General features: G+C 71.9%; 77 protein-coding genes and 1 pseudogene (1 of these 78 running past the window's edge). 40 read left to right on the top strand and 38 right to left on the bottom strand.

What is annotated here, in order from left to right; genetic code table 11:
* Positions 1-824: 824 nt before the first annotated feature.
* Positions 825-1817: an alpha/beta fold hydrolase gene (locus ACFYS8_RS06285; protein WP_387636467.1), complete on the bottom strand. Its 993-nt coding sequence runs from the start codon at positions 1815-1817 to the stop codon at positions 825-827.
* 822 nt (positions 1818-2639) lie between these two features.
* On the opposite strand from ACFYS8_RS06285, the gene ACFYS8_RS06280 reads away from it, so the two are divergent.
* The 3 genes from ACFYS8_RS06280 to ACFYS8_RS06270 all read left to right on the top strand — a co-directional run bounded on the left by ACFYS8_RS06280 (position 2640) and on the right by ACFYS8_RS06270 (position 6833).
* A complete protein-coding gene (locus tag ACFYS8_RS06280; protein WP_387636464.1) occupies positions 2640-3173 on the top strand; it encodes a PH domain-containing protein in 534 nt (177 codons plus the stop codon).
* A gap of 350 nt (positions 3174-3523) precedes the next feature.
* Positions 3524-3946, top strand: coding sequence for a hypothetical protein (locus ACFYS8_RS06275; RefSeq protein ID WP_387636461.1), 423 nt, complete (start codon positions 3524-3526; stop codon positions 3944-3946).
* Between the two features lie 121 nt (positions 3947-4067).
* Positions 4068-6833 carry a tetratricopeptide repeat protein gene (locus ACFYS8_RS06270; protein ID WP_387636458.1) on the top strand — a complete coding sequence of 922 codons (2766 nt, stop codon included), beginning with the start codon at positions 4068-4070 and terminating at the stop codon, positions 6831-6833.
* Positions 6834-6840: 7 nt separating this feature from the next.
* On the opposite strand, the gene ACFYS8_RS06265 is transcribed toward ACFYS8_RS06270, so the two are convergent.
* The 4 genes from ACFYS8_RS06265 to ACFYS8_RS06250 form a co-directional block, all read right to left on the bottom strand.
* A complete protein-coding gene (locus ACFYS8_RS06265; protein WP_387636455.1) occupies positions 6841-8805 on the bottom strand; it encodes a hypothetical protein in 1965 nt (654 codons plus the stop codon).
* Positions 8802-9665: a protein phosphatase 2C domain-containing protein gene (locus tag ACFYS8_RS06260; protein WP_387636452.1), complete on the bottom strand. Its 864-nt coding sequence runs from the start codon at positions 9663-9665 to the stop codon at positions 8802-8804. The genes ACFYS8_RS06265 and ACFYS8_RS06260 overlap by 4 nt, the downstream gene beginning before the upstream one ends.
* Before the next feature lie 164 nt (positions 9666-9829).
* On the bottom strand, positions 9830-10513 hold the full coding sequence (locus tag ACFYS8_RS06255; RefSeq protein ID WP_387636449.1) for a VWA domain-containing protein: 684 nt from the start codon (positions 10511-10513) through the stop codon (positions 9830-9832).
* Between the two features lie 187 nt (positions 10514-10700).
* Positions 10701-11171: a hypothetical protein gene (locus ACFYS8_RS06250; protein WP_387636447.1), complete on the bottom strand. Its 471-nt coding sequence runs from the start codon at positions 11169-11171 to the stop codon at positions 10701-10703.
* 244 nt (positions 11172-11415) lie between these two features.
* Between ACFYS8_RS06250 and ACFYS8_RS06245 the strand changes: the two genes are divergently transcribed.
* On the top strand, positions 11416-12183 hold the full coding sequence (locus ACFYS8_RS06245) for an SDR family NAD(P)-dependent oxidoreductase (RefSeq protein ID WP_387636444.1): 768 nt from the start codon (positions 11416-11418) through the stop codon (positions 12181-12183).
* A gap of 12 nt (positions 12184-12195) precedes the next feature.
* Here the strand turns inward: ACFYS8_RS06245 and ACFYS8_RS06240 are convergent, their stop codons facing one another.
* The gene (locus ACFYS8_RS06240; RefSeq protein ID WP_387636442.1) at positions 12196-12642 is read right to left on the bottom strand and encodes a MarR family winged helix-turn-helix transcriptional regulator; all 447 of its coding nucleotides are present in this window, start codon (positions 12640-12642) and stop codon (positions 12196-12198) included.
* Positions 12643-12861: 219 nt separating this feature from the next.
* Entirely contained in the window at positions 12862-14211 is a 1350-nt protein-coding gene (locus ACFYS8_RS06235; RefSeq protein ID WP_387636439.1) for a YhgE/Pip domain-containing protein, read from the bottom strand.
* A 267-nt stretch (positions 14212-14478) separates the two neighbouring features.
* On the opposite strand from ACFYS8_RS06235, the gene ACFYS8_RS06230 reads away from it, so the two are divergent.
* The 10 genes from ACFYS8_RS06230 (at position 14479) to ACFYS8_RS06185 (ending at position 28688) form a co-directional block, all read left to right on the top strand.
* Positions 14479-15150, top strand: a complete 672-nt coding sequence (locus ACFYS8_RS06230) for a MerR family transcriptional regulator (RefSeq protein ID WP_387636436.1) — start codon at positions 14479-14481, stop codon at positions 15148-15150.
* A 620-nt stretch (positions 15151-15770) separates the two neighbouring features.
* A complete protein-coding gene (locus tag ACFYS8_RS06225; protein WP_387636433.1) occupies positions 15771-17750 on the top strand; it encodes a TOMM precursor leader peptide-binding protein in 1980 nt (659 codons plus the stop codon).
* 105 nt (positions 17751-17855) lie between these two features.
* Positions 17856-18029: a hypothetical protein gene (locus tag ACFYS8_RS06220; RefSeq protein WP_387636431.1), complete on the top strand. Its 174-nt coding sequence runs from the start codon at positions 17856-17858 to the stop codon at positions 18027-18029.
* Between the two features lie 180 nt (positions 18030-18209).
* Complete coding sequence (locus tag ACFYS8_RS06215) at positions 18210-20138, top strand: TOMM precursor leader peptide-binding protein (RefSeq protein WP_387636428.1); 1929 nt, start codon at positions 18210-18212, stop codon at positions 20136-20138.
* A gap of 170 nt (positions 20139-20308) precedes the next feature.
* On the top strand, positions 20309-21856 hold the full coding sequence (locus ACFYS8_RS06210; protein ID WP_387636425.1) for a SagB family peptide dehydrogenase: 1548 nt from the start codon (positions 20309-20311) through the stop codon (positions 21854-21856).
* A 93-nt stretch (positions 21857-21949) separates the two neighbouring features.
* The gene (locus ACFYS8_RS06205) at positions 21950-24601 is read left to right on the top strand and encodes a lantibiotic dehydratase (RefSeq protein ID WP_387636423.1); all 2652 of its coding nucleotides are present in this window, start codon (positions 21950-21952) and stop codon (positions 24599-24601) included.
* Positions 24601-25665: a thiopeptide-type bacteriocin biosynthesis protein gene (locus ACFYS8_RS06200; protein ID WP_387636421.1), complete on the top strand. Its 1065-nt coding sequence runs from the start codon at positions 24601-24603 to the stop codon at positions 25663-25665. Before ACFYS8_RS06205 ends, ACFYS8_RS06200 begins: the two co-directional genes overlap by 1 nt.
* Positions 25662-26903, top strand: a complete 1242-nt coding sequence (locus tag ACFYS8_RS06195) for a hypothetical protein (RefSeq protein WP_387636419.1) — start codon at positions 25662-25664, stop codon at positions 26901-26903. The genes ACFYS8_RS06200 and ACFYS8_RS06195 overlap by 4 nt, the downstream gene beginning before the upstream one ends.
* Positions 26896-27846, top strand: coding sequence for an ATP-binding cassette domain-containing protein (locus ACFYS8_RS06190; RefSeq protein ID WP_387636416.1), 951 nt, complete (start codon positions 26896-26898; stop codon positions 27844-27846). The genes ACFYS8_RS06195 and ACFYS8_RS06190 overlap by 8 nt, the downstream gene beginning before the upstream one ends.
* Complete coding sequence (locus ACFYS8_RS06185) at positions 27843-28688, top strand: ABC transporter permease (RefSeq protein WP_387636413.1); 846 nt, start codon at positions 27843-27845, stop codon at positions 28686-28688. Before ACFYS8_RS06190 ends, ACFYS8_RS06185 begins: the two co-directional genes overlap by 4 nt.
* Before the next feature lie 101 nt (positions 28689-28789).
* Here the strand turns inward: ACFYS8_RS06185 and ACFYS8_RS06180 are convergent, their stop codons facing one another.
* Entirely contained in the window at positions 28790-30307 is a 1518-nt protein-coding gene (locus ACFYS8_RS06180) for an alpha/beta hydrolase (protein WP_387636410.1), read from the bottom strand.
* A 37-nt stretch (positions 30308-30344) separates the two neighbouring features.
* Here ACFYS8_RS06180 and ACFYS8_RS06175 point away from each other — a divergent pair, with 37 nt between their 5' ends.
* A complete protein-coding gene (locus tag ACFYS8_RS06175) occupies positions 30345-31277 on the top strand; it encodes a MerR family transcriptional regulator (RefSeq protein ID WP_387636408.1) in 933 nt (310 codons plus the stop codon).
* Between the two features lie 105 nt (positions 31278-31382).
* On the opposite strand, the gene ACFYS8_RS06170 is transcribed toward ACFYS8_RS06175, so the two are convergent.
* The 6 genes from ACFYS8_RS06170 to ACFYS8_RS06145 form a co-directional block, all read right to left on the bottom strand.
* The gene (locus ACFYS8_RS06170) at positions 31383-32453 is read right to left on the bottom strand and encodes an SDR family oxidoreductase (RefSeq protein ID WP_387636405.1); all 1071 of its coding nucleotides are present in this window, start codon (positions 32451-32453) and stop codon (positions 31383-31385) included.
* A 51-nt stretch (positions 32454-32504) separates the two neighbouring features.
* Complete coding sequence (locus tag ACFYS8_RS06165; RefSeq protein WP_387636403.1) at positions 32505-33788, bottom strand: wax ester/triacylglycerol synthase domain-containing protein; 1284 nt, start codon at positions 33786-33788, stop codon at positions 32505-32507.
* A gap of 207 nt (positions 33789-33995) precedes the next feature.
* A complete protein-coding gene (locus ACFYS8_RS06160; protein ID WP_387636401.1) occupies positions 33996-34766 on the bottom strand; it encodes a class I SAM-dependent methyltransferase in 771 nt (256 codons plus the stop codon).
* A 38-nt stretch (positions 34767-34804) separates the two neighbouring features.
* Positions 34805-35953, bottom strand: coding sequence for an N-methyl-L-tryptophan oxidase (gene solA, locus ACFYS8_RS06155; protein WP_387636399.1), 1149 nt, complete (start codon positions 35951-35953; stop codon positions 34805-34807).
* A gap of 120 nt (positions 35954-36073) precedes the next feature.
* A complete protein-coding gene (locus ACFYS8_RS06150; RefSeq protein WP_387636396.1) occupies positions 36074-36664 on the bottom strand; it encodes a hypothetical protein in 591 nt (196 codons plus the stop codon).
* A 222-nt stretch (positions 36665-36886) separates the two neighbouring features.
* Positions 36887-37885 (bottom strand): zinc metalloprotease, encoded by a 999-nt coding sequence (locus ACFYS8_RS06145; protein ID WP_387636394.1) that lies wholly within the window; start codon positions 37883-37885, stop codon positions 36887-36889.
* Positions 37886-38241: 356 nt separating this feature from the next.
* Here ACFYS8_RS06145 and cynR point away from each other — a divergent pair, with 356 nt between their 5' ends.
* The 3 genes from cynR to ACFYS8_RS06130 all read left to right on the top strand — a co-directional run bounded on the left by cynR (position 38242) and on the right by ACFYS8_RS06130 (position 41753).
* The gene (gene cynR, locus ACFYS8_RS06140; protein ID WP_387636391.1) at positions 38242-39150 is read left to right on the top strand and encodes a transcriptional regulator CynR; all 909 of its coding nucleotides are present in this window, start codon (positions 38242-38244) and stop codon (positions 39148-39150) included.
* A 191-nt stretch (positions 39151-39341) separates the two neighbouring features.
* Positions 39342-40640, top strand: a complete 1299-nt coding sequence (locus ACFYS8_RS06135; protein ID WP_387636388.1) for a cation:proton antiporter — start codon at positions 39342-39344, stop codon at positions 40638-40640.
* Between the two features lie 132 nt (positions 40641-40772).
* A complete protein-coding gene (locus ACFYS8_RS06130) occupies positions 40773-41753 on the top strand; it encodes an alpha/beta fold hydrolase (protein ID WP_387636386.1) in 981 nt (326 codons plus the stop codon).
* Between the two features lie 31 nt (positions 41754-41784).
* On the opposite strand, the gene ACFYS8_RS06125 is transcribed toward ACFYS8_RS06130, so the two are convergent.
* The 7 genes from ACFYS8_RS06125 to ACFYS8_RS06095 all read right to left on the bottom strand — a co-directional run bounded on the left by ACFYS8_RS06125 (position 41785) and on the right by ACFYS8_RS06095 (position 56200).
* Positions 41785-42423, bottom strand: coding sequence for a class I SAM-dependent methyltransferase (locus ACFYS8_RS06125; RefSeq protein ID WP_387636383.1), 639 nt, complete (start codon positions 42421-42423; stop codon positions 41785-41787).
* A gap of 318 nt (positions 42424-42741) precedes the next feature.
* Complete coding sequence (locus ACFYS8_RS06120) at positions 42742-43260, bottom strand: isochorismatase family cysteine hydrolase (RefSeq protein WP_387636380.1); 519 nt, start codon at positions 43258-43260, stop codon at positions 42742-42744.
* 92 nt (positions 43261-43352) lie between these two features.
* A complete protein-coding gene (locus ACFYS8_RS06115; protein WP_387636378.1) occupies positions 43353-44543 on the bottom strand; it encodes an ATP-grasp domain-containing protein in 1191 nt (396 codons plus the stop codon).
* 13 nt (positions 44544-44556) lie between these two features.
* A complete protein-coding gene (locus ACFYS8_RS06110) occupies positions 44557-45852 on the bottom strand; it encodes an MFS transporter (protein WP_387636375.1) in 1296 nt (431 codons plus the stop codon).
* 79 nt (positions 45853-45931) lie between these two features.
* Positions 45932-50941 carry an amino acid adenylation domain-containing protein gene (locus tag ACFYS8_RS06105; RefSeq protein WP_387636373.1) on the bottom strand — a complete coding sequence of 1670 codons (5010 nt, stop codon included), beginning with the start codon at positions 50939-50941 and terminating at the stop codon, positions 45932-45934.
* Between the two features lie 44 nt (positions 50942-50985).
* Positions 50986-54702, bottom strand: coding sequence for an amino acid adenylation domain-containing protein (locus ACFYS8_RS06100; RefSeq protein ID WP_387636371.1), 3717 nt, complete (start codon positions 54700-54702; stop codon positions 50986-50988).
* A 220-nt stretch (positions 54703-54922) separates the two neighbouring features.
* Entirely contained in the window at positions 54923-56200 is a 1278-nt protein-coding gene (locus tag ACFYS8_RS06095; protein ID WP_387636369.1) for an acetyl-CoA carboxylase biotin carboxylase subunit family protein, read from the bottom strand.
* Between the two features lie 261 nt (positions 56201-56461).
* On the opposite strand from ACFYS8_RS06095, the gene ACFYS8_RS06090 reads away from it, so the two are divergent.
* Positions 56462-57607 (top strand): LuxR C-terminal-related transcriptional regulator, encoded by a 1146-nt coding sequence (locus ACFYS8_RS06090; RefSeq protein ID WP_387636366.1) that lies wholly within the window; start codon positions 56462-56464, stop codon positions 57605-57607.
* Between the two features lie 31 nt (positions 57608-57638).
* Here the strand turns inward: ACFYS8_RS06090 and ACFYS8_RS06085 are convergent, their stop codons facing one another.
* On the bottom strand, positions 57639-58676 hold the full coding sequence (locus ACFYS8_RS06085) for an aldo/keto reductase (protein WP_387636364.1): 1038 nt from the start codon (positions 58674-58676) through the stop codon (positions 57639-57641).
* Positions 58677-58769: 93 nt separating this feature from the next.
* Between ACFYS8_RS06085 and ACFYS8_RS06080 the strand changes: the two genes are divergently transcribed.
* A complete protein-coding gene (locus ACFYS8_RS06080) occupies positions 58770-59375 on the top strand; it encodes a TetR/AcrR family transcriptional regulator (RefSeq protein WP_387636361.1) in 606 nt (201 codons plus the stop codon).
* 75 nt (positions 59376-59450) lie between these two features.
* Here ACFYS8_RS06080 and ACFYS8_RS06075 read toward each other — a convergent pair whose 3' ends face one another.
* Positions 59451-60335: a LysR family transcriptional regulator gene (locus ACFYS8_RS06075; protein WP_387636359.1), complete on the bottom strand. Its 885-nt coding sequence runs from the start codon at positions 60333-60335 to the stop codon at positions 59451-59453.
* Positions 60336-60438: 103 nt separating this feature from the next.
* On the opposite strand from ACFYS8_RS06075, the gene ACFYS8_RS06070 reads away from it, so the two are divergent.
* On the top strand, positions 60439-60900 hold the full coding sequence (locus tag ACFYS8_RS06070; protein WP_387636356.1) for a PACE efflux transporter: 462 nt from the start codon (positions 60439-60441) through the stop codon (positions 60898-60900).
* Between the two features lie 143 nt (positions 60901-61043).
* Positions 61044-62555, top strand: a complete 1512-nt coding sequence (locus ACFYS8_RS06065; RefSeq protein WP_387636354.1) for a M1 family metallopeptidase — start codon at positions 61044-61046, stop codon at positions 62553-62555.
* A gap of 66 nt (positions 62556-62621) precedes the next feature.
* Here the strand turns inward: ACFYS8_RS06065 and ACFYS8_RS06060 are convergent, their stop codons facing one another.
* Complete coding sequence (locus ACFYS8_RS06060; protein WP_387636351.1) at positions 62622-62864, bottom strand: hypothetical protein; 243 nt, start codon at positions 62862-62864, stop codon at positions 62622-62624.
* Between ACFYS8_RS06060 and ACFYS8_RS06055 the strand changes: the two genes are divergently transcribed.
* Positions 62863-64041 carry an aminotransferase class I/II-fold pyridoxal phosphate-dependent enzyme gene (locus ACFYS8_RS06055; protein ID WP_387636348.1) on the top strand — a complete coding sequence of 393 codons (1179 nt, stop codon included), beginning with the start codon at positions 62863-62865 and terminating at the stop codon, positions 64039-64041. The two genes, ACFYS8_RS06060 and ACFYS8_RS06055, sit on opposite strands and share 2 nt — an antisense overlap.
* On the opposite strand, the gene ACFYS8_RS06050 is transcribed toward ACFYS8_RS06055, so the two are convergent.
* Positions 63985-64743 (bottom strand): serine hydrolase, encoded by a 759-nt coding sequence (locus tag ACFYS8_RS06050; RefSeq protein WP_387636346.1) that lies wholly within the window; start codon positions 64741-64743, stop codon positions 63985-63987. The genes ACFYS8_RS06055 and ACFYS8_RS06050 overlap by 57 nt on opposite strands.
* An 81-nt stretch (positions 64744-64824) precedes the next feature.
* Between ACFYS8_RS06050 and ACFYS8_RS06045 the strand changes: the two genes are divergently transcribed.
* The 8 genes from ACFYS8_RS06045 to ACFYS8_RS06010 all read left to right on the top strand — a co-directional run bounded on the left by ACFYS8_RS06045 (position 64825) and on the right by ACFYS8_RS06010 (position 73840).
* Entirely contained in the window at positions 64825-65313 is a 489-nt protein-coding gene (locus ACFYS8_RS06045; RefSeq protein WP_387636344.1) for a hypothetical protein, read from the top strand.
* Positions 65310-67715, top strand: a complete 2406-nt coding sequence (locus ACFYS8_RS06040; protein ID WP_387636342.1) for a tetratricopeptide repeat protein — start codon at positions 65310-65312, stop codon at positions 67713-67715. The genes ACFYS8_RS06045 and ACFYS8_RS06040 overlap by 4 nt, the downstream gene beginning before the upstream one ends.
* 213 nt (positions 67716-67928) lie before the next feature.
* Positions 67929-69128 carry an FAD-dependent oxidoreductase gene (locus ACFYS8_RS06035; RefSeq protein WP_387636339.1) on the top strand — a complete coding sequence of 400 codons (1200 nt, stop codon included), beginning with the start codon at positions 67929-67931 and terminating at the stop codon, positions 69126-69128.
* Positions 69129-69206: 78 nt separating this feature from the next.
* Positions 69207-70622, top strand: coding sequence for a rhodanese-like domain-containing protein (locus ACFYS8_RS06030; RefSeq protein WP_387636337.1), 1416 nt, complete (start codon positions 69207-69209; stop codon positions 70620-70622).
* Complete coding sequence (locus ACFYS8_RS06025) at positions 70619-71404, top strand: sulfite exporter TauE/SafE family protein (RefSeq protein WP_387636335.1); 786 nt, start codon at positions 70619-70621, stop codon at positions 71402-71404. Before ACFYS8_RS06030 ends, ACFYS8_RS06025 begins: the two co-directional genes overlap by 4 nt.
* A gap of 178 nt (positions 71405-71582) precedes the next feature.
* Positions 71583-72362 carry a GntR family transcriptional regulator gene (locus ACFYS8_RS06020; protein WP_387636332.1) on the top strand — a complete coding sequence of 260 codons (780 nt, stop codon included), beginning with the start codon at positions 71583-71585 and terminating at the stop codon, positions 72360-72362.
* Positions 72363-72501: 139 nt separating this feature from the next.
* Positions 72502-72873 carry a hypothetical protein gene (locus ACFYS8_RS06015; RefSeq protein ID WP_387636329.1) on the top strand — a complete coding sequence of 124 codons (372 nt, stop codon included), beginning with the start codon at positions 72502-72504 and terminating at the stop codon, positions 72871-72873.
* Positions 72874-72934: 61 nt separating this feature from the next.
* Positions 72935-73840 (top strand): 2-hydroxyacid dehydrogenase, encoded by a 906-nt coding sequence (locus ACFYS8_RS06010; RefSeq protein WP_387636327.1) that lies wholly within the window; start codon positions 72935-72937, stop codon positions 73838-73840.
* Positions 73841-74289: 449 nt separating this feature from the next.
* Here ACFYS8_RS06010 and ACFYS8_RS06005 read toward each other — a convergent pair whose 3' ends face one another.
* A complete protein-coding gene (locus tag ACFYS8_RS06005) occupies positions 74290-74412 on the bottom strand; it encodes a hypothetical protein (protein WP_387636904.1) in 123 nt (40 codons plus the stop codon).
* Between ACFYS8_RS06005 and ACFYS8_RS06000 the strand changes: the two are divergent.
* Positions 74363-74779: pseudogene (locus tag ACFYS8_RS06000) on the top strand (lytic transglycosylase domain-containing protein); the annotation flags it as partial. The gene ACFYS8_RS06005 and the pseudogene ACFYS8_RS06000 overlap by 50 nt on opposite strands.
* A 95-nt stretch (positions 74780-74874) precedes the next feature.
* Positions 74875-75390 (top strand): hypothetical protein, encoded by a 516-nt coding sequence (locus ACFYS8_RS05995; protein WP_387636901.1) that lies wholly within the window; start codon positions 74875-74877, stop codon positions 75388-75390.
* An 11-nt stretch (positions 75391-75401) separates the two neighbouring features.
* On the opposite strand, the gene ACFYS8_RS05990 is transcribed toward ACFYS8_RS05995, so the two are convergent.
* Positions 75402-76979 (bottom strand): multicopper oxidase family protein, encoded by a 1578-nt coding sequence (locus tag ACFYS8_RS05990; protein ID WP_387636325.1) that lies wholly within the window; start codon positions 76977-76979, stop codon positions 75402-75404.
* A gap of 684 nt (positions 76980-77663) precedes the next feature.
* On the opposite strand from ACFYS8_RS05990, the gene ACFYS8_RS05985 reads away from it, so the two are divergent.
* The 4 genes from ACFYS8_RS05985 (at position 77664) to ACFYS8_RS05970 (ending at position 84829) form a co-directional block, all read left to right on the top strand.
* A complete protein-coding gene (locus ACFYS8_RS05985) occupies positions 77664-78533 on the top strand; it encodes a universal stress protein (RefSeq protein WP_387636323.1) in 870 nt (289 codons plus the stop codon).
* A gap of 1342 nt (positions 78534-79875) precedes the next feature.
* Complete coding sequence (locus ACFYS8_RS05980) at positions 79876-80640, top strand: hypothetical protein (protein WP_387636321.1); 765 nt, start codon at positions 79876-79878, stop codon at positions 80638-80640.
* A 93-nt stretch (positions 80641-80733) separates the two neighbouring features.
* Positions 80734-81906, top strand: a complete 1173-nt coding sequence (locus ACFYS8_RS05975) for a radical SAM protein (RefSeq protein WP_387636318.1) — start codon at positions 80734-80736, stop codon at positions 81904-81906.
* A gap of 52 nt (positions 81907-81958) precedes the next feature.
* The gene (locus tag ACFYS8_RS05970) at positions 81959-84829 is read left to right on the top strand and encodes a S8 family serine peptidase (RefSeq protein WP_387636869.1); all 2871 of its coding nucleotides are present in this window, start codon (positions 81959-81961) and stop codon (positions 84827-84829) included.
* A gap of 6 nt (positions 84830-84835) precedes the next feature.
* Here the strand turns inward: ACFYS8_RS05970 and ACFYS8_RS05965 are convergent, their stop codons facing one another.
* The 5 genes from ACFYS8_RS05965 to ACFYS8_RS05945 form a co-directional block, all read right to left on the bottom strand.
* Positions 84836-86107: an MFS transporter gene (locus tag ACFYS8_RS05965; RefSeq protein WP_387636315.1), complete on the bottom strand. Its 1272-nt coding sequence runs from the start codon at positions 86105-86107 to the stop codon at positions 84836-84838.
* Positions 86108-86122: 15 nt separating this feature from the next.
* Entirely contained in the window at positions 86123-86926 is an 804-nt protein-coding gene (locus tag ACFYS8_RS05960; RefSeq protein ID WP_387636313.1) for a class I SAM-dependent DNA methyltransferase, read from the bottom strand.
* A 50-nt stretch (positions 86927-86976) separates the two neighbouring features.
* On the bottom strand, positions 86977-88140 hold the full coding sequence (locus tag ACFYS8_RS05955; RefSeq protein ID WP_387636311.1) for a radical SAM protein: 1164 nt from the start codon (positions 88138-88140) through the stop codon (positions 86977-86979).
* Positions 88141-88259: 119 nt separating this feature from the next.
* Positions 88260-88598 carry a hypothetical protein gene (locus ACFYS8_RS05950; RefSeq protein ID WP_387636309.1) on the bottom strand — a complete coding sequence of 113 codons (339 nt, stop codon included), beginning with the start codon at positions 88596-88598 and terminating at the stop codon, positions 88260-88262.
* Positions 88599-88683: 85 nt separating this feature from the next.
* Positions 88684-88839: a hypothetical protein gene (locus tag ACFYS8_RS05945; RefSeq protein ID WP_387636306.1), complete on the bottom strand. Its 156-nt coding sequence runs from the start codon at positions 88837-88839 to the stop codon at positions 88684-88686.
* A 238-nt stretch (positions 88840-89077) separates the two neighbouring features.
* Between ACFYS8_RS05945 and ACFYS8_RS05940 the strand changes: the two genes are divergently transcribed.
* Entirely contained in the window at positions 89078-90142 is a 1065-nt protein-coding gene (locus tag ACFYS8_RS05940) for an NAD(+)/NADH kinase (protein ID WP_387636303.1), read from the top strand.
* Between the two features lie 14 nt (positions 90143-90156).
* On the opposite strand, the gene ACFYS8_RS05935 is transcribed toward ACFYS8_RS05940, so the two are convergent.
* The 5 genes from ACFYS8_RS05935 to ACFYS8_RS05915 form a co-directional block, all read right to left on the bottom strand.
* Positions 90157-90981, bottom strand: coding sequence for a carbohydrate ABC transporter permease (locus tag ACFYS8_RS05935; RefSeq protein ID WP_387636300.1), 825 nt, complete (start codon positions 90979-90981; stop codon positions 90157-90159).
* Positions 90978-91904: a carbohydrate ABC transporter permease gene (locus ACFYS8_RS05930; protein ID WP_387636297.1), complete on the bottom strand. Its 927-nt coding sequence runs from the start codon at positions 91902-91904 to the stop codon at positions 90978-90980. The genes ACFYS8_RS05935 and ACFYS8_RS05930 overlap by 4 nt, the downstream gene beginning before the upstream one ends.
* Positions 91894-93192 (bottom strand): extracellular solute-binding protein, encoded by a 1299-nt coding sequence (locus ACFYS8_RS05925; protein ID WP_387636294.1) that lies wholly within the window; start codon positions 93190-93192, stop codon positions 91894-91896. The genes ACFYS8_RS05930 and ACFYS8_RS05925 overlap by 11 nt, the downstream gene beginning before the upstream one ends.
* Before the next feature lie 136 nt (positions 93193-93328).
* On the bottom strand, positions 93329-94012 hold the full coding sequence (locus ACFYS8_RS05920) for a pyridoxamine 5'-phosphate oxidase family protein (RefSeq protein WP_387636291.1): 684 nt from the start codon (positions 94010-94012) through the stop codon (positions 93329-93331).
* Positions 94013-94032: 20 nt separating this feature from the next.
* Positions 94033-95076 (bottom strand): zinc-dependent alcohol dehydrogenase family protein, encoded by a 1044-nt coding sequence (locus ACFYS8_RS05915; RefSeq protein ID WP_387636289.1) that lies wholly within the window; start codon positions 95074-95076, stop codon positions 94033-94035.
* A gap of 141 nt (positions 95077-95217) precedes the next feature.
* Between ACFYS8_RS05915 and ACFYS8_RS05910 the strand changes: the two genes are divergently transcribed.
* Together ACFYS8_RS05910 and ACFYS8_RS05905 are read left to right on the top strand one after the other, a co-directional pair.
* Entirely contained in the window at positions 95218-97701 is a 2484-nt protein-coding gene (locus ACFYS8_RS05910) for a glycoside hydrolase family 65 protein (RefSeq protein WP_387636286.1), read from the top strand.
* A gap of 121 nt (positions 97702-97822) precedes the next feature.
* Entirely contained in the window at positions 97823-98314 is a 492-nt protein-coding gene (locus ACFYS8_RS05905) for a flavodoxin family protein (RefSeq protein ID WP_387636284.1), read from the top strand.
* Positions 98315-98326: 12 nt separating this feature from the next.
* Here the strand turns inward: ACFYS8_RS05905 and ACFYS8_RS05900 are convergent, their stop codons facing one another.
* Positions 98327-98930, bottom strand: partial view of a ribonuclease H gene (locus ACFYS8_RS05900; protein WP_387636282.1) — the 3' portion only. 83 nt of this gene lie beyond the right edge of the window; 604 of the gene's 687 nt are visible here — the last part of the coding sequence; the start codon falls outside the window, past its right edge — the gene reads right to left on this strand; its stop codon occupies positions 98327-98329.

Raw genomic sequence — 98930 nt, 5'->3', positions numbered from 1 at the left:
CCGCCGCCCCCCCCCCCGCCCGGGGGCCGTGGGGGGGGGGGGGGGGGGGGGCCCCGCGCCCGCGCCCCCCCCCCCCGCCGCGCCCGCGGGGGGGGCCCCGCCCACGGCGGGGACGTATTCGTGGGCGAGGTCGTCGAGGCGGACGGTGTGCGAGACGGGGGACGAGGTCGCCGCGAACGTAGTCGCGGTGGCGGACCCAGGTGGAGTGCGGCCCCGGCGTGTGGGGAGTGCGCGGGGTGGGATCGGCGTCGGTCGAGGTTCGGACGGTGCCGGACGGCCGTCCTTGTCACCGGTGTCGGCGGGCGCGTCGGGGAAGTCGGACGAGCAGTCCTCGACCGGTTGCGCGCCGGGGGCGTGCCGGTCCGGGCGCTCGGGCACCACGACGACGAGCGGGCCTCGGTGCTGCGGGCCGTGGACGGCGTCGAGGTCGGCTGAGCCCGGGCGTGAGCGGAGACCTGCGGTACGACCATCGTCAGGCCGCTCCTCGCATGCGTCGACGGCTCCGGCAGGGTCGCCGGGAGGCGTTCGGTGGAGGCGAGGGCGGCGGGGCCGGTGCCGATCGTCCTGTCCGGTGGTGGAGTCGGTGACCAGGCCCAGCGCGGCCTCGCGGTTCTCCAGGCCTCAGCAGCGGTAGGCACGGGCGAAGTGGGCGGAGACCAGGCGCAGGTACGAGGCGCCGCTGGGTGCGCCCATGGCGAGCAGGGTGGGCGGTTCGGCCAGATGCCCGTGAGGAAGTGCTCGCCGCCGACTCCGCAGGCCGGCAGGCGGACATCGCCGACGTGTGGCGGACGGTTCGTCGGCGCTTGGGCGCCTCGGTGAGATGGTCAGGGGCGTCCGAGGAAGTCGAGCAGCAGAGCGGTCAGTTCCTCGGGGTGTTCCTCGTAGATCCAGTGGCCGGAGTCTGCGATGGTCACGCCGGTGACGTCGGAGGCGTACGCCTTGGCCTGCTCGCCGACGGCTGGGCCGAGGCTGCCCGACGCGCCGATGGCGAGCACCGGCATCGGCAGGGGGGTCTGCCGGAACCGTGCGTTGTCCTGGATGTCCTGCGGGAACACGCGGAACCACGCCAGGCTCGCCCTCAGGTGGGCGGGGTCGCGCAGGTAGTGGGCGCACACCCGGATGTCCTCCGGGGTGACGGCGCCCTTGACGCCCTCCAGGCCGTCGATGAAGCCGGCGATCCAGGTGGTCTCCCGGCCCCGGATCATGTCCTCCGGCAGGCCGTTGGTCACGTTGAAGAACCCGAAGTTCCACACCCCGGGGCCGTTCTTCGTCAGCGCGGGGAACTGGTAGATGCCGTCGTCCGGGATCGGCGCCTCGCTGAGCACCAACTTTCTTACCGTGGAAGGGTATTGCGCGGCGTACGAGTAGGCGACCATGGTGCCGATGTCGTGGCCGACGACCCGCACGTCCTGGTCCTTGCCGAGTGATGCCAGCAGCGCGTGGATCTCGGCGGCCATCGTCTTCTTGTCGTAGCCCGAGGGCGGGGCGTCGCTCTGGCCGGCGCCTGGCAGATCGGGGGCGACGACCGTGTAGTGCTCGGCGAGGGCGGGCATGATGCGGTGCCACTCGTACCAGGTCTGCGGGTAGCCGTGCAGCAGTACCAGGGTCGGGCCGTGGCCGCCGATGACGTAGTGCAGACCGATACCGGCCGCGACGGTGCGGTGCTCGCTGAACCCCGAGGGGAGTCGCTCGCCGGCGGAGGTGGGTTCGGGGGTCGCGGCGGCGCTGGTCGCCGTCGCGCTCGGTGCGACGGCTGCCGTTGGAGCCGCGCCGAACAGTCGGCGGTGGTTGCGGGTTCCGGGCCGGGAGAGTTCCACGCGGTGCTCCAAGGACGCTGATGGACGACGGCTGACGGTGGATCGGTGGCCCCCTGGCGGGGCGGCGCGGACCGGTCTTCGGGGGAGGGTGCTGAACGGGCCGAGGAGCCCGGCGTCGATCCGGAGCGACTTCGACCATGGCGGCGGCGTTCTTGAGCGTGAACTCGTCGACTGCGGCGAGGGCGCCGGTGTATTCGGCGACCACCGGTGCGGCGGCCTGCGCCGCCATCGCGTCGAGGTAGGTCTCGAAGATAGCCCAGGCGTTGCTTGCGGGTCGTGGTTCGCGAAGCGCGGAGCGGGTTCCAGGTTCACCACGTCCTCGCCCGGGAGCGGCGAGGCACCCCGCTCCGCCGGCGGGGGAGTGCGAGTGGACGAGGCGCGTGACCTGTGCCGATCGTTCGCCCGCCGGGTCCGGACGCAGTGGCGGGGCGTCGTACGGACCGCGTGGGTGGTGTCGAAGGCTTCGAGCCGGTAGCGGGCGCACTCGATCGCCGACAGTGGAGAGCGCCCGGTCCGCGCGCGCCGGCGTACGCGCGGGCAGGCCAGGGCCCTGATGGCTCGTTCGTCCGGGCCGGTTGGCGTGCGGGCAGTGGCCGGTGGGGCAGTGGGTGCTGGTGCGCCGTGCGGCGTCCGGCAGGAGGCCGGGCGTGGGGCCAGGCTCGGGAGGGCGGGGGTCTTGGCCTCGGGCGGGGAGGTTGCCTTCGCCCGTTCCCCGGGTGGCGAGGGGTTCGTGTCGGTGGAGGCCGTGACGGCGAGGTGCTGGAGCGGTGGTGATTGGTAAGCCCGTGGGCGGACGGGAGGTGGTGTGCCAGGATGCACATCATGCTTACTGTGGACCGCCACCTCGCCGAGGACGAAGACCTCGTTTACGTCACCCGGCAGCATTGGACGCAGCTCGTCGGCGAGTTCGTCGTGCTGTGCCTCACCTGGGTCGTGGCGGGCGGGATCCTGTGGCTGCTGCCCAGCGGCGAAGGCTGGGGCAGGGTGGGAAGCTACGTGGTGCTCGCCGCGGCGCTGTTCGTCTCCCTGCGGTACTGGCTGATCCCGCTGATGAAGTGGCGTGGCACGGTCTACATCCTCACCACCAAGCGGCTCCACCTGCGCAGCGGCTTCCTGACCAAGACCGGTCACAGCGTTCCGCTCCTCCGGGTGAACGACATCTCGTTCGAGGCTTCGCTGTGGGAGCGGATCATCCGTTGCGGGACGCTCAACGTCGAGTCGGCCTCCGAGCAGGGGATGTTGACGCTGAGGCATGTTCCGGACCCCGAGGGGCTCAAGAACAAGATCTACGAGGCCATGGACGAGGCGCAGGAGTACCAGCACGGGTCCGACGGGATGACCTCCAAGAACCGATGACCGGGGCGGCTCCAGCGGCCCCGCCTCCGCCGCGCCCGGGTGAATCGAGGCGTCGGTGCTTTGGCTGACGGTGTAGGCGCAGCCGGCGATGGTGAAGGACCGGGTCTCCGGCCGGCTGCGGGCGCCGCCGGGATTGTCGGCAGGTGGCAGGGCATCGTGGGGGCAGGCACCGCGGGCCGAAGGTGCACCTGCGTGGTGGCCTCGATGTCGGACGGTGACGGGGCGCGAGCCGGTGCAGCAGATCTCCTGGACGACCTGGTCCGGCACCCCTGCCGGTTTGGAGTAACAGGCCCGGTGGCACGCGTAGTTGGCTAGCCTGGTGGGTGACCGGACGGCTGGGAGGAGACGTCGTGCCCGATGTGGATGTGATCGTCGGTCAGGTCGTGCCGGCGATCGGCGCAGCAGTCGGTGCCTACGGGGTGGAGGTGCTGCGGCGGACGCAGGATGCCGCAGCCGGGGCCACGGTCGGGCTGGGGCAGCGGTTGCTGGCCAGACTGCTGCACCGCGCCCCCGTGCCGGCGCCGTTGGAGGCGGCGGTGGAGGACCTCGCCGAGGACCGGCTGAACCCGGACGCGCTGGCCGCGCTGCGGCTGCAGGTCCGCAGGCTCCTGCTGGCGGACCCGGAGCTGGCCGCGCAGGTGGCCGCCATGCTTCCGCCGGTGCCGGCCGCTTCGCCGGTCCAGGCCGACGGGGAGCGGTCGGTGGCCGTCGGGACCAACCACGGCGGAAGGATCACCACGGGCGACAACTCGCCGATCTCGGGGCCGGAGTGACATCCGCCGGGCCCTGGCCCGGCACGCCCGTCGGGGCCACCGGCCAACGAGCGGTCCTGATCGCCGGGTCGAACTACGGTCAGATCACCACCGGCGACCACTCCCCGATCTCGGGGCCGGAGTGACATCCGCCGGGCCCTGGCCCGGCACACCCGTCGGGGTCACCGGCCAACGAGCGGTCCTGATCGCCGGGTCGAACTACGGTCAGATCACCACCGGCGACCACTCCCCGATCACCGTCACGCGGCTCCCGCCGCTGCGGGCGATCGACGAACTTCCGCCGACCGCGGGGCCGGTGGGGATCCCCGGCCGGGTGCAGTCGTTCGTCGGACGGCTCGACGCGCTGTCCCGAATAGCGCGGGCCCTGGCGCCGGGGCCCGGCGTGGTGGTGCACGCCGTGCACGGTCTCGGTGGCGTCGGCAAGAGCGCACTGGCCGCGCAGTACGTGTGCACCCACGGCCATCGCTACTCACAGGTCGTGTGGCTCGCGGCCGACGACACCCCCGCGATCGCGGCAGGTCTGCGCAGGTTCGCCCTCGCCCTGGAACCCGCCGCGAGCCTGCTGGCCTCCGAGGCGCTGGTCGAACGGGCGCTGGCCTGGCTGTCCGCGCACGATGGGTGGCTGGTGGTGCTCGACAATGCGACGGCGGCCGACAGCCTCGCTCCGCTGCTCGCCGGGATCTCCGGCTCCGGCCGGTTCCTGATCACCAGTCGCAGTTCGGTCGGATGGCAGCGGATCGGGGCCGACACGCAGGTGCTGGAATCGTTGGGCGCGGAGGAGTCGCTCCGCCTGCTGGCCGCGAGTACGGGCCGCGGACCCGCCCCGCCGCCCGGAGGCCGGGAGGTGTGCGAGGCGCTCGGCCACCTGCCACTGGCCGTCGTCCAGGCGGGCGCGTACCTGGCGCAGACCGCCACCGGGGCGCACGCCTACCTCCGGCTGCTCGCCGAGCAGCCCGTCGTGGCCTACAACAGGGGCGACGAGCACACCGACCCGGACCGGACCATCGCCCGGATCTGGCGCATCACACTGGACCGTGTCGCCGACACCCCGTTGGTCGGGGAGGTCCTGCGGGTGCTGGCCTGGCTCGCGCCGACCGGCATTCCCCGCCGACTGCTCGACGGCCTGGCCGCCGAACCGGAACTCGCCCACGCGCTCGGGCGCCTGACGGCATACAGCATGATCGCCCGCCGGTCGGAGGGGCCCGACGGGGGCGGCTTCCTGACGGTGCACCGGCTGGTCCAGGCGGTGGCCCGGACGCCGGATCCGGCGGATCCGCACCGGTCACCGGAGGCGATCGCCAGGGCCCGCACGCGGGCCACCGGTCTACTGGTCGGGGCGATGCCCGAAACCACGAAGGACGTGCGTCACTGGCCCGTCTGGCGATGGCTGACGGAACAGATCGCGGCCCTGGCCGAACATGCGGACCCGGCCACCGACGACCTGAAGACCGCGGCCGCCCTGAACCAGGCCGGGATCTTCCTGGGCTCGCAGGGAGACCTGGCGACCGGAATCGCTTTCGTGAACCGGGCCCGGGACGGATTCCGGAGACTGACCGACCGCGCCGACCCGGACACTCTGGTCTGCACCAACAACCTCGCCGACCTACTGCGCGAGGCCGGTGACGCCAGGCGGGCGATCCGGTTGTTCGAGGACATCCTGGACGATGTGCGCCGGGTCTTCGGCGAGGAGGACCCCAGGACGCTGGGGGTGTGGACCAACCTCGCCGGCGCCCAACTGGCCGCCGGAGAAGCCCACCGGGCGATCGCCGTGCTGAAGCTGACCTTGGACGGCTACCGCCGGGTGAAGGGTGACGGGCACCCCGACACCGTCACCTGTCGTGAAAGCCTGGCTGTCGCGTACAGCGCCGCCGGAGACCTCGCCCGGGCGCTGCCCCTGCTCGACCGCAACCTCGCCGACTACGAGAGGATCCTCGGCCCCGACCACCCGAACACGCTGCACTCCCGCAGCAACGTGGCCACCGCGCAGCTCGCCCTCGGCGACAGCCGGCGGGCGGTTCCCCAGCTGAAGCAAGCCCTTGCCGACAGTCTCCGGGTCCTGGGCCCCGACCACCCGGACACACTGACGATCCGCAACAACCTCGCGGGCGCTTTCGCCGAGGGCGGGGACTTCGCACAGGCCCTCCCCCTGCTCGAACAGAACCTCCACGACCGCCGGCGGATCCACGCCGAAGACCACCCGTCGACCCTGCTGGCCCGTCACAACCTGGCCCACGCCCGACTCGACGCGGGCGATCCGGAAGGGGCGCTGGCGATGCTTGCCCCGGTCGCCGCCGACGCCCGCCGCGTCCTCGGCGAGGAGCACCCCACCGCGCTGCGCATGGCTTCGAGCCTCGCGAACGCCTACGACGCCGTCGCGGAGTACGGGATGGCGATCGAGCTGTACCGGGGGACGCTCGCCACCGCCGTCCGGGTCCTCGGCGAGGACCACCCGGAGGTGCTCATGATCCGGAGCGGCCTCGGCCGCACCTGCGTGATGGCGGAGGATGCCGAGTCTGCGATCCCGCTGCTCGAACAGACGCTGGCCGCGAGCCGGCGGGTGTTCGGCCCGGAGCATCCGATGACCCTGACGGCGCGCAGCGATCTGGCGACGGCGCGGGCCGAGTGCGGGGGCTACGACGCGATCGTCCAGGAGCTGGAACACCTCCTGGCGGACGTGCGGCGGATCTTCGGGGAGGAACATTCGCGCACGCTGGACCAGCTCGTCCTGCTCGCCGACGTCTACGACCTGGTAGGGCTGACCGATCGGGCCGTCACCGCGTGGCGCGCTGCCCGGGCGATCTCCGGGCGGGTCCGCGGCGAGGAGCACCCGGACACCAGGAGGGCCGCCCGGTGCCTGGCGGCGGCGCTGCGCGCAGCCGGGGGCTGACCGGGGCTCAGAGGTTCCGGTAGCAGACGGTGTAGGCCAGGTCGGTGTAGGTCTTAGGGGACCAGGTGCCCCAGCCGTAACGGCCGCAGAATCCCGGGGCGTTGTAGGTACTGGTCCGGCCGACGACGATCACGTTGGCCCGGTCGCAGGGGGCTTTCGTGAAGGTCGCGTGGTTGGCGGGGCCGGTTTGGGCCAGGCACTGGTTCACCACCGCCCGTCCCAGGTCGTCGGGATAGCGCATCTCCAGACAGAGCGTCACGCTCTGGCTGTCCCAGCGGGGGACCGGGAACTGCATGACCTTCTGGGCGCTCGGAGCGGCGCCGCAGAAATTGGCGTCGGCCGGCCCCTGGTGGCGTGCCAGGACGGTGAAGGCGCCAGTTTGGCAGGACAGTTGGACCCACGAGGTGCCGGGCTCGCCGTACACGCACTGACCGGGCCGGGCGTAGTACGCGTCGCCGTGCTCGTACTGGTAGCTCAGGCAGAGGACCAGGTTGTAGCCCGGGTAGGAGAAGTTCCACGTGTCGGCGGGGATGTCGTCGCAGCGGCTCCGGTCCGTGGTGCCCTCGAAGACCCGCAGCACCTTGAACACCCCGTTGCCGCAGTCCGCCGGTTCGAGTCGGACGTCCTGCCCGCTGCCGTCGGCGCCGAAGCACTGACCCGCCCGGGCGGTCCGGATCGGGTCGGGCGGTGGCGCGGTCGGACTCTCGACGGTCGGGCTCTCGACGGTCGGGCTGGGCGGATCCGGCGCCGGTCGAGTCGGCAGGACGGAGGCCGGCGGCACGATCGGCGGCGGCTCCGGGACGACGAAGTGGGACACCGGGGGTTGTGGGGCGGGGTCGGACCGCGGGGTGGAGTCGCCGTCCGACGAGCCGAACAGCAACGCTGCAGCGACCACGATTGCGAGCAGCCAGCCGACGGCCTTGCCGCGTTTCGGAGGCGGGACCGGCGGGACGGTGGTGGGTGGGGTCGGCGCGGGTGCCGGTGCACCACCCGGCCTCACCGGGCCCGGCCCCACCGGGCCCGGTCGTGCCGTGTGCGGTCGGGTGGGTGGGGCCGGCCGGGGTGGGGGCGGCGAAGGGGGCCGCGGCGACGGTGCGGCGGGCTTGGTCGAGGCGTTGACGAGGGCACGCTCCAGGGCGGGGAGCCACTCGCCGGGGGTCGGGCGCGCGTCCGGCCGCGACTGGCTTCCGGTGGCCAGGGCGGCCAGCTCGGGGTCGATGGACGACAGGACCCCGGGGTCCGTCGCGCTCTGGTCCCGGGCGATCAGCCGGATGGCCATCAGTCCGAACTTGAGGGCGTCGCTGTGCGGCGTCGCCTTCTCCTCCCCGTCGTGGCCCTGCCACTCCGGGGTCTCCAGCTGAGGCATCGCGCTGTCGCCCCGGAAGCGCATCGCGTCGCAGTCGAGGAAGAAGCAGGTGGCGGTGGGCCCGGTGGCGAAGAGCACGTTCCTCGGCGACAGATCGCCGACGGCGATGCCGAGTCGGTGCATCCGCTCCAGGGTGCGGGCCAGTTCCCGGAGCAGCGCCAGCCGGTCACGGGGGGTGATCTTCAGGCCGATCCGGGCCACGTAGTCGTCGCTGTTGAGCAGGAACTCGAAGTTGGCGGGTTTGCGTTCCGAACCCACCGGGCTGAGCCCCCGGTAGTCGAACCTGAACCGCTCGGGCACCTTCCGCATCAGGAAGCCGGTGGCGGCGCCCTGATGGGTCACCAGGGCGTCGGGCCAGGCGGCATGTTCGCGCAGCCAACGGGCATCGTCGTCCGGCACCCCCGGGAGGTCGACCATGGACTGCAGCACCCCGGAGCGGAGGGAGGGCAGGACGGCCGGCAGGTACTCCTTGTAGACGGCCGACGCCAGGCCGGCCGGACGGCCGCGGACCGAACGGACCGAACGGACCACGCCCTGGCCGCCCTTTCCCAGCTCCGCGCCCAGGACGAGGTCGGAGAGGCGGACCGTCGGAGCCGGCGAGGTCACGGCAGGGGCCCCGGCTCGGCGACCGGCCAGAGAGCGATCAGTGTCCGGTCGTCGTCGAAGGTCTCCCGGGAGAAGTCCAGGACGTGTGCCAGCCAAGCGGCGGACGGCTCGGTGGCCAACTGCCGGGCGAACAGCGCGCCCACCAAGCCGGTGCCGTCCCCGAGCGGATCGCCGAATCCGTCGGTGCCCACCAACAGGACCTGCCCCGCAGTGAGTTGACAGCCGGCCAGTTCCGCCGGTTCGGGGCAGCGGGGCAGCGGCACCACCGCGTTGGAGACAACCTCCGCGTCCGGAGCCGACTTGGGTGCGAACAGCGCGCGGTACGCGGCATGGTGGAGATCCAGGGCCCAGGCCCCGGAGTCGCCGACCCGGGAGAGGGCCACGTCCAGGCCGCCGGGGACCGGGCACGCCGTCCCCACCACGAGGGTGGTGGCGAGCAGCCGCTCCACCTTCGCCGGGTCGGGGGCCGGGTCGTCGAGCAGGGCTGCGCCGCGTTCGAGCAGGGCGGCGGCCGCGTCGCGCAGGACGGCGGCCCACTCGACAGGGCGCTGACCGGCGTCCAGTCGGTCGAGCACCGCTCCGAGCGCGGACTCGCAGGCAAGCGCGGAACCGAGTTCGGGGACCTCGGCAGCCGACACCCCGTCGGCGACGGCGAACACGATCGTGCCCGAGGCGGCGTGCACGGCCGCCGCGGCCGAGTCCTGGCGCGGCTTGCCGTAGTAACGGTGGGCATTGCCGCGGACGGAGGCCATGCGCAGCTGCGCGCGGGGCGTGGACCAGCCGTCGGACTCGGTGTCCGCACGGTAGCTGCGCCCCTTGGGCGGCCTGGGCTCGAAGACGGCACCGGCGCGGTCGACCACGATCGGTGGCCAGACGGTCGGGTCGGGCGGCGCCTTCGGACGCGGCGGGATCTCCGGCCGTGGTGGCGTCTCCGGCCGTGGTGGCGTCTCGGGGCGAGGTGGTGTGAGGTCGACCGGCGTTGCCGGTGTCCGGGGCTGCGGGCGAGGGTTCGGCAGATTCATGGTCACACCATGTCAATGGGTACGCGCATGATGCTGGGGTCCGGCGGCTTGACGAGCAGTTCGCCGGCGCCCCTCGCCAGCGCACCGCCCGACTCCATCAGACTCTGCGTCAAGGTCTCGAAGAACCCGGTGATGGCCTTCCCCACGTTTGTCCCGGGAACGGCGACGAACGCGAAGTCGGGGCGGGTGGCGATCTCCGCGATCGTCCGCGGCTCGGCCTGGCCCACCCCGAACGCGATGATGTTCGGGGCCGCCCTGGTGATGCTCCGATCGACCAACCGCCCATGCGGCTCCCGCCACGACTCCCCATCGGTGGGGGCCCCGTCGCTCAGGAAGAAGACCACCGGTCGGTGCACCTGGTACCCCTCCTGCTTCAACCGGCGGACGTCGTCGGGGATACGCGCGAGCAGGTCCTCGAAGGCCGCGCCGTAGCAGGTCAGCCCCCGGATGACGAAGCGGGGCAACTGCAGTTCGTTGCGCACGTCGGAGAGCGGCAGGCGTTCCTCGACGTCGTCCGAGAAGCCCAGGATCGCCAGCCGGACCTTCGCCGAGATCATCGGTGCGCCCCGCAGCGCCTCGTGCAGCGAGACCAGGCCGTCTGCCAGTTCCCGTTCGCACACCGCCATCGATCCGGACTCGTCGGCCACCACGTAGGCGGGCAGCAACACGCCCCTGACATCTGGCATCGGTATTTCCCCCTTGCCGCATCCCCACAAGCTTCTGACAGTTGCAGTCGGGTGGCGAGACCGTGGACTCCGCGCACAGGACACCGCGAGGAATCCTCGGCGGCCGGCTCGCCCCGGAGAGAGCGGTCCTGGCGTCGCGTGCGACTCGGGACAGCTCGGCGACACGTGCCAGGCCGTCACCGGAAGCTCAGAAGCCTCCCGTGACGTATCGGGCTGTCGCACCTTGCAGGTACAACTCCACTTGGTCGCGTGAGAAGCCTTCGTGCTTGGCCGTGTACTCGGCGATCAGGCGGGACTGGTAGACGACTCCGTCGTTCACCTGGAATCGGGACTGTCCGGGCGGAGGAGCGCCGGGCCCGATCTGTTCCTTGACGAACACGGCCATCGGCTGCGGCTGAAGGGCCTTCAGTTCCGACGGATGGGCCTGTTGGAGTTGGACCAGGTAGGCGTGGATGTGCTCGACGGGCTCCGAGCCGTTGAACACGTACTCCATGACGTTACGCAGGAACGCGTTCAGCACCCCGAACATCGCCGGCCCGGCCGCCTGGACGTCGGCTTCCAAGTCCCTGGCCTGACCTCCTTCCACCACCATGTGATGGAGGACGCGGTGCGCGGCACGGGCCGCCAAGAACAGCGCTTCGTCTGACGACTTGCCCATGAGTCCCCCCGCCGCCCGGTTCCGCCCTGCGCAGGATGACACACGTCGAAAGCCTGGCACAGGGCATTGGCGGTCCTTCACCGGTTCTGGCGATCCGCCTATGCCTGAGGCAACTGCTCGGCACCATCGGGAGCTGAGTCCGAGCCCAAGCTCAGGGCGCCTCCGAAACCAGTCCGCTCCACCTGAGCCGCCGCCTCTTCGCCTGGATATTTCCGCAATCAGTGCCAAGGGCTACGGTGAGGCCATGCCCGAGCAGACACCTCGCAGATTCCATGGGCGGGTCGCCCTGGTCACCGGCGCCGCCAACGGCATCGGCGCTGCGACGGCCCGGCGGCTGGCCGCCGAGGGCGCCGTGGTGATCGCCGTCGACATCGACGACGACGCCGGCCGGGTCCTGGTCGATTCCCTCGTCCGGGAGGGCGGCCGGGCCGAGTACCGGCACGGTGACGTGTCCGCCGCCGCCGTGTGGGACGGACTGGCCGCACACGTCCGGGACCGCTACGGGCGCCTGGACGTCCTGTTCAGCAACGCCTACACCGTGACCGTCAAGCCGGCCCACGAACTGGCGGAGGACGAGTGGGACCGCCAGCTCGCGGTCACCCTGAAGGGATCCTGGCTCGCCGTGCGGGCCTTCGCCGACCTGTTGCGCGCGAGCGAGGGCTCGCTGGTTCTCGCCTCCTCGGTGCACGCGCTCGTCGGCATCCCGGGCCACCCCGCGTACGCCGCGGCCAAGGGCGCGCTGTGCTCGATGGGCCGTCAACTCGCCGTGGAGTACGGGCCCGAGGTCCGGGTGAACACCGTGCTCCCCGGCCCGATCATGACGGCGGCCTGGGACCGGGTGGACGAGGTCGGCCGGGCGAACAGCGTGGCCGAGACCGTCGCCAAGCGCTTCGGCCGCCCCGAGGAGGTCGCCGCGGCGGTGGCCTTCTTGGCCTCCTCCGACGCCTCCTACATCACCGGTACGACCCTCGTGGTGGACGGCGGCTGGTCCGCCGTCAAAGCTTCCTCCTGACGTGAGCGAAGATCAGTCGCGGCCGTCGCAGCGCACGTGCGGAACGAGGGTCTGTCCGTCGTGTCGCAGGGAGTGCTCCATGCTGCCGAGCAGCTTGGAGAGGGTCCGCTGTTCGTCGGCGTCGAGCGTTGCCAGTAGGCGCTGTTCGCATGCGCGGTAGTGGGCGAGGAGGTGGTCGACGAGGTCGAGGCCGTGTTCGGTGAGCCTGAGGTGGATGATGCGCCGGTCGTGGTCGTCGCGTTCGCGGACGATCAGTCGTTGCTGCTCCAACTTGTCCGCGCGGGTGGTCATTCCGGAGCAGGTGACCAGGTCGAGGGCGGCCAGTTCGCCGGTGGTCAGGCTGTGGGCGGGCCCGGCCTGGCGCAGGGTGACGAGCACATGGAAGCCGGTGGCGGTGAGGCCGTGCCGCTTGAGGAGGGGCTCCAGCCGGGTCTTCCAGAGGGTGGCTATCCGGTACATGCGGCCGAGTGGCTGCGGGGACGGCGCGGCCGGGGGAGGGGTCTCGGGGCGGGGAGCGCGGGCGAGGGTCTTCGGTGTGGTTCGGCCGGGTGGAGCGGGAGTTCTTTCGGGTGTGTGCCGGGGCACGGGGGCCTTCCAGGTGTCGTGCGGGCATACGGGGGCGGTGCACCGGCGGTCCGGCACCGGCGCGGGGCCGGCGTCGGACGGTGCGTGGGCGGGTCAGCCGATCGGGGCGGGTTGCGGTGCGGGTGTGTGGGGCGCGGTGCGGTGCAGGCCCTTACGGTCGTAGAGGCGGGTGATGGCGAGGCCGAGGAGGAGAGAGACGGCGAAGCCGATGCCGACCATGCTCCAGGCCCGTCCCAGTCCGGCCTCGGCCTGGGCGTCGAAGTAGAGGATGGAGCGGACGCCGTCGACGACCTGGCGGAAGGGTTCGAAGTCGGCGAGGAACCGGTAGAACCCGGGCAGTGCCTCAAGGGGGATGGTGGCGCCGGCGGACGGGATGGCCAGGCCGATCAGCACGAGCATGGAGATGATCGGGCCCGGGGTGCCGAAGGCGGCGAGCAGGGCCAGGGCGGTGATGCCCATCGACGCCGTGGCGCAGGTACCGAAGATCCACAGCTGGGGCAGGTGGGAGGCGTCGATGCCGACGACGCCGACGGCGGCGGCCATGGCCAGTGCGGAGGTCGCCATCGACAGGACGACCATGAGGACCGAGCCGACCGCGAAGTGCCGTACCCGGCTGATGTGTTGCACCGGCTTGGTGGTGCGGAACGGGCCCTTTTCGCTGGCGATGTAGCCGAGTGCGGTGTCCAGTTGGGTGTGGATGACGTTGGCGCCCAGCATGCCGCCGAGGACGAGGACGAGGGTGTAGAAGAACGCGCTCAGTCCGAGGCCGCTGTGGTCGCCGAGCGGGTGGCCCTCCTCGATCGCGGCCTTGACCGGGTCGGCGATCATCAGCTGTGCGGCGGCGCCGGGGGCGGCGGGGTGCTCGGTGGAGCCGGAGGCGGCGTGCGGTTGGGCCTGCTGGCTCAGCTGCCGGGTGAGCTCCTGGCCCACCTGGGTGGAGACGGTGTGCACGACCTGGCGGTTGATCTCGGACGCCATGCTCGAGCCGAAGCTTCCGGCGGCGGGGTTGGTCAGCACGGTCATGGTCGGCGGGTGCGGATCGTGCTGGGGCGGGCCGCCGAGGGCGGCCACGGAGGCGGAGAAGTCGTCCGGGATGACGAGCGCGCCGAACACCTTGTCCTTGGCGAGGAGGTCGTCGGCGGTTCGGCGGTCGACCTGCTTCCAGGCGACCTTGCCCTTCGAGCCGGGGTCCTGGGCGATCTGCGGGGTGATCTGCTCGCCCAGGTTGACCTGCTTGCCCGCGACCTGGGTGCCCCGGTCCGCGTTGACCAGTGCGATCGGCAGGTCCTTCATCGAGCCGACCGGGTTGTTGTTGGCGCCCAGGTACAGCAGGGAGAGGACGAACGACAGCAGGCCGAGGATCACCGCGGACGGCAGCCACAGGCTCTTCCTGCGCAGCAGTCCGCGGGCGCTGGCCGAGAGCGCGTGGGGCGGTTCAGACATGGCTCCTCCCACAGCGGTGGCGGGTGGCGGGGGCCTGTTCGTGGGACCCGGGTCCGGTGGGGCGTGGGGCTGGCATGGTGCTCCAGTTGCGATGTCGCGTCGGGGTGGCGCTCAGGGGCGGAAGTGAGCGGTTTCCGGCATCGCGCCTGGCTGGACGCTTGCTAGAAACCTTCACTTTCTAGCTCAATAGTGGCACTACCGAACAGGGGTGTCCATCTGGGGGTCTGGAAGACTGGGCGCATACCGAACAGCCGAGTGAGTGAGCGCATGAGGATCTCCGACCTGAGCCGCCTGACCGGGACACCGGTCGGGACCATCAAGTACTACCTGCGGGAAGGCCTGCTGCCGCCCGGCCGGTCCCTCGGGGCCACCCTGACCCTGTACGGCGACGAACACGCCGAGCGCCTGCGGCTGATCCGCGCCCTGACCGCCCGCGGCGGCCTGTCCATCTCCGCCGCCCGCGACGTCCTCACCGCGATCGACCAGCCGCTCGAACCGCTGGACACGCTCCGCGTCGTCCACTACGCCCTGCCCACTCCGGTCGACGCCGCCGAGACCGACGCGGTCGACGAGCAGGCGCCGCGGGTCGACCAGCTGCTGGAGGCCATGCGCTGGGAGATCTCCGAGGAATCGCCGCACCGCAGAGCACTCGCCGCCAGCCTGATGGACCTCAACCGCCTCGGCATGGAGTACGGCACGGAGGAACTGCTGCCCTACGCCGAACTCGCCGCCGCCGCAGCCCGACTGGACCTCGACCGGCTCGAACACATCGAGGACCGCCTCCGGCTCGCCGAACACGCGGCCATCGTCGTCCTGCTCCTCGAACCCGTCCTGGCCGTGCTGCGCCGCCTTGCCCAGGAGGACGAGTCCCGCCGCCGCGCGGCGTGGGCCCGCACCGGCGACGGAACGGACCCGCGGTCCACGGCACACCCGGAGTAGGTGGCGGTGAGCTCGTCCGGTTCGGCCTCGGGTGCGTCGGCGAGTTCGCGTGCGCCGCCACGCCGGCCTCCGCCGCACCGACACCATCGTTGAAGGCCTCTCCGGGCCGGCCGCCGTGGGTTGTGGAGGGGGCCGCGGCGCGGTGGAGCCGGTACGTGAACCGCGGCGCCCGCGCCGATCGCGCTTTCCGGGGATGGCCGGTCAAGGGCTTTGGTCGAGACCAATGGGTTCCGATCACCCATTTTGCGGGGCGCGAAAGTGCAATCGGTGATGGTGTCGCTACGATCCGGCATTCGCGCGGCGTTGCCCATGGCTACAAAAGTGGTCCAATCGGGCACGGGTTGCCGAGATTTGCACAGAGTGTTGACGTGCCCTAGACCAACCAACACACTCTTCCTCGGTGGACGCGCGTAGCGTCGCCCCACAGTCGGCGCATGATCCCGCGAGAGGACGCTATGCGAACCGCCGAAGATATACCTCTGGCAGGCGTAAGACCCCGGTTGCGCAATGACGTTGTATTCCTTCGCGTCGACACCGGAATTTATCTGAGAAGTTCAGAGACATCGTGTGTTCTCAAAGGCGCGGGCGCCTATGAATGGATGTCTGTCCTCGGCCCCCGAATGACGGGTGAACGCACTGTCGAGGAAATATGCGAAGGCCTGGACGAAAACCGGCGCAAGACCGCCGTCGGCCTGATGCGCACCTTGCTCGACAGGGGTTTCGCCCGTGCTGTTCCGGGCGCGGGCACGGGGACGCTGCCGGCCGAAGTGCTGGACAGGTTCGCGCCGCAGATCAACTTCGTCGAACATTTCATGCACGCGGACCAGCGGACGCCACAGGAGCTGTTCGCGCGCTTCCGCTCTTCCCGGGTCCTGGTCAGTGGCTCACCGAGTGGTGTCGCGGCGGCGGCGGTGCGCGGTCTGTTGCGCAACGGGCTGGCCGAGGTGTCGCTGGACGACGCGGCGTGGGGACGGGAGTTCGAGAGCGAGACGGCCGGGCTCGCCGACGCGGGCGCACCGGCACAGGTCGTGGTGCTGCCGTCAACTCCCGAGGACCTGACGGAATTCGACGTCGTGGTGGCGGTCGCCGACGAGTCGGACAGCAGCGCCGTGCTCGACCTGACCAGGCGCCTGCACGGAGCTCCGCAGGGTCCTCGACTGATCCCGGTGGTGGCCGACCCGACCCGCATGGTCGTCGGTCCGATCTCCGGACCCGGTGAGCAGCCGTGCTGGGTGTGCGCCCAGCTTCGCCTGTCGGCCAACTCCGATCCGCGCCGGACGGCCGACCTCTGGCGCCGACTGGCGCTCGGCCCGACCGGCGCCGGGGCCCCGAGCGGCGATCCGGTGACACAGTCCATGGTCGGCAACGCCTTGGCGTTCGAGATCTTCCGGCTGCGCACCGGGCAGTTGCAGATGGATGACGAGCGGCACGCCGTGATCCAGGACCTGACCACGCTCGAATCCCGCCGCGAACGCGTGCTGCCCCATCCCGGATGCCCGCTGCGCCACCAGGCGGTGCCGCCCGAGGAGGTGCTTGCGCCCGCGGACGACAGCGACGCCTATGGACGCGCGGCCGTTCTGGTCTCCCCGGAACTGGGCGTCATGTCCGGATGGACCGACGAATCGATTCGGCAGATCCCGCTCAAGACGGGCCGGGTGCGGCTGGGTCCGGCCCTGGCCCTGACCGACGCGGCACGTGAGATCGTCGCGTTCGACATCGACACGGCCCTCGTCGCCCGCACCCGTTCGGTGCGGTCGGCAGTCGCCTGCTACGTGGGCCGGCTCGGCTCCCCCGGGCTTCCGGACGGAGGACCTGCGGCCGACGCCGAAGCGGTCCCGGCCGAACGGCTCGGCCTGTTCAGCGGCTTGCCCACGGCCGGTGCGCGGGCGGCGGGTCCGATGGTGGCCGCCGTGTCCCTGTACGACGAAAGCCGGTGGCAGGTGCCGGCCGCGGCAGTCCACCCGCTGTCACCGGCCAACTCCCTCCTCACGTTCGAGCCGAGCCCCGCGGGCGCGGCGGTCGGCTGGACCGCCGAGGAGGTGCGGGAGCGAGGACTGTGTTCGGCGCTCGCCCATCGCGGACTCGTCCTTGCGGTACGCGGCGGCGAGCCGGCCGTCCCGCTCTCCGAGGAGTGGCTCGGCACCGACGACGAGACGGCCTTCGCGCTGCGCAGCCTGCGGCCCATCGGCCGGTCCGCCAGGGTGTGGGCGCTGCCCGGTGCCGCACCGTCCTTCGCCGTTCTCGCGATGGTCGAGGACTCCGAGGGGAAGGTCGACTGGGCGGTCGGCTCGGCTCTGTCCGTACGTGCCGCGGTACGCGAAGCGGTGCGGGACGCCGTCGGACTCGCGGTCGGCCGGCACTACGAGGGCGCACCCATGGACTTCGGCGACCCGCTGATCGCGGACTTCGATCCCAGGGTCCTCGTCCCGGCCGACGCGAAGACCGAGTGGTCCTTCGACCAACTCGACGTGCCCATGTCCGAAGCGCTCGCCCGGCTGGAAGCCGAGGGAACACGCGCGCTGTTCGTCGACACCACACCGATCGATCTGAGGGCAGTCCGCGGAATGACCACAGGCACGGTCCTGCTCGCCGCGAAGTAGCCGGACAGTCGGCCGGTCCGCGCCCACTCGAGGCGCGCCACGGTTCTCGGAACGTCCCGTTCCGGGTGGCACAACCCGAGCACATCCCGAGAAAAGAGGATTGCCATGTCCGTTGAGCTCATGAACGAGCTGAGCGCTCTCGAGAGCGCGACGTTCGAGGTCGAGGAGATGACCGACGAGTCCGTCGAGCTGGCCTGGTCCAGCTCCAGCTGCTCCTGCTCCAGCTGCTGCTCCTGCTCCACCAGCAGCTGCTGCTCCTGCTCCTCGAGCACCAGCTGACCCACGGCTGACCAGGTCGCCGGGCACCTGCCCGGGACCCGGCACATGGGCTGAAAACGTGCGGCTGCTTGGCAGGACGGTCCCCGTCGACAGGAGGGGTCTGTCCGTGAAGTGGCAAGCAGCCGCACACCCCTATCTTCTCATCGACTGGGTGGACGGATGAATGTGGAGTCGAGCGCGGTGACCACCGTGACGGTCCCGGTTGGCCCCGGGGTGGTCGAGGTCGTCCGCGACCATCTGGCCGGGTACGCCGCTGCGGGCGTCACGGTCGACGTCGGAGTGCTCGGCCTGCCTGAGCGCCACGCGCCGAGCGGGGCGCGGAGGGCCGACGGTCTGGTCTACCCGGTGCGCCTGTACGGCGGAACGGTACTGATGGGGCCGCTGCACCGGGCCGACGGTACGAGTCAGCCGTGCGGGCTCTGCCTGGAACGCCGCTGGCTGGCGCTGCGCCCCGTCGAGGAGCGCAAGCCGGTCGAGGACGGCGCGGACGTGTGGGTGGCGGGTGACGACGCCCTGCTCACGCCCTTCGCCATGGAACAGATCGCCCAGATCGTCCGCACGGAGACGGCCGACGGCCGACTCGCCCCCGGGGACCGCCGGATCGGGCGCATCGTGGAACTGCGACTGCGCGATCTGACGGTCAACCGGCACGAGCTGGTCGCCGACTCCGAGTGCGAGCGGTGCGCCACCCCGGTACCGGACACCGCCGAGGGCGCGATGCTCCCGCTGAGCCCCCGGCCGAAGCCGGGTCCGACCAGCTACCGGGGCGCGTCGGCGGCGGACCTGAACCTGCCGACCGCCGGTCTGGTGAACGAGGTGTGCGGAGCGCTGGCGAGCGCGGCACGACGTGTGTACCAGTGCAGCGCCACTCTGCCGGTCAGCGGGTACTTCCGGGTCCGCAGCAAGTACGACTACCACGAGATGTGGTGGAGCGGGCAGTCGCAGAGCTCGGCCAGCAGCGAGCGGTACGGCGTCCTGGAAGGCATGGAGCGGTACGCCGGGCAGTTCCCGCGGGCCAAGCAGACGCAGACGTACGCCAGTTACAACGAACTGAAGCCGAACGCGCTCGACCCCATGGCGATGGGTTCGTACAGTCCGGAGTTCTACACCGGGCACCACGACTACTACCAGCCGTACCACCCGGACACCCCGACCCACTGGGTGTGGGGCTACTCCTTCGGGGAGCAGCGTCCGCTGCTCGTGCCCGAGCAGTTCGTCTTCTACCTGGACCGCCGGCCGGACCGGAAGTTCGTCCAGGAGTGCTCCAACGGCTGTGCCAGCGGCAGCAGCGTGGAAGAGGCGCTGCTGCACGGCATGCTCGAACTCATCGAGCGGGACGCGTTCCTGCTCTGCTGGTACGGCGCGGCCAGACTGCCCGAGATCGACCAGTCGACCCTCGTCGACGAGGAGATCAGGTTCGTCCTGGACCGGGTGGCCCGGCTCGGCTACCGGATGCGGCTGTTCGACATGCGCGTCGACGTCCCGGTGCCCGCCGTGATGGCGGTGGCCGAGCGCCTGGACGGGGGACTGGGCAAGCTGTGCTTCGCCGCCGGCGCGAGCCTGGACCCGGTGGAGGCGGTGCGCGCCGCCATCGCGGAGACGGCGTCCTACATCCCGGGGATGGACGAACGGGTGGAGGCGAAGCTGCCGGCGCTGCGCGAGATGGCCGCCGACTACAACCAGGTGCACGAGCTCACTCACCACGCACTGCTGTACGGGCTGCCGGAAATGGCGTCGACGGCCGACTTCCTGCTGGAGGCGGCACCGCTCCGGTCAATGGACGAGCTGTACGGTCCGTGGCTCGCGCAGCGACCCGCGACCCTGGACCTGGCGGACGACGCCCGGTTCGTGATGGAACGTCTGCGCGAGGCCGGCAGCGACGTCGTGGCGGTGGACCAGACCTGCCCGGAGCAGCACGGCACCGGCATCCGCACCTTGTGCGTACTGGCGCCCGGGCTGGTGCCGATCGACTTCGGCTGGGAGCGGCAGCGCGTGCTGGGCCATCCGCGGCTCCTGGCGTACCTCGACGGAGAACTGGCCGAGATCCACGCCCGTGACGAGGGGTTCGGTCCCACGGGGCTGAACCGCAGGCCGCACCCGTTCCCCTGAGCCGTCCCGTCGGGTTCCGCGCGCTGTCCGTCCGGTGCGGAACCCGGCAGTGAGTCCCGTCCGTCACGTCGGCCCGCCCGCGGGCCGAAGGAGGAAGTCCGGTGTCCGTAGACCGAACGCAGGTCGTGAAAGGCTATGTCGAGTCTGTGTTCCGGCGCGGTCGGGAGCCGATGGAGCCGGTCGGTTTCACCCCCGACTGGGACGACCAGCCGTCCCGGCACAAGACCTACCTGGGGGTGCGGCGCTTCCCGCTCCCGGCGGGCGTCGATCTGGCGCTGGAGGACACCGCGGAGGTTCTCTTCGGTGAACCGCCCGTCGGCCACGGGGCGCCCTGGACCCTCGACTCCCTCGCCACGTTGCTGCGGCTGTCGTACGGCGTGCTCGACCGCAGGCTGCGGGTGAGCTGGAACCAGGACAGCCATGTCCGGGTGCTCTACCCGGAGGCGCTGTGGGGGCGCGGTACCGCCTCGGGGGGCGGCATGTACCCGCTGGAGGTCTACTGGGTGGCCGGGCCCGGCAGCCCGCTGCTTCCGGGTGTCTACCACTACTCGACGGCGCATCACAGCTTCGAGCGGCTGCTTGCCGGTGACCTCACGGACGAGGTCCGTGCGGCGTGCGAGTCCGGGGACGGGGACGGGGCGGCGGACGGGTTCCTCGTGGTGACCGTGCGTTTCTGGAAGAACTCCTTCAAGTACAACAGCTTCTGCTACCACGTGGTGACACAGGACGCCGGTGCGCTGCTGGGATGCTGGGAACTGATCGCGCGGGGAACGGGCCGGCGCCTCACTCGCACGCTGTGGTTCGACGACGAGCGGCTGAACCGCCTGCTCGGACTCGAAACCGATCAGGAAACGGTACTGGCCGTGGTGCCGATGCCGTTCGGCCCACCCGCGGACCGGGCGGCCCAGGTCGATCCGGTGGACCGCGGCGGTCTCATCGACCGGCCGAGTTTCGAGCGATCGGCCCGGCCCCGCACCTTCGAGCAGATCGAGCAGGTGCACCGCGCGGTCCTGGCGGACCGCCGTGAGCGCCCGCAGCCCTCGGTGGCCCGCGGCCTCGTGCCGCGGAAGCCTGCCGGGGGCGAGGAGGTCGACCTGCCCGAGCCGCTGACCGGCCGGCTCGGCCGGGACGTCGGCCAGGCCCTGCGCTCGCGGCGGACCAGCTTCGGCTCGTTCACGCGCTCCCGCCCCCTGCACCTCGACGAGTTGGCGACCGTGCTGGCGGGCACGGCGGCGGGGCAGCGGTACCTCTCGGACGTGGTGCCCGACGAAGTCGGGCTGACGGGTCTGTACGTCCTGGCGAACCGCGTCACCGGCCTGCCGAGCGGCACCTACCGCTACGACGCCGCCGGGCACCGGCTGCGGGTCGTGTCCGAGACGCCGCTCGCCGAGAAGTTGCAGCGCAGTTACTACCTGAGCAACTACAACCTGGAGCAGGTCGCCGCCGTACTGGCGATCTCCGGCCGGTGGCAGAGCACGCTCGATGCCTACGGCAGCCGCGGCTACCGCGTTCTCAACTCCGAGGTGGGCGCCCTGTCACAGACGGCGTACACCACCGCTGCCGCGCTGAACGTCGGCTGCGGAGTGGTGCTCGGCTTCGACAACATCGCCATCGACGAGGCGGTCGGCCTCGACGACGGCGACGAGCGCACCTTCCTGTTCGTGCTGCTCGGCCACGAACGCGCGGACAGCGCGGACTACGACTACCGGCTGGTCTGAGAGGGCTGATCCGTGAAATCCAGCGCGCCGCCATCGACGATGCCCCGCACGGCGTCCGCAGCGACCCCGCCCGATCACCGGAGCACGGAGCACGTGACCTGGCACCTGGTGCCGAGGTTCATGCTGCGTGTCGGTGGTCTTCCCTTCGAAACCGCGGCTGCTCTGGCGACTCCGGCGACCGCGGCATGGGGGGACGGCGTCCTCGACGCGCGGCACCGGCTGAGCGAGCGCGCAGCCCGGATCGCCGACTCCCTGCAAGAACGCGTGGCCGACAACCTCGACGATCCCCAGGCGCGACGGGCACTGATCAATCTGCGTCGGGACGTCTTCAACGCCCGTGCCCCGCGCGGCCTGACCGCGGCCGAACCGCTGCTCTCGGCCGACGAACTCGACGAGTTGCACGCGTGGTCGGCCGACCGGCAACGACATGACGAACTGCTGCGGACCGGTTCGGGAGTCCTGGGCGACGAAATCGCCGCGGTCCGAAGGGAGTTGCGCCGCGTCGCGACGGAGACCGATCTGCGCCACGGCGTCCAGTTGTCGTCCCCGTCGCTGGACGAGTACCTGGACGACTTCCTGCGGCGTGCCGACGGACCGCTCAGTAAGCGGGAACGACGCATCGAGCGGTCGCTGCTGGAGTACCTGCTGCGCACCGCGTGCAAGACCAGCCCGTTCAGCACGCTGACGGCCGTGTCCGCCGGCGCCTTCGCGGAGAGCGACGGCAGGCCGCTCACCGCCTCCGTCCGCGGCTGGGGCAAGCAGGGCAGCACCCGGCTGAACATCGCCCTGCTCGCCAGACTGTCGGACCAGCTCACCGGAAACCCGGAGGTCCGCCGCGATCTGCCGGTGAGAGCCACCAGCGGAACACAGGTGCACCGCGACCGGGTTCGCTACCTGCGCAAGCTCCGCGGTGCCGACGGCGACGCGGATGCCGCGGTCACCCTGGACGCCGTGCACGAGAGTCTCTTCTACCTGCCGGGCGGGGAGGCCATCACCGATGTCCTCACGCTGTTCCGCGACGGCAGGACGCTGCGGTTCGGCGACGCCGTACGACAGCTGTGCGCGATGGACGGCAAGCGGCCCGAGCAGGACGTGGAGCGGTACCTGGCCCAGCTGCTCAGGCTGGGGCTGCTCGTCGTGCCGGATCTGGACATCGACATCCACGACCCGGACCCGGTCGCCACGTACCGGAAGGGGCTGTCGCGGCTGGGAACGGGCCGGGCCGACGACATCGCCGTGCTCGTCGGGCGGATGGGTGCGGACGTCGAGCGGTTCGCCGACGCCGGCCTGCCCGAGAGGCGTGAACTCCTCTCCGGGATAAGGGAGTCGGCGGCACAGGCGCACCGTCTCGCGGGCCGCGGCGACACCCCGGTGCTGCGCACCCTGGTCTACGAGGACACCACCCTGCCCGGACTGACGGTGACCGGTGACGCCTCCACCTGGACCCGGAAACTCACCCCCGGGCTCCAGCAACTCGCCAGGATCCTCCCGGCGTTCGACGGAAACCTGGTACGCAGACTCGTCACCAAGGGATTCTTCCGGGCACGCTACGGGGAAGGCGGGCGCTGCGAGGACTTCCTCTCGTTCGCCCACCAGTTCAACCAGGACTTCTACGAGAACTACAACAAGCGGCTGATGCGCCACCAGCGCTTCGACGGCACCGACTTCCGTCACTACGACAACTGGTTCCGGCAGGAGGAGATCACGGCGGTCGACCGTGCGCGAGCCGCGGTGGCCCGGGAGATGGACCTCCGCTACCGGAGCGCCTGCGCCACCGGAGCCGATGTCGAGCTGGACGAGGACTTCCTGGCCACGGTGGAGGGGCTGCTGCCCGGGCACGAGCGCCTGCGCTCGCTGTCCTTCTTCCTCCAGATCGCCGAGGACGGCACCGAGGACCCGCTGGTGGTCGTCAACCGGGTCTACTCCGGACTCACCCTGCTCTTCTCGCGGTTCGCGCACTGCTTCGACGAGGGCCTCACCACGTCATTGCGCCGGTCGCTGGACGACGCCGTGCCGGAGGGAGCCGTGTTCGCCGAACTGAAGGGCGGCTACGACACGACGAACCTGAACCTGCATCCGGTCGTCACGCCCTACGAGATCGTCTGTCCCGGAGAGACCAGCTTCCGGCCGCCGCACGAACAGATCCCGGTGGAGGACCTGGTCGTCGAGCACGACGCGGCCACCGACCGGCTGCTTCTGCGGTCCCGCGCACTGGGCGTCGAGGTGATTCCCGTCTACCTCGGCTTCCTGCTTCCGATGGCACTGCCGGAGGTGCAGCAGGTACTGCTCAACTTCTCCTCCACCACCATGGTCCAACTCGACCTGTGGGAGGGCACCGGCATCCCGGAGCGCGACAACGGCGCGACTCCGCGCGTGCGGCTCGGAAACGTGGTGCTGCAACGCAAGTCCTGGCGGTTCGCCGCCGACCAGCTCCCGCCCGCGACAGCCGGCCAACCGGACCACGAGTGGTTCCTCGCATGGCGGGAATGGCAGCGGGCGGCCGGGCTGCCCCGCCACGTGTTCGCCGGTCTCGGCGGCGAACGCAAGCCGCAGTACGTGGACTTCGACTCGTACACGTGCCTCCGGCTGTTCGAGGCCGCAGTCCGCAAGAGCGACTCGGCGGTGACACTCACCGAAATGCTGCCCGGCCCCGACCAGCTGTGGCTGCGTGACGACCGGCACCGGTACGTCACCGAACTCACGGTCGAACTCAACGGAATCAAAGCAACGGATGCGGAGCGGTGATGGGCGCCGATCAGGACGCGAACGACGGCGGGCACATCGAGGCGGAACCGGACGGCGACGGCTGGATCAGCCTCCACGTCTTCTACGCCGCCAACGCCAACCCGGTGCTGGTCAACTGCGTGCGGCCGCTGGTGGAGAGCCTGCGCGAACAGGGTCTGCTGCGCTCGTGGTTCTTCATCCGCTACTGGCTGGAGGGCCCGCACATCCGGCTGCGCCTGCTGCCGGCCGAGGCGTCGGCGATCGCGAAGGTCGCCGAGGCCGCGCGAACCGCACTCGAGTCGTACCTGCGCGAGCGCCCCGCCCTGTACGAGGAGGACCGCAACGCCAGCGGTGACCTGTACAAGAACATGTTCCTGGCCGAGTACAGCGAGGAGCGCTGGAACGAGCTGTACGGCGCCGAGGGCACGATGCCGTTCCGGGACAACAACAGCGTCGCCCGCATCCCCTACGAACGAGAACTGGACCGGTACGGGGGCCCGGCCGGAATGGAACTCGCGGAGTGGCACTTCCAGGAATCCAGCGAGACGGTGATGACCCTGCTGGAGACCACCAACGTGCACGTGCGCACCGTACTGCTGGGCCAGGCCGCGCAGTTGACCGCGGGACTGTGCTTCGCGTTCCTGCGCGACGAGGAGGCGGTGGCCCGCTTCCTGGTCAACTACCGCATGATGTGGGAGGCCTCGTACCAGGAACCCAGCGACGACCAGCACAAGCGCTTCGACCGCAGCTACGAGCGGATGAAGGACCGGCTGGTGGCCCGGCTGGAGCACGTGCGGGACAGCGCCAGGGACGCCTCCTCGACAGCACCCACCCCGCTGGAGCGATCGTGGCTCGCGCACTGCGGCGAACTCCGTGACAAGGTACTGGGAATGACCGACGCGGGGTCCCTGACCTTCCGCGACGGACCCGTGCAGGACCCGCAGGTCGCACTGGCCATCGTGCTCAGCTCCTACGTCCACATGACCAACAACCGGCTCGGGGTGAGCATCCTCGACGAGATCTACCTGTCGTACATCCTGTGCAAGGCACTGTCCGACACGGCTCCGCAGGAGGCGCAGCGGTGACCGGCACCGCCCACGACCGGCCCCGGCTCCGGCCGGAGGTGGCACTCGGCCCGGGCATGCGCTCCGGCCCCAGGACCGTTCACCACGTCAAGGACGCGCGCACCGGCTGCTACTACCGGGTCGGTTCCCGCGAGTACTTCGTCATGGGACTGATGGACGGACAGCACACGATCGAGGACATCGGGCGCAGTTACGTCGACACCTTCGACCGCAGACTGGGCCCCGAGCACTGGCAGCAGATCTTCACCATGCTCGGCCGCTACCAACTGCTCGACGGGTACGCCGACGACGCGGCGCTGGACAGGCTGAAGCAGGCCCACGAGGCGAAACAGTCGGCGCGGCAGGGCTGGCTGCGCCGGCGCTGGGTGATCCTGCGCCCCGATCAGCTGTGCGCCGCCTTGGCGAGCCGTCTGTCCTTCGCCTTCCGCACGGCGTTCCTGGTCCCGGCGTTCGTCCTGCTGGCCGCCGTCCAGCTGTTCGTCTGGACACATGTCGGCGCCCTGGCCCACGAGGCGACGCATCAGAAGCACCCGGTGATCACCCTGCCGCTCTCGGCGCTCGTGGTGTGGGGAATCACCGTGCTGCACGAGTTCGCCCACGGCGTGACGTGTCGTCACTTCGGCGGCAGGGTAACGGAGATCGGAGTCAGCTGGCGGTTTCCCATGCTGGTCCCCTACTGTCGCACGGACGACATCGTGCTGTTCCAGCGGCGCAGGGCCCGGGTGGGCACCGCGTTCGCCGGCATCTTCGTCAGCTGGTTGGCGCTGGTGCCGGTGGCGGCCTGGTGGTGGCTGGCCGGTGACGGCATGTTCGGCCGGCCGCTCGCCGCCGGTCTGTTGCTCTTCGGCAGTGGTGCCACGGCGATCAGCCTGCTGCCAGTTCTACGATCGGATGGTTACGTGATGCTCACCCACGCGCTGAACATCGCCGATCTGCGCCGCGAGTCCTTCCGGTTCTGGCGGCTGCGACTGCGCTGGCGCGACCCGGCCGCCCGGGAAAGCCTCAGCGCCTACCCGCCCCGCGACATCCGCACCTACGCCCTCTACGGGAGCGTCTCCCTCCTCCTTCTCCTCTCGGCCTACGGCGCGATGATGTCGGTGTGGTTCAGCAGCCTTCAGCACTGGGTAGGGCCGACGTGGGCAGTGGTGATTCTCGCCGCGGAGACCGCGGTGGCCGCCGGTGTCCTTTCAGCCGTCGCCCGCGGCAGCTCGAGCGAACGGCGGACCACCGGTGAGTGACAGCGACGACTACGCGATCCGCACCAGCGGACTGACCAAGCAGTACGGCCCGGACACCGGCGTGTTCGACCTCGACCTGCGTATCCACCGCGGGGAGGTCTACGGATTCCTCGGCCCCAACGGGGCAGGAAAGAGCACCGCCATGCGCATGCTGGTGGGGCTGATCCGGCCGACCTCGGGAACCGCCACGGTGCTGGGCCACCCGGCCGGGACCCCGCGCAGCCTGCGCGGGGTGGGGGCACTGATCGAGGCCCCGGCCCTGTACCCGCACCTGTCGGGCCGGGACAACCTGCGCATCCTCGCCGGATACGCGTCCGTACCCGCCACCCGCATCGGGGAAGTCCTCGAGGAGGTCGGGATGGCCGCCAAGGCGGACGCCGCCTTCCGCACGTACTCGCTCGGCATGAAACAACGACTCGGGGTGGCCGCCGCACTGCTGAAGGACCCCGCGCTGCTCATCCTCGACGAGCCGACCAACGGTCTCGACCCCGAAGGCATGGCGAGCATGCGGGAGTTGATCACCGGGCTGCGCCGCGACAACCGCACGGTACTTCTGTCCAGCCACATGCTGGGCGAGGTGGAGCACGTGTGCGACCGGGTGGGTGTGATCCGCCGGGGCCGGCTGATCGCCGACGGCACGGTGGAGGAACTCCGCCGGGGCGTCGGCGAAGGCGGGCTGACGGTCGCCGTGGACGCGCCCGAGCGCGCCGCCGAGCTGGTACGCGAGTTGCCGGCCGTCCGCTCGGCGACGGTCGTCGACGGGGAACTGCAGGTGGCTGTCGACCCCGGTGAGGCCGCCGCGATCAACCGGCTGCTCGTGGTGAACGGACTGGAGGTCAGCGAACTCCGCAAACGGGTCCTCTCGCTGGAAGACGTGTTCTTCGACCTGGTCGAAGAACACCGGCCCACTGAACCGGCACCCGTGGAGGCGGCCAACCGATGAACGGTGTCCTTCGAGCAGAGCTGCTGTCGACGCGAAAGCGCCCCGGCGCCTGGATCATCGGCGGGGCGTGGGTCGCGCTGTCGGTGGCCTTCGGGATGGCGGTCCCGTACATCATCTGGCTGGCCATCAGGAACAAGCCGATCGGATCGTCCGGTGATCCCGAGGAGTTGATCAACGGTCTGCTGCCGGACAAGTTCCTGTCCGGCACCGTCAGCCTGTACCCCATGTTCGGCAGTGCGCTGATGCTGATCCTCGGCGCCGTCCTCGTCGGCGGGGAGCACCGATGGGGGACCTGGGGCACGCTTCTGGTCCAAGGGCCCAGCCGCACCTCGGTGGTGCTCGGGAAGGCCGGGGCCGTGGCAGCGGCGTCACTGTGCATCTCGGTGCTGGTGGTGGTGGTCGGCGCGGGAGCGAGCGCGCTCATCGCGGCGCTCACCGGCCGGCCCGCGCACTGGCCGGACACGGCGACGCTGCTGGCCGGAATCGGCGCCATCTGGCTGATCAGCACGGCCGCGACGAGCCTGGGCATCTTCCTGGGCGTTCTGCTGCGCGGCACTGGGGCCGCCATCGGAGTGGGCCTGCTCTGGCTGCTGGCGGTCGAGAACCTGGTGTCCGGACTGGCCGGCACCCTGTCCGCACTGAAAGGCGTCCAGAAGCTGCTGATCGGCCCGTGCGCGGGCTCCCTCGCCACCGCCCTCGACCCGTCGGGCAAGCCCAACACGTCGATCCCCGGGGTCGTCTCGGTTGCCGGACCGCTGACCGCGAGCATCGTGCTGGCGGCGTACGTGGTGGTGTTCCTCGGCCTCTCCGCGCTACTCGTCTCGCGCCGCGACATGACCTGATCGGCAGGCCTGCCGTGCGGATGTGCAGGCCTGCCGTGCGGATGTGGAAGTCGGACACGGATCCCCCGTTCCCGCCCACACCGCTCAACGCGGGCGTTCGGTCAGGCGTGGAGGTGTGTGAGGACGGCGGACAGTGCGTGCCGTACGGCCTCCCGGGTCTCGTCCGTGGGGTCGTGCACGTCGAAGCCGTGCATCGCGTGCGGTACGTCCACGAGTTCCAGTGCCGCGCCGCACTCGTCGGCGGCTGCCAGGAACGCGGTGACTGTCGCGGCGATCTCCGGTGCCTCGAGCCCCACCCGGGTCAGCACGACCGGCAGTCGGCCTGCCTTCGGCAGCACTGCGGCAGGGGCGAAGCGCGGGTCGACGCCGATCCAGCCGGTCAGTGGGGCCAGGACCGGGTAGGTGGCGGCGACGCAGCGCAGCCAGGGCGGAGGAGCGGCCAGGTGGTCGGACATCAGTAGGCCGCCGCCGGAGAAGGTCCACAGGGCGATCCGGTCCGCGTCGACGCGCGGATCCGCCCGCAGTACGCGCAGTGCCTCGGCGATGTCCGCCGCGGCCGTCGGGTAGTCGGACGTCGCGTGGAGCCGGTGGGCGACGACCGCGCCGATCACGCCCTGGCTCGCCGCGAGCCGGGCGTAGCCGACGTAGAGCGGCCAGTCGCGGGGCTCGGGCACCATGTCGCGCGGTAGCGGGCCGCCGTGCACGAAGAGGATCGCCGGGCGGGGGCCGTCGTCGTCGGCCGGGTCGGGCAGGTGGAGGTCCAGACGCCCGGTGCGTTCCCGTGCCGCCACCGGTGCGTCGAGCAGGAACGGACGCTCATGGAACGGCGTGATGTTCGCCGGGGTGAGCCGGTGGCCCTCTCCGGCGGCGGCGCGCAGCAGGGTCGTGGCCAGCTCGTCGGGGCGGGAGAGCATCGGCCAGTGGCCCGTCGCCAGTTCGAAGAAGCCCACGCCCGGCTCGGCGAGGGACTGGAACTGCGGCATGCCCGACGTCACCAGTTGCTGCACGGCCTCGATGGTGAACCCGCTCGCCGTGCACAGGATGCCGCTGGTCGGCACGTCTTTCAGCGCGCCGGTCAGCCGCAGCGGCTCGGTCAGCGTCCGGCCCGGCTGCGGGGCGGCGAGCGAGGACAGCCGCTCCAGGTCGGCCGGCGACAGGCCGGTCGTGTTGCCCCACCTCTGCCACTGGTCGGGCGCGGGCGCGGGTACGGTCGCGTCCGGCTGCTCGCGCAGCAGCGCCTGCACGTCGGTGTCGGGCACAAGGGCGAGGGGAAGGTCGCCGTCCTGCGGCAGCCCGGAGTCCAGGTAGACGATCCGGGTGACCCGCTCCACGCGGTGCTGCGCCGCGCCGAGCACCGGGTGGATGGCGTAGTCGTGGCCGACGAGCACCACCTTCGGTGCGGTGACCCCGTCGATCAGCCGCACCACGTCGGCGATGTGGGTCTCCAGGCCCGTCCCGCCTGCGGGCGCCGTGCCGCCGCCCGTGCCCGTCAGTGTCGCGGCGTGCACCTCGGCGCCCGCCTCGCGCAGTTTCTCGCCCACCCGGTCCCACAGCGGCCCGCCCGTGAACGGGCCGGAGGCCAGGATGAACGCGGTCCGAATCTCATGATCGCTTCGCATGCGGGTACGGTAGGAACTCCCCTAACGGGAGGTTCAAGTGGTGCTGCCGCACGATCTGTTGACCATCGGTGAGCTCGCCGAGCGCGCCCGGGTGAGCGTGAAGGCAGTGCGTTTCTACTCGGAGCAGGGCCTGCTCCCCGAGGCCGGCCGCAGCGGCGGCGGACACCGCCGTTACGTCCCGCAGGCGCTGGAGCGGTTGCGGCTGATCCGCTCGCTGCGCGCGCTGGACGTGCCGCTGCCGGAAATCGCCCGTGTGGTCGAGAAGGAGACGGGCGAGGACGGGGACGGGGACGGCTTCGACGATGGTCTCGAGGCCGTCGTGGCCAGGCAGCTGGACAGCCTCGGTGCCGAACTTGCCGCGCTGCGCTGGCGGGAGGCGGCACTGCGGCTGCTGCACGAGGCCGCGGCCGCGGAGCGCGCCGAACTCCTGCGTCTGGTCGGCGCGCTCGGCACACCTCCCAGCACGGAGACCCTGGCCCGCTACTGGCGCGGGCTGCTGCCGGTGCGGCTCCCCGCCCGGCTGGTGGCCGCCATCGTGGAGGCGGCGGTGCCGCCGCTGCCGGAGCAACCCTCGCCGGCACACGTGCTGGCCTTCGCCCGGCTGCACGAACTGACCGCGGCCATGAACGACGCGTGCCTCGCGGAACACCGGCCCTCGCCGCCACGGCCGGACATGCTCTACGACGGCCTGCGCGAGGCCTACGACCTTGCCGCGCCCGCCCTGCTCGCCGGTCGCGGCCCCGCCCCGGGCGAGGCCCTGGACTGCTTCGTCACCGCCCACGCCCGGGCGAACGACCGCCGCGACACCCTCGACTACCGCCGCGAACTCGGCCGTCACCTGGCGGTGGGCGACCACCCCGCCATGCGCCGCTACTGGGCACTCGCGGGCGAACTGACCCCGGGCCCCACTCTCGGCGCCGCGAACACCTGGCTCAGCTCCGCGCTGGCGGCGCAACTCGCCGCGAACTGACGGCGGGCGGCCGGGGGTGATGGTGTGTCCGCCCCGTGGGAGTCGCGGGGCGGGGTGGGCGCTGCCTTGTACGGTCCCGCCGGTCGTCCGGCGGTTTGACCGTGCCTATGCCACCGGGTTCGGGCTGGCGGCGTGCTTCCGGGGGCCGGGGACGACGTGCTTCTGCAGCAGCCACACCATGTCGTTCGCGAAGAGGGAGCGGGCGGCCGCCTTGTCGATCTCCGGTACCCGGTGGCTCGCGGGCAGTGTGGAGGCCGGGAAGCTCTCGCCGTCGCCGAGTGCGAGCGCGCTGACGTAGAGGTTGCCGAGCGCCCGGCGCACGGACCGGCGGGTGGTCTCCCATTGCGGGTAGGCCGTCAGCTCGGTGGTGAACGGGTCCAGGAGGGCGGGGCGTTGGAACGGCAGACCGGCGGCGGTCATCGTGGCGCCGAGGGCGTCGATCCACTCGGCGACGGTGAGGGCGGACGGGCCGGCCGTGGCCCAGTACTCGCGGGGGAGCGGCGACCCTTCCACGGCCAGGCGGGCCAGTGCGTTGACGGCTGCCGCCACGTGGTCGCGCGGGACCATGTCCACCCGCTGTTCGGGCCGGCCGAAGACGGCGGGCAGTCCGGAGGCGATGAACATCATGATCCGGTGCATGTTCTGCAGCTCGGGCATCGCCCCGTCCGGGGAGTCGCCCATGATGATCGAGGGGCGGATGATCGACCAGGGCTGCGTGCAGGACCGGATCCGGTCGTCGGCGGCGGCCTTCGACCGGTGGTAGGCGGACGGCCGTGAGGAGCACACCGCGCCGACCGTGTCCTCCCTGGCGGCCTGCGTGTGACGCCCGGCGAAGGCCGTCGAGGCGTAGAGCAGCGGGCTGCCGGCCGTCTCGGCGAGTGCGACCATCTCCGCCGCGCCGCCCTCGTTGACCGCGTGCAGGTCGTCGGCGGACGCCGTGTAGCGGACGTTGCCGGCCAAGTGGACGATCACGTCGGCCTGTTGGGCGAGTTCCTTGAAGGTGGGGGTGTCCAGACCCAGCTGTGGAGCCCGAAGGTCGATGCCGACCTGTCGGCACGGCAGGTCGACCGGGCGGCGTCCGGTCAGGGCCACGATGTCGAACGACTGGGCCATGGCCGGAATCACGGCCGAGCCGAGGACTCCTGAGATCCCGGTGACCAGGGCGACGGGTCGCATGAAGGGTGCTCCACTTCTTTCGTTTTCGTTCGTTGTCACGGCTTTGCGCCGTCACGTGCCGAGGCGTAATTCGGGACTCGGTTCGTGCTGATGCATTTCGAGGAAGAGGTTGCGGAATGTCTCGACCAGGAGTTCGCCCGGCAGCTTCTTCCGATGGAAGACCGAGCATCGGACGGTTGTTCCGGTCGTGGTGAACGACACGTAGGCGTCGAGCGCGAGCGAGGAAGGAGCGGAGTGCGCGACGGAAGCGCCGGTCAGGCAGGCGCCTCCGATTTCCAGGTGCGGGAGGGAGACGGAACTCGCGGTCAGCCCGATGTTCACGATGACCGGCCGGGCCGCTCTCTTGGCGAGTGCATTCGGCAGGAGGGAGAGAACGGCGCGTCGGGTGTCCCGTTCGTTCGTGCGGCGGGCGTTGCTCGTCTGTTCGCGGATGCTTTGGAGTGCGTCCTGTGGCGAGAGCGGAGTTCCGGGCGGAATTCTGAGGAGATATCCGGCTGTGAAATTGCCGGGCGTGTACCGCTCGGAAGGGCGCCGGATCGACATCGGGACGAGCAGCGTCGTATGGCGCAGGCCGACGGCCCGTACGGCGCGGGCGAGGGTGGCGAGGCACAGGTCGTTCTCCGTGACGCCCCGGCTCCTCGCGGCGGCCGCGAGGAGTGGCCGTTCGATGTCCCTGAAGTGCCACTGCAGCGGGGCCGGGGAGCCCTCGACCGCTTCCGTCCTCGGGCTCTCCCGGGTGGCGCTGACGTCCCTGGCGATGTTGATCACCGCGCGGGCGGTCGCCCGGCGTCGGGGACGGAGCCCCACGGGTTCGCCGTGCGGATCGCCCAGCAGGGCCTGGAGGTGCTGGACGATGCCGACCCCGTCCTGGAGGGCATGATTCGCGCGATAGATCACCGTGAACCGGTGCGTGCTGTATCCAGAAAGGAAGTGAATGTCCCACTGCGGGGCCGGTGCGGACGGGAACGGGCGGTCGAAGAGTTCGGTGACCGCGATCCGAAGGGCGTCCTCGTCGGAGATGTCCGGGCGGACGGAAAAGGTGATCGATTCAGCCGGAGTTGCGGTGCGCCACCATTTCGATTTCGCCGAAGCCGGGCAGGTGAGGGCGAGGGTGGGGAGTTTCGATGCCTGTTCGTGGATTTGCTCACGCAGAGCGGCCGTGTCCGGAAGACTGCCGGTGAAGTCCAGAATGAATCCGCCGATCAGGGCGGGGGACAGATCCAGGAACACTTGATCGACCGGGCCGATACGTCGCGCGCGCCGTTGCCGCGGCATTGTCATGGTGACCCTGGACTCTCTGCTTGTGCGATGGGAGGAATGGCCGTCGTCGCGCACCGGTCGAGATCCTGCCCTGATGGCATGACAAATGCCAAGCCGATCACGCTATCGAGTGATTTATCGGTCGATCCAGCGGCGCAGGGTGCCGCCGCCGGCGGCGCGGGCGAAGGCGCGGTCCAGTTGGTCGCGCAGTTCGCGGACTCCGGTGCGGTCGACGACGGCGGGCCGGCAGCCGGGCCTGATCGACCGCTACCGGTGGCTTCGTCAGCTGTGCGGCTTGTGCAGGACCAGGAGTTCGGCGGGCTGCGGCACCGGGCGGGGGACGGTTTCGGAGTCGGCCTCGGCGCGCAGGGTGCTCAGGCCGGATTCGATCTCCGATTCGGAGAGGTACTGGAATATCGAGAGTGCGCGGTGACTCAGCCGTTCGTAATAGGCTTTTCGACTGGTGGCGAGGTCCATTTCCCAACGGTGGGTTCCGCCGGGTCGGAGGCCCGCGGCAGTGAAATGGCCGATGGTCTCCGCCATTCCGGGAAGGCGGGATTCCTCGATTCCGTGGGCGCTCGGGAAGTACGCGGAGTGGGCCCGCCGGTATCCCCGTCCGGCGAAGAACCCGTGGATCAGGACGCGCCCGCCCGGCCGGGTGACGCGGGCGGTCTCGGCGGCGGCCCGGGCGGGGTCGGAGAAATGCTGGACGACCTGGAAAATCAGCGTCAGGTCGCAGGAGGCGTCAGGCAGTGGAATGCTCTCGGCGTTTCCTCCGCGGTAGTCGACGCGGGGGTGGGAGCGGCCGGCCCGGGCGACGGTCAACATCGGTTCGGACGGTTCGACGCCGACCACCAGGGCGTCGAACGCCTCGGCGAGCAGTGGGGTGAACCGGCCGGTTCCGCAGCCGAGGTCGAGCACCGTCCGGGGGCCGGGGTGGCCGGCGTGCCGGACGAACAGGTCGACCCACTGCCGCATGGTGTGCGGCGGCAGGTGCTGCCCGTCGTCGTAGGCGGCCGCCACGTGCTCGCTGTACTCGGCGTCGGAGAACACGGACGGCGGCCCCTCTCGGTGCGGCGCTCGGGTCGGTGTCAGGCGAAGCGGTGCGGGTCGAACTGGGCGACGGGCAGCCGGGTGGAGCCGTCGCAGGCGAAGTCGGCGGCGATCTCGCCGATCACGGTGGCGAACTTGAAGCCGTGTCCGGAGAACCCGCCCAGCAGGGTGAGGCCGGGCAGTTCGCGGCGGGGGCCGAGCAGGAAGTGATGGTCCGGGGTGAGGGAGTACATGCAGGAGGTCATCCGGACCGGGTACGGGTCCACGTCGAGCAGGGTGCCGCGGATCGCGTCCGCGAAGCGCTCGGCGTCCTGCTGGTCGGGCGGGCGGTGGCCGGCAGCGGGGTCGGTGGGCTCGTAGATGCCGGGCCAGGTGTGCAGGCCGACCTTGACGGTGGCGCCGTCGGTGGACGGGAAGCCGTAGCAGTTGTGGTCGCCGCTGGAGTCGCAGCGGACGAAGACCGGGAACCGGGCGGGGGCGAATGCCGCGGGGTCCTGGGCGCGGAACCAGCCCATCACCCTGCGTTCGACGGTGATCAGTCCTGCGGTGCTCGGCAGCAGCTGCCGCAGCCAGCCGCCCGCCGCCACCACCACGTGGCGCGCCGTCAGTTCGTGGTCGTCGAGCACCACCCGCGGGCGGCTCGGGTCGGGGACGATCTCCCGGACGGCCGTCCCGTCGAACACCTCGGCCCCGCTCGCCACGGCCGCGTCCACGGCCGCCGTGACCGCGAGTTCGGGCCGCAGCACCCCGGCTTCCTCTTCGTAGAAGCCCCGAAGATCGTCGGTGACCAGGTACTGCGGGAAGTCCCGCCGCAGGTCGTCGGCGGACAGCAGGTCGTACTTGAGATCGTGCGCCTTGGCCGAGGCCAGCGGCCCGGCGATCACCGAGGAGTCGGCCGGTCCGATCATCAGGCCGCCTGTCCGGTCGAGCAGGCTCCGGCCGGACGTCTGCTCGAGTTCCTGCCAGAGCTTCCAGGCCCGCTTCACCAGCGGGACGTACGCGGTGCCCTCGGCGTAGGCGGTGCGGATGATGCGGGACTCGCCGTGGCTGGCACCCCGGTCGTGTCCCGGCGTGAACTGCTCGATGCCGATGGCCCCGACCCCGCGCCGGGCGAGCTGCCAGAGGGCCTGGCTGCCCATCGCGCCGAGTCCGACGACGATCACGTCCGCATCCACCGAATTGGTCATATTCGACAGCTCCACACTCGTGTGTCGGAATTCTCCGAACCGGTCGGGACCGGACATTGCATGAATTTCAGGGATTTCATGAATGTCGGGTAGCGGGCCGAGCTGCTGCGGGTGGAACTCTCAGCGGGGGGATTTCCGGAGGTGCAGGGCGAATCCCTCGCTGACCACCCAGGATTCGAGAAGGCGTCTGATGTCCGAGTCGGCCAACGGTTCGCGGCTGATGATAGCCGCGCCCGCAGCGGGGTTCAAATCATGGTCGTAAGCCATCCAGACGCCGGGGATGACACTCGCGTTCGACGGGATGCGACTGAGAAACCTGTACACCAGGGTTTCGCGATGGGTTTTCCCGGAAAAGGTCATGACAATATGATCCGCTTCGTCGATCAGAGACCCACCGCGATAGCTGAGCACCGGTGGGGTCAGTGCGAGATCGGGGCCGATCGGACTCGCCGAACTGTGCCGCTCGATCACGTGCCGGGTCCTGACGCCCGTCCGGATAACGATCGTCCCGTAGCGCAGCACCGGCTGCCCCGAGAGGTAGCTGAAATGGTAGGAATACCAATGGCCGGCCATCGGATGGGCCTGCAGCCTGCGGGCCGGGTACAGCGCGAGGTTTGCCGCGGGTACCACCAGGGCGCCGAGAACGGCTCCGACCGCCGCGGAGATCAGCCAGTTAGGTTCGGACGCCGACACGCTCAAGTACTGGAGCATTGCAGTCCCCCTGCGATCCACCCCGTCCACCGGCCCCCATGGTGCCCGGCCCGGGCCGGTTCCACCAGAGGGCCAACAAGACAGTGGGGCAAGGGAGTTGACCGCCCCGAGGAGGTCGATGCGCCCGGCGGCGAAGAACGCTGTGGGTGTGTCCGGGAACATGCGTGCCGGCGGGTGCGTGGCGGTGTCGCCACGTACCCGCCGGTGTCGGGGCGGTGGGTGTCAGATCCGGTAGGCGGCCCAGGAGCTGGCCATGCGGGCGACCTGGCCGGGGGTGAACTGCGTCATGCAGGAGTCGTAGGTGTAGTCCATGAAGTTGTGGATCGGGTCGACGCCGGTGGCGGTGCAGGTGTCCCGGCCGGTCGGGCACTGGAAGGCGGCGCTCTTCTCGGCCGGGGTGTCGGCGACGTAGTCGCCCTGGCCGCCGCAGCCGCCCTGGAAGGTGTGGTAGAGGCCGAGCCAGTGGCCGACCTCGTGGGTGGCGGTGTCGCCCTCGTTGTAGTTGGTGGCCGAGCCGCCGGGGAACGAGGTGTCGAGGATGACCACGCCGTCGTCCTTCGGGTTGGACTTGTAGCTGCTCGGGAACGTCGCCCAGCCGAGCAGTGACTGTCCGAGACTGGCGCTGTACAGGTTGAGGGCGCCTGCGCCGCCCTTGCGCAGCGCGTTCTTCATCGCGCTCTCGGCGGTGGAGCCCGGCGCGACGCCGTTGTACCAGGTCGCGTTGTCGGTGTAGTCGGTGGAGACCAGCTGGAACTGGAACTGGCTGGGGGTGTTGCCCGCGCCCTGGCCGCTGTAGGCCGCGTTGAGGACGTCGATCTGCTTGGCGATGGTGGTGGCCGACAGCTTGCCGGTGGTCCCGGAGTGGACGACGTGCATGTACACCGGGATGGTGGTGGCCGCCGTCACGCCCGGGGCGAGCAGGGCGCCGCCCTGGCCGGAGGCAGCCAGCTCGGCGACGCGGGCGTTGAGGTCCGCCTCCATCGTCTTGACCTGCGCGTCGGTGACGGCGTTGGGGTCGTGGCCGGTGGTGTTGCCGGCGGGCTTGCGGGCCGCGGCGTCGTCGTTGGTCGCCGCACCGGCGCACTCGGTGGAGGCCGCGGCCTGCGCGGTGGTGGCCGTGGAAGGGGCGGCGAACTGAGCGAGGCCGACGCCTGCGACCAGTGCTGCGGCGCCGAGGATCCTGCCGACGGTACGCGAGGGGACGCGAACGGAACGACGCATCTGCGCTCCTGGGGAGTTGTGGGGGACGGCGGTCGAGGGGGCCGCCGGGGGTCAAGGCTACGCAAAGGGGCATGTCCGCGTCAGGCGTGTTCCGGCCTCGAGATTCTGACGACGAATCGGACAAAGTTCGAGAGTTTGAGCGGCTCGCCCCGGTCGCACACGGGGGATTTCCCGTCGCGCGCGCGGGCGCGGCGCCGACCCCCGGCTGTCCGAAAACCGGCGGTCCGCCGCCGGGTGCGCCGACCCTCACCGACGAGCCTTCGCCTCCCCGCTTGTGAGATCCGGCATGACCAGCGTGCATAGCGCCCTGGAGGCGTTAGCGACAGAAGCAATTGGTGGTACCTATGGTGGTGCCCATGGCTCAAGTCGAACTGCGTCACCTGCGCTACCTGCTCGCCGTCGCCGAGCAGGGCAACTTCACCCGCGCCGCCGAAGAACTGCACATCTCGCAGCCCACGCTCTCCCAGCAGATCAAGCAGCTGGAGAAGACCCTCGGCGTTCAGCTGCTGGACCGCAGCGGCCGCACCGTGCGGCTCACCGACGCGGGCGCCGTCTACACCGATCGCGCCCGGCGCGCGCTGCGCGACCTGGCCGCCGCCGAACGCGCCGTCCACGACGTGCAGGACCTCAGCCGCGGCCACCTGCGCCTCGGCGTCACGCCGACGTTCACCGCGTACCTGGTCGGCCCGCTCGCGGCCGAGCTGCACAGCCGCCATCCCGGTATCGACCTCACGCTGACCGAGGCCACCCAGGACCGCATCGAGGCGGCCCTGCTCGCCGACGACCTCGACCTCGGCATCGCCTTCGCCGGCGACCACCTCCCCGGCCTGGCCGGCACGCCGCTGTTCACCGAGACGCTCGCCCTGGTGGCCGGCACCGAACGGGCCCGCGCCATGCCCGACCCGCTACCGGTCAAGGCCCTCAAGGACAAGCAACTCGCGCTGCTCACCGGCGACTTCGCCACCCGAGGGCACATCGACGAGTACTTCGCGCGCCATCGCAGCACCCCGCGCATCTCGGTCGAGGCCAACTCCATCCAGGCGCTCACCGAGATCGTTCGACGGACCGACCTGGTCACCGTCCTCCCCGACGCCCTCACCCACGACCACCCCCACCTCGCCCCCGTCCCCCTCGACCCGCCCCTGCCCACCCGCACCGTCACCCTGCTGCACCGCGAGGGCGCCTATCAGAGCGTCGCCGCCCACGCCTTCACCCGCATCACCCGCGACCTCGTCCGCAGCCGGGGGTACACGCTGCCCCAGTGAGCGAGCGGCCCAGGCGGAGGGGGAGTTGAAGAGGAGGTGCGCGAGGGGCGCAAGGTGTGGCGCCGGGGCGCGGGCCGGGCGGTCGTGCTGCTGCGGCACGGGAGGAACGCTACGCCGACGAACCGGCCGTGCCGATAACGCACAGGACGCCACGCCAACTCCCAGGAAGGCGCACGCTCTTGGACGGCTCCTTGACGACCGCGATGGCCGATGTCGCGGTCATCCTGCTGATCGGACTGCTCCTGTCGCCGCTGCGCACCCGGCTGCGCCAGCCGGTGGTGGTCGGTGAGATCGCGGTGGGGGTGATCCTCGGTCCGAGCGTCCTCGGGCTGTTCCCGGGCGACCTTCCGCACCTGCTGTTCCCGCCCGAGGCCCGGGTGCACCTCCTGGGGATCGCCCAACTGGGCATCGTCTTCACGCTGTTCGCCGCCGGGTGGGAGCTCGACCTGAAGCAGCTGCACGGGCGGATCCGCGTCGTGCTGGCCGTCACCGTCACCTCGGTCGCGGTCCCCCTCGCCTGCGCGGCGGCCCTGGCGGCCGCCCTCACGGCCGGCCGGCCGCACCTCGTCGGTGGGGCCGGTTCCCCGGTGCTGCTGACGGTGTTCCTGAGCATCGTCCTGTCGGCCACCGCGCTGTCGGTGATGGCGCGCATCGTGGGGGAGAACCGGCTCCAGGCCACCCGGACCGGCGCGATGGCCGCGGCCTGCGGGGCGCTCACCGACCTCGCCGTGTGGTGCGCCGTCGCCTGCCTCGCCCCCGCGGCGCACGGCGACGGCGCGAGCCACCTCGTTCTCGCCCTCGTCGAACTCGCCTGCTACTCGGCGGGGATGGCGTTCCTGGTCCGCCCGCTGCTGCGACGACTGCTCCGCCGCCCGGCCGGCGGTGGGCACCCGTCGCTCGCCCTGCTGGCCCTCGGCAGCGGGGTCCTGCTGTCCGCCTGGACCGCCTCCTTCCTCGGCGTTCACCCGGCGGTCGGCGCGTTCGCCTTCGGGCTCGTCATGCCGCGCGACGCCGCGCAGGGGTTGCGGCAGGCCGTCGAGGCGCCACTGCGCAACGCCGGGGCGCTGCTGGTGCCGGTGTTCTTCGCGCTCACCGGCCTGTCCGTGGACCTCGGCGGACTCGGCTTCGCGGGCCTGGCGGCGGCTCTGGTGGTCCTGGCCGTCATCTGGGGCGGCAAGTTCGCCGGTGTCCGGATCGGCGCCCGGCTGGTCGGCGTGCCGCGCCGCGAGGCGGTGGCCGTGGGCGTACTGCTCAACACCAAGGGCCTCGGCGAGGTCCTCATCCTGACGATCGGCCGCGACCTCGGCATCATCGGCGACCGGCTCTTCACGATCCTGCTCGTCGCCGCCGTTTCCGCGACCCTGCCCGTCAACCCGATCATCCGGCGCCTCACCCGTTCGACCGAAGCGGCAGCCGGCACCGCCGTCCTGCCCCACCAGCAGGTCGCCGTCGGCGGTTCCGTGGGTACCGACGACGCCCACAGGGCGTGAACCGTGTCTGCCCGGGCGGTTTGCCGAAGTGGCAACACGGCTTGTTCGCCGTCAACTGTGCGCAGCACCATCGGGGTTGATCCGTCGGGCGACGGATCCGGCGCGCAGTGGGCCGGGATCTCGGGAGGTTTCATGTCAGCAGGGACCGCAGGCGTCACCCATCGGTTGGTCTCCTCGCCCGCCGGCCGGATCCACCTGGTGGAGCAGGGCACCGGGCCGCTGGTTCTGCTGGTGCACGGGTTTCCGGAGTCCTGGTACTCCTGGCGTCACCAGTTGCCGGCGCTGGCTGCGGCCGGGTACCGGGCGGTCGCCGTCGATGTCCGTGGGTACGGGCGTTCCAGCAGGCCCGGGGAGATCGACGGGTACCGGATGCCCGACCTGGTCGAGGACAACGTCGCCGTGGTGCACGCCCTGGGTGAGGAGCGGGCGGTGGTCGTCGGCCACGACTGGGGCTCGGTCATCGCCGCGAACTCCGCTCTGGCCAGGCCGGACGTCTTCCGCGCGGTGGGGCTGCTGAGCGTGCCCTACCGCCCGCGGGGCGGGCCGAGGCCGAGCGAGATCTTCGGGCGGATGGGCGGCGACGAGGAGTTCTACATCTCCTACTTCCAGGAGCCGGGCCGGGCGGAGGCCGAGATCGAACCGGACGTGCGCGGCTGGCTCGCGGGCTTCTACGCAGCGCTGTCCGCCGACACGATGCCCGCGGCCGACGCGCCCGACCCGCATTTCGTGGTCCGGGGCGGCCGGCTGCGGGACCGGTTCCCGGTCGGGCGGCGGCCTGCCTGGCTCAGCGCGGAGGACCTCGACGTGTACGCCGGAGAGTTCGAACGAACCGGTATGAGCGGCGGGTTGGCGCGCTACCGGAACATGGACCGCGACTGGGAGGACCTCGCCGCCTTCGACGGTGTCGCCATCACCCAGCCGTCGCTGTTCGCCGGCGGCGGCCTGGACGCCTCCACCACCTGGATGGCCGATGCGATCGCGGCATACCCGGAGACCCTGCCGGGCCTGCTCTCCTGTCACGTCCTCGACGGCTGCGGGCACTGGATCCAGCAGGAACGCCCCGCCGAGGTCAACCGGCTGCTGGTCGACTGGCTGGAGTCCCTGCCCTCCTGAAGCGGCCCGCGACGGGAGGCCTGGAGCGGGGTCAGTCCTGGGCGCGGCTCAGGATCCAGACGGCATAGGCGTCGTTCGCGGGGTGCAGCTGGTAGGTGCCCGCCCGCAGGTCGGCGCGCAGGCCGGCGGCCGTCAGGTCCGCCTCGAACTCGGCCGGGGTGTAGGTGCGGGCGTGCGCCGGGGCGTCCTGGAGGTGGAAGCCGACCAGGATGCGGCCGTTCTCGGCGAGGACGGCGCGCATGGCGCGCAGGGCCTCGCGTTCGGTGTCCTCGGCCAGGTAGAGCATGACGTTGCCGACGCAGACGACCAGGTCGAACGGGCCGTCGTCGGGGCGGAGGTCGAGGATGTCGCGCTCCTGGATCGGCAGCCCGGGGTAGGTCTCCCGGGCCTGCCGGACCAGTGCCTCGTCGGGCTCGATCGCGACCACGTCGTGCCCGCGCCGCAGCAGGGCCGCGGTGACCCGGCCCATGCCGGCCCCGGCGTCGAGCACCCGGGCGCCGCGCGGCAGGAGCGTGTCGGCGAGTCGGGCCTCGCCGTCGATGTCCTCGCCGGTGGAGACGAGCTCGGCGAACCGCTTGCCGAAGTTTCCGCTGTTTCCCGCCTCCTGCCAGCGGGTTCGCCGCGTCGCCGTCGGTATGGGCTCGTCGTGTGCCGGGGTGGTGCTGTCCATGGTCCGCATCCTACGGCGATGACGAAGCTGCCGGTCAGGGGCAGTGAACGGCCGGCGATCAGTTCCGGGCGCCGACGGCGGTCGTCGTCAGGGCCGGCAGGCGCATCGGGGGCTTCCTCGCACGGTCGGGATCGAGCGGGATCCCGACCGTGCACGTGGCCGCCCTGCCGCAGCGGAGCGGCCCGCGGTGGGGGAGTCGCCTGGCGGCACCTACGCGAACCCCCACCGGGCGGCGGAACCGGAGGAACGACGGCCGGCCCCCGCCGATCCGGCCGCGCCGCCCGTGTCCACCGCGGCGGGGCCGGTGCCGGCGGTGGGTCAGGAGGGCTGAGCGAGGGTGGCGGCTTCGGTGGCGGTGGTGATGGTGCCGAAGCGGGGGAAGGTGTGGCGGAAGGCGTGGTCGTGTTCCTCGGCGGTGAGGGCGGCCATGGCGTCCTCGACGAAGTGGACCTTGTAGCCGTGGTCGACGGCGGCGCGGGCGGTGGATTCGACACCCATGTTGGTGACCAGGCCGGCCAGGACGAGGGTGTCGATGCCGCGCTCGCGCAGGTGGGTGTCGAGTTCGCCGCTGTGGAAGGCGCCGATGGCCTGCTTGGTGAACAGCAGGTCGCCCTCGGCGAGGACGCCGTCGACCAGTTCGCTGCCCGGGGGCTGCTCGGGGATGCCCGGGCGGTGCACCTGGACCACGACGACGGGGACGCCGGCGGTGCGGTAGGCGTCGGCGAGGGTGCGCGCGGTCGCCACCACCTCGCGGCCGCTGCGCGGCTTGAACTCCAGGTCGACGATGCGGGTTTGGAGGTCGATGAGCATCAGGGCGAGGCGTCCTTGAGTAGTCACGGGGTGACTCTAGCGAGTGCCGGCGCACCCGCGTGCCGCGAGGGGAGAAGGGAGCGGGGCCGGGGTCCGGGACCGGCCCCGCCAACGGGGTGTCAGGGGGTGGGCTCCGTTTCGACGAGGAGGGTGGCGCGGACGTCGGCGACGGCCTTCTCCAGGGATTCGGGGTCGGCGGCCTCGACCAGGACGGCGGCGGGGCGGTCGGCCGAGCAGCGGATCGGGCCGACGGTGTCACCGGGGCGGACGCCCACGTGGACGCGGGCGACGCCGGGGCGGCCGCGCAGGTCGGCGGCGCCGTGGACGGCGACCACCCGGCCGGGCGTGGCGGTGGGGAACAGGCTTGCGCTGCAACGGAGTTGGCGGGCGCGTTCGACCGCCGGGGTGGGCAGGCCGAGGGCGAGCCGGACCACGGCCTCGTACAGGTCGAGGCCGTGCACCAGGCCGACGGCGTCCATGATCGAGTCGCCGGGGGTGCGGACGGCGACCTCGATGATGGCGGGGCCGTCGGCGGTGAGCCGGAATTCGAGGTGGACGATGCCGGTGCGCATGCCGAGCGCCTCGACGACCTGGCGGCCGAGTTGTTGACCGGCCGCCACGGTGGCGGGGGCGGCGGTGCCGACCCGGTGCGCCACCTCGACGAAGTACGGCGCGGGGCCGGTCTCCTTCTCGGTGACGTTGCCGAGCAGCACCTGCCCGTCCCGGACCAGGCCCTCCCAGCTGAACTCCGGTCCGGTGACGGCGGATTCGACCAGCAGCCGGCCCTCGCCGTCGCGGCGTCGCACCGCGTCCGCCCAGGCGGCGGCGTCCGGGACCAGCTCGACGCCGGAACTGCCGGACGAGGAGAGCGGTTTGACGACGACGGGCAGCCGTTCGGCGGCCCAATCGGCGGCGGCGCCGAGCCGTTCGGTGACGGTGGAGGCGGGTTGCGGGAGCCCGGCCGCGGCGAAGACCGCCCGCTGGAGCGCCTTGTTGCGGGAGACCACCGCGGCGCCCAGCGACGGCCCGGGCAGGCCGTGCCGCCCGGCGGTGAGCGCCGCGGCCAGCACCTGCGGTTCGCCGAGCGCCAGCACCCCGTCAGGGGACCAGCGGGCGGCGGCGCCGAGGGCGGCCTCGGACCACTGTTCCTCGGCCGTCCCGGCGACCGGGAAGACCTCGTCGACCAGGTCGCGCAGCAGGGCCGCCCGGCCGGGTGTCTCCACCAGGCCGACGGAGGCCCGCAGCCGCTTGGCGGCGATCAGGTAGGGCAGGCCGAGTTCACCGACCCCGACCAGCAGCAGTTTGGGCATGGTCGGTGTCCTCTCAGCGCGCGGGGGCGGGGGCGGGTTCGGCGGCGGGTTCCTCGGACTTGTTCAGGCCGAGCTCCTCGGAGAAGGAGGTCTTCCGGTAGGCCAGCCACATGAACAGGCCGGGGACGGCGGCGACCAGCGTCATGATCACCACGGTCGGGCGGTAGATGTTGCCGGCGAGGAGCGCGGCGGCGAGCGCGGCACCGGCGGGGCTGGTGCTGTTCATCAGGGTGCGCATGAAGGTCATGGTGCGGCCGCGGACCTCCGCCGGGATGCGGACCATCCGCACCACCTGCGAGGAGACCGTCATCGGCGCGGAGAGCAGGTCGGACAGGACCAGGCCGATCAGAATCACCGGCAGGTTGAGGATCAGCAGCAGGCCGAGCGAGGCGCCGGCGAAGATCTGCAGCAGGCCGATCCGGCCCATCTGCTTGTCGGAGGGCTTGAGCGCGCCGGCGATCAGCGAGCCGATCAGGCCGGCGCCGTTGGCGGCGGCGAGCAGCAGGCCGAGGGTCTCGGCGCCGCCGGGCAGCGCGTTGTGGGCGAGCCACGGGTTGGTGACGCGCAGCATGCCCATCGCGCAGTTGAACAGGGCGAAGCCGACGGTGATGCTCAGCAGCACCTTGTCCTGCTTGAGCAGGGCGAACACCGGGCCCCAGCCCCAGTTTCCGGACTTGGGCTTCTTCCCGGTGGCGGTGGGGGCGGCCGGGGCGGCGGGTTCGGGACGGGAGAGCGGGGCGCGGATCGCCCAGATGGCCAGCGCGAAGAGCAGGTAGCTGGCCGCGTCCAGGGCGAGCACCGCCTCGCCGCCGATCACCGGGATGAGCACACCGCCGAGCGCCGGACCGGCGAAGCCGGCCGCGCCATACGCGATGGTCTCCAGCGCCGCGGCGGGCTGCAGCTGCTCCTTGGGGACCAGCTCGGGCACGATGGTGGGCACCGCGCCGAGCGGCACGATCTTCAGCAGGCCGTAGGTGCCCGCCACCGCGTACAGCTGCCACAGCGGCACGTCGCCGAAGAGCGCGATCAGCGGGACGCCGGCCACGATGACGCCGCGCAGCACCGAGTCGCCGATCAGTACGAACTTGCGGGAGAAGCGGTCGAGCAGCGGGCCGACGAAGGCGCCGCCGACGATGACCGGCATGGTGTAGCAGATGGCGAGCACACCGAGCGCGCCCGCGCCGGCCTTGGAGATGGCCAGCCAGGACAGTGCCGTCCAGGTGGCGCCGTCGCCGAGCAGGTTGAGCACGGAGGCCGACCACAGCAGTCGGTAGTCCCGCAGGCGCAGGACGGACAGGTAGGACTTCATCGGGGATCTCTCATCTCAAAGGGGTCGGGCGGTGGGGCCGGTGCGGCGGGGTGCCGCACCGGCCCGGGGTGCGGGGTGATCAGCCGGTGGGCGCGGCCTGCTGCCAGGCCTCGCGGACGATCCGGGCCGCGTCGGCGGCCCTGGTGCGGATGAAGTAGTGGCCGCCGGAGTCGAGTTCGCACAGCCGCAGGTCGGGGGCGACGAGCTTCCAGTCCTGGTGGTACTGCGGGTACTCGACGGTGGTCTGGTCGTCCTGGGCGACCACGAAGGTCAGCGGCGCCCGCAGCGGGGTGCCGGTCTGCTCGCGCACCGCGAGCAGGTAGCGGTGGCTGGATTCGACGTCGTGCCGGAACAGGGTGGCGATGGTGCGGGCGCGGTCCATGGCCAGGCCGTCGTCGATGCTGTAGCCGGTGCGCTCGATCAGCCAGTCGACGATGTCCTGGTCGGACATGCCGTGCAGGATGCCGATCGCCTCGTGGATGTCCTCGACGGGGTTGAGCAGCTTGGCGCCGATGACCAGGTGGCGCAGGTCGGCCTCGCGGCGCTCCAGCTCCCGGGCGGTCTCCACGGCGACCGAGGCGCCGCCGCAGTGGCCCCACAGCAGGACCGGGCCGTCGATGTGCCGGGTGATCTCCTCGGCGACCAGGCGGCCGGTGGCGGCGGCGTCCAGGCACGGTTCGTCGGAGCGGTGCAGGTCGTGGCCGGGCAGTTCGACGGCGTACACCGCGATCCGGTCGTCCAGGGCGGCGAGTTCGCGGGCCAGCGGGACGAAGTTGGCCGCGTTGCCAGCCGCGTACGGGAAGCAGATCAGCGTCGCGTCGGGGGTGCCGTCGGGCACCGTGAGCGGCTGGAGGTGGCCGGGCTGCTCGTCGTTCTGTTCGGCGGAGCGTTCGGCGGCGGCGGCCAGGTCGCCGAGGACGGGGTAGCGCATCACGTCGACCAGCGAGACGGTGCCGTCGAGCAGCATGCCGACCCGCAGCGCGGCCAGTGAGTTGCCGCCGAGTTCGAAGAAGTCGTCCCCGGCGCCGATCCGCGAGGCGGGCACGCCCAGCACCTGCGACCAGGCCTCGGCGATCCGGCGCTGCACGGCGGACGGGCCGCCGGTGGTGGGTGCGGTGGCCGGCGCGGGGGCCTCCAACTCCGCGTCCGGGGGCAGGAGTTCGCGGTCCTCGGGGGCGAGGGCCAGCTCCGGGGTGACGGACGGGCCGTCGGGGTCGGCGGTCATCAGGTCGAGGACGGTGAGGTAGTAGCCGCCCATCCGGTCGATCTGCTCGCTGTTCAGCACGTCGGCGTGGTGGTGCAGGCTGAGCCGCACGTTGTCCTCGAAGAAGTGCCGGGAGAACTCGGCCCGCAGCACGAACTCGGTCTCCGCCTGCACCTGCACGTCCAGCAGCGCGAACTCGGGGAGCTTCTTCAGCTCCTTCAGCAGGTAGAAGTGGGTGAAGTTGAAGACCGTCTCGAACAGCGGCCGGTGGGCGCCGGCGTCCTGCTTCATCCGCGCCATCGGGTAGCGCCGGTGCGGCAGCAGGTCGATTTCGGCCCGGTAGACCGAGCGGATCAGCTCGGCCCAGCTGCCGCCGGACAACTCGATACGGAACGGCACGGTGTTGAGGAACATGCCGATCGAGCGGTCGGCGCCCTCCAACTCCGGTCGCCCGCTGTGCTCGTAGCCGGTCAGCACGTCGGTGCGGCCGGCCAGCAGGCCGAGCACCCGCAGGTGGGCGGCGAGCAGCACGTTCTTCACGGGGACGCCGAGCTGGTCGGCGAGGCGGACGATCCGGGCCGACAGTTCGGCCGGGATCGGCACCGGGCGGATGCCGACCGCGAACTCCTCGCTGTCCGGCACGGCCGGGCGCGGCACCGCGGTGCTCTCCGCGCCGTCCAGCATGCCCGCCCAGAACTCACGCGCGGCCGGGGAGTTCAGCGCGCGCAGCTCCAGGCCGACGTGGTTGCGCAGGTGGTCGCCGGGCGCCTCGGGCATCGGGCGGCCGTCGCGCAGCCGGTAGTAGATGTCGAACAGCCGGGTGTGGACGAGGTTGATGCTCCAGCCGTCCAGCGCCGAGTTGTGCAGGCTGATGTTGTACCGGTACAGGTCGTCGCGCAGCACCTGGACGTGCAGGCTGATCAGGCCCGGCTCCTCCCAGCGGAAGCGCCGGCCGCGCTCCTCCTTCACCCACTGCTCGTACCAGAACTGCTGGGCGTCGGGGGTGCGTCCGCGCAGGTCGGTGATGGTCAGCGGCAGCGGCACCTCGGAGCGGACGATCTGCAGCGACTCGGAGAAGCCGGTCAGGTGGAAGGTGGTGCGCAGGATCGGCGCCTGCTCGACCAGGATCCGCACCGCCTCGGCGAACAGCCCGGCGTCGAACGGGCTGGTGATCAGGTAGCTGATGATGTCGTGGTACTGCGCGGTGCCGCGGGTGATCTCGCTCTGGAAGATCAGGCCGGCCTGAAGCATCGACATCGGGTAGGCGTCCTGGGCGTCGGCGGGCAGCAGCGCCCGGTCGGCCTCGGAGATCAGCGAGAGGGGTGCGAACTCCTGGCTCTCGCCGGTGCGTTCGGCGCCCTCCCGGTCGAGCAGGGCGGCCAGTTCGGCGACGGTCGGGTGCTGGAAGAACTCCTGGAAGGTGAACTCCAGCCCGTGCCGGCGGCTGCGGGCCAGCACGCTGACGAAGTGGATCGAGTTGCCGCCGAGCGCGAAGAACGAGTCGTGCGCGCCGACCCGCTCCAGGCCCAGCACCTCGCCCCAGATCCCGGCCAGCCGCTGCTCGGTGGCGCCGCTCGGCGCGGTGTACTCCGGCCCGGTGAAGGTGTCCGCGGGCAGCGGCAGGGCGCGCCGGTCGAGCTTGCCGTTCGGGGTGACGGGCAGCGCGTCCAGGCGCACCACGCGGGCCGGGACGAGGTGTTCGGGCAGCGCGGCCCGCAGGTGCTCCTTCAGTTCGCGCTCGTCGGGGCCGCCGGCCGGGGCGACCGCGTAGCCGTGCAGCTGGAGCTGCCCGTCCGCGCCGCGGTGCGGGACCACCACGGCCTCGGTGACGGCGGGGTGGCGGCGCAGCTGCTCCTCGATCTCGCCGGGCTCGATCCGGAAGCCGCGGATCTTGACCTGGTTGTCGATCCGGCCCAGGTACTCGACGGTGCCGTCGGGCAGCCAGCGGGCCAGGTCGCCGGTGCGGTAGACCCGCTCCTCGCCGTCGAAGGGCCGCTCGACGAACTTCTCCGCCGTCAGCTCCGGCCGGTGCAGGTAGCCGCGGGCCAGGCCGGTGCCGGCGAGGCACAGCTCGCCGGGCAGGCCGATCGGCTGCGGGCGCAGCTTGTGGTCGACGACGTGCAGGCGGGTGTTGTCGATCGGCGCGCCGATCGGGACGCGGTGGGGACGGCCGTGCACCTCGTGGTGGGTGACGTCGACGGTGGCCTCGGTCGGCCCGTACAGGTTGATCAGCCGGCTGCCGGGCAGCACCTCGGCGAACCGGGCGGCCAGGTGCGGCGGGAGCGCCTCGCCGCTGGCGAAGGCCTGCCGCAGGGTGGCGAGGGCGCCGGTCGCGCCGGTGCCGTGCGCGTAGTCGAGGAAGACCGCGAGCATCGACGGCACGAAGTGCAGGGTGCTGACCCGGTGCCGTTCGACGGTGCGGATGATCGTCTCCGGGTCCTTCTCGCCGCCGGGGGCGAGCAGGCAGACGGCGGCGCCCCGCTGGCCCCACCAGAACAGCTCCCACACCGAGACGTCGAAGGAGATCGAGGTCTTCTGCAGCACCACGTCGCCGGGGGCGATCGGGTAGGCGCGCTGCATCCAGCCGATCCGGTTGACGGCCGAGCGGTGTTCGACGGCGACGCCCTTGGGGTTGCCGGTGGAGCCGGAGGTGTAGATCACGTAGGCGAGGTCGCGGGCGGTGCCGAAGCTCTCCAGGTCGCCGTCGGCGTCCGCGTACGAGGAGGGGTCGTCGAGGTCGACGATCGCGGTGCCGTCGGGCAGCAGGCCCAGGTGCGCGGTGCGGGCGAGGACGAGGGCGGCGCCGCTGTCGCGCAGCAGGTAGTGGACCCGCTCGGCCGGGTAGGACGGGTCGACCGGCAGGTAGGCGCCGCCCGCCTTGAGCACGGCGTACACGGCGGTGAGCATCTCCACCGAGCGTTCGGCGACCACCGGGACGACGGTGTCCGGGCCGACGCCCCGCGCGACCAGGGTGCGGGCCAGCCGGTTGGCGCGGGCGTTGAACTCGGCGTAGCTGACGCTCTCGCCGTCCAGCACGACGGCCGGCGCGTCCGGGGTGGCCCGGACCTGACGCTCGAACAGCTCGTGCAGGCGCGGCCCGTCCTCGAACGGCGCGTCGGTGGCGTTGGCCTCGGCGAGCCGGGCGGCGTCCTGACCGGTGAAGAGCGACAGGTCGCCGAGCGGGGTCTCCGGAGCGGCGGCCCAGCGCTCCAGCAGCAGCGCCAGGTGGGCGCCGAGCCGCCGCGCGGTGCCGGCCTCGTAGCGGCGGCCGTCGCAGTCCACGGTCAGGTACAGGCCGTCGTCCTCGCGGCGGACGTCGAAGCGGACGCCGGCGGCCGGGGCCGCGGCGTGCAGGCCCGCCAGCCGGACCACCACGTCGAACAGCGGGTTGTCGCCGGCCGGGGCGGTCAGCCCGGCCTCCGCGGCGAGCACGTCGAGCGGGTAGTCGCGGTGCTCCAGGGCGCCGAGCACGGCCTCCCGGGTGCGGGACAGCGCGGTGCGCAGGTCGGTGTCCGCGTCCAGCGCGAGGTCCAGCGGCAGGGCGTCGCCGAGCGGCTCGTGGTCGGCCGCCGGGTACGGCTGGGCCAGCGTCAGCTCCTCGCCGGCGCCGTAGCGGTGCAGCAGGGCGGCGACGCCGGCGGTCAGCAGGGTGTGCAGCGCGTCGGGGCTGCCCTTGGTCAACCGGTCGAGCACGGCGGCGAGTTCGGCGCCGAGCGCGGTGTCGGCGGTGACCCGCGGCGCGTCGTCCGGCATGCCGTGGTGCAGGTCGGCGGGGAAGGCGGAGCGGTACCGGCCGGGCCGGATCAGGCCCTTCCAGTAGGCGGTCGCCAGCGGGCGCTGCGCCGCGATGATCTTGCGTTGTCCGAAGGTCTCGTGCTGGGCCATGGTCTTCTCCTCTGGGTGTGGAGCGGGGCCGCCCGGGGCGCGGTTCACAGGTCGAACTCGATGGCGACGGCCGCCGGGGCGACGGTCGGTGCCGCGGGGCGGATCAGCCGGCCGACGGGCGCGTGCGGGTCGGCCAGCGCGCCGTCGACGATGTCGAGCAGCAGGCGGACGAAGGCCTCGGCGGTGGCGCGGTCGAACAGGTCGGTGCTGTACGCCCACACCGCCTCGACGGACTCGCCGGCCTCGTGGAACTGGAGGTTCAGGTCGAACATGGTGTGGGCGGTGTCGGTGTCGGCGAACCGCGGCCGCGCGCCGAGGAAGTCGCCGGGTCCGACCCCGCCGCCCTGGAAGGCGAGCATCGCGTCGAACAGCGGGTTGCGGCTGTAGTCCCGCTCCCCGGCGACCAGTTCGACCAGGGTGTCGAACGGCTGGTCCTGGTGGGCGAAGGCCTGCACCGCCTGGTTGGCGACCGCCCGCAGGTGGTCGGCGAACGGGGTGCCGGGCTCGAATCGGCTGCGCAGGCAGACCGTGCCGGCGAACATGCCGGGCAGCCGCTCGGTGCCCGGCACCGTCCGCCCGGCGGTGGGGACGCCCGCGGTGACGTCGTGGCTGCCGGTCACCGCGGACAGGAACAGCGCGTGCGCGGCGGCCAGGAAACCGAACACGGTCACCCGGTGGCGGGACGCCAACTCCCGTATCGCACGGGTGCGTTCGGGCCCGAGGTCGAAGGCGGTCCGGTCGCCCGCGGTGCCCCGGGTGGCGGGCCGCGGCCGGTCCACCGGCAGGTCGGCGGCGGGCTGCGGCTCGGCGAACAGCTCCAGCCAGTACGGCCGGTGCTCGCGTTCGGCCATCGCCTCGCCGTGCTGCCGCCACCAGTGCGCGTAGTCGCGGTACTGGTGCTTGGGCTCGGGCAGCGGCACGCCCCGGTACAGATCGGCCAGTTCGGCCAGCAGCACCGCCACCGAGGTGCCGTCCGCGACGATGTGGTGGACGTCCAGCAGCAGCCGGTCGTGGTCGCCGCGCGGGAAGAACGCGGCGCGCAGCAGCGGCGGTTCGGCCAGGTCGAAGGGCCGCAGCAGCTCGCGCACCGTCCGCTCCTCGCGCTCCAGCGCGAACGGCACCTCGGACAGCACCCGCTGCCGGGGCTCGTCGCCGTCGTGCACGAAGGCGGTGCGCAGCACCTCGTGACGCGCGATCAGCTGCCGCAGTGCCGCCTCCAGCGCGTCCGCCCCGACCTGCCCGGCGGGCAGGTCGACCACCAGCGGGACGTGGTACTGGGTTGTCGACGGGTCCTTCAACTGCTCGACGTAGAGCCTTTTCTGCTGCGGGGTGACCGGGTGGTCGGGCAGCTCGGGCGCGGTCGGCAGCTCCCGGACGCCCGCGTCGGCGGGCCAGTCGGCGGCCTCGGCGAACGCCGCGCGCAGCAGCTCGGCGACCTCGCGCACCGTCGGGTGGGTGAGGATCAGCACGCCCGAGAAGTCGACGGCGTACTCCCGCTGGACGTCCCCCGCGAGCATCGCGGCGGTCAGCGAACTCGCGCCCAGGTCGAAGAAGTCGTCGTCCAGGCCGACGAGTTCACGGCCGAGTACCTGCTGCCAGCGTTCGCACAGGAAGCGCTCCAGCTCGTCGCGCGGGGCGGCGTAGCCGGCATCGGGTGCGGCGGCCTCCGGCAGTGGCAGCGCCGCCCGGTCGACCTTGCCGTTGCGGGTGAGCGGCAGCGCGTCCAGCCGGACGATCCGGGCCGGCACCAGGTGCTCGGGCAGCCGGGCCGCCAGGGCGGTGCGCAGGGCGGCCGGGTCGGCGGCGGCGTCGGCCGCGACGTACCCGCACAGGTACTTCTCGCCGGTCTCCGGGTACTGCCGGGCCACCACCACGGCCTCGCGCACGCCTGGCTCCCGCATCAACTGCTGGGCGACCTCGGCGGGTTCGACGCGGAAGCCGCGGATCTTGACCTGGTGGTCCACCCGGCCGAGGAACTCCAGCGCGCCGTCGGGCAGCAGCCGCACCCGGTCGCCGGTGCGGTACAGCCGCCCGCCGCCGCCGAAGGTGTCGGGGACGAAGGCCCGCTCGTCCAGGTCGGGCCGGCCGAGGTAGCCCGCGGTCAGGCCGTCGCCGCCCACCAGCAGCTCGCCGGGGACGCCCACGGCCTGCAGTCCGCCGTCCGGATCGACCACGTACGCCGTGGAGTTGGCGATCGGCCGGCCGATCGGGATGCGCTCGCCGAGCGGGCGGGTGACCGGGTGGGTGGTGGAGAAGGTGGTGTTCTCGGTCGGCCCGTAGCCGTTGGTGACCTTCAGGCCCGGGCAGGCGGTGAGCAGCTTGTCGATGTGCGGGACGGACAGCGCGTCGCCGCCGACCAGCAGTTCGCGCAGGCCGGTGAGCAGGGCCGGGTCCTGGTCGACCAGTTGGTTGAAGAGGGCGGCGGTCAGCCACATGGTGGTGATGCCGCGTTCGCGCACCGCCCGGCCGAGCGCCCGGGCGTCCAGGATCACGGAGTCGTCGACCAGGTGCAGGGTGCCGCCGTTCAGCAGCGGCCCCCAGATCTCCAGCGTGGCGGCGTCGAAGACCGGCGCGCCGGTCTGCAACACCCGGGTGTCCGGGCCGAGTTCGGCGAAGTCGCTGCCCCGCACCAGGCGCACCACGCTGCGGTGGTTGATCGGCACGCCCTTGGGCCGGCCGGTGGTGCCGGAGGTGTACATCACGTACGCCGTCGCTTCGGCGGCCGCCGGACTGTCCGGGCCGGTCGGGTCGCCGTCGGCGGTGTCCCAGGACAGGAGCGGCAGCGGGCCCGGGAGGCCCGGGTCGGAGGTGAGCATCAGCACCGCGCCGCTGTCGGCCACCGTGTACGCGACCCGCTCCTCGGGGTGGCCCGGGTCGACCGGCACGTATGCCGCGCCTGCCCGCAGCACCGCCAGGGTGGCGACCACCATCGCGGCGGTGCGCTCGGCGCGCAGCGCGACCCGGCTGCCGGGGACGACCCCGGCGGCGCGCAGCCGCCCGGCCAACCGGGCGGAGCGGCGGTCGAGTTCGGCGTAGCTCAGGGACTCGCCGTCCGGGCCGACCAGTGCGGTGCGCTCGGGGTGGGCGGCGGCCTGCTCGGCGAACAGCGCGGGCAGCGAGGCGTCGCGCGGGTAGTCCACGGCGGTGGCGTTGACCTCGTGCAGCACGAAGTCGCGCTCCTGCGCGCCGATGATGCCGGTGTCGGCGACGCGCTGGTCGGGCCGCTCGGCGAGGGCGTCGAGCACCAGGGCGAGGTGCCGGGGCAGGGCCTCGGCGAGGGCCGGGTCGACGGCGTCGGCGTGCACCCGGACGTCGAGCCGCAGTTCGGCGCCGTCCTCGGTGGCGCACACGGCGAGGTCGAACGGCAGTGGGTGCGCGGCGAGCGCCTGCGGGGTGTCGGCGAGCAGCACGCTCTGCGGGCCGGTGCCGCCGTCGGCGGTGCGCAGCGCCTCGGCGGCGAGGGCGGTGAACTCGGCGAGGGTGGCGGCCGGATCGACCCCCACCTCGACGGCGGGCAGCGGCCGGCCGGCCGCGTCCAGGCGGCCGAGCGGGACCAGGTCGGCGCCGGTGTACTTGCGCAGTACCAGTAACAGGGCGGCCAGCGGGTCACCGCCGGTGCGGGGCAGGCGGACGGTGGTGTGCCGCAGGTCGCAGCGGCCGGTGCAGGGCCGGGCGCCGGGCAGGTCGAGCGGCCGCTCGGGACGCTCGGGAGGTCGGGAGTGGGGTGGATCGGCGGGTGCGCCGAGGCGATGGCGGTCCACGGACGTGCGCTCCTTCGATGGTGGGACGGACACGGTTGGGCCGGGTCTGGTGCTCGGGGACGCGCGGCGGTGAGCCACCCGGCGGCCCCGGTCGGGGGCGGGCCGGGCGGCGGCCGGTGGAGCGGGGCGGGGCGTGCGGAAGCCTCGTCGCGGCCAAGAGGCTTGTGGCCTGCGACGGGAGGGGCGGAGGAAGGCCCGGTCGGGGGGGGGGGGGGGTCGCTCAGTGGGCGAACACGGGCGTGAAGAGGCGGTCGATCTCGGCGCCGATCCGGCGCAGGGCGTCGTGGTCACGGGCGATGCCGTAGACCACGCCGAGGCAGCCCTGGGTGCCGTCGCGCCAGTCGAGCGGGGCGCCGGGGGTGGCCCGCCACTCGACGTACTGGACGCCGGGGATGGCGCCGATCCGGTCCGCGCCGTTCAGGCTGACGACCTGTCGGGCGGTGGCGGGGGCCACCAGGTAGCGGCGGAAGGCGACTTGGCGGAACGCCGGTCCGTCGTCGGGCAGCGGGAGTCCGAGTGCGGTGCGCAGGGCGGCGGCCAGCAGGTTGTAGCCGGCCGAGCGGCCCAGCACGTCGTTGACGTAGCCGCCGATCCGGCCGTTGACCTCGATGACGCGTGGGCCGCGGTCGGTGAGTTTCAGTTCGGTGTGGGTGACGCCGACGGTGACGCCGAGGGCGTGCAGGGCGCGTTCGGTGAGCGCGGTGCATTGCTCGGTGAGGTCGGCCGGCAGCACGCCGGGCAGGAACTGGCCGACCTCGCGGAACGGTTCGGCCAGCGGGAACTTGCCGGTGACGCAGACGTGTCGGACTTCGCCGTCGCGGACCAGTGACTCCACCGAGACGTAGTCGCCCCAGTCGGCGCCGGCCGCCGCCGGGTCGCCGGTGAGCAGCTCCTCGACGACGTACTCCTCGTCGCCGCCGGCGGTCAACGCGCCGAGCAGGTCGGCCAGTTCGGCGATGGTGTCGACGCGGTGGGTGGCCCGGCTGCCCGCGCCGCGACGGGGCTTGACCACGGCGGGTGCGCCGACCCCGGTCAGCGCCCGGTCGATCTCCGGCGGCTGCCGGACGGCGACGCAGCGTACGGCGTCCACCGCGGCGGCGGCCAGCGCCTCGCGCTGCAGGTACTTGTCGGTGAGCCGGCCCGCGGTCGGGCCGTCGTGGTAGGGCAGGCCGAGCCGGGCGGCGAGTTCCGCCGTGGCGTGTATCGCGTACTCGCTGAAGGTGGTGATGCCGTCCGGCATCAGCTCCGCCAGTGCGCGGGCGGTCTGTTCGGGGTCGGCTCCGGTCTCCAGCACGTCGGCGAACCTGCGCAGTTCGGGCAGGATCCGGGCGACGTGCGGGCGCTCGGGGTCGCACAGCAGGACGACGCGGCACAGGCCGCGGGCGGCGGCGACGATCTCGGCCGGTCCGACCGCCCCCAGGTCGTAGACGACCGCGAGCAGGGGCAGCCGGTGCGGTGAACGCCGGTCGGGGGACACGAAGTTGGGTGCGCTGGACAACTGACCTGCTCCGTTCGAAGGCGTGGGTTCGTACGGCCGGGTGTCGGCGGTCAGCCCCACCCGAGGTCACGGATGAAACGTGTGGACATGGTGATAACCCGTCAGATCCGGGCAGCAATCGGTCATCGCCGCTCAGGAATTACTGTGCATGATCAAAATCGTCGGTGGCGTGTCCGGTGGGGCTCGTATTCTCGCCACGTAAGAAGACGATGGGCGACAAGTGAGGATCAGGTGGAAACCAGTACGCAACTAGATCCATCCGTGGCCCGCGCCGTCGGCGCCGAGGTGTACCGCCACCTCGCCGACCACGGCCCGGCCTCCCTCGCGGAACTCCACGCGGCCCTCGCCGCGGACCGCGTGGACCTCGACTTAGCCGTCCGGCACCTGCTGGAGCTGCGTCTGGTCCGGCAGGCCCCCGACGGGCACCTGCGCGCCGACACCCCGGCCCGGGCGGGAATGGAGGCGCTCGCACCCGCCGTCCGCGACCTGGTCCGGCACCACCGCGAACTCCAGGAGATGCACAGCACCCTGGCCGCGCTGCTGCCCGTCTACGAGTCCAGCACCCTCGGACGGGTCGCCGGAAAGCAGGTGGAACGCCTCACCGATCTGGCGTCGGTGCGCCGCACCATCACCGAACTCGCCGCCCGCAGCACCACCGAGGTGCTCGCCTCCCAGCCCGGCGGCGCCCGCTCGGAGGAGGTGCTCAGCGAATCGCTCCACCGCACCGAGTCCCTGCTGAACCGCGGCGTGCGGATGCGCACCCTCTACCAGCACACCGCGCAGTACGACCAGAACACCGTCGAGTACGTCCGCAAGGTCACCGCACTCGGCGCCGAGGTCCGCACCGTCAGCGACGCCTTCGTCCGGGTGATCGTCTTCGACCGGGCCACCGCCCTGATCGAACTCCGCGACGAACCGCTCGGCGCCGCCCTGGTCCAGGACCCGAGCGTGATCGACTTCGCCGTCGCCTCCTTCGAACGCGCCTGGGTGGCGGCCGACGAGTTCCCCGCCGTGCAGCAGCGCCAGCGCGTCCGGGAGACCTCCAACAACATCAAGTCGTCCATCGTGCGGATGCTGGTGCAGGGCTACGAGGAGAAGCTGATCGCCAAACGCCTCGGCATGTCCGTGCGCACCTGCCAGCGGCACATCTCCGAGATCATGCGCCGGATCGGCGCGCGCAACCGGCTGCACGCCGGCTACCTGCTCCGCGACGAGCTGGCCGGCCTCAGCTTCCCGCCCCCCGACGACGACCTCCCGGCCGGGCCGGCCACCACGGCGGCGCCCGGGGCCGACCACGAGGAGGCGACCGCGGAGGCCGGGAACGCCGCGGCGGCCGACGAGGTCAAGGGGGCCGCCCCACCGGGCACCGTTCCCAGACCCGCCGGCCGCTGCCGCACCGCGGGGTGATCCGCGCTTCGCCCGGCTCTCCCGCCGAACCTCAGCCCGCCATCGGCGGGTTGAGCCGGGCGAAGCCCTCCTGACGGCGGTACGGGTAGTAGGGGTACGGCGCGGTGCGGGCGCTCGCCGCGTCCAGCCGGGCCACCTGCTCCGGCGTCAGCTCCCAGCCCACCGCGCCGAGGTTCTGCCGCAGCTGCTCCTCGTTGCGGGCGCCGATGATCACCGAGGAGACGGTGGGCCGGCGCAGCAGCCAGTTGATCGCCACCTGCGGGACGGTGCGGCCGGTCTCCTCGGCGATCGCGACCAGCGCGTCCACCACGTCGTACAGCAACTCCTCGTCCACCGGCGGGCCGTAGTCCGCGGTGGCGTGCAGGCGGCTGTCGGCCGGGAGCGGGGCGTCGCGGCGGATCCGGCCGGTGAGCCGGCCCCAGCCGAGCGGGCTCCACACCATCGCGCCGACGCCCTGGTCCCGGCCGAGCGGCATCAGCTCCCACTCGTAGTCCCGGCCGACCAGCGAGTAGTAGACCTGGTGCGTGACGTAGCGGGGGCGGCCGTGCCGGTCGGCGGCGGACAGCGACTTCATCAGCTCCCAGCCCGCGAAGTTGGAGGCGCCGGTGTAGCGGATCTTTCCGGCGCGCACCAGGTCGTCCAGGGTGGCCAGCACCTCCTCGACCGGCGTGCCGGCGTCGAAGGCGTGCAACTGGAACAGGTCGATGTAGTCGGTGCCGAGCCGGCGCAGCGCGGCGTCCACGGCGGTGATGAGCCGGGCCCGGGAGGTGCCGGCGTCCAACGGCCCGTCACCGGTGGGCAGTCCGGCCTTGGTGGAGATCAGTACCTGGTCGCGGCGGCCCTTGACGGCCTGGCCGAGGACCTCCTCCGACGCGCCGTCGGAGTAGACGTCGGCGGAGTCGAACATGGTCAGCCCCGCGTCGATCGAGATGTCGAGCAGGCGGCGGGCCTCCCGGGCGTCGGTGGTGCCCCAGTTGCCGAACAGCGGACCGTTGCCGCCGAAGGTGCCGGTGCCCAGGGAGAGGGCGGGGACGACGAGGCCGGACGCGCCGAGGCGGCGGTATTCCATGACGGAAGCTCCTTCGCTAACGGGACTGTGGTGCCGTTAAGATGGGGCGACCGTAACACGTTGCGCCGCGCTAATGGAACAGGAGTCCCGTTAATGAGTTCACCGACCCCTTCGGGCATGCAGCGACCCGGCGGCCGCACCGCCCGCGTCCGGACCGCCGTGCTGCGCGCCGCCGAGGACGCACTCGTCGAGGTCGGCTTCGCCGGACTCGACCTCGGCGACGTCGCCCGGCGCGCCGAGGTCGGGCGCACCACCGTGTACCGGCGCTGGGGAACCGTCGGCGCGCTGCTCGCCGAGGTGCTCACCGACATGGCGGAACAGTCGCTGCCGCGCGCCCGCACCGGATCGCTGCACGGTGACCTGCGCGCCAACGCCCGGCTCGTCCAGCAGACCCTGGCCGACCCCCGGCAGGGCGCGCTCTTCCGGGCCGTGCTGGTCGCCGCCGCCGGAGACCCGGTCGCCGCCGAGGCGCTGCACCGCTTCTACCGGGTCCGGGTGGCGGAATGGGCCCCCTGCGTGACCGAGGCCGTCGAACGCGGCGAACTGCCGGCCGGCACCGACCCGGAGGAAGTGGTCCGGGCCGTCTCCGCGCCGCTCTACTACCGCATGCTCACCACGGCCGAACCGCTGGACGAGGCCGCCGCCGACCGGGCCGCCGCTGCCGCCGAGGCCGCCGCCAGGGCGGGAGCCTTTCGCTGAATCCTCAGCGGTGGCTGCGGTGCATCTCCACGCTCTGTCCGCCGAGGCGGAGCTGACGGACCTTTCGCTGAATCCTCAGCGGTGGCTGCGGTGCATCAGCTCGACGATTTCCCCCGCGGCCCGGCGCAGCGGCTTCCTGCGCAGCCAGGCCAGGTGGACGGGCAGGGGCACGCCGTTCTTGGTGTTGTCGAACTCCAGCACCCGCAGCCGGCCGGCGGCGACCGCCTCCCGGATCGCGTGCGTGGGCAGGTTGGCCCACCCCGCGCCGCCCTGCACCAGGTCGAGTGCGGCTTCCACCGCCTCCACGTGCCACCGGTCGTCGGAGATCAGCAGCCGGCGGTCGGCGGGGTCGTCGGGGCCGGCCAGCACGATCTGGCGGCTGGTGCTCAGGTCCTCCAGCCGCCGCAGGTCGGCGGGCAGGCTGGGCGTGTCGACGGTGGCCGACGCCACGGCGACGAAGGTCACCTCTCCCACGGCGGCCCGGGCCTCCTCCCGGTCCACCTGCGGGGGAGCGGCCATCAGTGCCAGGTCGATGCGCTCCTGGTGCAGCATCGCGCGCACCCGGTCCTGCGGGGCGCGCTGCAGGTTCACGCGCAGCAGCGGGTAGCGGGCGCCGATCCGGATCACGGCGTCCAGCAGCTCCCGGTCCCGGATGCCGGCGGCCACGGCGACGGTGAGCGTGCTCTCCAGGTCCTGCGACAACTGCGCGGCGTGCACCTGGAGCAACCGCAGGCCGCTGGCCAGGGTGCGGGCCTGCGGCACCAGGGCCATCGCCTGCGCGGTGGGCACCGCCTCGCGGTGGGACCTGTCGAACAGCGGGTAGCCGAGCTCGGCCTCGATGTTGGCGATGCCCATGCTGACCGCGGAGGGCACCCGGCGCAGCGCGCGGGCCGCGCCGGAGAAGGAGCCGTGGTCCACTACGGCCAGGATCAGCGTGATGTCGTCGCTGGAGAGCGCCATGCGAGCTCCACCTGTCAGTGTTCCTGAAAGAACCTTGCTTTTTTCGCCAGACTACCTGAACTAGCTTCTTCTCTCTCGGGCAGGCGAAAGAGGAGCAACCACCATGCAGGGGATAAAGCGGAAGCTGGTCTACGTCGGGGGGTACGAGATCCTCGGGCTGGTGATCGGCACCTCGGTGATGACACTGCTGACGGGCGACTCGATGTCCTCCACCGGACCGCTGGCGATCATGATCACCGTCACGGCGACGCTGTGGAACATGGCGTTCAACTACCTCTTCGAGGCATGGGAAGCGCGCCGGGCCGACCGCACCCGCACCGTGTGGCGCCGGATCCTGCACGCGGTGGGGTTCCAGGCCTCGCTGGTCTGCTTCCTCGTCCCGCTCATCGCGTGGTGGCTGGAGCTCACCCTGGTCCGGGCATTCCTGCTCGACCTGACGTTCATCATCTACGTCCCCTTCTACACCTTCGCCTACAACTGGGCCTTCGACCGGATCTTCGGGGTTCCGGCGTCGGCGGTGAACGTCGTGGCTTCGGACGAGCAACTCCTTGTCGCGCAGCCGTAGTTGACGGACGGTCCGGTGTCTGTGGCGGCACCGTCTCGATGGTGTGTTTCTTCATGAAGTTCTCACCGCCGGGGAGTAGGCGGGCGGTCGCCGGGACAGGGATCGATCCGACCCCATCGTCTCGGTGATCCCTGGAGGACCACGTGCGCAAGAGGTTGATCGTCTCTGCGGCCAGCGCCCTGAGCCTGTTCCTGGCCGTCCCCGCCTCGGCTTCCGGCTTCCAACCGGGCGCGGACGGCCTGGGGGACCCGTACTACCCCACCCTCGGCAACGGCGGGTACCACGTCTCGCACTACGACGTCCGGCTGAAGTACCAGCCCGCCACCGACGAGCTGGAGGGCACCACGACCATCCTCGCCACCGCCACCCAGGACCTCTCCCGGTTCAACCTCGACTTCGCGCTGAAGGTCTCCGAGATCCAGGTCAACGGGCGGCCCGCGACCTTCGCCACCAGCGGAGACCAGGAGCTGGAGATCACCCCGGCCCGGCCGCTGGCCCACGGGTCCCCGATCACCGTCGTGGTGCGGTACAAGGACGTGCCGTCGACGGTGCAGAAGTACGGCGGCTTCACCGCCTGGAGCCGAACCCCGGACGGCGCGGTGGCGGCCGGCGAGCCCGTGTCGGCCGGCTGGTGGTTCCCGAGCAACGACCACCCCAGCGACAAGGCGACCTTCGACGTCTCGGTGCTGGTGCCGGACGGCACCCAGGTGATCAGCAACGGCGTCCTGACCGGCACCAGCTCGCAGGCGGGCTGGACCCGCTGGAGCTGGCGCGAGAACAAGCCGCAGGCCACCTACCTGGCGACCCTGGCGATCGGGAAGTTCGACATCACCCGGGACGTCACCGCGAGCGGGCTGCCGGTCTACAACGCCTACAGCAAGGACCTCGGGGACAACGCGGACGCCGCCAAGGCCAGCGTGGAGCGCACCGGCGAACTGGTGGACTGGCTGAGCGGCTACTTCGGCGAGTACCCGTTCAGCTCGGTCGGCGGCTACGTGCCCAACCTCAAGGCCGGCGGCGCCCTGGAGACCCAGACCCGGGTCTTCTACGGGCCCGGAGTGTTCGCCCGGGGATCCAACACCTCCGTCGTCGCGCACGAGCTGGCCCACCAGTGGTACGGCGACAGCGTCTCGCTCTCCCGCTGGAGCGACATCTGGCTGAACGAGGGCTTCGCCCAGTACGCGCAGTACCTCTGGTCCGAGCACGAGAACGAGGGCACCGCACAGGAGTTGGCCGACTACGTCTACGCCTCGCACCCCGCCGACGACCCGTTCTGGAAGGTCAAGCCGGGCGACCCCGGAGACGAGAACCAGTTCCACTGGGCGGTCTACCAGCGCGGCGCGGCCGCCATCCAGGCGCTGCGCAACACCGTCGGCGACGAAACGTTCTTCCGGATCCTGAAGGGCTGGCCCACCGAGCGCCGCTACGGCAACGCCACCATCCCGGAGTTCCAGGCCTACGCGGAGCGGATCTCCGGCCAGAAGCTCGGCGACCTGCTGAACACCTGGCTCTTCACCCCCGCCAAGCCCCCCGTCGGCCCGGGCCCGAACGCCACCGCACCGGCTGCGAGCCGGGCCGAAGGTCAGCCGCTGGCGGAACCGAAGTCCTGGCGGCAGATCCAGGAGGCCAACTCCGTTCACACGCACTGGAAGTGACGCTCCCGCTATGAGGAGCCGGCGGTCCGTGGGGACCGCCGGCCCGGCCGATTCGCCGCAGGGCCGTCAGCCCCCGATGACGCTCTGGATCTCGTCCTCGCGCAGAACGACGTACTCCTCGCCGCGATTCGCCCTCTCCGGCAGGGACGCGTCGTGCGCGGCGGCGCGCGTGGCCTCCTGCTCCGCCTGCTCCTCGGGGGTCATGGCCGCCCACTCGGCCGCGTTCTTCTCACCGGTGGGCGGGGCAGATGTGAACCCGGGCGCGAATACGGTTCCACCAGGGCTGTCGTACACATGGGGGATGGGCATGGGCACAGGAGCTGGACGAACGGCGCAGCCGTCGCTGTTCCGGATGCTGGAGCGGCACGAGTGGATCGAGGCCGAGCGGCTGCACCCCCGGGGCCGGGTGTTCGTGTCGGACTACAACGGCGCACACCCCTTCGTGGAGGCGTACCTGGGCGAGCTGGCCGACCTCGCGCCGCACCGCCTGACGGACGTGACCCGCTACTCGGCGCTGGACGAGGACGCGGCGCTGCGCGCCAAGATCGCCCGCATGCACTCCCGCCTCGACGGTGTGGCCTACGAAGCGCGGCACGTCGTTCCGGCGGGAGGATCGAGCAGCCTGCTGGCCACGTTCGTGCTGTGGCTGCTCACCAACGGCCACCGGCGGATCCACTACCTGCCGCCGGTCTACTACAAACTCGCCTACCTGCTACGGGAGTTCGGGATCGAGCCGGTCCCGGTGGCCCGCGCCCACGCCCACCACGACGGCTTCGACCTGGACCTGCCCGCCGAGCGGAGCGTCCTCGTCCTGACCGACCCCGTCTGGTACGCCGGGCGCCGCGTGCCCGCCCAGGTCCTTGGGGCCGTCGCCGACTGGCAGCGGGCCACCGGCTCGCTGGTGTTCGTCGACGGGACCTTCCAGTACATGCCGTGGGACGGCCGCCCGGGCGAGGCCAGCGCCCAGCTGCCCACCGAGCGGACCGTGCGCCTGATCTGCCCCACCAAGTACCTGTCCATCCACGGCTATCGGGCTGCCCACCTGCTGGTGCCCGCCGCGCTGCGCCCGTCACTTGCGGACCTGCACATCAACCTGCACGGCGACGTCGCCGTCTCCGACCGCCTGTTCGCCCACCGCGCGGCCGACCTCATGCTGGCGGGCGGCAACGCCGCTCTGGTCGGGCACATCCGCGACAACCACCGGGCGTTGGCGGCGAGCGGGGCGCTGGCCGCCCAAGTGCCCGCCGAGTGCGGCTTCTTCCTCTTCGCTCGCCCCCGCGCGCCGCTGGAGCGTTTCCTCGCGATGGACGCGGGGTTCTTCGAACTCGACGGCCACGAAGGCCATGTACGGATCAACCTGCTCAACCGGGCCGGCCTCGACGCACTGATCGCCGCCACCGCAGGGGAAGGTCCGGCGCCGGACACGGCGTCAGCGGTCGGCGGAGGCGACGGCGATGGCCTGCCGCCGCTGCCACACCCCGCGTGAGATCCGGGCCAGCAGGCGCGCGGCGGGATCCTCCACGTCGTGACCGCCGGCCAGCGGCCCGGTGTAGCACACGGCCAGCACGTACGGCGGCGCGTCGTCGGGGTGGACGAGCGCGGCGCTGTGCCGCAGGCCGGGGAACCAGCCGTTCTTGCTTGCCAGGCGGGTACCGGGCGGCAGGCCCGCGGCCAGGTCCACCCGGTGCGCGTTGTGCTCCAGCAGCGCCAGGACCTCGCCCTCCAGCGACTGCAGCAGCCGGACCAGGTCCAGGGCGCTCACCCGGTTGTGCACGCCGGCGTCGCGGGCCGGGTAGTCCTCGATCCCGCGCGGGCTGCCACCCGTGGCCCCGGCGCGCCGCCACACCTCGGCCACCGCCTCCGGGCCGACCTGTTCGAGGCACAGGTTCGTCGCCAGGTTGGAGGAGTGGGTGACCATCCGCCCGGCCAGCCAGCGCAGCGGCACCCGCTCGCCCAGGTGCTCCCACGGCAGCGGATCGCTGTCCCAGGAGCGGCTGTTGCCGTACACCGCACCGGTCAGCGACCGGAAGCGGTTCACCACCGGCACCCGCGCGTCCCAGTCGACTCCGCTGCGGTACAAGGCCGCCAGCACCGCCACCTTCATCGTGCTCGCCGCATCGTGCGGTACCTGCGCACCGCGCGCGAACACCGGAGCACCCTGCCCGGGCGCCACTACCACCGAGAGCACCGTGCCATCGTAGGGGCCCGCCGCGATGCCTACTCCGAAGTAGGACTGATTGGCCGTCACATTCCTCCGTAGAGTGGTGAGTTGACCTATTCGCAGACCTGGGGGGCAGCCATGGATGCCGAACTGATCAGCCTCGCCAACAGCGCCGGAACCACACTCGTCCAGTTGATGGCCAGCAGCGCCTGGGAACGGATCTCGGCGGGCGTCGCCCGGCTGTGGCATCGGCATCGGCCGGAGGACGCGGAACTGGTGGAGACCGACCTCGCCGAGATGCGCGCGGACCTGCTCGGGTCCGGGGCGGACCCGGCGGCGCAGCGGATGGCCGCGACCGCCTGGCAGATGCAGTTCCGTGCCCTGCTCGCCTCCGGGGGACCGGAGTTGGCGCAGGAGCTGAGGGTGCTGGTGGAGAGCGGGTTCCTGCCGGCGCCCGGCGCGCAGGGGACGTCGTTCGGCGGGAACGTGCAGATGAAGGCCGAGGCGAGGGACAACGCCACGATCAACCAGCTCGGCCAGGGCACGTTGATCGTGAACGCGGCGGTGCGCCCCGAGCCGGCGGCCGAACAGCGGTGAGAGACGAGGACGATGCCGGGCAGCCGCCGTCCGGCGGGCCGTCGTTCGTCACCCATGTCGGCGGCTCGGCCCAGGCGTTCGTGGCGGGCCGCGACATGGTGTTCCAGGGGCCGGGCCCGCGAGCCCTCGCGGGACTGCCGACCGACTACGAGTACCTGATCGGCCGGCAGCCGCAACTCGCGGCGCTGCGCGAGTTCCTGTCGGCCTCGCCCGACGCGTTGTCGTTCACCCCGGTGGCGCTGATCTCCGGCTTCGCCGGTTCGGGGAAGACGGCGCTCGCGGTTTCGGCCGCCCGGCAGGCGCTGGAGAACGGGGAATTCGCCGGGGGTGTGGTCTTCGTCGACCTGAACGGGATCGGCCGTCCGCACAATGGCGGCGGGGCGCTCGACTCCGCGCTGCGTTCTCTGGGCGTCCGGCAGTCCGAACTGGGCGGGCCGGTGGCCGAGCGCGCCAGGCTCTACCGGTCCCTGCTGCACGAACGCGGCCGGGAGCACGGCCCGGTGCTGGTGGTGGTCGACGGCGCCGAGGAGCCGGAGCAGGTGCTGCCGCTCCTCCCCGGGGACGAGGCGCACAAGCTGCTGGTGACCAGCCGCCGGATGCTGGCCGTCCCCGGTGCGAGGGTGGTGGTCACAGGGCCGTTGGGCAGCACGGACTCGTCGCTGGTGCTGATGTTCGCGGTCGAGCGCACCGGGCTGTCCCCGGGACGGGTCTCCTTCTCCTCGAGAACGGCCGACTTCCTGCCGGACCTGATGGAGGAGTGCGGTCACCTGCCCGCGGTCGTGACCTCGCTGGCCGCCCAGTTCACCCAGGACCCGGGTCTCACCGCCGGCGCGCTGTACGGACGACTGAAGGCGGCGATCGACTCGTACGCGCGGGGCGGGCCCGCGAACGGCCCGCTGCTGTCCGTCGTCCGCCGCGGTTTCGACGAAACCCTCCTCCGGCTCGGTCCGGAAGCCGCCGAGCTGCTGCCGCTGCTCGCACTCGCCGAGGGCCCCGACATCACCACGGACCAGGTCGGGTACCTGACCGGGGCGGGAGAGGAGGACCTCCGGTCCGCCCTCGCCGACCTGGCGGGACACCACCTGCTCGTCGAGGACCCGATCGGGTCCGACCGCTGGCGACTTCCCGGGTTCGCGCGCCGGGAGGCCAGGGCGCTGGCCGCCCGGCTCCCGGGGCCGGTCCGCACCGCCGCGCAGCGGCGCCTGCTCGACCAGTACGTGCGGATGGCCAGGACGGCGGACGAGGACAACACCGGTGCCACCGCCGCCTCACGAGTGGAACTGCGGGTCGGCCGCGAACTCGCCAAGGAGTGGTTCGACGCCGAACGCCACAATGTCGTCGCGGCCGTGACCATGGCGATCCGGGCGGGGCTCGACCAGCAGGCCGTGGACCTGGCCCTCCCGGTCGGCCGCCTGCTCCTGGACCGCCACCTGCTGAAGGAAGCCGGCGCCTGCACGAAGGCCGGGCTGGCGGCGGCCGAACGGATCGGCGACCGCTCGGCCGAGGCCGGGCTGGTCAATCTTCGGGGCGTGTGGCTCATTCGCCTCGGCCAGGACGAGAAGGCTCTCGGCCTGTACGAACGGGCCCGGGCGATCTACGCGGAGATCGGCGACCTGCTGGGTCAGGCCAAGACGTCCGCGAACATCGGCAACGTTCAGTACGCGCGCGGCGAACTGCGCCTCGCCTACGCCATGCTCCGCTCGGCGGCCGTGGACTTCCGGGAACTGGGTGACACCGGGAACGAGGCCGAGGCCACCCGGAACGCGGCCAACATCATGGTGGATGCCAAGGATTACGAATCCGCGCACATGCTGTACGGGCGAGCGGTCTCGATCCATCGGGACCGGGGTGACCAACTGGGCGAGGCATGGGCGCTGGAGGGCCTCGGCGATCTGTTCCTGCTGCTGGAGAATCCCCAGGAAGCGCTGTCCTGCTTCGGCGGGATGCGGGTCATCGGCCAGGTCGTCGAGGACCCCGGCGTACTGGGCTCGGCCCTGTACGGCGCGGCGCGCGCGATCTCCATGGGGAAACCCCGGCAGCGTCGCCAGGCCCAACCGCTGCTGAAGGACGCCGTGGTCCTCCTGGAGGCCGCCGGAGACCGGCGGAAACTGGCCGCAGCCTGCTACGTCCTCGGCGTGCTGCTCTACGAGGAGCGCAAGTACCCGGAGGCCCATGCGCAGCTGCAGCGGGCCGGCCTCATCCACCTGGAGGAGTTCGGGGACGAAGGGGCGGCCGGCGGGCCGATGGGACTGATGGTCGCCGCCGAACGGGCCATGGAGAACCGGGGTGTGGGCAAGAAGCTCCTGGGCCGGGTCTCCCGAGTCGGACACCGGCCTGCCTGGGAAGTGCCGAACGTGCGGGTGACCTCGTTCCGGCCGGGTCCGTGGGAGGCCGAGGACTGAACGGGGCCCGACGAGACACCGCCCACGACAGGAAACCGCCGCCGGCGCACTGACCGGTGGCGGTTTCCTGTCGTGGGCCGAGTGCGTTCGCGTCCGGGATGTGACGCCGACACCTAAATGTACGGACAAATTCGGCCGAATCCTCGCAGGTGGCTTGCGTGTTCGGCCTGCGCCGCCCTAACTTAATGTCCGTACATTTGAAGGGGGTCCTTGATGGCCAAGCAGCATCACCGGATCGTGATCATCGGCGGCGGTACCGCCGGGATCACCGTCGCGGCCCGGCTCCGCCGCGCCGGGGAACGGGATGTCGCCGTGCTCGATCCGAGCGAGCGGCACTACTACCAGCCGCTGTGGACGCTGGTCGGCGGTGGCCGGGCGCCGCTGGCGGAGAGTGTCCGTTCGCAGGCGTCCGTCATGCCGAAGGGCGTCCGGTGGATCCGCAGTGCCGCGGTCGCCGTCGATCCCGAGGCGCGGGAGGTGGCGCTGGACGACGGCGGCACCGTCTCGTACGACCAGCTCGTGGTCTGCCCGGGCATCCAGCTGGACTGGGACCGCATACCGGGCCTGGAGGCGGGGCTCGGAAAGGACGGACTGTCCAGCAACTACTCGTACCAGCACGCCCCCGCGACCTGGCGCTTCATCCGCGAAACCCGTTCCGGCAGCGCGGTGTTCAGCATGCCGACGGGCGCCGTCAAGTGCGGCGGCGCCCCGCAGAAGATCGCCTATCTCGCCGCCGACTACTGGCGCCAGCAGGGCGTCCTCGACAAGATCGACGTCCACCTGGTGATCCCCGGCGCCGCGATCTTCGGCGTGCCGGAGTTCGCCCGCGTGCTCGACGGCGTGGTGCGCCGGTACGGCATCAAGGTCCACTACGGCAGCGAAGTCACCGAAGTGCGGCCCGAGGCGCGCGAGTTGGTCGTCACCGAGCTGGACGGCGGCGGCACCACGACGCTGCCGTACGACATGGCCCACGTGGTGCCGCCGCAGAGCGCCCCGGACTGGATCAAGCGCAGCCCGCTGGCCGGCGCCGACGACCCGGCCGGCTATGTCGAGATCGACAAGCACACCATGCGGCACGTCCGGTACCCGAACGTCTGGGCGCTCGGGGACGCCGGATCGTCACCGAACTCCAAGACCGGCGCCGCCGTGCGCAAGCAGGCGCCCGTGCTGGTGGAGAACCTGCTCGCCGTGCTGAGCGGCCGGGAACCCAGGGCGAGTTACCAGGGCTACTCGTCCTGCCCGCTGACCACCGCGCGCAACAAGATGCTGCTCGCCGAGTTCGACTACAGCGGACGGCCCGCCCCGTCGATCCCGGTGATCAACACCGTCCGCGAGCGCACCGACATGTGGTACCTCAAGCGCCGCGGACTGCCGTTCCTCTACTGGAACCTGATGCTCCGCGGGCTCGCCTGAGCCGAAGGCCGACCGACCCGCGTCACCGTCCCGCGCCGTTGCGGCGCCACCATCCCTGCCCACCCTCAGGAGCCCGTCATGCCCGAGAACGCCGGACCGCTGGTCCTCGAGCAGTTCTACCTCGACTGCCTCTCCCACGCCTCCTACCTGGTCGGCGACCGCACCACCGGCCGCGCCGTCGTGGTCGACCCCCAGCGCGACGTCAACGACTACCTCGTCACCGCCGAGCGCCACGGCCTGACCATCGAGCGGGTCATCGAGACCCACATCCACGCGGACTTCCTCTCCGGCCACCTGGAGCTGGCCGAGCGCACCGGCGCCCGGATCTCCTACGGCTCCGCCGCCGCACTCGACTTCGACACCGACCCGCTGGCCGACGGCGAGCGCCTCGCCCTCGGCGAGGTCGAGCTGGAGATCCTGCACACCCCGGGCCACACCCCGGAGTCGATCTGCGTGGTGGTGCGCGAGCACGCCGGCGACGAAGTCCCGTACGGCGTGCTCACCGGCGACACGCTGTTCATCGGCGACGTCGGCCGCCCCGACCTGCTCAGCTCGCGCGGCCGGTCGGCCGACGAGATGGGCCGCCTGCTGTACCGCTCCACCCGCGCGCTGCTCGCCCTCCCCGACGACACCCGCGTCTACCCGGCGCACGGGGCCGGCTCGGCCTGCGGCAAGAACCTCTCCGCCGAGCTGAGCTGCTCGATCGGCAACCAGCGGCGCGGCAACTACGCGCTGGCCGACATGACCGAGGACGAGTTCGTCGCCGTGGTGACGGACGGTCAGCCCGCCGTGCCCGCCTACTTCGCGTTCACCTCGGTGCGCAACCGGCAGGCCCGCCCGGTCCTGGACGAGGACACCGGCGTCCCGTCGCTCACCCCGGACGAGCTGCTCCAGGCACGGGCCGGCGGCGCGATCGTGCTGGACACCCGGGACCCGGAGGCGTTCGCCGCCGCGCACCTGCACGGCGCGGTCAACGTCCCGCTCGGCGGCCGGTTCGCCGAACTCGCAGGCCAGGTGCTCGACGCCCAGGACGCCATCGTGCTGTGCGGCGACCCGGACACCGCCGTCGAGGCCCGCACCCGGCTGGCCCGGATCGGCTTCGACCGCGTGCTCGGCGCCCTGGCCGCGCCGGTGGGCGCCGTCGGCGCCGAGCACCTGACCCGCGCGATACGGGTCGAGGCCGACGCCCTCGCCGAGCGGCTCGCCGCCGCCGACCTCGTGGTGCTGGACGTGCGCGGCCCCGGCGAGGTGCAGGAGAAGGGCACCGTCCCCGGCGCCCGGCTGATCCCGCTGCCCGAACTCCTCGCCCGCCTCGGCGAGTTGCCGACCGGGCAGCCGCTGACCGTGATCTGCGCCAGCGGCAACCGCTCCTCGGTGGCCGCGTCCGTGCTGCGCGCCCGCGGCTTCGACACCACCGACCTGCGCGGCGGCTTCGCCGCCTGGCAGGGCGAGGTCGCCCGCCCGGCCGGCGATGCGGACGGCGTCACGGCGTGAGCGTTCTGATCACCGCTCTGCTCTGCGGAGCCGTGGTCGGCGTGGCGCTCGGCGCGCTGGGCGGCGGCGGGGGAGTGCTGGCGGTCCCGGCCCTGGTGTACCTGCTGGGCGTCGCGCCCGCGGAGGCCGGGACCACCAGCCTGGTCATCGTCATCGCCACCTCGGTCACCGCGCTCGCCCGCCACGCCGGCGCCGGCACCATCGAGTGGCGGACCGGCTTCCTGTTCGCCGCGGCCGGCGTGCTCCCCGCCATCGGGGCGTCCGCGCTCGCCCACCGCATCCCGCAGGCGGTGCTGACCGCCGCGTTCGCCGTGCTGGCCGCGCTGGCCGCCGCGGCGATGCTGCGCGGCACCCGCACCGCGCGGCGCGCGCCGTCCGCGGAACCGGCCGACGCCGCAGGCCGGGGCGGTCGGGGCGGGCACCCGGGCACGCTCGCCGCCGGGGCCGGACTGGGGGCGGTGACCGGGCTGCTGGGAGTCGGCGGCGGCTTCCTCGCGGTGCCCGCCCTGGTGTCCGTGCTCCGGCTGCCGATGCGCAAGGCGGCCGCCACCAGCCTGGTGGTCATCCTGGTCAACTCGGTGGTCTCCCTCGCCACCCGGCTGACGGTCTCCGGGATGTCCCTGAACCTGGCGGTCTTCGGACCGTTCGTGGGCGCCGCCGTCCTGGGCGCCTGGGACGGCAAACGACTGGCGGCCAAGATCTCCGGCACCGCCCTGCAACGTACCTTCGCGGCCATGCTGCTCGCGGTGTCCGCCGCCATGCTGATCAGCGCCGTCGCCTGACAGCTCCGGTGCGAACGCTTCCCCACGACCGCTGCCCGGGACCAACCCGCCCGGGCAGCGGTCGCCGCGTCTCCCCGTATGAGTGGCCGGCGCCGATTTTGCGCTGCCCCCGCAAAGGTACGAACATTCACTTCGTGCCCCGCACCACCCATCCCACCCACCACCCCAGGACGGCGCCGTGACCACCGCCCCCGGCCCCCAGCCCCTCGTCCGCGCCCCGGGGAACCCGCTCTGGGCACAACTCCGCGCCGACCTGCTGCGCCGGCTCGACGAGGGCGAGTTCAGCGACGTCTTCCCCGGCGAACACGACCTGGTCGCCGAGTACCAGGTCAGCCGGCACACCGTCCGCGAGGCCCTGCGGAAGCTCCGCGAGGAGGGCCTGGTCAGCGCCCAGCGAGGCAAGGCCTCCCGGTTCACCGCGAACCGCCCGCTGGAGCAGGACGTCGGCGAGGCGTACAGCCTCTTCCGCTCCGTCGAGGAAGTCGGAGCCGTCCAGCGCAGCGTCGTGCGCGCACTTGACCAGCGCGCCGACGGCGTCATCGCCGCCCGCCTCGGGCTCGAGGAATCCACGCCACTGATCTACCTCGAGCGCATCCGCCTGGCCGACGAGGAACCGCTCGCCGTCGACCGGATATGGCTCCCCGCGGACATCGCCCACCCGCTCCTCGAGGTCGACTTCACCCACACCGCGCTCTACGACGAACTCGAACGCCACTGCGGCAGCCGCATCTGCGGCGGCTGGGAACGCATCCGCGCCGTCGTCCCCGGCCGCGGCGAACGCATCCTCCTCGACTGCCCCCCGACCACCGCCCTGCTCGCCATCGACCGCCTCGGCCACGACACCCGCGGCCGCCTCATCGAATGGCGCCAGACCCTCGTCCGCGCCGACCGCTTCGCCGTCTCCGCCGCGTTCTCCAACACCGACTACCGCCTGGGCGCACCGATCCACGCACTCTGACCGCCGGACCGGGGCTGATGAGGCGTCAGAACCCTTGCGGCTCCCGTGTGACAGCCGGACGGCGAACTGGATAGTGTGTGCCGCCCTGGGAGGTGGCGCGTCGAGAGGGACGCGCCGGGCGGTGGGGAGGACCTGAGTGGTGGGGGAATACCAAGGCGGGTACCTGCCGGGGCCGGTGGCCCGGCGGCCGGTCGGGTACATCGTCGTGGTGGTGCTGTTCGCCGTGCTCGGTGGGCTGGTCGACGTGCTGTTCTCGTTCGGGATGCTGTTCGCCACGGACAGCTGCGGGACGGGAGGCGCCGGTGGCTCGGCGCCGGTGTGCACACCGGCCGTGTGGCTGCTCGCGGTCGCCCTTCCGTGGGCCGGTCTGCTGGCGCTGGTGCTGGTCGCCTCCCTGGGCGCCGTCCGGGCGCGCCGGCGCGGGCGTTCGGCCTGGCTCGCCCTGCCCGCCGCGCTCGGCGCCTATCTGCTGGCCTGCGCCCTGTCCTACCTGCTGGTCTTCGTGCTGTGAACGCGGGACGTCATCGAGGGGGCCCGGCGGGTCGGGGTGTCGGTGCGGCTAGGGTCGGGGCATGAGTGCTCGTTACCTCCTCCCGTACGCCCCCGATGCGATCGGCGGCCTGCCCGCCGGTCTCGACGCCCTCGTGTGGGACGGGGACGGGCCGGTGCCGTCGGACGACGCGCTCCGGGAGGTGGAGTTCTTCTGCCTGCCGTACCTGCGGCACGCCGCCGCGCTCCCGGTGATCCCGCACCTGCCGTCGCTGAAGGTGGTCCAGACGCTCACGGCCGGCATGGACGACGTCCTGCCGCAGGTGCCGGACGGTGTCGTCGCGTGCGGTGCGCGCGGACTGCACGACGCCAGCACCGCCGAGCTGGCAGTGGCGCTGATCCTCGCCTCGCTGCGGGGCATCCCGCACTTCACCCGCCTTCAGGACCAAGGGCGTTGGAGCCAGGAGTTCCACCAGTCGCTCGCCGACCGGACGGTGCTCATCCTCGGATACGGTTCGATCGGCCGGGCGCTGGCCGCGCGGCTGGAGCCCTTCGAGTGCGACATCGTCCGGGTCGCCCGCCGGGCCCGCCCGGAGGAACGGGTGCACGGCGTGGCGGAGTTGGCGGAACTGCTGCCGACCGCCGACGTCGTCGTGCTGCTGACACCGCTGACCCCCGAGAGCCGTCATCTCGTCGACGCCGGGTTCCTGTCCCGGATGAAGGACGGCGCGCTGCTCGTCAACGTCGCGCGCGGCCCCGTCGTCGACACCGGGGCACTCCTCGCGGAACTCACCGCGCAGCGGCTGCGGGCCGCCCTCGACGTCACGGACCCGGAGCCGCTGCCTGCCGACCACCCGCTCTGGCACGCCCCCGGTGTGCTGATCACCCCGCACGTCGGCGGCCCCAGCAGCGCGTTCCTGCCGCGGGCCAAGCGCGTGCTGCGCCGGCAGATCCTGCGGTTCGAGAACGGCGAGCCGCTCGCCCGCTGACGCGGATACGCCAGGGCCTGCCTTCAAACCCGCGTCGCAGCCCCGCGGCGTCTGGTGCGTGCTCTCGGCGTGCCGGGTGGAAGGCCTCGTACTGGGTGTACTTGGTCTTTCGCCCGGTGCGGCGAGAGTGCGTGCCTGGGGTACCTCCCAGCCCGCCAGGGCTGCGGGCGGGCGGTGGGGCAGGCGGGGGTTTGAAGGCAGGCCCTGGGCCTGCCCGGAACCTGACAGGCCGTAGGTTCGTCGAAACTGCTGACCGCGAGATCGGCGAAAGGGACCCGGATGGCACGGCGGATACGTAAACGGGTGTTTCTGCATGCGGCGGGCGTGATGGTGGCCCTGGCAGCGGCGACGGCATCCACGGCACCGGCGGAACCACTGCCGGCGCGGGCCGCGGGGGCCGGCCCGCTCGCTGCCTTCACGGACGACGGTCCGGTCGACCTGCCGGACGGTCAGGTGCCGTTGGACGGTGGCGGTGCCCGTCCGCTGCCCCAGCCGCCGGCGTCGGCGGACGGGGCGCCGAGTGTGGAGACCGTCGCGCTCCAGGACGGGGGAGGCGCGCGGCTGCCGTCCATCGTCTTCGACGCCTACCGCAAGGCGGAGGCGTCGCTCGCCAAGTCGTCCCCGGGATGCCACCTGCCGTGGCAACTGCTCGCCGCGATCGGCGAGGTGGAGTCCGGGCAGGCCGACGGCGGCCGGGTGGACGCCAACGGGACGACCTACCGCCCGATCCTCGGCCCGGTCCTCGACGGGAACGGCTTCGCGGCGATCCCCGACACCGACGGCGGCCGGTACGACGGAAGTGCCGCCTGGGACCGGGCCGTCGGTCCGATGCAGTTCATCCCGTCCACCTGGGAGACCTGGGGCGCGGACGGCAACGACGACGGCAAGGCGGACCCGAACAACATCTGGGACGCCGCACTCGCCGCCGGCCGGTACCTCTGCGCGGGCGGCCGCGACCTGGCCGTCCCCGCGCAGCTCGACCGGGCGGTCCTCGGCTACAACCACTCCGCCGAGTACCTGCGGACGGTCCGGGCGTGGATGGTGCACTTCCAGGCCGGCGTCTCGGTCACCCCGCCGGCACCGGCACCGGCGCCGACCATGACCCCGTCTCCGTCCGCGCCGAAGCCGAGCCCGACGCCGACGGCCGGGCCGACTCCGGCGCCGAGCACGAGTGCCAGCTCCTCGCCGTCGCCCACGGCAAGCGGGTCGCCGTCGCCATCGCCGTCCGCCTCGCCGAGCGGGACGCCCTCCGGCTGCCCGTCGCCGACGGCAGGTCCCACCGCGAGCCCGAGCCCGAGCCCGAGCGCATCGGCGTCAGCGTCCCCGTCGCCGTCCCCCTCGCCGACGACGAGCGCATCGCCGTCGCCGTCGCCGTCCGCGACTCCGTCGGGTTCGCCCTCGCCCGGCTGCAACGCTCCTTCGCCGACGGCATCCACGTCCTCGTCGCCGTCGCCCTCGGCGCGGGCCGGCAGCGTCCCGTCCGCGTCCCCCGGAGCCGCTCCGGTCAAGTGAGGTTGCCGGGACCGGCGCACAAGTGCCGGTCCCGGTAGGTGAGTTGCTGTCAGGCGCGGTAGGCGACCAGGCCCATCATGCCGCTCTCGCCGTGGTAGGCGTTGTGGCAGTGGACCATCCACTGGCCGGGGTTGTCGGCGTCGAAGTCGCAGACGATTCGCTGCTTCGGCTTGACGATCACGGTGTCCTTGCGCGGTCCCGTGTCGCCCACCTGGAAGGTGTGGCCGTGCAGGTGCATCGGGTGCCACATCTCGCTGGCGTTGGTGAACTCCAGCCGCACACGCTGTCCCTGGCCGACCAGGAACGCGCCGGCGGCCGGGTCGTTCATGTCGAAGCGCCGCCCGTTGATCGACCAGTCGTAGCGGGCCATGCCGCCGGTGAGTTGGAGCCGGTGCGTGACGTCGGGGGTGCGCGCGGCGAGCCGGACGCCCTGGTCGGCGCGGAGCTGATCGGCGGTCAGCAGCCTGCCGTCCAGCTCGGTCGGCCGGAAGGACGGTTCCGGGGCCTGGCCGGAGCCGGTACGGATCAGGGCCGTGCCGGTGGCGTTCTTGCCCTCCGCGAGGGACACCAGCGGGAACACCCCGTCCTGCAGGGTGACCAGGACGTCGTACCGTTCGCCCATGCCCAGCAGCAGCGCGTCGACCTCCTGGTGCTCGACCGGGTAACCGTCGGAGTGCGTGACGGTGAGCCGGTGCCCGCCGAGCGCGACCCGGTAGGCGGTGTCGCCGCCCGCGTTGATGATCCGCAGCCGCACCCGGGCCCCCGGCTTGGCCTGCTTGACCGCCGGGGCCGCGGGCAGCCGGCCGTTGATCAGGTGGTGCGGGTGGTTCACGTCGCCGGCGTCGCCGCCGAGCAGCGGGCTGGTGGCGCCCATGAGCATGAACTTCATCGACATCCCGCCGCCGGTGGACGAGGGACTCTGCCCCATGTCCATCCCGCCCATGTCCATTCCGCCCGAGCCGTGGTCCATCCCGCCCATGCCGTGGTTCATGCCCCCCATGCCCTTGGAGAGTTCGGCGAACGCCTCGTCGGGGGTGCCGGTCACGCCGTCGAGCCAGTCGTCCAGGACGACGACCCACTCGTCGTCGTACTTCAGCGGCTCGTGCGGGTCCTCGACGATCAGCGGTCCGTACAGTCCGCGGTCGAGCTGCACCCCGACGTGGGGGTGGTACCAGTACGTGCCGGGCCGGTCGGCGATGAAGCGGTAGTCGAAGCTGCCGCCGGCCGGTACCTCGCGCATGGTGACGGGCGGGACGCCGTCCATGTCGTTGCGCAGCGACAGGCCGTGCCAGTGGATCGAGGTGGGCGCGGCGAGGTGGTTCGCGAGCTGGGCGACCAGGGTGTCGCCGGCGGTGAGGCGGATCTCCTGGCCGGGCAGCTGCCCGCCGAAGGTCCAGGTGTTGACGGTCGTTCCGCCGAGGTCGACGGGGGTGGCGGCGGCGGTCAGCCGGACGGTGCGTTCGGCGCCGCCGGTGGCGCGCTTCGTCTCGGCCGCCGCCACGGCGGAGCCGGACGGGCCGACGAGTGCGGCGGAGCCGCCCTTCGGGCCGGAGCAGGCGGCGAGCGCTCCGCCGCCGGCCAGGCCCAGGCCGGCGAGCAGCAGGGAGCGTCGGTTGATGGTGGTCATCGTTCCTCTTGGTGGGTGCGCGTGGCACGGTCCGGCCGTGCCGGTGGACGTGGGCAGCGGCGGCCGCCGGGCATGCGGCGGCCGCGGCCCGCGCCTATATGCGCAGCACCGGGAGGAGTGACGGATCGGGCGGGGACGGCCCGGCAGGGTGTCGGCCGTCATGCGGGCCGCCCGCTTTCATGCCGGGCGCCGCGGCGACGGGCACCGGGTGGGCCGGCGGCGCGGTGAGCACCGGCCCGCGGACGTCGGTTCCGACGCAGTGCATGCCGGTCGCACACGGCTGACCGGCGGGGGAGTGGGCGACCTGCCCGTGCGGCACCGAGCTGCCCGCCGACATGGCCGTGTGGTGAGCCATGCCCGGCATCGCCGGGGCCGACTCGGCCGAGATGCTGTGGTGCACGAGCAGGGCCAGCGCCGCGGTCAGGGCGAGGAGCAACGCGCGGAACAGGCGGGCCCGTGGCCGGCGTGCCGGTCCTCCGAACGTCCGCGCCGCTGCCATCTGCTCCCGCCCGCTCCCCTGGCCCGTCCCGGCCACCGTGCGTCAACGGTAACCGCCCTCACACCGGGACAGATCCCCGGCGGCCGAGGTGCTCCGGCGCGCGGCTTCCCCCGGTGCCGCATACCGTGCGAGAGGGGAGCCGACGAGGTCCGGCGGGCGAGGCCCGAGGGCTCACTGGAGGACTGATGGCAGCCACCGATCCGGGCCGTTCGATCGTCCTGGGCGTCGATGCGCTCGGCGATCACGACGACGCGCTGCGCTGGGCGGCGGACGAGGCGGAACGTCGCGGCCTCCCGTTGCGCATGATCCACGTTGTCCAGCCGTCTCCCCGGAGCATGCGGGTGCTCGGGGCGGCCTTCCAGCAGGACCAGAGGCGGGTCGGACGCCGGCAGCTCCACCTCGCCGGCCGACTCGCCCGGACGCGGCACCGCGAGCTGGAGGTGTCCGCCGAGATCCTGGAGGGGGCGCCGGCCCCGGTGCTGGTCCGGGCCTCCCGCGAGGCCGCGTACGTGGTGCTCGGCTCGCGCTCGCTCAGCCGGGTCGAGGAACTGCTCAGCGGCTACTCGATCACCGTGCCGGTGAGCGCGCAGGCCGACTGCCCGGTGGTCGTGGTCGGCGGGCGCCAGGAGGAGCCGGATGACCCGCCCCGAATCGTCGTCGGAGTCGACGGCAGCGCCTCCTCGGCCGTCGCCTTCGCCGCCGCCCTCGAACTTGCGCGGCACCGCGACGCGACGGTGCGGGCCCTGTGGGTGTGGCAGCGGCCGCGCCTGGCACGCATCGACGAGGACGCCACACTCGACGAACTGCGCCGCACGTTGGCCCACACAACGGCCGGACAACTGGCCGCGAACCCGGACGTGCCCGTCACGAGCGAAGTCGTCCCCGGCCATCCCGTCCGGGTGCTCGCCGACGAGTCCCGGCACGCACTGGCCGTCGTGGTCGGACGGCGCGGCAGCGGCGGCTTCACCGGCATGCGGCTCGGCTCCGTGCCCCGCGGGCTGCTGCACGAGGCGAGCTGTCCCGTCGTCACGGTGCCCGGCGTGGCCGAGCAGTAGCCGCAGGTGGGGTTCCCGCACTGCCCTGACTTGCGGAATTGTGTGTGCGGTGCGATATCCGCGACTCGATGGTGTTGACGGCCCCGTGTGCTGAATGGCGCAAACGAACATGCCATCGGCGGGAGCCTGTGCGTACATGAACTAAGTAGCTGACCGATGGCTGTGTGTTGGTATAGGAGAGAATCACGTGGCTGGTGATCAACAAAAGAGTGCGGGATCGTCCCCGGGGAAGGTCGCGGACACATTGGCCGGAGAAGTCGCCCGCAGTCTGCGATCCGCGGTGCAGACGCAGCTGGCATCGGAATCGGCGGAGGTCATGGGACACAGTCAGTCCCACGACAGTGACGCCAGCGGTGTCTGTAGCCACAATCAGACTCCGGCGATTCAGGTGCGGTCCGTGCCTGCGGATTCCGGAGAGCGCATTGTCGTTTACCGGAACCACTCCCAGTCCGGCGGCGGCTTGGCGGATTCCTCGCAGTCGCAGGCGGCCGCCACGCGTGATGCAGGTGATGCAGGCCCTGAGGCGCATTCGCAGACACACAGCGAAGGGACCGGCGGCGGCCACGGACAGACGCACAGCCAGGGCACGGCCCTCGAGGTCCAGAGCCCCGTCAGCCAGCGCTCGGCCGCTACGCGCGATGTGGGCGGCGAGACTCCCCACGAACAGACGCACAGCCAGACGACGTCGGGTGGCGGGGGCGGGGGCAAGCTGGTCGCGGCCACGCGGGATGTCGGTGGGGAGGAGCCGCATTCGCAGACGCACAGTCAGGCGATTGCGCAGGACGCGTCGGAGTTGGGGTCTCCCGCCACGCGGGATCTTGTGGAAGTAAATACTCCTACCTTTCACCAGTTTCACAGCGAGTCGACGGCTGGCGGTGCGGGTGGGGGCAGCAAGTTGGCTGCGGCCGCCACGCGGGGCGTGGGCGAGGAGACTGCCCATGATCAGACGCACAGTGAGTCGACGTCGGGTGGTGGGGGCGGGGGCAAGCTGGTCGCGGCTACGCGGGATGTTGGTGGGGAGGAGCCGCATTCGCAGACGCACAGTGAGTCGACGGGTGGTGGGGGCGGGGGCAGCAAGTTGACTGCGGCTGCTACGCGGGATGTCGGTGGGGAGGAGCCGCATTCGCAGACGCACAGTCAGGCGATCGCGCAGGACGCCGCGCAGTTGCGGTCTCCGGCCACGCGGGGCGTGGGGAGCGAGGAGGATGCGCACTCGCAGACGCACAGTGAGTCGACGGGTGGTGGGGGCGGGGGCAGCAAGTTGACTGCGGCTGCTACGCGGGATGTTGGTGGGGAGGAGCCGCATTCGCAGACGCACAGCCAGTCCATTGCGCAGGAGGCGATGCAGCTGCGCTCGCCTGCCACGCGCGACGTGGGTGGGGAGCCGCATTCGCAGACGCACAGTGAGTCGACGAGCGGTGGTGGCGGGGGCGGCAAGTTGGTCGAGGCCGCCACCCGGGATATGGGCGAGGAGCCGCATTCGCAGACGCACAGCCAGGCCATTGCGCAGGAGGCCATGCAGCTGCGCTCGCCTGCCACGCGCGACGTGGGTGAGGAGCTGCATTCGCAGACGCACAGCCAGGCCATTGCGCAGGAGGCCATGCAGCTGCGCTCGCCTGCCACGCGCGACGTGGGTGAGGAGCCGCATTCCCAGACGCACAGCCAGTCCATCGCGCAGGAGGCCATGCAACCGCGCTCGCCCAGCACACGTGATGTGGGCGACGAAACGCCTCATGAGCAGACGCACAGCCAGACGACGTCAGGTGGTGGGGGAAGCAAGTTGATGGCGGCTGCGACTCGGGATGTCGGGAGCAAGCCGAGTGTGCAGACGTACAGCCAGTACGTCACGGAGGAGGTTGCGGAGCCGGGGTCTCCCGCTGCTTACGACGAGATCCACACCCAGGGGCACAGCAGTTCGTCGCCGGGCGGCGGAACCAGTGCCGATCTGCTACTGGAGCGGGTGGACGCGGCACTGCGTCCGATCATCGAGGCCGAGCTCGGGAAGTCCGGAGACAGTGGGCCGGGGCGTGGCAGTTCGGGCCCGCCCGGTGGGCCCGGTGCCGGGAAGGCCTCGGGGGCCGGGCCGGCGGGACCGCCTCCGTCGTGAGTGAAGTGACGTACTGAAACGAGCGAGAGGTTGCGATCGCCTCTCGCTCCATCACGTGATGCGCTGCGCTGCACTGTGCCGTAAGGAGAGAAAGTGACTACTGTTGTTGCCGCCCCGAGGCTGGGCCTCGCCATCCTGAAAGTGGCGGGGAGGTGCAATCTGGACTGCACGTACTGCTACGAATTCAATCTGGCGGACCAGACGTTGGCCGAAGGTCCGCGCATGATGTCGGACGAGGTTTTCTCCGCCACGATGGAACGCCTTCGCCGGCATGCCGAGATGAGCGGACAGCGCTCTGTCTCGCTGTCCTTCCACGGAGGGGAGCCGTGTCTGGTCGGGGCGGCGCGCTTCGACCGTTGGTGCACGGAGGCGCGCGCTTCGCTGCCGGACCTTCGGGTGTACATCTCCATTCAGACCAACGGCACGCTCCTCAACCGCGAGTGGATCGATGTCCTGCTGAAGCATGACGTCGATGTCGGTATCAGTCTGGACGGGCCTCCGGACGTCCATGACACCTTCCGGGTCCGGCGCAACGGGAGCGGGTCGTACCGTGCGGTGCGTCGCGGGCTCGATCTGTTGCAGAAGCACGGCGTGCGGTACGGGATTCTGGCCGTGGTGCAGTTGGGGGCCGACCCGCTGAAGATTCACCGGCACTTCCTGGAGATCGGTTGTCGCAGTATCAGCTATCTGATGCCGGACATGACTCACGACACCATCGGCGACGTGCACGAGAAGTACGGCCCGACTCCCTGTGCCGACTATCTGATCCCCATTTTCGAGGACTGGTGGAACAATTCGACGCTGGAAGTGCGGATCCGGAACTTCTGGGAGGTGTCCCGTCTGATTCTCGGTGGGTCGAGCCACGTCGATGCCCTGGGGAACATTCCGTTGGGATTCGTCGTGGTCAATCCGAGTGGTGACATCGAAGGGCTCGACGTCCTCAAGGCGTGCGAGGAAGGGATGGTGCGGACGGGCATCAATGTTCTCCGGGACGATTTCGTGGACCTGATCGAGGCGAGCCCGCTGCACAGTCAGATGGTTTTCGACGGTGCTCCCCTGCCGAACGACTGCGTGGGGTGCGTCGAGATGAGCACGTGTGCGGGCGGTTATCACCCGCACCGGTATTCGCGGGACCGTGGTTTCGACAATCGCAGTGTGTGGTGCGCCGATCTGCTGAAGATTTTCGGGCATTTGCGCCGGCGACTCGATGTGGAACCCAAGGAAACGCTCCGGCTCCGCCGCGAGTTGGCCGGCGCCTCGGCGTGATGGGCCCGGCCGGAACCAGCTGTCCGCGCCGAAGGAAGAAAGTGAAGTGACGATGAGCGACCCCAGCACGGGTGGTCAATCCGCGAGCGATGAACTCGCGTACTTTCCCAACGCGGGCAGTGCGCAGCTCGCACTCGTCCGCGATCCGGCGAAGTTCAGTGTTCGCTTCGGGATCGAACGCGATGCGTTGCAGCCCGAGGCCCAGGACCTGCTGCGGAACCGGGCCACTCAGGTGGAGCAGCTGGCCGGCCAGCAGCTCATCGTCTACACGCTGAGCCCGGCCGAGGCGGCGAGTGCGGTGCAGGTGCTCAACCGGGAGCGCAGTGTGGAGGTCGCCGCGCCGGTGCTCCATCGGGCGGGGGGCGGGCAGGACGACATCTATGTCACCAGCAACTTCGTCGTGCAGTTCCGGCCGGAGGTGACCCGTGCGCAGATCGACCAGCTGAACAGTCAGCACGGGGTGCAGGTCGTGGAGGAGCTGGGGTACGCGGAGAACGGGTTTCTGCTCGCGGCTCCCGCCGGCGCGGACGGGCTGGGGGCCATCCGGATGGCCAACACCTACCGCGCCACGGGCCTCACCCTGTTCTCCCACCCCGACCTGATCTCGAAGAAGCACCGGCGCCGGGCCGCCACGGTGGCGGCCCCGGCGGGGGCGGGGCCGTCGGTGCAGGCGCTGCGCGATGCCGGCTATGTCTCCCTCCAGTGGCATCTCCAGGCCGCGAATGTGGTGGACGCGTGGTCGCTCACCATGGGCGACCCCGCCATCCACGTCGCGATCCTCGACGACGGCACCGATACGAGCCACCCGGAGTTCGCCGGGAAGCTGGGGCCTCAATTCGATTTCTCCGCGCACATCCCCGACGCCACGCCGAAGTCGGACCTGGAGAACCACGGCACCGCCTGCACCGGGGTTGCCGCGGCGAAAGGGATCCGGGCGTCCGGTGCGGCTCCGGAGTGCTCGCTCATGCTCGCGCGCTTCCCCGAGTTCCTCGGATCCGCCGACGAGGCGCGCATGTTCCAGTGGGCCGCAGACAACGGGGCCGACGTCATCAGTTGCAGCTGGGGCCCGCCGGACGGGGCGGGTGTCGCCGAGCCGCTGCCCGGCGCCACGGACGCAGCCATCGCGTACTGCCTGCAGAAGGGCCGCGGTGGCCGGGGGATCCCGATCTGCTGGGCGGCCGGGAACGGCAACGAGTCGGTGGATAAGGACGGCTATTCCTCGAATCCGAACGTCATCGCGGTGGCCGCCAGCACCAACCGTGAACGCCGCGCCTACTACAGCGATTTCGGCAACGCGATCTGGGTCTGTGCGCCGTCGAGCGGTGCCGGCTCGCTCGGCGAGAAATCCATCCTCACCACCGACCGCACCGGCGCCAAGGGATACAACGACGGATCCGAAGGCGTGGACGCCGACTTCACGAATTCCTTCGGTGGCACCTCGTCCGCCGCGCCGCTGGTGGCGGGCATCATCGGGCTGGTTCTCTCGGCGAACCCCGGGCTGACCGCCCAGCAGGTGCGGGGCATCCTCAAGGACACCGCCCGCAAGATCGGTGACGGCTACGACGCGACCGGGCACAGCCCCGACTACGGATACGGTCAGGTGGACGCGCACGCCGCCGTCCTGGCGGCCCAGTCCCAGTCGCAGTCCTCGTCCTCGTCCGCTTCCCCGCCCCAGTCCGGTCGCGACTTGTCGGTCTCGGGGCCGGCGGGTGTCAGCCGCTTGGGTCCGCCGCCCGTGTTCACGCTGGATGCGGGGCCGGGGCCGCAGTTGTTCTTCGCGGTGGAGGTGGCGACGGCGGCGATGCTGTTCGATCGTGCCGGTCATGGGGCGGGGCGGAGGGCGGACACGTTCTATGCCTCGTGGCAGGACACGGGGTTCCTGTCGGGCGGTCAGTACAGCCTGCCGGATCAGGCGTGGCAGCGGCTGCGTGCGGCGGATGCCCTGTACTACCGTGCCTGGTTCAGCAGTTCGTCCCAGCAGTGGACGGACGCCCGGGCGACCACGTCCGACGCCGACTTCGCCTCCGCACCCGCTATCAGCATTACCGGTCAGGCCTCGGCGGACCGTGAGTTGTCGGTCTCGGGGCCGGCCGCTGTCAGCCGCTCGGGTCCGCCGCCCGTGTTCACGCTGGATGCGGGGCCGGGGCCGCAGTTGTTCTTCGCGGTGGAGGTGGCGACGGCGGCGATGCTGTTCGATCGTGCCGGTCATGGGGCGGAGCGGACGGCGGACACGTTCTATGCCTCGTGGCAGGACACGGGGTTCCTGTCGGGCGGTCAGTACAGCCTGCCGGATCAGGCGTGGCAGCGGCTGCGTGCGGCGGACGTCCTGTACTACCGTGCCTGGTTCAGCAGTTCGTCCCAGCAGTGGACGGACGCCCGGGCGACCACGCCCGATTCCGACTACGCCGGCGCGCCCTCGGTCGCCGTCGGGGCGGCGCAGCAGGTCGCGGCCCTGCACTCCGTGGAGCATCCGCAGATCAGTGGACCGGCCGAGGTGGCTTCGGACGGCCCGGCGCCGGTGTTCGGCTTCAGCCTGCCTGCCGCCATGCGGTCCTACCGGGTGGAGATCGCCGCCGACGCCGGGCTGCTCGACGCGGCCGCGGCCGCGAGCCGGAACGCGCTCAACTTCTTCGCCTCCACGACTGCCAACGCGCGCGGAACCGGACAGTACCGGCTGCCCGGCGCGGTGTGGGAGCAGCTGCGGCAGAACCCTGACCTCTACTACCGGATCGCGGCCGCGAGCACACCGGCCGACGCACCTGACTGGGTCGCCTTGGACTACTCCACGCCCGACGCCGTCGCCGAGCGCGCCCCGCGCCTGGCCGTCACCGCTCCGCTGGGCGGACACGGAACGGGCCGGGTGCCCGCCACAGGGGCCACCAATGTCACCGATCCCGACGAACTCCACTGGCGTCAGCTCTGACGGAGCTCACTTCTGTGCGGCCGGGGCGACCGGTGCGGGTCTTTGGGTGGTGGCCGGGTCGGGCGTCGGTGAGGGGGCGGTGTTGACGGCGGCGCGCAGGCGTGGGCTGGTGGCGAGGGCGGCCAGGGGGAGGATCAGGGGTGCGACCAGGACGATCGAGGCGGTCGGGCCGCCCGCGCCGGTGATCAGGAAACCGGTGATGCCGGGCCCGGCCCAGGCGATGCTGCCGGCCAGCAGGATGACCGCCGCCGAGATCCGGCCCTGGAGGTGGGTCGGGGAGTCCAGGCTGACCTGGAGGAAGACCAGCGAGCCGATCAGCGGCAGGAAGAAGACGATCACGCCCACCGCCGCGACGGTGAGCAGCATCGAGCCGAGCGCCACCAGCGGCGTGACCGCCAGCCACACCGCCATCACGCCCAGCAGCACGGTGGCCGGCCGGAACCGGCGCAGGACCCACCCGGTGCAGACGCCGCCGACGATCCCGCCGCACCCGGCGGCGGTCAGCACCCAGCCGGCCGAGACCGGGTGGCGTCCCACGTCCGAGGCGCCGATCGCGGCCAGCAGTTCGATGGCGCGGCCCAGCAGGTTGATGTAGGCGACGACGCCCACCAGGAACAGCAGCGGACGCCGTCGGGCCACCCAGCCGAAACCCCGGGTGAGCTCGCCGGCCGTGTGGCGCAGTGGACCCGCGCCGTTCCGGTCGGACGGCGGGCGCGGCAGGTGCTCGTACACCACCTGGGAGAGCAGGGCCAGGGAGAGCAGGTAGGAGACGGCGTCCACCAGGAAGGCGATCGGCGCGCCGAGGGTGAGCAGCAGCCCGCCCAGTGGCGGGCCGACGGCGATGGCGATGTTGGTGCGGACGATGGTTCGGGTGATCGCCTCCCGCCGCCGCTCGACCGGGACGGACTGCCGCAGGACGCCCGACTCGGCCGACGAGAACAGCGTCGAGACCACGGCCGTCGCCGCCGCGGCGGCCACCGCGACGACCGTGGTCAGATGGCCCATCGCCAGGGTGAGCACGAGCAGCAGCGCGATCACGGCCCGGCCGGCGTCGCAGAGCAGCATCAGCGACTTGCGGTTGACCGTGTCGGCGATCAGACCGCTGGGCAGTTTGGCGACCAGCTGGGCGACACCCACAGCCGTGGCCACCAGGGCCGCGTCCACCGCCGACCGGGTGGAGGCCAGCACCGCCAGCGGCAGGGCGAGCGAGGTCATCTCGCTCGCCATGTCGGACATCGCCTGGCTGACCCAGATGAGCGTGTAACTCCTGCTGATCACGGCCCGGTCCCGGTGTCAGCCGGCGGTGCGGCGGACGGCGACGTACAGGCCCTTGGTGTGGCTGTCCTCGTCCACCGAGTCGGCCATGCTGCCGTCGCGGTTCAGGCCGTGCGCGGCGACCAGGTCCAGGCCGGCCGCGTCCAGGAGACGGGTGAACTCCTCGACGGAGTGGTGCCGTTGGAGGTGGTCGATGCTCTCCCGGGACCACACCCCGGGGGCCTCGGCGGACCGCCGGAAGGCGGTCATGTTCAGCCGGAACCGCTCCGGGTCGCCGTTCTCGGGCAGGAAGCGGCCGCGCAGGGTCACGTGCAGGCCCTCCGACTCGAAGACGTGCGGCTCGTGCATCAGCCGGTAGCCGTGCCGGGTGTTGGCGTCGAAGACCAGCACACCGCCCGGGCTCATCACCTGGCCCAGGCTGACCAGGGCCTCGGCCAAGTGGGCGGGGTCGGCGAGGTAGTTGGCGATGTCGCTCATGCACAGCACCACGTCGTAGGGCCCGCCGTGCGCGAACGGCAGCCGGATGTCGTGCACGTGGAAGTCGATGCCGGTGTCCGCGTGGGTGGTCCGCGCGATCGCGATCATGGCGGGGCTGATGTCCGTCCCCGTCGGCCGGAAGCCGCGCTCCGCGAACGCCACGGTGCTGCGACCGGTGCCGCAGCCCGCGTCCAGCAGGCGGTCCCCGGGCGGGGTGGCGCGCTTGATCAGCTGCTCCAGCAGGTCGCCGAAGAGGGTGTAGTTGTCCTCGCGGGTCAGCGCGTCGTAGAACGGGGCGGTGGCGTCGTAGGCGACGGCCGCGTGGTCGGTGGGGACGGTGCTCATGAGCGACTCCTGTTCGGGGTGGGTGCGGTGGGGCGTGCCGGCCGGTGTCCTCACCCGGCCGCGAGCGCCTCGGTGCGGCGCTTGTGGGTGCGCAGCAGTTCCAGCAGGCCCACCGAGAGGGTGTCGTCGAACGCCCGGGAGGCCGCCTCGGTCGCCGACTGCTGGGCGAACTCGCCGCAGCTGACCCAGCGTTCCTGCGGGTAGGAGGTGTAGCCGCCGTCGATGTCCCCGACCTCGTACCCGGGCTTGCCGATCGTCTCCCAGCAGCTGTACAGCGTCCCGTCCGCGTTGACGACCGCGCCGGAGGTGCCGTCCCGCTCGCCGCAGAAGCCGCACTCGCCGCCGCCGGGCCAGTTCACCGTGAACCCGGCCTCCAGGGCGGCGGTGTAGGCGGCCAGGATGGTCTCCACCTCGCCGCCGGAGCGGTCCAGCACGTCGCCGAACATGCCCTCGTAGTTGAGCACCGGGGCGATGTCCAGGGTGCAGCGCGACGGGTCCACCCGTTCGGCCAGCGACCGGACCAGGCCCTCCAGGTGGGGCAGGCCCTCGGCGGTGGTGTTGAGCCGCAGGCCGAACCGCAGGGCGGTGGCGCCCTGGACGGCCGCGAGGTTGTCGAGGATCGACTCGTAGGTGCCGCGACCCGACCGGGTCGCGCGCAGCGAGTCGTGCAGCTCCTTCGGGCCGTCCAGGGTGATCTGCACCGAGCGCAGCCCGACCTGCTCCAGCTTCTCGGCCCGGCGGGGCGTCAGCAGCACCCCGTTGCTGACCATCGAGGCGGCGACCGGCCCCAACGCGGCCAGGCGGACCAGGAGTTCACGGCACGCCCAAGGGTTGAGCAGCGGCTCGCCGCCGAACAGCAGCACGAACAGCCGCCGGGCGCCCGCGCGTTCCATCCGGGGCCGGGTGAACTCGACGATCCGGTCGATGGTGGGGCCGTCGAGCACCTGCCTGTCGATCCGCGGCGGGTCGAAGCGCCCCGGCTGGGCGGCGTCGGTGTTCTGGAAGCAGTACGGGCAGCCGAGGTTGCAGGCCGTCGAGGTGACCACCGTCAGGCTGTAGTCGCTCTTCGGCGCGCGCCGCGTGAGGTCCGCCTGCTCCAGCTCCCGTGCGCCCTCTTCGGTCAGCACACCGTCCCGGTAGTAGCGGTGGGGCAGCAGCAGCGTCCCGCCGGGGCCCAGGTGCCAGACGCCGGACCTGCCTTCGATGATTCTCACGGTTGGCCTGCGCTTCCTGTGACGGGGGCTTCCTGCGACGAGTCGGACGGGGCGTCCGAGCGGAAACGGGGCGCGTGGCCGGAACCCGGGCGCGGCTCCACGGATCCGGCCACGCGGTACTAGCCCTCGAGGTCCGTGTCGTAGACGCCGCAGATCACCTTGGCGCCCTCGTGCATCTCGGCGGTGTGGGCGAGGACGTCCTCGGAGTTGGAGGGGTATTCCTTGTCGTAGATGCCGCAGACGACTTCGGCGCCCTCGTGCATCTCGGCGGTGTGGGCGAGGACGTCCTCGGAGTTGGAGGGGTATTCCTTGTCGTAGACGCCGCAGACGACCTCGGGGGCCTCGAGCTTCTCGGCGGTGTGGGCGAGGACGTCGTCGGCGTTGCCGAGGGGCGACGCCTTGTCGTAGATGCCGCAGACGACCTCGGGGGTCTCGAACTTCTCGGACTTCTCGGACATGAGTCTCTCCAGGGGGTGGAATCGGATGTTCCGGGTGTCGTTCGCCAGTGCCCGGGCAGCCTCGGAGCGACTGCCGGACGGGCCGTCAGGCCGGGTCTTCGGTGCGCTCGCCGTCCGGCTCGGGGGCCGGTTCGGGCAGGTCGATGCCGTGGGCCACGACTTCGTCGTCCGAGACGCCGAGGGGCTCCATGTAGAGCTTGCAGCCCATCAGGTCGGACCCGATTTCGAACTTCTCGATCATCTGGCGCCTCCCGCGTCGGCTGTGCGGCGGATTGCCGTACCAGCGCGGCACCAGCATTGGCGGGTCCGGTTCAAAAGCGGTCCGTCATCGCTTAATTACCGGCTAATGCACAGGTCAAGGCCGCGTCGGCGGCATGTCGGCGGACCGATCGTGCGCGGGGATCCGAGGATTGGCCGGGTGGCAGTATGCGGCGCCCGCACTCCGGCGGGAGGGGCCGTCGAACGGGACGAGGTCCAGCATGGCCGTGCAGCACGTCGGGCTGGTTGTTCACCAGGGGCGGGCCGCCGCGCGGGAGGCGGCGGGGGTCGTGCGCGGGTGGTGCGCGGCGCGGGGGGTTCCGTGTACCGAGATCGACGTGTGGTCGCCGCACCAGCAGCGCCGCTCCGGGCGGGAGGAGGCCCGCGCGGCCGGGAACCCGGACCTGGTCGTCACCCTGGGCGGGGACGGGACCTTCCTGCGCGGCGCCCGGATCGCCGTGAAGACCGGCGCCACCGTGCTCGGGGTCGATCTGGGGAAGGTCGGCTTCCTCACCGAAGTGCCGGCCGACGACCTCGCCACCGCCCTCGACACCGTGCACGCCGGCCACGCCCCCGTCGAGGAGCGGATGACGCTGACCATGCGCGCCTCCCGGCCGCCGGAGGTCCCCGCCGAGCTGGAGCCGTTCCTCAGCCACGGACGCGGCCCCACCCTGCCGCCCCCGCAGGCACGGCCGGAGGGCATCGCCGGGGACGGCTGGGGCGTGCCGCTGGACGTCAACGCCCTGAACGACGTGGTGGTGGAGAAACTCGCCCGCGACCACCAGGTCGGCGCGGGCGTCTACATCTCCGGCAGGCTGCTGGCCGCCTACTCCGCCGACGCCCTGGTGGTCGCCACGCCCACCGGCTCCACCGCGTACAGCTTCTCCGCCGGCGGGCCCGTGCTCTCCCCGCACATGGATGCCGTCGTGTTCACCCCGATCGCCGCCCACATGACCTTCAGCCGTACCGTCGTCGCCGCCCCCGACGAACCGGTCGCGCTGCGCATCCTGCCGAACTCCGGCCGCGCCGCGGTCAGCGTCGACGGCCAGCTCCGGGGCGTGCTCGACCCCGGCGACTGGATCGGCGTCTACCGGGCCCCGCAGCGCGTACGGCTGGTCCGGCTCCACCCCACCGACTTCTACGGCCGGCTCCGCGACCGCTTCCGGCTCACCGACGCCCCCGCCACCTCCGCCGACGGGGCGGCCGCCCCGTTCTTCCGCCCCGACTCCTGCGTCCCCCCGGACCTGGCCGGCCTGCGCCTGACGCCGCCGGCCGCGGCCCGCTGAGACAAGCGTCGGGGTCAGCCCTTGACGGCACCGGCGGCGAGGCCGGAGGCGATTCTGCGCTGGACGAGGAGGAAGAAGACGACGACGGGGAGAGCGGTCAGGGTGGCGCCCGCCATCAGGCCGCCGTAGTCGGTGCCGAAGCTGGTCTGGAAGGAGACCAGCCAGATGCTGACGGTCTGTTTGGTCGGGGTGGAGAGCAGGACGTAGACCAGGACGTACTCGTTCCAGGCCTGGACGAGGGCGAACACCGAGGTGGCGACGATGCCGGGGGCGAGCAGGGGGAGGACCACCCGGCGGAACGCGCCGAGTCGGCTGCAGCCGTCGACCATGGCGGCCTCCTCGAGTTCCACCGGGACGCCGGCGATGAAGCCGCGCAGCATCCACACCGTGAACGGCAGCGTGAACACCAGGTAGGTGGTGATCACACCGGCGATGCTGTCGGTCATTCCGACGTCGTTCAGCAGCAGGTACACCGGGATGATCAGGGCGGTGAGCGGGACCATCTGCACGACGAGGATCACCACCACGAACGCCCGCCGGCCCAGGAAGCGGAAGCGGGCCAGGGCGAACGCGGCGAGGGTGCCGACCACCAGGGAGACCAGGACGGTGCCGACGCCGATCACGACGCTGGAGCGCACGTTGGCCCAGAAGGTCTCGGTGTTCAGGGCCCGGGCGAAGTTGGCGAGCGTGGGCCGGCCCGGCCAGAAGTGCGGTGGCAGGCTGAGGATTTCGCTGGCCGGACGGAACGCGGTGAGGACCATCCAGTAGACGGGGAATCCGATCACCGCGGCCACGGCCAGTCCGAGCAGGTCGCGGCCGAGGGATCGCCGGTGCCTCATTCGATCTCTCCCGTTCTGAGCATCTGACGCAGGTGGACGACCGATCCGGCGAGCAGCAGGACGACCGTCACCAGCGCGATCGCGGCGCCGGTGCTGTACCGGTTGACGGCGAACGACTCGATGAAGGAGTAGATGCCGAGCAGGTAGTACTCCCGTTCGGGCTGGCCGCCGCGCATCAGCCAGATCTGGTTGAAGACGCCGAAGTCCCAGATGGCCATCAGCGTGGTGACCATCAGCAGGACCGGCCTGATCACCGGAAGGGTGACGTGCCGGAAGACCTGTGACGGCCGGGCGCCGTCGAGCACCGCGGACTCCTCCAGCTCCGCCGGGACCTGCGCCAGCGCCGCCCGCAGGGTGATCGCCGCGAACGGCAGCGCCCCCCACACCACGACCGCGACGATGACGGCGAAGCCCTCCCACGGGTCGGTGAACCAGTTGTGCTTGGCCAAGTCGACGCCGGGCAGCCGGGAGAGCGTCCAGTTCACCGCGCCGTAGTCGGCGTCGAACAGCCAGCGGAAGACCGACGCGGCGACCATGGCGGGCATCGCCCACACCGTGACCAGCACCCCGGCGATGACGGCCCGCACCCACGGCGAGACGCGGTGCATCAGCCGGGCGGTGAACAGTCCGCAGGCCACGGTGAGGGCGACGCACACGGCGGTGAACAGCACCGTGCGGAGCACCACCGTCCAGAAGAACCCGTCCCTGAGGATCCGCCGGAACTGCTCCAGCCCCGCCCAGGGCGGCGCCGCGCCGCTGAACAGCTGCTCGCGGGTCATGTCCTGGAAGGCGAGCAGGATCATGTCCACGAGCGGGTAGCCGAGCACCAGGACGAGCGCGAGCACGGTGGGGCCGATCAGCAGGTACGGCAGCAGGGACGGGCGGCGCCGGGGCCCGCCAACGCCCTTTGATTCAGCGCTCATTGATCACTGCGTCGATCCGCTTGTCGGCGTCCCGGGTGGCGTCCTGCACCGAGGCCTTGCCGTTGGCGATCCGTTCGAGCATCTCGGGCAGGATGTTGGACTTCTCCACCGACGTCCAGCCGGGTGCGAACGGCGTCATCCAGCCCCCGGTGGCCGCTGCCTGCGCGGCCGGGCCGTTGATGCCGCCGGCGGCGACCTCGGCCAGCTGGGCGGTGTTGTTGGGCAGGGTGTTCGCGGCGATCAGCGCCTGCTGCGACTCCCGGTCGGTGAACATCCTGATCCAGTCGGCGGCCAGGTCCTTGCGCGCGGACTTGGCCGGCACGGCCAGGGTGGAGCCGCCGAGGAACGGCGGCAGGAGCTTTCCGGACGGGCCGGGGAAGGGGAACGTGGCGAACTCGTCCTTCAGCTTCGGGTCCCCGCCCACGGTCGGGTCGGCGGCGCCGTCGGCCTCCCAGGTGTTGCCGTAGAACACGCCCACGTGCCCCTGCCCGACGACGCCCGGCTGATCGCCGTTGTCCTTGGAGCGGTCGCCGACGTAGTAGGAGTCGATCAGCCGCTTCCACTCGGTGAGCCCCGCGACGGAGGCCGGGGAGGACAGCGAGGACTTCCAGCGGCCCCCGTCCTTCACCGCGATCTCGCCGCCCGCGTCCTTCACGAACGCCATGGCCGCGTACCAGTAGCGGCCCGGCATGTAGAAGGCGGAGAAGTTGGGGTCGGCGGCGCCGAAGGTGTTCTTCAACTTGTCGAAGGCGGAGATCAGTTCGGGGTACGTCTTCGGCGCCCCGGGGACGCCGGCCCGAGTGAACAGGTCGGTGCGGTAGATGCCGACCCGGGCCCCGACGTAGTAGGGCACGCAGTAGGTCCTGCCGTCGTTGCGGCACGCGTCGGCCAGCGCCGGAAGCCAGGCGTCCGACTGGTCGAAGCGGGCCGGGTCGAGCGCGGAGAAGGCGCCGTTGACGATGTAGTTGGTGGTCTCGCTGTTGCCCATCTCCACCACGTCGGGCACGTTCTTCCCGGCGAGGACGGCATCCAGCTTCTGGTTCTTCGTCGTCCACTGCTGGTACTGGACCTCGACCTTGACCCCGGGGTGGGCCTTGGCGAACCGGTCATTGGTGGACTGGACCAGTTGTGGCCAGCTCTCCTGGGCGTCCACGGCCAGCCACACCGTGAGCTTGCCGCCCGACTCGGAACCTCCTCCCGAGCCGGAGCCGGAGCCGCACCCGGCCGCGGCCAGGGGCAGGAGGAGTAATGCTAGGACGGCAGGGCGAATGAACGGGCGAGTGGTCATGGGGGTCTCCAACTGCACTGTGGGGGTCGTGTTCTGACTACCCATCAGGCGGGCCGGAGCTTGCAAAGGTCTAGACATTTGGCCGGAAGACGACGGCCGGTGTCCCACGGAGGTGCGGCGCCCCGGGGTCGCCGGCTCAGTCTTCGTCCTCGGCGGGCATGCTGGTGATCCGGCGGCCGGTGACGGACACCGGACGGATGCGGATCCAGCTGGTGCGCGGCCCGCCCGCCCAGGGCTGGACGGCGAGGTCGCGCATCAGCCGCTGGAGCGTCGGCTTGTCGTCGATCCGCTCGGCGGTGCCGGTGACCAGCACGCTCCAGCCGTTGCTCCGGCGGTCGTCGATCCGGTCGACCTCGAAGGAGACGTCGGTGCCGGGCGGCGGGTCGGCGGCGCTGTGGTGGTGGGTGCGGTAGACGACGGTGTGCCGGTCGACGGCGTAGTTCACCGGGAGGATCGCCGGGCCGTGTTCGCCGGGCAGCCCGATCCGTCCGACACCCCGGGTGCCCACCCGGTCCCAGCACTCATCCTCGGTGAGCCGCACCAGCACCGGCCGGGGAGCGGGCGGTGCCTGCCCGGGAGGCGGGTCGGCGCGGCCGGCGACCAGCTCGTGGTAGGTCACGCCGAGCGCGGCGGCGATCCGCAGGAAGCCGTTGGGGTCGAAGCCCGGACCGGCCGCGGTCAGCAGCTCCAGGTAGGAGCGCGACATGCCGGCCCGGTGGGCCAGCGCGTCCGGACTGAGGCCGATCTGTGCCTGCCGGTCGGCGATCCGGTGGGCGACCGCGGCGGCGGCCGACGGGCCGGTCCGGGGGTGCGGTTCCATGGATTTCCACCTCCTGGCGGTCAGGCCCGGAACAGGGCGACCTTGAGCGCCCCGGTCCCGGCGGCGTTGCCGAAGACGTCGTAGGCGTCCGGCATCTCGTCGAGCCCGAACCGGTGGGTGACCAGGCCGGTCACGTCGAGCCGCCCGGCGGCCAGCAGGTCGAGCAGCAGCGGTGTGCTGTCGGTGTCGACCAGGCCGGTGGTGATGGTGATGTCCTTGATCCACAGGTCTTCGAGGTGCAGCACGGCGGGACTGCCGTGCACGCCGATATTGGCGACGTGCCCGCCGGGCCGCACCAGCCGGGTGCAGAGCTCGAAGGTGTCGGGGATGCCGACCGCCTCGATCGCCACGTCGACACCGAGCCCGTCCGGGCTGAGCGCCCGCACCGCCTCCTCCGGGTCGCCGTTGCCGGGCAGCACCTCGTCGGCCCCGGCCCGCTCGGCGGCGGCCAGCCGGCCCGGCGCCAGGTCGACGGCGACGATCCGGCGCGGGCTGAACAGGCGGGCGGTGGCGATCGCGGCCAGGCCGATCGGCCCGGCACCGATCACCGCCACCGTGTCGCCGGGCCCCACCCGGCCGCTCAGCACCCCCACCTCGTACGCGGTGGGCAGGATGTCGGCGAACATCAGCGCGGTCTCGTTGTCGACGGTGTCCGGCAGCGGGTGCAGCGAGTTGTCGGCGAACGGGGTGCGCACGTACTCGGCCTGGGTCCCGTCGACCAGATGCCCCAGGATCCACCCGCCGCCGCCCGTGCACTGCCCGTACCTGCCCTGCCGGCAGTACCCGCAGCGCCCGCAGGCCGAGATGCAGGAGACCAGCACCCGGTCACCGACCGCGACGGTGCGGACCGCGCTGCCGGTCTCGACGACCGTGCCGACGGCCTCGTGGCCGAGCACCCGGCCCTCGGTGACCTCGGGCACGTCGCCCTTGAGGATGTGCAGGTCGGTGCCGCAGATGGTGACGGCGTCCACCCGGACGACCGCGTCCTCCGCGTCGCGGACCACCGGGTTGGGGACCTCGCCCCAGGTGCGCCGGCCGGGCCCGTGGTAGGTCAGTGCCTTCATCGCTCTCACGCCCTCCGCTGTCGCTTCCCCTACCAGCCTGGGCGGTTCCGGCCGCCCCCGCCACGGTTGCCGGGGCGGCACGGCCGCCGACCCCGTGCGCACACTGGAAACCGGGCGACGCACACGGACGGAGGTGGACGCGTGCAGTCCGACACCCCGCAGCGGCGGGCCGAGGCCCTGCACCGGCTGATGCCGGACGCGTGGACGCTGCGCCACCGCGGGTTCGCGCCACTGGACGAAGGGCTCCGCGAGGCGCTGTGCGCCGTCGGGAACGGCTACCTGGTCACCCGCGGGGCCGCGCCCGAGGCCGTCGCGGACGGCGTGCACTACCCCGGCACCTACCTGGCCGGCTGCTACGACCGCACCGCCTCCGAGGTCGGCGGGCGGGTGTTCACCCACGAGGACCTGGTCAACTGCCCGAACTGGCTGCCCGTGACCTTCCGCTGCGCGGACGGCGACTGGTTCACCGGCCCGCCCGCCGAGCAGGAACTCGAACTCGACCTGCGCCGCGGCGTCCTGACCCGCCGCGCCCTGTGCGTGGACGGCGCGGGGCGGCGCACCCGGCTGGTCCAGCGCCGGATCGCCAGCCAGGCCCGGCCGCACCTGGTGGCGCTGGAGACCGTCCTCACCGCCGAGAACTGGTCCGGCCGGCTGGAGGTCCGCTCCGCGCTCGACGGCACCGTCACCAACAGCGGCGTGCCACGCTACGCGGGACTCACCGGCCGGCACCTCACCCCGCTGCGCCAGGGCCTCGACCCGGACGGCACGCTGTGGCTGGAGGTGTCCACCGGCGCGGGCCGGCGCATCGCGCTCGCCGCCCGGCACCGCGTCCGGGTCGGCGGCCGGCCCGTCGAGGCCGCGTCCGTCGAAGCCGCGTCCGTCGAGGCCGCGTCCGTCGAGGCCGCGTCCGTCGAAGCCGCGTTCGCCGACCGGACCGGCGAGGGCCTGGCCGCCACCACCTTCGCCGTGGAGGCGTCCGCCGGCACGGCCGTCACCGTCGACAAGGCCGTCGCCGTCCACACCTCGCACGACCCGGCCACCGGCGACCCGCTCGACGCCGCCCGCCAACTCGTCGCCGAAGCCGAGGACTTCGACCACCTGCTGACCGAACACGCCCTGCGCTGGGCGCAGTTGTGGCGGCGCTGCCGGATCGACGCGGACTTCCCGGGCCGCGGGCCGCTGCACCTCGACCTGTTCCACCTGCTGCAGACCTGGTCGGAGCACTCCGCCGACCTGGACGTCGGCGTACCGGCCCGCGGCCTGCACGGCGAGGCATACCGCGGCCACGTCTTCTGGGACGAACTGTTCGTCCTGCGGGTCCTCGACCTGCGCTTCCCCGAACTCGCCCGCGCCGTCCTGCGCTACCGCCACCGCCGCCTCGACGCCGCCCGGCGCGCCGCCCGCGCGGAGGGCCGCCGCGGCGCCAGCTACCCCTGGCAGAGCGGCAGCGACGGGCGGGAACAGTCCGCCCAGGTGCACCTCAACCCGCTGTCCGGCCGCTGGCTGCCCGACCACAGCCACCTGCAACGGCACATCGGCTCCGCCGTCGCCTACAACATCTGGCAGCACTATCAGGCCACCGGCGACCTCGGCTTCCTCGCCGAGACCGGCGCCGAGACGCTGCTTGAGATCGCCCGCTACTGGGCGTCGGCCGCCGAGCACGTGCCGTCCCGCGGGCACTGGTCGATCCGCGGGGTGCTCGGCCCCGACGAGTACCACGACGCCTACCCCTGGGCGGACCGGCCCGGGCTCGACGACAACGCGTATACCAACGTCCTCGCCTCCTGGGTCCTCGCCCGCGCCCAGGACACCCTCGACCTGCTGCCCGACCGCCGCCGCGGCGAACTGACCGAGCGCCTCGCCCTGGACGCCGCCGAACTCCAGCACTGGCAGGACGTCGGCCGGCACCTGCACGTGCCCTTCCACGACGGAGTGATCAGCCAGTTCGACGGCTACGAACACCTCGCCGAACTCGACTGGGCGACCTACCGCCGCCGCTACCCCGACCTGCGCCGCCTCGACCGGATCCTGGAGGCCGAGGGCGACACCGTCAACCGCTACCGGGCCTCCAAACAGGCCGACGTGCTGATGCTCTGGTACCTGTTCTCCGCCCACGAGGTCCGCGACCTGCTGCGCCGCCTCGGCCACCCCGCCGAGCACGAACTGATGCGCCGCACCGTCTCCCACTACCTGCACCGCACCGTCCACGGCTCCACCCTGAGCTCCGTCGTGCACGCCTGGGTACTGACCCGCTGCGACCGCCGCGCCTCCTGGAAGCACTTCCGCGACGCGCTCACCGCCGACCTGCGCGACAGCCAGCGCGGCACCACCCGCGAGGGCATCCACCTCGGCGCGATGGCCGGCGCCGCCGACCTGCTGCAACGCTGCTACACCGGCCTGGAACTGCGCGAGGACGCCCTGTGGCTCGACCCGAGGCTGCCCGCCGCGCTCAGCGGCCTCGCCCTCGACCTGCACTACCGCGGCCACTGGGGCGTGCGGATCACCGTCGACCGGCAGACCGCGACCGTCGCCCTCGGCACGGACCGGCCGGAACCCGTCACGGTGCGCTTCCGCGGCACCGCCGTCCCGGTGCGGCCCGGCGAGAGCCGGACCTTCACGCTCTGACCGGGCCCGATGCCCCACGGGCCAGGGCCGGTCGGCCCTCGCCCGTCCCACCGGGCACGCCTACCGTGGAAGTTGCTGGTGCGCGGCCGTTCGAGCCGCCGACCGGAGGAAGGAACCAACGATGCGTGCCGTGATCGTCTACGAGAGCATGTACGGCAACACCGGGCAGGTCGCCCAGGCGATCGCCCACGGCATCCGGACGACCAAGCCGGACGCCGACGTGCGGTGCCTGCCGGTCGCCGAGGCCGAGACCGAGGCCGTCGGGGACGCGGACCTGCTGGTGGTCGGCGGCCCCACACACATGCGGGGCATGTCCACCGGCCTCAGCCGTACCGTCGCCGCGAAGACCGGCGCACCGGAGGAGAGCCCCGGCCTGCGTTCCTGGTTCCGGTCCCTGCCGGCCGAGGGCGCGGGCACCCGCGCCGCCGCGTTCGACACCCGGGTCGAGGGGAAGCACTCCGGAGCGGCGGCCGACGGCATCGCCGCGCGCCTCACCCGCCACAACTACGACCTCACGGCCGAGCCCGTCGGCTTCCTGGTGGAGGACGTCGGTGGACCGCTGCGCGACGGCGAGCTGAACCGGGCCAAGGAGTGGGGCGCGGCGATCGCCTGACGGGCGCGGCCGTCAGTGGGCGGCGGCGCAGTCCGGGTGGCCCCAGCCGGAGCCGACCTTGGTGATGGTCGCGCCCTTCGGGTACGCGGTGCCGCACGGGCAGGTGCCCGGGAAGCGGGCGGCGAGGGTGCGGCCTCCGGCGGACTTGGTCGTGCTCTTCGCGGCGGTGGCCCGGCGGGGCTTGCTCGCGGGCTTGGCGGCCGAGCTCTGCGGGTCGGGCTCGGGCAGGTCGGCCGCGGTGCCGGACGCGCCCTGCTGGGTGCGGGCGGCGTCGCTGGCGGCCTTGTCCGCGATGGCGTTCAGCGGGTCGCCGTCCACCTGGTGCGCCGCGACGTAGACGAAGGTGACGTCCCGGCCGGTCAGCAGCGCGTCGATCCGCTGGATCAGCTCCTGATTGGCGACCGGCTTGCCCGCGGCGGTCTTCCACCCGTTGCGCTTCCACCCCGCCAGCCACTTGGTGACGGCGTCGCGGGTGTAGGTGCTGTCCAGCCGCACCTCCAGCGACACGCCCGGGTCGGTGGAGGCCAGCAGCTGCTGGAGGGCGGTCAACTCGCCGATGTTGTTGGTGCTGTGGCCGAGCGCCCCGGACTCCCAGCGCTGCGGCACGGCCGCACTG

Source organism: Kitasatospora sp. NPDC004615 (assembly GCF_042873545.1).
Lineage (GTDB): Bacteria > Actinomycetota > Actinomycetes > Streptomycetales > Streptomycetaceae > Kitasatospora.
This window is presented reverse-complemented; position numbering and strand designations above follow the sequence as displayed.

Bases quoted from the DNA above. Each gene is read 5' to 3' on its own strand.
- ACFYS8_RS06235 (WP_387636439.1), bottom strand. From the start codon at position 14,211: ATGTCTGAACCGCCCCACGCGCTCTCGGCCAGCGCCCGCGGACTGCTG.
- ACFYS8_RS06145 (WP_387636394.1), bottom strand. From the start codon at position 37,885: ATGCGTCGTTCCGTTCGCGTCCCCTCGCGTACCGTCGGCAGGATCCTC.
- ACFYS8_RS06125 (WP_387636383.1), bottom strand. From the start codon at position 42,423: ATGGACAGCACCACCCCGGCACACGACGAGCCCATACCGACGGCGACG.
- ACFYS8_RS06105 (WP_387636373.1), bottom strand. From the start codon at position 50,941: ATGGCCCAGCACGAGACCTTCGGACAACGCAAGATCATCGCGGCGCAG.
- ACFYS8_RS05960 (WP_387636313.1), bottom strand. From the start codon at position 86,926: ATGAGCACCGTCCCCACCGACCACGCGGCCGTCGCCTACGACGCCACC.
- ACFYS8_RS06115 (WP_387636378.1), bottom strand. From the start codon at position 44,543: ATGCCCAAACTGCTGCTGGTCGGGGTCGGTGAACTCGGCCTGCCCTAC.
- ACFYS8_RS05925 (WP_387636294.1), bottom strand. From the start codon at position 93,192: ATGACCACTCGCCCGTTCATTCGCCCTGCCGTCCTAGCATTACTCCTC.
- ACFYS8_RS06185 (WP_387636413.1), top strand. From the start codon at position 27,843: ATGAACGGTGTCCTTCGAGCAGAGCTGCTGTCGACGCGAAAGCGCCCC.
- ACFYS8_RS06240 (WP_387636442.1), bottom strand. From the start codon at position 12,642: ATGTACCGGATAGCCACCCTCTGGAAGACCCGGCTGGAGCCCCTCCTC.
- ACFYS8_RS05920 (WP_387636291.1), bottom strand. From the start codon at position 94,012: ATGGAACCGCACCCCCGGACCGGCCCGTCGGCCGCCGCCGCGGTCGCC.
- ACFYS8_RS06220 (WP_387636431.1), top strand. From the start codon at position 17,856: ATGTCCGTTGAGCTCATGAACGAGCTGAGCGCTCTCGAGAGCGCGACG.
- ACFYS8_RS05915 (WP_387636289.1), bottom strand. From the start codon at position 95,076: ATGAAGGCACTGACCTACCACGGGCCCGGCCGGCGCACCTGGGGCGAG.
- ACFYS8_RS06055 (WP_387636348.1), top strand. From the start codon at position 62,863: ATGGGCACAGGAGCTGGACGAACGGCGCAGCCGTCGCTGTTCCGGATG.
- ACFYS8_RS05980 (WP_387636321.1), top strand. From the start codon at position 79,876: ATGCAGCTGCGCTCGCCTGCCACGCGCGACGTGGGTGGGGAGCCGCAT.
- ACFYS8_RS06225 (WP_387636433.1), top strand. From the start codon at position 15,771: ATGACGGGTGAACGCACTGTCGAGGAAATATGCGAAGGCCTGGACGAA.
- ACFYS8_RS06150 (WP_387636396.1), bottom strand. From the start codon at position 36,664: ATGCTCCAGTACTTGAGCGTGTCGGCGTCCGAACCTAACTGGCTGATC.
- ACFYS8_RS05950 (WP_387636309.1), bottom strand. From the start codon at position 88,598: ATGTCCGAGAAGTCCGAGAAGTTCGAGACCCCCGAGGTCGTCTGCGGC.
- ACFYS8_RS06230 (WP_387636436.1), top strand. From the start codon at position 14,479: ATGAGGATCTCCGACCTGAGCCGCCTGACCGGGACACCGGTCGGGACC.
- ACFYS8_RS06130 (WP_387636386.1), top strand. From the start codon at position 40,773: ATGTCAGCAGGGACCGCAGGCGTCACCCATCGGTTGGTCTCCTCGCCC.
- ACFYS8_RS06030 (WP_387636337.1), top strand. From the start codon at position 69,207: ATGCCCGAGAACGCCGGACCGCTGGTCCTCGAGCAGTTCTACCTCGAC.
- ACFYS8_RS06085 (WP_387636364.1), bottom strand. From the start codon at position 58,676: ATGGAATACCGCCGCCTCGGCGCGTCCGGCCTCGTCGTCCCCGCCCTC.
- solA (WP_387636399.1), bottom strand. From the start codon at position 35,953: ATGACCAATTCGGTGGATGCGGACGTGATCGTCGTCGGACTCGGCGCG.
- ACFYS8_RS06080 (WP_387636361.1), top strand. From the start codon at position 58,770: ATGAGTTCACCGACCCCTTCGGGCATGCAGCGACCCGGCGGCCGCACC.
- ACFYS8_RS06280 (WP_387636464.1), top strand. From the start codon at position 2,640: ATGCTTACTGTGGACCGCCACCTCGCCGAGGACGAAGACCTCGTTTAC.
- cynR (WP_387636391.1), top strand. From the start codon at position 38,242: ATGGCTCAAGTCGAACTGCGTCACCTGCGCTACCTGCTCGCCGTCGCC.
- ACFYS8_RS06060 (WP_387636351.1), bottom strand. From the start codon at position 62,864: ATGCCCATCCCCCATGTGTACGACAGCCCTGGTGGAACCGTATTCGCG.
- ACFYS8_RS06170 (WP_387636405.1), bottom strand. From the start codon at position 32,453: ATGCGACCCGTCGCCCTGGTCACCGGGATCTCAGGAGTCCTCGGCTCG.
- ACFYS8_RS06255 (WP_387636449.1), bottom strand. From the start codon at position 10,513: ATGCCAGATGTCAGGGGCGTGTTGCTGCCCGCCTACGTGGTGGCCGAC.
- ACFYS8_RS05985 (WP_387636323.1), top strand. From the start codon at position 77,664: ATGGCAGCCACCGATCCGGGCCGTTCGATCGTCCTGGGCGTCGATGCG.
- ACFYS8_RS05905 (WP_387636284.1), top strand. From the start codon at position 97,823: ATGCGTGCCGTGATCGTCTACGAGAGCATGTACGGCAACACCGGGCAG.
- ACFYS8_RS06075 (WP_387636359.1), bottom strand. From the start codon at position 60,335: ATGGCGCTCTCCAGCGACGACATCACGCTGATCCTGGCCGTAGTGGAC.
- ACFYS8_RS05990 (WP_387636325.1), bottom strand. From the start codon at position 76,979: ATGACCACCATCAACCGACGCTCCCTGCTGCTCGCCGGCCTGGGCCTG.
- ACFYS8_RS05930 (WP_387636297.1), bottom strand. From the start codon at position 91,904: ATGAGCGCTGAATCAAAGGGCGTTGGCGGGCCCCGGCGCCGCCCGTCC.
- ACFYS8_RS05970 (WP_387636869.1), top strand. From the start codon at position 81,959: ATGAGCGACCCCAGCACGGGTGGTCAATCCGCGAGCGATGAACTCGCG.
- ACFYS8_RS06250 (WP_387636447.1), bottom strand. From the start codon at position 11,171: ATGGGCAAGTCGTCAGACGAAGCGCTGTTCTTGGCGGCCCGTGCCGCG.
- ACFYS8_RS06035 (WP_387636339.1), top strand. From the start codon at position 67,929: ATGGCCAAGCAGCATCACCGGATCGTGATCATCGGCGGCGGTACCGCC.
- ACFYS8_RS06180 (WP_387636410.1), bottom strand. From the start codon at position 30,307: ATGCGAAGCGATCATGAGATTCGGACCGCGTTCATCCTGGCCTCCGGC.
- ACFYS8_RS06070 (WP_387636356.1), top strand. From the start codon at position 60,439: ATGCAGGGGATAAAGCGGAAGCTGGTCTACGTCGGGGGGTACGAGATC.
- ACFYS8_RS06005 (WP_387636904.1), bottom strand. From the start codon at position 74,412: ATGGACGGCAGCCGCGCGCCTCCCCCGTCCTGGAGCGCGACGGTCTCC.
- ACFYS8_RS05940 (WP_387636303.1), top strand. From the start codon at position 89,078: ATGGCCGTGCAGCACGTCGGGCTGGTTGTTCACCAGGGGCGGGCCGCC.
- ACFYS8_RS06210 (WP_387636425.1), top strand. From the start codon at position 20,309: ATGGAGCCGGTCGGTTTCACCCCCGACTGGGACGACCAGCCGTCCCGG.
- ACFYS8_RS05945 (WP_387636306.1), bottom strand. From the start codon at position 88,839: ATGATCGAGAAGTTCGAAATCGGGTCCGACCTGATGGGCTGCAAGCTC.
- ACFYS8_RS06200 (WP_387636421.1), top strand. From the start codon at position 24,601: ATGGGCGCCGATCAGGACGCGAACGACGGCGGGCACATCGAGGCGGAA.
- ACFYS8_RS06010 (WP_387636327.1), top strand. From the start codon at position 72,935: ATGAGTGCTCGTTACCTCCTCCCGTACGCCCCCGATGCGATCGGCGGC.
- ACFYS8_RS06110 (WP_387636375.1), bottom strand. From the start codon at position 45,852: ATGAAGTCCTACCTGTCCGTCCTGCGCCTGCGGGACTACCGACTGCTG.
- ACFYS8_RS05935 (WP_387636300.1), bottom strand. From the start codon at position 90,981: ATGAGGCACCGGCGATCCCTCGGCCGCGACCTGCTCGGACTGGCCGTG.
- ACFYS8_RS06245 (WP_387636444.1), top strand. From the start codon at position 11,416: ATGCCCGAGCAGACACCTCGCAGATTCCATGGGCGGGTCGCCCTGGTC.